Origin of the sequence: Porphyromonas bobii (genome assembly GCF_943169685.1) — a bacterium.
Classification (GTDB): domain Bacteria; phylum Bacteroidota; class Bacteroidia; order Bacteroidales; family Porphyromonadaceae; genus Porphyromonas; species Porphyromonas pasteri.
The window spans coordinates 1-115,343 of sequence record NZ_CALPBU010000007.1; the positions used below are offsets into that span (position 1 = coordinate 1).

The window sequence follows — 115,343 nt, forward strand, 5'->3', positions numbered from 1 at the left end:
AAACTCTTCATTGTCAATATTTTTATTGTACTTTGTTCTGTTTGTCTTGCTCTAAAAATGATTCTTGCTTCAGATTTATTAGTGTATCTCTACCTAAGTAAAGGTCGTAATTGACGGTTAGGTCTTCATTTCCCTAAACGTTTGTTACTACACTTCTGTTTGTCAATATCAATTATCTCAAAGATCTCTCAAAGTCAAACCACCCGCGTCACCGCTAGGCCGTTCGTTTCTTTTGCGAGTGCAAAGGTAAAGCAAAGTTTTCACTCCACCAAATCTCGAGTGAAACTTTTTCGTTACCACTCTCGATCTAAACCCTGTCATTCGCTGCTCGTCCGCCTGACTTGCGACTGCAAAGATACGGCAATTCCCGCCGAATTTCCAAATCTAAGCGTAAGATTCTCACGACTTTCTCAAAATTCCACCCCTTTCACGCGCGTACATTATATATAAGCGAGCAATACGAAGGTGCATTGCGACATACATAAGCTTTGCAGATGAGGGGAGGAGACTTCTTACGAGAGGGGTGATATCAACCTATATAGATCGCTGGGCTGACCTATATTAAGACCGTTGCCGAGAGTCCTGCCCTCTACTTATTGTGCTAAGACATCGCGCACTCAGCTCCCCAATATACGTCTCCGAAGTGATACGCAAGCCCTTCGCCTTATCCGCGCGTATTCCACTTATCCAGCAGAGGAGAAAGCATCATTCTCGCGAAGGAAAAAGCGCCTTCGCGTAGTGGTTTTCCCGCATCTATGTACGTAGTCTTAAAGACCAGGCACGCAAATCCAAATATCCACGTACGTAGATATTAGAGCCACGTACGTAGTCCAAACTTATCTGCCGCTCGTCCACAACTTTTATCCATACGTGGAGCAACAGTCTCATATTGGTCAGCGGGTGAAGCTATATAGGTTGGCGTCGTAACATATATAGATCCGTGAGTGAACCTATATAGGATCGCCCAGCGACCTATATAGGTTCGTACCACCCCACCATAGAGCTTGGATGAGGTCGCTTATATATCAAGCTAAACTTCAGTACGATAGACTCACGCTCATCACAGGGCACCATAAGGCAGCATATCGGGGTGAGAATTGCAGTACCTTTGCTGGTAGAAGAATTGGTATAAGATTGCTTTGAAATAAGAACAGCAACTATGGCTACAATCAAATGTATAGGGGTACTGACCTCTGGCGGCGATGCACCCGGCATGAATGCCGCCATCCGCTCGGTCACCCGCACAGCTATCTATCACGGCATCCGCGTCAAGGGGATCTACCGCGGCTACAAGGGACTGATCACCGGTGAGATCGAAGACTTCGAGACACAGCACGTGAGCAACATCATCCAGCGTGGGGGGACGATCCTCAAGACGGCACGCTGCCCCGAGTTCTGCACGCCCGACGGTCGCGTCCTAGCCTATGAGACGATGCGCGCCCACGGGATCGATGCCCTCGTCGTCATCGGGGGCGACGGGTCGCTCTCTGGCGCACGTGAGTTCGCCGAAGAATTCGACATCCCCATCGTTGGGCTCCCCGGCACGATCGACAACGACCTCTACGGCACCGACCTCACGATCGGCTACGACACGGCGCTGAACACCATCGTCTCCGCCGTGGACAAGATCCGTGACACCGCCTCCTCGCATGAGCGCCTCTTCTTCGTAGAGGTCATGGGGCGTGAAGCCGGCTTCCTTGCCCTCAACGGCGCTATTGCTTCGGGGGCAGAGGCTGCGATCATCCCCGAGTTCGCCTTTGAGAAAGACCAGCTCGCTGAGACGATCGAGAACGGCTTCCGCAAGACGAAGAATAGCAGCATCGTGCTCGTCTCCGAGAGCGAGAGCACGGGCGGAGCGATGAAGGTCGCTGAGCGTGTGGAGAAGGAGTACCCACAATTCGACGTGCGTGTCGTGATCCTTGGTCACATCCAGCGTGGGGGCTCACCCAGCGCGCAGGACCGCATCATCGCGAGCCGTATGGGCGTCGCCGCCATCGAAGCCCTCCTTGAGGGGCAGCGCAACGTGATGATCGGGATCGTCAATGACGCCCTCGTATACGTGCCCTTCTCGAAGGCGATCAAGAAGAACAAGCCCATCGATACGGACCTCGTCGAGGCCCTGCGTATCCTCTCGATCTAAGGGAAGTACTCCCCTACCCTCACACGCTTCGCCGAAGCAGGGTAAAACAAAAGCACGAGCGGTCGCAAAGCAATAGATGCTTTGCGACCGCTCGTGCTTTATGCGTAATGGGAGAGTGCGGGACTTACAGCTCGCGACGCAGGCGTGCCACAGGGAGACGGAGCTGCTCACGATACTTCGCCACGGTGCGCCGAGCGATGGGATAGCCTCGGGCCGCAAGCAGCTGAGTGAGCTGCTCATCGGAGAGCGGCTGGCGCTTGTCCTCACCTGCGATGAGCTCAGCAAGAGCCTCGCGTACCTCACGGGTAGAGACGCTCTCGCCTTCGTCATTGAGGATACCTTCGCCGAAGAAGAACTTCAGCATATAGACTCCGTAGTCGGTCTGCACGGACTTGCTATTGCTCACACGAGAAATCGTACTGATGTCGAGGCCTGTAGCCTCGGCGATATCCTTGAGGATCATCGGACGCAGAGCCGACACTTCGCCCGTGAGGAAGAAGGCACGCTGGTGCTCGACGATGGCAGTCATCGTCTTACGCAGAGTCTCCTCACGCTGATGAATGGCATCGATGAACCAGCGGGCCTGCTCGACCTTGTGACGCAGGAAGGTCATCGCCTCACGACTCTGACGCGAGCCGTCGCGCTGGTCCTTGTGCTGCTCCAGCAGGGCAAGGTAGGTGGGACTTAGGCGCAAGGGGGGCAGATCTCGCTCACCGACGAGTGAAATCAAGAGCTCGCCATCACGCTCGGTGACGATGAAGTCGGGGGTGATGTGCATAAAGCGCCCTTCGCTATCATCGCCGTAGCCATTGGCTGGCTTGGGGTTGAGATGCGAGATGAAGGTATAGAGCTCGGAGAGACGCTCCTCGCTCACGCCGAGGGCCGCACATAGGCGGTCAAAGCGCTTATTGACGAAGTCCTCGTAGTGATGCTCGATCATACGCTGCGCCTCACAGTGCAGGGGGTCAGCTGGCAGGCGCTCGATCTGCAAGAGAAGTGACTCTCTGAGGTCACGCGCACCGATACCAGCGGGATCCAGCGTCTTCACCAGACGGATGAGTTCGGCGATCTCTTCGGACGTGACGGAGAGGCCTGCCTTGAAGAGCAGATCATCCTCGATCTCCTCGACAGAGCGTGTCAGATAGCCGTCGTCGTCAATGTTCCCGATGATGTAGCGTGCGATCTCGCGGCGCGTCCCCTCCAGCGGAGTGACGAGCGCGAGCTGCTCCATCAGGTACTCATCAAGCGAAGGGGCACCAGCCGCGAAGGGGATCTCTTCGCGGACCGACTGGCGCTCCTGCAGCTCACGGAGCTTGTAGTCGGGGATATCATCCTCGGTAGCGTATTCGCCGAGCTCCCAGTCTTGGTCGTCGCTATCGGAGGACGTCGACTCGTCGTCGGAGCCTTCTTGCTGGGGCGCCTCGTCGTTCTCTTCGAGTGCAGGGTTCTCCTCCAGCTCACGCTCGATACGTGCCTCCAGCTCCAGCCCCGTGAGCTCCAGCATCTTGATGGCTTGGATCTGTGCGGGCGTGAGCGAAAGCGATTGGTCGAGCTTCTGCTGCTGAGTGAGCTTATTCATCGGCGGTAGGGAGCGAAGAGGATGAGGGAAAAGGCAGGTAGGAGGTACGAGCTACAGATCTTCGTGGTCGTAAGTCCAGACGATCTCCTCGCCGTTGATGCGGAAGACCTCCTTACGTGCCAGAGCGAAGAAGTAGTCACTCAGACGGTTGACGAAGCGCAGGACATTCACATCCAGCGGCGTCTCGCTATTGAGGCGGTAGATGATGCGCTCGGCACGACGGCAGACGGCACGGCAGACGTGCGCAGCGGCCGTGATCGCTCCACCCGAGGGGAGGATGAAGGCCTTGATAGGTGGCACCATATCGTCGAGGCGGTCGATCTCACGCTCGACACGTGCCACGGCGCTCTCAGTGACGGAGGTCACGGTGTGCACATCGTCCTGCGTGGTGTCGGTAGCGAGGTAGCCACCGACGGAGAAGAGCTTGTGCTGTAGCCAGAAGAGGAACTTCTTATCCTCCTCCTCGAGCTCATAGGCCAGCAGTACGCCGACGAACGAATTCAGCTCATCGATCGTGCCGTAGCTCTCCAGACGGATGTCGTACTTGGGCACACGCTGCCCACCGACCAGGGAGGTGCGGCCCTTGTCGCCGCCCTTGGTATATAGCTTATACTTCTCGGTATCCATAGTGATAGGGGTAAGGCGGGGTGATGTACCCGCTCTGTAGAGATAACAGCGCTAAGGCTCTAAAAGATACATCGGCGAAGCAGTCGTGCGCTTCAGGGCCGTGAGCGAGAGGTCCTTGCCCACGCGAATACCCTCGGCGAAGAGGCGCTGCTCGACGGTCTTCCAGCAAAGATCGGGGTGGTTGTTGTCCTTACTCAGGTGGCACAGCCAGACGTTCTTCATACCCGTGTGATAGACACGAGCGAGGAGTTCGGCCGCCTCATCGTTGGAGAGGTGCCCCTGCGGCGAGGCGACACGCCCCTTGAGGAACTCCGGATAGCTCCCACTGCGTAGCATCTCGGGGTCGTAGTTCGCCTCGAGTACCACGTGGTCAGCACGGCCGATGTAGTCGGCGATATCGTCAGTGACGTGACCGACGTCGGTAGCGAGCGTGAAGCGGAAGTCGCCCTTCGTGATGTGGTAGCCCACGTTCTCCGCGCTGTCATGCGGCACGGGGAAGGGCTCGATAGTGAAGCCTGCTACGGTGAAGGGCTCGTAGATCTTGATCTCACGGCGCGAGGGGCCGATAGGGTCCTGCACGAAGCGGCTATTGGCTATGCTGTCGTGCACCAGCCGCGTGGCGTAGACGGGCAGGTGATAGACGCCCCCGATGACCCCGACGGTACGGATGTGGTCGGCGTGGTCATGCGTGACGATGACCCCGTGGATGGCACCGCCGTCGAGCGGGATGCCTTCAGCCTTGAGGGTCTTAGTGATAGTACGGATAGGGATCCCCGCATCGATGAGGAAGCCCCCCGCCTCGTCTCCTATGTAGTAGCAGTTCCCACTGCTCCCACTGGAGAGGCACATAAATCTTATCATTCGTGGATCTGGGTGTAGATACGTGTCGCCTCTATCGGCGATAGATGGAGATCTCGCGGGAGAAGCCCTCCATCTCCTGGTCAAGGCTCATCTCTCCGCGCAGAGGGATGGCCATCAAGCGGCTGACCTCCTCGCTGCTGAAGCCCTGACCGAGGAGGTACATCAGCTTCGTCAGTGCGGCCTCGGTCGTGGCATCACGCCCGCTGACCAGACCGATCTTCTCGAGGAGGACACCCGTCTCGTAGCGCGTCATATCGACGTAGCCCGTGACGCACTGCGTGACATTCACGATGACGACGCCACGTGCCACAGCGGCACGGAGTGCATCGAGGAACCAAGGCATCATCGGCGCATTGCCACTGCCGAAGGTCTCCATCACCACCCCGCGCAGCGAAGGCACGGAGAGGACGGCTTCGACGACCTCGCGTGTGATACCAGGGAAGAGCTTCAAGACCGCCACATGAGGATCGAAGTACGGGCGCACCGAAAGCGTACGCCCCACATGAGCGTTTGCGATGACGGCGTCGTGGTAGCGGATCTCAATACCGGCATAAGCCAGATGGGGATAGTTGTACGACTCGAAGGCGCTGAACTGATCGGCGCTGATCTTGCTCGTGCGGTTGCCACGCATCAGATAGTTCTCGAAGAAGAGCGATACCTCAGGCACACGTGGACGGCCTGCTTCGTCGCGTGCTGCAGCGATCTCGATAGCGGTGATGAGATTCTCCTTCCCGTCCGTACGGAGCTTCCCTACGGGGAGCTGTGAGCCGGTGAAGACGATAGGCTTCGCAAGCCCCTCAAAGACGAAGCTCAGCGCCGAGGCAGTATAGGCCATCGTATCGGTGCCGTGGAGGATGACGAAGCCGTCGTACTTATCGTAGTTCTCCTCGATGACACGAGCCAGCTGTACCCAGTGCTCGGTAGTGATAGCCGAGGAGTCTAGCGGTGGCTGAAACTCCACGCTGGAGATATCGCAACCCAAGAGACGCAGCTCTGGGACGTTGTCCTGCAGGTAATTAAAGTCAAGGGGTTCAAGAGCACCCGTCTCAGGGTTCTCAAGCATCCCGATCGTCCCTCCGGTGTAGACCAAGAGGATAGATGCGCGTGGTGCAACCATATTGTAGTGTAGTTGTAAGCACATTAGCGGGGCGAAGCAAAGCCTTTTCAAGCCCCGTCGCCCCCATGTTTATTCTCTACAGACAAAGATAACAATAATATACCGCCATTCGGCTTCTTAGCGGGGCTCTTCTTAGGGCTCGTAGGGGAGCGGAATATAGGATGGCGAAGAAAGCTATATAGCTTTGGACTGATTCCTATATAGCATTCGGTGCGAAGCTATATAGCTTTGTGAAGTGACCTCTATTAGGTTGTTGCTCCGCGTAGGGATAAAAGTTGTGGACGAGTGGCTGATAAGGTTGATCTACGTACGTGGCTCTAATATCTACGTGCGTGGATATTTGGATTGACGTGCCTGGTCTTTAAGACTACGTGCGTAGACAGAGGAAAACCACTATGTGAAGACGCTTTTTTATTCACGAGAAGGACACTTTTCCCTCCGCTGAATAAGAGGAATACGCGCGATGAGGCGAAGGGCTTGTGTATCACTTCGGAGAGGTGTATCGGGTAGCTGGGCGTGCAATACCACTCTAAAAGGAGGGCAGGACTCTCGGGAACAGGCTCCGATGACGAGCGAATAGGGATAGGCCGGATACAACTTCCCCCGCTATACACCCGACACACGGGGTATAGCGGGGGAGGAGAAAGAAAGTGAAGTGGTGCGCTTCTATCCCTTAGAAGCGGTAGGTCGCAGAGAGGCTCAAGTGACGTGGCGAGCCAGGGAAGGAGCGCAGACGGTCGTAGCCCGAGACGTAGTAGCGCTTATCCAGCAGGTTATTCGCATTCAGCTGGAGCTGTACATCGCGCACCTTATAGTAGAGTGCCGCATCGAGGAGGACATAGCCAGGGTAGCTGACGACGTTGGCACGGCGGCCGACCTGTCCGAGGCGCTCACTCACGCCATGCACACCGAAGCCGATACCGAGCCCTTCGATAGGGCCTTGAGGGATGACGAACTTCGTCCAGACGTTTGCCGAATGACGGGGCGTACCAGGGCGCTGCAGGTTGAGGTCCTTCGTCCCATCGGCAGCCTTAGTGATCTCAGCGACATTGTAGCTATAGCTGGCCATCACGCTCCAGTAGGGTAGGATCTTCCCAGCGACATCAAGCTCTACGCCTCGCGAGAGTTCTTCGCCGATGGGCACCATGCGGTTGGGCTCACCCGTGATCCCCGCATTGTAGAGCGTATTGCGCTGGCGGAGGCTGAAGAGGCTGAGCGTCGCCGTGAGGCGGCTATCGAGGTAGTCGCCCTTCGCTCCGATCTCCCACAGCTCACTCTGCACGGGGTCAAAAGGCCCTCCCGAAGTAGGATCACTCTGCACGGAGACCGCCTGAGGCTCGAAGCCACGGATCCACGTAGCATAGACATTGGTAGAGGGTGTGATACCGTAGACCAAGCCGACACGTGGGGTGAAGGCATGCTGGTGCGTGCGGGTCTTCGCTCCCTTGGCATCCTGCACGACGTCGGTGAACCACTCTATGCGAGCACCGAGGAGGAGCTGCAGGCGCTGCCATGAGAGCTGCTCCTGCAGGTAGATCCCATTGGTGTACTGATCTGAGGGGCGTACAGCCTTCGACTCGTAGATGTACTTCGTGACGTCTTGATACTGATTGCCGACGGTGGAGTTGAGGTCGAAGGCAGGGACGTTCGTACGTGGGTTGCCGTCCTTATCCAGGAGGTACTTAGCGATATCAGCCTTCTTGAAGGTCTTGGCCATGCCACCGTTAGCTAAGAGGTAGCCGCCTGCCTCGATGTAGGACGAGCCTGGGGCCAGCTGCGTATTGAAGTGGTCGTAGCCGAAGAGGAGCTTGTGCTGGACGGCTCCCGTAGCGACATTCCACGTCAAGTAGTTATTGAAGGCGTGATTGCGGAAGTTGCGGAAGCGCTTGGTCACACGCATCAGGACGAGGGCGGGGTCATCCGTGCCGTCCGCCTTCTTGACGAAGGCATTATCCTGCGAGTGCTCCATCATATCCTCGCTGTAGGAGGAGTAGAGGTAGGTACTATTGAAGAGGAGCCCCTCGGCGATCTGATGCGAGAGAGCGAAGGTCAGGTTCAGCGTCTGCTCACGCAGATAGTCATTGGCTGCCGACTGCGTAGAAGAGAGCGGACGAGAGAAGAGATCCCCATCGCCGAAGATCGCGACGCCACGGTCGAGCTTCCCCGCACTGCTGGTGTACACCAGGTCCACATTGAGGCGAGTACGATCTGAGGGCAGGTAGGTGATCGAGGGGGCTACGATCTGCGTCGTAAGCTTCTGCAGATCACGGAAGGTATCCGAATTCTCATAGCCGAGATTGAGGCGGTAGAGGAGCGTCTTGCGCTCATTGAGCGGGCCCGTGAAGTCGGCATAGGCGCGACTCGTATTGAAGCTCCCAGCCGTCAGCGATACCGAGCGACGGGCTATATTGAGGGGCTTCTTCGTCACACGATTGATGACACCACCAGGGGCAGCATTCCCAAAGAGTGCGGAGGCAGGGCCCTTGATGACCTCGACACGCTCGATATTCGCCAGCGACGACTGACGCCAGAGGCTCGTCTGAGCACGCATGCCGTTGAGGAGATTCCCTGAGTTGCGGTTCCCCGTAGCACGGAAGCCACGGATCGAGAAGTCATTGTAGAAGGAGTACTGGTTGATACCGCTGATATTCTTCACCACATCATTGACGGTGATGGCACCTTGGTCTAAGACAAGCTCCTTCGTGACGTATCCGATAGACTGCGGGACGTCTCGCAGGAGTGTCGCTGTCTTCGTCCCAGCGAAAGACATCGCATTGCGGTACGACTGCTCACGGCGCCCGATGACGTCGACGGTAGGCAGTGCCTGCTCGCGCTCATCGAGGATGAAGTGCAGGTCTGTGCCTGCTCCCTCTCCGAGGAAGAGGAGACGACGCTGCGTGATATAGCCCATCGCCTGGATGATGACAGGCTGGCGTCCTGCGGGAAGGCCGTCGAGAGCAAAGCGCCCCTCCTTATCGGTATGAGCAGTAAGGCGAAGCAGTGGATCCCCTACGGCGATGACCGCTCCTTCGACAGGAGCGCCATGAGAGTCGGTGACACGACCACGGAGCTGTGCTGCAGTAGGTGTCGCAGCCTTAGTAGAGAGGGTATCTGGGGTAGCTACGGGCAATAGCGTCTCGCCTCGAGCTGCAGTACTCCACACGAGCAGCCCCAGGAGTATACATTTCTTCATTGACGGATATACAATTAGTGAAATTAGGGAACGGATGTAAATGCCGTGCAAAGGTATAGCGCACACGAGGTGAGCACAATACCTAAAAGTGAGTATTTCACGGCCTCCTATCTCCCCACTGCTGGGGTACTCCGCGACACCGATATAAAGCGCCGCCGCCCGACCGTCTCCGTGAGGGAGAGGGCCGGGCGGCGGACTATTGGGGGATATAGAGGGGAGGCGGAGCTTACTGCTTACCTTCGGTCTCTACTGCGGGAGCGATCTTCTTGACCAGCCCCTGAAGGACAGCACCAGGGCCTACTTCGACGAAGCGCGTAGCACCGTCAGCGACCATAGCCTGTACGCTCTCCGTCCAGCGTACGGGAGCCGTCAGCTGAGCGATGAGGTTCTTCTTGATGCCGTGCGTGCAGTTGACAGCGTGGGCAGGTACATTCTGATAGATGGGGCAGCGGGGTGAGTGGAACTCCGTAGCCTCGATAGCTTCGGCGAGCGCGACACGTGCTGGCTCCATCAGAGGTGAGTGGAAGGCACCACCGACGTTGAGGCGAAGAGCACGCTTAGCACCAGCTTCCTTGAGGGCTTCGCAAGCGCGGTCAACAGCGTCGACATCACCCGAGATGACGAGCTGACCAGGGCAGTTGAAGTTGGCAGCGATGACTACCCCACCCTCGATGGTCTTGAGGATCTCGACGACCTTCTCATCGGGCAGACCGAGGATAGCCGCCATCGTACCAGGGTTAGCTTCGCAAGCCTCCTGCATAGCCAGAGCACGCTTGGAGACGAGACGCAGACCGTCTTCGAAGCTCAGCGCACCAGCAGCGACGAGTGCGGAGAACTCACCGAGGGAGTGACCAGCGACCATATCGGGCTGGAATTCGTCACCGAGGCAGAGCGCACGGATGACGGAGTGCAGGAAGACCGCGGGCTGCGTGACCTTCGTCTGCTTGAGCTCTTCGTCCGTACCAGCGAACATGATGTCCGTGATGCGGAATCCGAGGATATCGTTGGCCTTCTCAAAGAGCTCCTTGGCTAAGGGATGATTCTCATAAAGCTCCTTCCCCATACCCACGAACTGGGCGCCTTGGCCAGGGAATACATAAGCTGTCTTACTCATTTACTAAATTCTTCTTGTGATGATATACTTAGGGTCTTGGTATGCGAATTAAATCAGCTCCAGTGCCTTGACAAGGACCTTCCAGGTGCGCTCAACAGAGGCGATGTGTACCTTCTCGTCGGGGGAGTGGGGCGAGCGAAGGTCAGGACCGATGGAGATCATATCCATATCAGGCATGACGCCCTGGATGATACCACACTCCAGCCCTGCGTGGACGACGGTGATCTCGGGGGACTTGCCCGTGACCTCTTCGTAAGCACGGCGCATCGTCTTGAGGACGGCGGAGTCAGCATTGGGTGCCCAGCCGTTGTAAGCTCCTGCAAACTCGACCTCTGCACCCGCCAGATTCATCGCGCTCTCGATCTGAGAAGCGACGTACTCCTTGCGGCTCTCCGAGGAGCTACGCAGCATGAAGGTAGCGGTGAAGGTACCGTCGCCGACGAAGATCTTCGCCATATTCGTAGAGGACTCTACGATGCCAGGGAAGTCGGTGAGCATACTCTGCACGCCATTGATGCACGCATCAAGGGCGCCGATGACGCCATCCTGGATCTCTTCGGGGATGACCGTCTTCGGTAGATCCGTGCGCTCGAGGCTGAGGCTGATGCCGTCCTCGATATTCTTATACTCCGTCTGCAGGGTGTCAAGGAAGTCCGAAGCGAACTCCCACAGGCCGTCAGCCTCTGCTTCGGGGATGGTCACGAGCGCGAAGGCTTCGCGAGGGATCGCATTGCGAGCTGAGCCCCCTTCGAGATGTACGAGGCGAGCACCGTAGCTGGCGATAGCCTCCTTGAGGAAGCGCACGAGCTGCTTATTAGCGTTGGCACGGCCGAGGATGATATCCATACCCGAGTGACCACCGCGCAGACCCGTCAGGCTGATGCGCACAGCGATATCCCCTTCGGGCGTAGGCTCCTGATCCTTGTACTCGAGCTTGACGTTGACGTCGAGGCCACCTGCACAGCCAGCGAAGAGAAGACCTTCGTCCTCGCTGTCGAGGTTGATGAGGATATCCCCCTTAGAGAAGCCAGGCTGTAGGCCGTTGGCACCGACCATACCAACCTCTTCGTCTACGGTGAAGAGGGCTTCGAGAGGGCCGTGCTTGAGGGTATCGTCGGAGAGAACGGCCATCATATAGGCTGCGCCGATACCATTGTCTGCGCCGAGCGTCGTATCACGTGCCGTCACCCACTCGCCATCGATGTAGGCATCGATAGGGTCCTTGGTGAAGTCATGCTCGATGTGGCTATTCTTCTGGGGCACCATATCGATGTGGGCCTGCAGGGTCACCACGGGGCGTCCTTCGAGGCCAGGAGTAGCAGGCTTGCGGATGAGTATATTGCCCGTAGCATCATGCTGAGCCTCGAGGTTCAGACGCTTTGCCAGAGCAAGGAGGTACTCTTGGACCGCCTCAGTGTGGAACGTCGGGCGGGGGATCTGTGTGAGATCATAGAAGTAGCTCCACACGTGAGCAGGAGACAGGGTCTTGATTTCAGCAGCCATAGTCGATTCGTTCTTAAGATGAATAATGGATAGTTATGCTCAGCGCACGCTCGCAGTGGGTGCGGTGCGTCTGCGCGTGTAGTGTCTATTGATGATGGGAAGAGCGATGATCGCGATGAGGCCCACGAGCGTGATCCACAGCGTCTGCGCCGTGTGCACGATGAGGGCGAAGTCCTTCGCAGGCTGGACAGCCATACCAAAGGTAGTGAAGGTAATGATGACCGCAGCATGCCACGCTCCCATACCCGCCTGGACGGGCACGATGACCGACATACTACTCATGGCGAAGGCGATGCTTGCCACGGAGAGGGGAAGGTCGCGCGTAGCCTCGAAGGCAAAGAGCGCGAAGTAGAAGTAGCAGAAGTACCCGATCCAGATGAGGAGCGTCAGGAGGAGGAAGCGCCCGCGATGTGGCATATAGCGGATGCTCATCATCCCGTCCCAGATATGCAGGAAGAACTGTGCGATACGGCTCCCACGGCGGTAGCGTAAGAGCCAGACGAAGCCTCCAAGAGCGAGCAGCCCGACCACCACCAGCACCACCGACCACGGGGAGTAGATAAAGGCGCGGAGTGAGGCCTCCAGCTCGGGGTGGGAGGCGAAGTAACCGATGAAGAAGTCTGTCGAGCTGAGGATAATCCCGAGGAGGATCAGCGCCAGCATCGTCACGTCCGTCAGGCGGTCGACGATGAGCGTACCGAAGAGCCCAGCGAAGGGGATGTCCTCACGGCGCTCCATCTCGACGCAGCGCCACACCTCGCCCGAGCGAGGTATCCCCATGTTCACCGTATAGGAGCCGAGCACCGTGCAGACGGCATTGATGCGCCGTGGAGGTGCTTCGCCAGCGGTGAGCGGGCGCACAAGGAGCTCCCAGCGCAAGCCTCGGCAGAGGTTGCTCATAAGTCCAAAGAGGAGGCTAAAAAGGAGGATGGGATAGTTGACCCCCGTGCGGAGGGTCTCCTGCAGCTCGTGCCAGTCGGTATCACGATAGAGGCCATAGAAGCCCAACCCACCGAGGAGCAGTGGGACTACAATCCAGAGAATGGACTTAAGGGTAGGATGGATCTTCATTCGACACACACCCACTCGAGAGGCGGGCAAAGCTCGAGGCTCGGCACCACGCAAGGGAGTGTACTCTAATAGCTCTTAATAAATTGTACTACTTTAGTATAGCAAATGTAATAAGTTTTTAGTTATCTCCCATGCAGCAAGTTAAAGCCAAGAAGGCATTAGGCCAACATTTTCTCACCGATCTCTCTATCGCCGAGCGCATCGCCGACAGCATCTCCAGCCACCGCGATCTGCCTGTACTTGAGATCGGTCCTGGCATGGGAGTGCTGACCCAATTCCTCCTGGAGAAGGGCTACGACACGCACGTCATCGAGATCGACACCGAGTCAGTAGCCTACCTCAAGGCGCATTTTCCCGCGCTCGAGGGGCGTATCATCGAGGGTGACTTCCTCAAGATCCCCATCGAAGACTACTTCCCTGGTGACGCTCCCTTCGCCCTCATCGGCAACTACCCCTACAACATCTCCTCGCAGATCTTCTTCCGTATGCTCGACTACCGCGAGCGCATCCCTTGCTGCGCCGGTATGCTCCAGCGTGAGGTCGCCCAGCGTCTGGCGTCCCCTCCAGGCAATAAGGACTATGGCATCCTGAGCGTCCTCCTGCAGGCGTGGTATGATGTGGAGTACCTCTTCACCGTCGATGAGCACGTCTTCAACCCGCCCCCCAAGGTCAAGAGCGGCGTCATCCGCCTCATCCGCAATGAGCGCACCGACCTCGGTTGCTCCGAAGCCCTCTTCAAGCAGGTCATCAAGACGGGCTTCAACCAGCGTCGTAAGACCCTGCGCAACTCACTCAAGGCGCTCTTCGGAGCCGACTACCCGGGCTACACAGCAGAGATCTTCTCCAAGCGCCCCGAACAGCTCGGTGTCGAGGACTTCGTCACACTGACGCGCCTCCTCGAGGAGCATCAGGCGAAGGCCGCTGCTAAGGCGTAGCGCCGACGACATCAAATAGAAGCGGGCTCAGATGATAGTCATCTGAGCCCGCTTTCGTATCTCTATTCACCATGCTTGGGAGCCGCATTCTCCATCCTTATAGTGAAGGGTGGCACGAACCTATATTGGTCGATGGGCGAACCACTACTGGTCAGCGATCGGACCAGTAGTGGTCACGATGCGAAGCAGTACTGGTCGATATTAGTTACCAGTACTGGTCACTTCGTCTACCAGTACTGGTTCACCCAATGACCTCCCGAAGGAGGCATTCTGAGTTACGTCTTCTCACGCACGGAGTAGCCTGTGAGTGAAGCAAATAAACGACCGCTCCCCCACCCCGTGCTGCTGTGGCACGAGGCGGGGGAGCGGTAGGATTTTTTAGGAGCGGTGCGGACTATTCCGTCAGCTCGACGCGCTCTGCAGAGGGAGGAGGCGTAGTCGCCCCCCAGCTCTTATTGGGGCGAGAGCCCATGGTGAAGACGAGCTTACCACCGGCAGCCAGATCGCTGTGGCGGATCCAGGGGCGATCAAGTGGCTTGCCGTTGAGCGTAGCCTTCTGGATGTACTTGTTCTCCGAGGAAGCGCCTTCCGCCTCGATGACGAAGGTGCGACCCGAAGCCAGACGCAGCGTCACCTTCGAGAAGAAGGGCGTACCGATGTTGTACACGGGTATCCCAGGGGTCACGGGGTAGATACCCATCATAGAGAAGACCACGAAGGCCGTCATACCGCCACCGTCTTCGTCACCGGGCATACCCATCAGGTCGCCACGGAACCACGTGTCGATGAGCTTACGCACCAGACGCTGCGTACGCCAGGGAGCGCCAGCGTAGTTGTAGAGATAGGGGATGTGGAGGCTGGGCTCGTTCGACATAGCGAACTGCCCGACATTCCCCGTCTGGTCGGGGAGCTTGCTGTAGAACTCCCACTTGGACATACTGAGTGGTGTACGTAGGGTCTCGTCCAGGCGCTCGATGAAGCGCTCACGACCGCCCATCAGATAGATGAGGTCAGCGGGGTTGTGCTGTACGTCCCAGCGGTAGGTGTAGGCATTATTCTCATCGTAGTAGTCACGTGCACCGAGGCCACCAGAGAGCTCATAGTTGAAGGGCTCAATGAAACGACCCTTCTTATTCTTGGGGTGGAAGAAGCCCGTATCGTAGTTGAAGAGCTTGCGGTAGTCGTAGGAGCGACGCAGATAATCAGCACTCTCCACGTCGTGGCCGGAGAACTTCGCCAGCTGCGACAGGCACCAGTAGTCGTAGGCAGCAGCGAGGCTGACGGCGACACTCTGGCGCTTCTCCCACAGCGTCACCTCGGGGACGGTCTCCTTCTCCCCGATATCCAGACCAGGGAAGTAGCCTTCCTTATCCATAAACTCCGAGAGTACCCCCTTGGGGCGACGTGTCCAGGGCAGGTAAGACTTCTCCGCCATCGTCTTCTTCGCTGCTTGGTAAGCAGCACTCAGGTTGAAGCCCGAGAGCCCCTTAGCATAGGCATCAGCGAAGGTGGCGATGGTATGCGAGCCGTTCATACGGTGTGTGTCGCCCGTGACTTCGGGGAAGGTAGGTAGCCATCCCTCGGGGCTCTGCTCGGCCATACGGAGGTAGCTCGTGAGCATCTGCTGCTCCTTCACGGGGTCGAGGAGGATGCGTAAGGGGTGTGTAGCGCGGTAGGTATCCCACAGCCAGTCGTCGGTGTAGAAGGGTACGCCCTCGTCATCGTGGACCTTCTTGTCGAAGCCACTCCAGTAGCGACCGTCCTCCGAGAGGCAGATCATACGCTCATAGGTGCGGTAGAGTGAGGTGTAGAAGACACGACGCTCCTCGGGAGTACCGCCCTCGATCTCGACCTTATCGAGAGCCTTAGACCACTCGTTGCGCCCGTACTTAGCCACGAGATTGACCTCGAAGGACTGGATCTCCCGCTCGACGTTGCGCTTAGCCTGCTCGACGCTGATGTACGACACGCCGTAGCGGAGGGTCACGCCCTGCTTAGCGAAGGAGAGGCAGAGGGTATTGCCACGTGCCACGCCATCGACCGTCGCGAGGCGACCCGTGAGTGTATCACGCACGAGGCGCTCCGTGGGCTCTGCGTCCAGCTCGGCATAGAGGTAGACACGCGTAGAATCCTCGAGCTGCTGGTAGCCGAAGAGGTTCTTCCCCGAAGCGACGAGCTCCCCGTCGGGTGTAGAGAAGACAAGGTGATGGCCTGCCTTAGCCCGCTCGAAGTTGAACTGATAGATCGCACTGCGGTACGAGGGAGCATAGCGCACACGTACCTCGGGCTCCAGCAAGGTCACCTCATAGAGGTAGGGACGGACGCTCTCGCTATCGTAGCTATAGCGTGACACCTCGGGAAGGCTATCGCTGAGGGCACTCAGCGGACTGATAGCGAAGGCCGACACACCACGGTGCGACGTCAGGATCACGGGGAGGCCTGCGATCTGCTCAGAGGCATAGTCCGTACGCTGCGGATGCACACGCATCATCCCATTAGGCAGATGCACTGTGGGGAAGGTGGGTACAAGGAGATGGCTAATATTCCCCATGTAGGGGTCTACATAGTCGATCGGGTCAAGGCTCTTTGAGCGACCAAGACCCGCCGAGGAGCAGCCTACCAGTACGAGGCTGAGCAGGAGGCCCGCCAGGAGCGAGCGTGTCTGATGAAGCATGGGCGATAAATGAAACTTGGGAGGATAGCCCCCTATAGACGAGATGCCTTAGCACGCACCTGCAGGGCATATTCTCCTCAAAGATAACGAAAAAGCCCCATCTATCAGCGGGATAGATGGGGCTTCTTGCTATGTGGATAGCGTGCCGATGGGCTTACTTCTTCAGCTCAATGTCGACACGTCGAGCGCTGCTCTTGAGGTCGGTATTGCGATCGACACCACCAGCGATGCTGATGAGGCGATCAGGAGATATACCGCAAGCGATGAGGTAGTCGAGGACAGCCTTACTACGGCGCTGCGAGAGACGCTCGTTCACGAGGGCATTCCCTTCTGGGGAAGCGTAGCCCGTGAGGTAGAGCTTCATATCGGGATCGCCGGCGAGGACGCGATAGACTTCGTTGAGAGCGAGGCGTGCTTCGGGGAGCAGATCGCTCTTACCTACGGCGAAGAAGACCTGACGCTTGAAGTAGGAGACGACGACCGTGTCCGTGCGGACCTCTGTCTTCGTCTGCACCTCGGGCTGCAGGGGCTGCTGAATGACCGTAGGAGCGGGCTGCTGGATCACCGTGGGAGCAGGCTGCTGGATGATCACCTGAGGCTGCTGTGCGGGCTGAGCCTGCTGAGCGGCACGCAGAGCTACGAGCTCCTGCTGGAGCTCGCGCAGGAGCGAGTCGCTCGAGCTATTATCTACGACGGGCTGCCGGATGATCGTCTGCTTCTGGCTCTTAGAGCGAGCGGGCAGGACGATAGCATCGCGGTCCGAGTCACGGCGCTGCAGGAGGAGGAGCATCAGCTGCTCGAGGCGATCGAGACGGCTATTGCTCACCTGAGGCTGTACCTGGGGCGCAGCTTGGGGTGCGTAGGTATAGTTCACGCTACCAGCAGGTGCGTAGGGCATGGGCTGCTGGACGGGTGCTACACCACCGAGACCGAGGGCACTGAGGAGCATCTGCAGCTTCACCAGACGGAGGTCTTCGGCCGTGAGGCCGTAGGTCGTCTGCTTGGTCTGCTGCTGGCTCTCCGATGCGATACGAGCTTCGGCGACAGCACGCACGGCACGCATCAGATCTTCCTCAGAGAGGGTGATGAGCGTGTCGGCCGCAGTGAGAGGCTGACTCACGCTCTGCCCTGCGCTCTGTGCCAGGGCGACAGAGCTAACAGAGAAGAGGGAGAGAGCAAGGAGGAGGGACTTCATAGGACGCATGTCTCTTAGAAGTTGAAGCGATAGCCTACAGCCAGCTGGTTGTTGCGGAAGGCACCACGAGCGGTGTAGTCAACGAAGACATGACCACCGAGGACGTTGCCGAGGGACGTACCGACGACAAAGTTGGGGAGGAAGCGTGATACACCACCGATGCTATTGACACCCAGACCGACACCGAGGTAAGGCGTGATAGCCCCGTCGAGGAAGGTAGGCAGGTTGTAGAGGATGTTAGCGTTCAGACCGAAGCCCGTCTTCTTACCGAAGGCTACATAAGCATCGGGAGCGAAGTCGAACTGCGAGTCAAGGATCTGCATGTAGCCGCGAGCACCTACGTTGACACCGGACTGATCACCGAAGTTAGGACCTACGAAGAGGGCAGCGCGGTTGAACTTCAGCGTTTCCTTAGCAGGCTCTACCTTGACTTCCTTAGCGTAGACTTCGTCCTTCTCGTTCTGACCAGCGACGATGACGCGGTCACGACGGTTCTGCTCATTCTGCAGATACTGCTCGATGAGGCGGATGTCATCGCTGGACTTACCCGACTGCTGAGCACCAGCGACCTGCTGAGCCTGCGTCGTGTTGATAGCGTCGAGGCGGTCGATGACCTGGTCGAGGCGCTTGACGAGAGCGATGCTGGGGTCTACCTTAGAGGCGTCCTGGCTCTGCAGCTGCTGGGGCTGTACCTGAGGCTGAGCCTGTACGGGCTGGCCGAGGAAGTTAGGAGCAGCGTAGGGGCTACGATAGAGAGCGTTCAAGAGGAGGATCTTATCGAGGTCAGAGAGGTTGCTACCCGTGACATCAGATACAGATACCTGTGAGCCCTTCTCACGCTTGAGGTCGCTGACGACCTGATTGACGAGAGCGTCGAACTGAGCCTTGGTCAGCGTGACCGTACGGCCCTGCTGAGCAGACTGCTGAGCAGACTGCGTAGCGACCTGAGTCGTCTGGTTGTCGACGTGCGTGATGCGGTCAGCTACTTCGTTCTTCTCACGCAGTACGCGGGTCACCGTGACGGTGTCGCGGCGAGAGACTGCATCAGCCAGCTCTTCGTTGAGCTTCTTGATACGAGCATCGTAGTCAGCACGCTGAGCATTGAGCTTCTTGATACGAGCGTCGTAGTCAGCACGCAGAGCGTTCATTTCCTCAAGGTTGGATTCCTGCAGGCGAGCGACTTCAGAGCGCGTCTGAGCATCGCTGTAGCTCTGGTAGAGCTCACGACCGTCGCGGTTAGAGCGACCGAAGTTGAAGCGGACACCAGCCTGGTAGAAGGCGTTGACCTTCACGTCAGCAGGGTCGGTGACGCTCGTGATAGCAGGATTTTCCTGTTCGCTCAGCATAGCGTTGACGCTACCATAGAGAGCGACATACTTGAAGAGGGGGATCTCAAGACCACCACCACCGAAGAGGAAGAGGCCGCTCTTAGGCGTAGCACCCGTGATGGTAGGCGTGAACTTACCCGTGACTTCGCGATAACCAGCACCGAGGTTGAGGTAAGGCGTCAGACCGCGAGGCATGTTCAGACGAGCGATGAAGTTACCCCCGTACATGCGGAGCTCGTTGTTCAGGTTGAAGTCGAGCGTACCAGGAGTCTTCGTAGCTGAGTAGTAGAACCCACGGATACCGAAGATCGACGAGAGGTCAAACCCTGCAGAACCACCGAGGAACCACTGAGGCTCAAGACCCGAAGCAGAGGGATAGTCTACGTAAGCGACACCGGGCTCGAGGACGAACTTAACGCCACGGAAGCCATCGGAGTACATATTACGGTACGCGCGAGAGATCGCATCGCCAGAGTTGTAGTTCGTGCCACCGAAGTAGATGTCAAGCGAAGCCTGACCCGTCCAGTTGTGGAGCTGCTCACCGCCGTTAGCGGCAGAAGCGAGGTAGCGGTTGCTTGGGTTGACGTTGAAGATAAGGTCCTTACCTTCGAGCGAGAGGGATACGCGACGGCCCATGTTGAACTTCAGACCGACACCACCAGCGCCGTAGATCTGCTTTTCCTTGTAGCTCGTAGCTGCACCACCGACGGGCGTAGCCGTGTAGCCGAACTCCATGATACCACCACCTGCGGTGAGGTAAGGAGTAACGAAGGCGTTAGACCAAAGGTTGAGCTTCAGCTCACCACCGTAGCGCTTGATGTCTACGTTAGAGTCTTCGAGCTTGTCAGCCCAGTTGAGGAGCCATGAGGGCGTCGAGGAGTTGTTCTTGAGCTTGCCCTTGAGGTCAAAGCTGCGCTCATAGATCCCGCGGATCTCAACGAGGGGGCCGAAGCCGAAGCCAGCGCGCACACCCCAGAAGGGTGAGTCACCGAGGTTAAGCTTGTTGTCCCAGTGGGTGTAGCCTACTACGGGTGCGACCGTGAAGCTGACATCCTGTACCTGAGCCATAGCCTTGCTACCAATGCCAGCAAGCATCGTAGCGCAAAGAACCAAAGAAAGTTTCTTCATATATACATTCTAATTAGGAGTTGTCATGTTACTTGTCTTGACGAGGGCTGAAGCAGTATGCTAAGGCTTCGTAAATAGCCCTCTGGGAGCAAGATGGCATTAGATTCAGTGGGTCGTAGACTCAATGGATCCTCCCTCTAAAGGGAAGCCACCTCACCTGTTTAAACATTACAAAGATATAAAATTATTAATACCCCGAGACACAAGCAGTCTATTCCTATATAGACAATGGTTGTTCCTTGAGAAATGTCTCAGCCCCTATGTAGGAATCTCTCATCTTCTTCGGGGCTTCACATTTTCATCACCCCAATTGCGACCTATATCTATACAATATATACAGCTCTTTTACGCAACGCAAACGCTTCCATCCACCCAAGCACCAGTACAGCGTGCGAGGCAGGAGTCACGCGAAGCAATATACGTCCCCTCCACCGTTCAAATAGATATTCGTATTCAAAGCAGTAGTGGTTCACCACCCCCAATAAGTAGTCAATTGTACCACCCTACTACACTGGCACCACCACGAAACAAGTCGGGCAACCGCAGGACGGAAGAGACCGACCTACGATTGCCTGATTCCCCGCTCATAAGCGGGAGGCACTATCGCCGACTAATAGCGGTAGCTCAGCGAGAGTGTGACCATACGCCCATTGCCCTGCGTATACTCCGCATCGCGTGCTACGAGCTGAGACTGGATGGGGTAATAGGTAGTATTCAGCAGGTTCTCGACACCGAGCCCCACCGTGAAGGCACCGAGACGATAAGCCCCCTGGAGGGAGAGCAGCGAGATGGGCTTGACCACCCCTTCACCCTCGGCGTATTGGCTCTCCATCGTAGTAGGATTCGTCTTGGGAGCAAAGCGATCACGGCTACCCGTATGCAGAGCAAAGAGACGTAGCGATAGATCCTTGATGGGACGATAGCTGACGTGAGCCGTGAGCTTGAGCGGAGGAATAGACTGCCCCGACATATAGCCATTCCACGAGCCATCAGCGAGACGCTTACGCCCCTCCAGAGCGGAGAAGGTCGCACCCAGTGAGAGCTTCGGACTCAGCGTAGCTTCTGCACTCAGCTCCATACCATAGATACGCTGTGGAGAGCGGTCAACTACCCAGAAGCCATTCTGACTGATGAGATCACTCCCCAGAGCTGCATAAGTATAGTAGAAGGCCCCCTGCAGGTCTAAGCGCGTACCTTCCCCGAAGAGATCGGAAAGATGCGAATAGAAGCCTGCCTCATAATTGTGCGTACGCACTGGATCGGTCTCGATCTTCGAGAGTGCATCCGCCTTAGCCGAGCGAAGGGTACGCCCGAGGTCATAGATAGAGAAGCCCTCAGAGTAAGAGACAAAGGGCTGGAAGGCCTTGAGCCCGTTGTACGTCGCGCCCACATTGAGCGAGAGGTTGCGGTAGCCGAGCGTACCTCCAGCGACCTGCACGAGGGGATCCGTCTTCTTGGCACGCAGGACGGTATAGTCAGGGACGTGGACATCGATCCAGTCGTAGCGCGCTCCAGCCTTGACAGTCAGCAGGTCAGACAGCACCGCCTTACCCTGCACGAAGGGAGCATAGTTCACCGAAGTCATCTTAGGCACCCAGTAGCGACCATCGACCAGAGGCTGACTTGTCTGATCTAAGAGGAAGTCCGCCCCATAGAGCAGCTGAAGATTCAGCTGTGACGAAGGGGTGAGACGTGAAAGGAGCTGAGCACGCGCCCCCCCCTGCGACGCCTTGGTAACCGCCTGACCGCTGGTCTCTTCCCAGCGCGGACTCTTCGGATTGTGCTTGCGATAGTCAGCGACCGACTTGATGCTGCGCCCGAAGAGCGAGACTTCGAGGTCAGTCTGAGCGAAGACTTCGCGAGAGCTTAGCTTGAGATACGCATTATGGTTGTAGGGCAGACCCTCAGGCATCGCTTCAGCAGGCTGGGTCCCTGGGACGCCGATACGAGGCGAGACCAAGTACTTCCCGCCCGAAGCCACTAAAGGACCATCCTGCTCTGTGCGGAAGAAGTTGTACATCAGCTCCAGCTGCGTACGGTCGTTGAAGCGGTAGCCTAACTTCGCCAAAGTGTTGATCGTACGCGTATCTCCGAGCCCATAGCGAGGCGAGAGATAGACGCCATTGGCGGCAATAGCCGATCCCGTATGCTGGTAGACACCATCGACGAGGTAACTCAAGGAGCCAGCCTGCCCGTAGACTTGCTGCGAGAGACGATAGCCCGCCGTCTTCTCTGAGCTCTTGAAGAAATTGTGATCCGTATAGCTCAGCTGAGACTGCCCGCCGAAGGGACGTTTCTCTTTATTCTGCTTGGTGACAATGTTGATAATCCCCCCGTTGGCACCATTACCGAAGATGGCGGTAGCCCCCTTGATAACCTCGATACGCTCTACCGCAGCAGGGTCGATGGAGCGGAGGTCACGACTCGTGGCTCGCAGGGGCGTAGACTGGGGGATACCGTCAATAAGGACGAGGATGCTACGCCCACGCAGGGTGTTGTAGCGCTCGTTCACATTGTTGCCCGTAGGAGGCACTCCAGGGATGAAGTAGCCAACGATAGCCTGCATATCAGGCAAGATCTGGCTCATCTCCCGAATATCTCGCTCGGGAATAATCGTGATACTTGCAGCGGCGCGCTGCTTGATCTCCGGTATACGTGAGCCTACTACGACGACGTCCTGGAGCTCGTGATCGGGTTGCTGTGTCCCGTGCACACTGGGACTCTGTGCCATAGCCAAGAAGCTGTGACAGCCGAGGCCAAGCGTAAGGAGTAACTTACGATGAATCATTCTATTTACGATGAATCATTCTATTTATATGATAAGTAGGCCCCCCCTACTCAATCCACGAGCAGAGGAGCCACTTCTTGCCTCATCAAGAGGGCGATACAAAGGTACATCACGGCTGAGGCAAATGAGTCCTATTGATGAAAAATAGCTATATATAGGTAGTCATCGAGACGTGCGGCGATCCTTTTCTACTCTATTTTTATGAGTCGGCGCCCTCCTCTCCTGACGTCCACAAACGAACCTATATAGGTCAGCCCTCCAAGCTATATAGGTCACCGCGTCGACCTATATAGGTTCACCCACCGACCAATAGTGGTTTGAAGCACCCCCTTATAGGAGACTGTCGCCACGAGTCTTGTACTCTATTTGGAATGCTAAGGCATCGCACGCCCAGCTCTCCGATATACCTCTCCGAAGTGATACACAAACCCTTCGCCTTATCGCGAGTATTCCTCTTATTCAGCGGAAGGAAAAGCATCTTTCTCGTGAAGGAAAAAGCACCTTCCCGTAGTGGTATTCTTCTATCTATGTACGTAGTCTTAAAGACCAGGCACGTAAATCCAAATATCCACGTACGTAGATTTATCGTCCACGTACGTAGCCCAAACTTATCTGCCACTCGTCCACAACTTTTATCCCTACGAGGAGCAACATCCTCATATAGGTCACGTCACAAAGCTATATAGGAAGCAGTCCAAAGCTATATAGCTCTACCCCACACATCCATATACCTATATATTGGATCGACAGGTAAAGGGGATGCAGGAACAATTATCCCCACGTGAGCGTTATGAAGGAACATTCGCTACGAAGCCATTTTATCCATACATATATATACGTGTGCTCCTATGAGTAAAATCAAGCGCCGCCTTATGACACTCCTCATTGCCCTCGGTATCATCGTCGCCGTCCTCTTCGGCGTCGGCTACCTCATCCTCCACAGCCCCTCCTTCGGGGCGCTCCCCTCGGGTGCACGACTGGAGCGCATCCAGCACTCGCCGAACTATCGTGACGGGCGCTTCCAAAATCGCTACCCCATGCCCCAAGCTATGCAGACCAGCTCTATGGGCGATCGCATCAAGATCCTCTGGAAGTTCCTCTTCGACCGCCCCGATAATATCCGCCCTGTCGATAGCATCCCCGTGGTGCGTCACGACCTGAAGAAGCTTGACCGCTCGGAGGACCTCATCGTATGGTTCGGCCACTCGGGCTATCTCCTGCAGATGGACGGCGTGCGCTACCTCATCGATCCCGTCTTCGTCGAGGGCGCACCCTTCGGCATCTCCAACGCCTTCTTCAAGGGCACGCAGGTCTTCGACGTCACTGACCTCCCCGAGATCGACTACCTCGTCATCAGCCACGACCACTGGGATCATCTCGACTACCACGTAGCTAAGGAGCTGCAGAGCCGTGTGCGCAAGGTCTACACGGGACTTGGCGTCGGGGCGCACCTCGAGCGCTGGGGCTACCGTCCCGACCAGATCGTAGAGCTGGACTGGGGCGAAAGCAGTCCGACGGCAGAGGGTGGGCGCATACACTGCCTCCCCACGCAGCACTTCTCAGGCCGAGGGCTCACACATGCCCAGTCACTGTGGGCTTCCTTCGTCCTGCAAGGCCCGAAGCACTCGGTCTACGTCGGTGGTGATGGTGGCTTCGGTCCACACTATGCCGAGATCGGGAAGCAGTTCCCCCAGCTGGATCTAGCCATCCTCGAGAACGGGCAGTACAACAAGGAGAACTGGAGCGGCATCCACATGCTCCCCGAGCACCTCGGCGAGACGATGCACGCCCTCGGCGCTAAGCGCTTCCTCACGGTGCATCATGCGAAGTTCGCTCTGGCGATGCACCCCTGGAAGGAGCCCCTGCAGAACGCAAAGCGCCTGCGCGATGAGAAGGGCTTCCCTATCCTGATGCCTCGCCTTGGCGACGTCGTCCACTACACCGACAGCACCTTCACCACCGACGACTGGTGGGAGAAGCTCGACTAATCCCCACAAAACAGAAAGGCCTCGGGGCACCCCTCTCCACCGAAGTGGAGGGAGGTGCCCCGAGGCTTTTTCGCGCGAAGTAGTCGCCAGGACTACGCCACGATTAGAAGGTGTACTTCACACCGACCTGAGCTCTCCAGCGAGAGTCGATGTCGGAGTAATCCCAAGGCGTGCTGCGGTGGTGCGTGAAGCTGTAGACTGGACTACCCGAAGCAGCGTTGGAGATCGCGATGGGGGTAATGTTGTCGTACTGGATGTATGGGCTCATACCCCAGCCACGATTCAGCAGGTTGCCGAGGTTGATGATATCGGCATTGAGCTGGAGCGTGTGACGACGACCACCGATGTTGAGGAAGAAGTCCTGAGCGAAGTGGAGGTCGAACTTGTGGACAAACTCAGACATGAAGGCATTGCGAGGAGCGATGCGGCCACGCTGCTGAGCGAGGTCACCGCTGCTGGCGATGAACTGCTCGAAGCTGTCTGCCATCTCCTTGTTGGCCTGAGCCTGGCGGAGAGCACGGTCAGCAGGAGATTCGCCGGGCTTGTTAGCGATCGTAGCGGTGAAGTAGCCGTTAGCGACTTCGTCCTTCGTGGGGATGTAAGCGAGGTCATTGCGCAGACCGGGGATCGTACGAGCGTCGCCGTTGGCGTCACCGTAGTAGAGGATCGAGTAGCGACCACCCGACTGGCCGTTGTAGATGATACCGATGGTCGTAGCGAAGTGCTTAGCATACTCTACGCGGTAGTTGAGCTGACCGATGATGCGGTGACGCATATCGAAGTTGGAGTAAGACAGCTCCTCGCCGTTGATATCACTCGAGTAGTTGTAGCCCCAGTTCGAAGCAGCCTGCGAGCTCGTACCGTCGTTGCCAGCCTTAGCCTCACCGAAGGTATAGGCGATCGAAGCATCAAGGCCGTGGCCGAAGTCCTTCGCCAGCGTAGCGGTGAGGTTGTAGCTATAGCCGAGGTTGTTGCTCGAGAGGAGGATCAGATTCGTGTACTGCTGAGCAAGCGCAGCATCGATCTTGTAGACAGGACGGACCTGACCATGGCCATGGTCGAGCGTACCGTTGTCACGGAGGAGGAGGTTGCGGTAGCGTACGCTATTGAGGTTGCGCGTGTACATCCCTTCGAGCGAAGCACGGAAACCACCGGGGAGCTTAGCATCGAAGGCGAGGTTCGAGCGCCATACCTGAGGATAGCGGAAGTTCGTACCGACCATATCGATCTCAGTCGTCTTACCAGGCTGCGTGAACTGATGGTTGACATCAGCGTTGAAGCGCAGGGTGGGGACGTTCGTACCGAGGACAGCCGTACGGAGGTATTCCATACCGCTATTGGAGAAGCTATTGGAGATCCATACGAAGGGCACACGACCGGTGAAGATACCCGTACCCCCACGGATGACGTAGCGACTATCAGCGTCGACATCGTAGCGGAAGCCTACACGTGGCGAGAAGAGCGGACGGATAGGAGGCAGGTAGTTGTTCGTGACACCGTATTCCTTAGCGACAGCAGAGCTATTGAAGTCGGGGTTAGCCGTAGGACGGTCGAGGAAGAAGGGCATATCGACACGCAGACCGTAAGTCAGGCGGAGGTGATCGGTAGCCTTCCACTCATCCTGAGCGTAGAAGCCCAGCTGACCAGCGCGGAAGCGGGGAGCCCAGCGAGCGTCGCCCGTACGAGAGACGTCAGCAGCAGAGTAGCCGTAAGACTTAGGAGCTACCTCATTAGCCGTACCGATAGCGAGGAAGTCATCGAGCGTGGAGTACTCATAGTTCCCGTAGTAGTTCGTGAGGTAGAGGTTACGCATGCGGAAGAGCTCGTTGTGAGTACCGAAGGTCAGCGTGTGGTTGCCGAGTGCGAGCGTCAGGTTATCCGTCAGAGAGAAGATATCCTGATCGAGTTCGTTAGCAGGCGTATCCTTGTCGACCCCAGCGAGGACCTGATAGCGAGCCTTGCCAGCCGTACCATTGATGAGGACGAAGGGGAAGGCACCACCGAGGTAGGTGCGCTTGTCGCGGATACCGCTGTAGCTGACACGAGCTTCGTTGGAGAGCTTGTCGGTGAGCTTAGAGTTCAGCTCAGCGACGATGGTATTGGTGACGCTGTGCTTGTGGTAACCGTTGTTGTAGAAGCGCAGGCGCGTAGGAGAGTTCGAGAAGTTGTAGGGCTTATCGTTGATGTGGCTGTAGCGCAGCGTGAGGCGATGAGCGGAGTTGATGTTCCAGTCAAGGCGGACCAGCCCCTTGAAAGTTTCGCTGGGGATGTCCTGCGTAGCGTAGCTGCCACCATTGTAGCCGAGGCTCGTGAGCTTGTCAGCGATCTTCTTAGCATCTTCCTCGGGGACGACAGAGCCGTTGCCAGGGGTGAAGGTCGAGGGACGGATACCCTTGACGTACTCACCGTTGGCGAAGAAGAAGAGCTTGTCGCGGAGGATAGGACCACCGAGCGTGAAGCCGACGGTGTTCTCATACTGCTTGTCGAGAGCCTTGCGGGTCTTGACGTCCTTACCAGCAGTCGTGCCGAAGAAGTCCTGGTTGTAGTAGTAGTCGTAGACCGAGCCGTGGAAGGTGTTGGTACCCGACTTCGTGATAGCGTTCATACCGCCACCCGTGAAGCCCGACTGACGGACGTCGAAGGGAGCGATGACGACCTGCAGAGCGTCGATAGCTTCGAGGGAGATAGCATTCTTACCCGAGGTACCGAGACCGAAGACGTCGTTATTGACAGCACCGTCGATCTGGAAGCTATTGAAGCGGCTGTTAGCCCCAGCGAAGGAGCCACTACCGTTAGCCTGAGGCGTGAGCTTAGCGATGTCCATAATGCTACGCGATACGGTAGGGACACGCTCGATGTTCTTACGAGAGAAGGCTGATCCAGCGCCAGTCTTCTGAGAGTTGAACTTGTTACCCTTAGCCCCCGTGACGACGACCGTGGTGAGCTGCTTGGTATCGTCCTTCATCTCGATGTTGAAGGTCTCCGTCTCACCGAGAGCGAGGTTGACGTTCTCGATCTTCGCAGACTGATAGCCGATATAGGAGATAGTGAGGGTGTAGGGACCACCTGGGCGCATACCTACGATGCTGAAGTTCCCCTTGGCGTTAGTGATAGCGCCGTAGGTCGTACCGGTAGGCAGGTGCTTGGCGACAACGCTGGCGCCGATAAGAGTCTCCTTGGTAGTAGGGTCGGTGATCGTACCGTTGATCGCCGAGGTCGTCACCTGGGCCCATACGGCTGGGGTGGCGAAGGCAAAGAGAGCCAGTACCAAGAGACGAAGTAAATACTTCTTCATACGCTTTGTTTGTACAGGTGGCTGTGACGGCCGTCACAGCCAGAGGACTAAGTGTGAGTGATGGATAAAGGTGGATAAGACGACAAAGAAGCGGACGCCCACCGCATCACCCCACATAAGTGAGGTAATGGGTAGGCGTCCGCTATTTCTTTATCGGAGACATCTCTTACGAGGATGCAGCGGTCGACTATTCTGCAGCAGCTTCTTCCTGAGCAGGAGCCTCTTCGGCTTCAGCGGGAGCTTCAGCAGCAGCCTTAGCTTCAGCTTCGGCGAGCTTCTTAGCAGCTACAGCAGCAGCCTTGGCCTTGTTGGCAGCCTGTTCGGCTTCCAGAGCAGCCTTAGCAGCGTTAGCCTTGTCCTTAGCCAGGGTCTCACGGATAGAGCCAAGGGCACCATCCTTCTTAGACTTCCATGCTTCGAACTTAGCGTCAGCGGCCTGCTGGTCGAATGCGCCCTTAGCGACACCACCGAGGAGGTGCTTCTTCAGGAGAACGCCTTCGTGAGAGAGGATGCTACGAGCCGTGTCGGTAGGCTGTGCACCAGTCGTGAGCCAATACAGAGCGCGCTCGAAGTCCAAATCTACTGTGGCAGGATTGGTGTTGGGGTTGTACGTACCAATCTTCTCAATAAACTTGCCATCTCGTGGCGCTCTACTGTCAGCGACGACGATCTTATAGAAGGCATAAGCCTTGCGACCGTGGCGCTGTAAACGGATTTTCGTTGCCATTTAAATCGGTAAAATTGTTAGAACCTTCTGCTTCGTTGCATTAGATCGGGTGCAAAGATACGGAATAAAACCATACCACCTATCTTCCGCTCTAATAAAGAAATAGGCACGCCCCTCATCAGATGAGGGGTGTGCCTATTATATAGGTGTACGGGGCCTTAGTTGGCAGGCGCAGCTGCGGGAGCAGGAGCTTCCGTGGCAGGAGCGGGAGCTGCTGCAGGAGCACCCTGCTGAGGAGCAGCACCACCACCGAGGGCGGGCAGAGCCGTAGGAGCAGCACCCTTAGCGGCATTCTGCTCGAGGACCTGCTGCGTCTTAGAATCAGCATCCGCACCCGTGCCAAGGAAGTGCGTCGAGGCGATGCAGAGCACGGCTACGATACCGAAGAGCCACCAAGTAGCCTTCTCCAGTACGTCGGTAGTCTTACGGACCCCCATGATGTTATTCGTCGAAGCAAAGGGTGAAGCCAGGCCACCGCCCTTAGACTTCTGTACGATCACCAGCAGCACCAGTGAGATGGATGCTATCAGGATCAGTACCGTGAGTAGGTAGAACATGTCTTATACTAATTTGTGGTTTTATTATTCTCTATCAGGCGCTCCAGGAAGCGTATCTGGTCTGCAAAGAAACGATTTTTCTCTGGATAATTCAAACTGAGAGAGCGGATAATCCTCAGTGCCTTATCGTAATGCTGCTGCTGAATATAGATCTTAGAGAGGGTCTCCGAGAGGAGTTCTTCAGCGGCAGGCTCCTCTGCCGATGGGGCTACAGACGGGGCTACGTTCGGGGTGCGTGGCTCGAGAAGCTCGGAGAGTCCCTCCGCGGGAAGTGGCTCTGCCGTCTCGCCAGCGAAGTAGTCTTGACTCTCCCCCACCCCCTCATAGTGGAGCACTTCGGGGAGGTCTTCGCCTGAGGAGCGTGCGCCATCGAGGAAGTGATCAATGAGGTCGAAGGCATCAGCTTCGGCAGGCACATCGGGTGTCGCTGCGACGAAGGCGGGGCGATTCCCCTCGACGAGGCGGAAGAGTTGCTCCCGATCGGGCAGGAGCACAGAGAGACGACGCAGCTCTGAGGCATAGCGCACGTCTCCCGTCAGCGAGAGATTATATAGGTAGAGGAAGGCGAAGGGTGCGCAGTAGGGATAGGACTCATAGAGCGCACGGATCGGCTCGAGCGTCTCGGCGGTGAGGCGCTTGGGATCAGCCAAGTAGCTATAGAGTTCGTCGCGTGTCATCTACCAGTTCTCTACCGTAGCATTATAGATCTGCTTCAAGAGGTCGTCCATGATCTCACGCAGCAGGTCGTCCTGCACAGCGACGAAGGGCTGGCTACGTGGGAAGTCGCGGTAAGCCTTGAAGCTACGCTCGAAGCTCTCCTTCTCATTCACATGGTTGACATACTTCACCTGCACCGTCACGGTGAAGACCGTACGCTCGGCGAAGTTATCCTGACTGACGGCCATAGGCGTCAGATCGTAGCCCGTGATCGTGCAGTAAAGCTCGAGGTCACCCGCCTGCGGGACGAGGGAGAGGCGCGTACGGCTCTCGTAGTAGTCCTTGATCTTCTCGGTGAAGCTGGAGGCGAGGATGGGGTTGACGATGGGCGCCTTATTGATGACCTCACCGATGGTGATGGTCTTGAGCTGGGTGTAGTCGAGCGCACCACCATTGGGGCTGTAGCGGATGCTGCAGCCTGCGATGACGAGGACGAGCGCCCCGATGAGGGCGAAGGCACGGCGGTGGAGCTTATTCTTCCAGTCCATATTCCTTGATTTTGCGGTAGAGGGTACGCTCGGAGATCTTGAGATCCTGGGCAGCACGACGACGACGTCCATCGTGGCGAATGAGTGCGGCCTGTATCAAGCTACGCTCTGCCTCCTCGAGCGAGAGGGGCTGCTCCTCGAAGTCTGAGACCTCGGCATGATGGCCCGTAGCGTGCGGGGTAGCAGGGATCTCGATGACATCCTCCACGGGAGCATAGCCCGAGGGACTCGAGAGGACATTGCGGTAGTCATCACGGCCAGCGAGCGTCGTGGGGTGCGCGCTGGGGGTATGCACCTCGGCGGGGGTGTAGTCGCCGTGAGCCTTGGGCTGAGCGACTGGCACCTCACCACGCATAATCCCGGCGATGAGATTCTTCATCTCCGCCATATCCTTCTTCATATCGAAGAGCACCTGATAGAGGATCTCACGCTCGTTGGCGAAGGACGTAGCGTCCTCACCGAGCACGGCCTGCTGGCGAAGAGCAGGGTGATAGTCTACGCCCAGATCCCGTGGCAGGTAGCGCGAGACAGTCTCTGCCGTCACGGTGCGCTCCTCCTCGAGGACGCTGATGCGGTCGGTGAAGTTGCGCAGCTCACGGATATTCCCTGGCCAGCGATAGCCCTCGAGGAGCTTAGCAGCCTCGGGCGTCAGGCGCAGGGGAGGCATATGGTAGCGCTCGGCACTCATCGAAGCGAAGAGGCGGAAGAGCAGGGGGATATCCTGCACACGGCTACGCAAGGGTGGCACCTCGATGGGCACGGTATTGAGACGGAAGAGGAGGTCTTCGCGGAAGCGACCACGCTCGACAGCCTCCTGCAGGTTCACATTCGTCGCAGCGACGATGCGCACATCGGTCTTCTGGGCTTGGCTTGCCCCGACGGGGATGAATTCCCCCGTCTCGAGGACACGCAGGAGACGGGCCTGCGTCGAGAGGGGAAGTTCCCCTACTTCGTCGAGGAAGATCGTACCGCCCGAGGCTTCCTGGAAGTACCCCTTGCGGTCGGTGATAGCGCCCGTGAACGAGCCCTTCAGGTGACCGAAGAGCTCGGAGTCGATGGTGCCCTCAGGGATAGCCCCACAGTTCACAGCGATATAAGGGCCGTGCTTGCGGATACTATTCTGATGGATGATCTTCGGGAAGCTCTCCTTCCCGACACCACTCTCACCGATGACCAGCACCGACATATCGGTGGGCGCCACCTGCACTGCCGTGCGGATAGCGTGGTCGAGTAGAGGGCTTGTGCCGATGATACCGAAGCGGTGCTTGATCTGCTGAATATCTACATTCATCTTCCGTCTGTCATTTTGTCGCACAAAGATACATAAGTTCGAGGACTATCAGGACTCACAAGGCGGGGGTACAACGAGGCCTCCGCATCACACTCCGATATACCTCTCCGAAGTGATACACAAGCCCTTCGCCTTATCGCAAATATCCCTCTTATTCAGCGGAGGAAAAAGTACCATTCTTATGAAGAAAAAAGCACCTTCACGTAGTGGTATTCTTCTATCTATGCACGTAGTCTTAAAGACCAGGCACGTAAATCCAAATATCCACGTACGTAGATATTAGAGCTACGTACGTAGTCCAAACTTATTTGCCACTCATCCATAACTTTTATCCCTACGCGGAGCAACAACCTAAATATAGGTTGCTTCACAAAGCTATATAGGTCAACCCGCGGACCAATATAGGTTTATATCTCTACCCTCTACGGGTATGTATTGCTCCCTTCGCACAAGAGCACACATACAAGCAAAGCAAAAAACCACCCTTCCCACGAAAAGGCAGACAGCTTCACACGTTTACCCCTCACCACACGCCCTTTCTCTACATTATTATAATAAGTGCGAGCAAAGCGCCACACAACCCGCTGACAGCCTGCTATTCAAGGGCCTCACTACCCCCTTGCTGAGAACGAAAAAGCTGTAACTTTGCCCTAAAGTTTAATACACCTTATTAGTAACGACATCATACTATGGCTACTTCAGGCAAGGACTTTCGCCTTGAAAGTGACCTGATCGGCGAACGCCAGATCAGCAATGAGCACCTCTACGGTGTGCAGACCCTCCGTGGGATAGAAAACTTCAACATCAGCAACTTCCACCTCTGCGACTACCCCCTCTTCATCCACGGGCTCGCATGGACCAAGGAAGCTGCCGCTATCGCTAACCACCGCCTTGGCCTTCTCACCGACCAGCAGAAGGACGCTATCGTCCAGGCTTGCCACGAGCTCCTCGAAGGCAAGCACCACCAGCACTTCCCCGTCGACATGATCCAGGGGGGCGCAGGTACGACGACGAACATGAACGCCAACGAGGTCATCTGCAACCGCGCACTCGAGATCATGGGTCACGAGAAGGGTGAGTTCAAGTACCTCTCTCCTAACGACCACGTAAACGGCTCGCAGTCGACCAACGACGCGTACCCCACGGCTATCCACCTCGGTCTCTACGCTTCGCACCTCAAGCTCCGCCCCCACTTCATCCAGCTCATCGAAGCTCTCGAGAAGAAGTCTAAGGAGTTCGCACACGTCGTCAAGATGGGTCGTACACAGCTCCAGGACGCTGTGCCCATGACGCTCGGCCAGACCTTCGGTGGCTTCGCTTCGATCCTCCGCCACGAGATCGCTAACCTCGACTACGCTGCTCACCAGTTCCTCGCTATCAACATGGGGGCTACGGCTATCGGTACGGGTATCTCTTCTGAGCCCGAATACGCTGGCTACTGCACCGAAGCTATGGCGAAGATCACGGGCTGGGATATCACCCTCACTGAAGACCTCGTCGGCGCTACCAGCGACACGAGCGAAATGGTCGGCTACAGCTCTGCTCTGCGCCGCATCGCTATCAAGGTCAACAAGATCTGTAATGACCTGCGCCTCCTCTCCAGCGGTCCTCGCTGCGGTCTCGGCGAAATCAACCTCCCTGCTATGCAGCCAGGCTCCTCGATCATGCCCGGTAAGGTGAACCCCGTCATCCCCGAAGTCATGAGCCAGGTATGCTACAAGGTCATGGGTAACGACCTCTGCGTCACCATGGCTGGCGACGCTTCGCAGATGGAGCTCAACGCTATGGAGCCCGTCATGGCACAGTGCTGCTTCGAGTCCATCGACCTCCTGATCAATGGCTTCGACACGCTCCGCACGCTCTGCATCGACGGTATCACGGCCAACGAAGACAAGTGCCGCGACAACGTCCGCAATAGCATCGGTATCGTCACCGCCCTCAACCCCATCATCGGCTACAAGAACTCTACGAAGATCGCTAAGGAAGCTCTCGAGACGGGTCGTGGTGTCTATGACCTCATCATCGAGCACGGTATCCTCTCTCAGGAAGACCTCGATACGGTACTCGCTCCTGAGAACATGATCAAGCCCGTTCGTCTCGGCATCAAGGCCAAGAAGTAATCCACGCCTGACCGACACGACTGAGCACGCTCAGCACTAAGCATAGTAGCCCCAACTCCCTTACCCAATGTAGGCAAGGAGTTGGGGCTACTTCGTTTATCTCTACGAAACCAAGGGAAGCTACCGCCTCCCTCCCCAACTTCCCTCCCCGCTCACAGCACCGACATCCCTCTTATGCGCCAGCTCGCTCCCACCCAATACGCCCTCTTCTCGCTCGCCCTGCTCCTCACCGCAGTGCTTCCTATGAAGGCTCATCGCCGCGTCATTCAGCTCCCCTCCTTCGGCCCACGCAAGGGGAAGCAGATCAACGCCACGCCCGTCTTCCGCAAGCTCCTCGAGGGCTTACACCCCGACCTCGAGAAGGGAAGCGACACACTGGAGCTACGCTTTCGCCCTGGGCGCTACCACTTCACCCGCGAGGGAGCCGTAGAGCACGAGTACTTCATCTCCAATCACGACCACGCAGGGAGCCGTCCGATAGGCCTTCTCCTCCGAGGCTGGCGCCACGTCATCGTAAGGGGCGAGGGGAGCGAACTGCTCTTCGAAGACCGCATGCTTCCCATCGTCCTCGACAGCTGTCAGGGCGTCGAGCTCCGAGGCCTCACCATCGACTTCACCAATCCGCAGATCTCACAGCTGCATATCCTACACTCCGACACCGCGCGCGGTATCGTCTTCACCCCCGCCCCTTGGGTCAAGTGGCGCATCACGGACAAGGGACAGCTGGAAACCTACGGCACGAGTTGGCGCTCTACACCCGACCATGGTCTCGCCTTTGACCCGAAGACGCGTGAGCTCCTCTACCGCACCTCCGACATGCTCCTCCCGAATAAAGACATCCGTCAGCTCGCTCCGCGCGAGGCTGCCGCCATGGGTGTCACGGGCAAGCATACGAGGCCGCTTCTCTATGCTCCCCACTGGAAGGACTCCCACCTCCCCGCAGGGACGGTCTTCGCCGCCCGCACCGGCTACCGCCCCCAGCCCGCTATCTTCATCACCGAGAGCCGGGATATTCGCCTTGAGGATATGAACATCCACTTCGCCGAGGGCATGGGCGTCCTCACCCAGAACTCCCGCGACATCACGCTGGAGCGCTTCCACGTCCAGCTCCGCCCCCGCGGTGGACGCTACTTCACCACCCAAGCCGATGCCACGCACTTCGTCGCCTGTGAGGGGAAGATCTCCGTACAGCACTGCCGCTTTGAGAACATGATGGACGACGCGCTGAACGTCCATGGCGTCTACCTCAAGGTCACAGCACGTGAGGGTAAGCACACGCTCGTCGGGCGCTTCATGCACGAGCAGGCCTTTGGCTACACGTGGGCCATGCCTGGTGACTCGGTGCGTCTGGTCACCTCGCGCGATATCCAGGGGCTAGAAGGCTCCTTCCACGTACGCTCCATTAGCCCAGCTGATGGCGAGCAACTCAAGGGCGCACGCGAGCTGCGCATCACCTTCGACGAGGAGCTACCCGCAGACTACACGCCCGAGCGACAGATCAGCATGGAGAACCTCACCCGCACGCCGAGCGTCGACTTCTCCCACAACCTCGTGCGGCACAACCGCGCCCGAGGCATCCTCATCAATACGCCCCGCCCCGTCCTCATCGAGGACAACACCTTCGACCACGTCAGCGGCTCGGCGATCCTCTTCAGCACGGACAATAACATGTGGTACGAGTCGGGGCAGACGCGTGAGGTCACGATCCGCCGCAACCTCTTCCAAGACGTACTGACGAGCCTCTACCAGTTCACCAGCGCAGTCATCAGCATCCACCCCATCATCCCCGAGCTCGCCTCACAGCGCCACCCCTTCTATGGGCAGGGGCCGAAGAGCATCCGCATCGAGGACAACATCTTCCGCACCTTCGACACGCCGCTCCTGCACGCCATCAGCACCGACGGTATCCTGTGGCGTGGCAATAAGATCGAGCCGACGACGAGCTACCCAAAGTTCCACCCCAATCAGAAGCGCTTCCTCCTCGAGGGCTGTCGAAACATAGATATCGAGGGGAGCGACCTCACCGAGTAGCCCTTCATAAGGAGGGGCATTCACCCACACATAGACAAAAAGCAAGAGCCACGACCAGAGGATCCCTGGTCGTGGCTCTTGCCAATAATTTGAGTTTAATGATAGTTCGCTAATTCGCTTGGCGTCGGATCTACGGCTACGACGACCCCGTGATCATCCACAAGGTAGGTGTGTAGTCCGTCGAGGAGTCCTGCACTTGCCATATAGCGGCTACGCTCCGTGGGGGCGATGTAGCGCTGGTCCTCTTGATCCACTTGGTCGAGGGAGATCGTCTGTGACCAGACAGCATCGTCGGTATCAAGCGAGATGGCTTGGTAGTCGATAGCCGTCTGTGCCTTACCAGCGAAGTAATGATCCCATACCACATTCGCTGCGCGACTGGTAGCATCATAGGCTGCCCAGAAGTGGATGAGACGATAGCGCTGTGCTGACTCCGTGGTGGAGGCACGACCTTCCGCGTCCAGAGACTTCATTTCCGGTAGCACGTCACCCACACGCAGACCACCCGAGGAGGGCTGGGAGGGAAGGCTTGCTGAGGTCGCTCCTAAGAGCACCACGCCCGCCAGTGCGCCGAAAAGAATTCCTTTCAACGTCATAAAATTTGGTTTAGGTACAACATACCTTCAGCGACTCGCTCCATAGCTCGAGACAGGCCCCGAGATCAGGATAAAGACGAAGAAGGTCCCCGGCTTTCGGGTCTGTAGGCCACCGTCTGAGGCACCGCTTGTGCTCCCTCGGGTGACACGCAAAGGTAAGAAAAAGCCAAAATATGGAGCTTTCACGCCCGCGAAGCTCCACTTATTTTACACTCCGCACCTCCCGAAAGCCCGCTGACGATGCACCTTCTCGCGCAGTCAGATCTCCGCTCCTCGAGGAGCTCCTCCGACGTCCCGACGAAGGGGGATGAGTGAACCTATATTGCTCCGCGGGTCGACCTATATAGGTCACGTCACCGACCAATATAGCTTCGCTCAGCGACCAATATAGGTGCGAGGATAGAGCTATATAGCTTTGTGAAGTGATCTCTATTAGGTTGTTGCTCCGCGTAGGGATAAAAAGCTGCGAACGAGTGGGAGATAAGTTTGGACTACGTACGTGGTCCTAATATCTATGTACGTGGATATTTGGACTGACGTACCTGGTCTTTAAGACTACGTACGTAGACAGAGAAAAACCACTATGGGAAGGCGCTTTTTCCTTCACGAGAAGGACACTTTTTCCTCCGCTGGATAAGCGGAATACACGCGATAAGGCGAAGGGCTTGTATATCACTTCGGAGAGGCATATCGGGAAGCTAAGCGCACGATACCTTAGCACTCGAAGTAGAGGGTAGGACTCGCGGCGACAGTCTCCATATAGGTTCGCCCCCTCCCCACCGAAGGAGGCACCCACACTGCCCTACCCCAGGGCCGAAGATATTGCGTACCTTTGCAGCGGAAGGTACACACGGATGCACCTTCTCTACACGAACGAATGGTAGGACCCTATCTATAGATGACAGTCACCTTCTCCATCGAGTACTGGGCGCAGCCCCACGAGCGGCTCACGCTCGTAGGTCGAGCTGCCGACAGCCCCGCCCACTCTGGAGCGCAGACCCTCCCCCTCGAGCATCTCGGGGAAGGGCATTGGCAAGCGACTCTACACCTCCCCTCCGCCACCTCCCCTATACATTATATATATAGCTACCGCCTCACCGATGAGACGGGTGCCGTACTGCGCGAGGAATGGCGGATCCCCCACGAACTTCATCTCCCCGCTGGCGACACGGCCGTCTTCACACAAGACCGCTGGATCGACTGCCCTGAGGACGCCCCTGCCTTCTCTGCGGCCTTCTGCGATATCCTTGGTCAGCAGGCGGTAGCACCAGAGGAAGCACCACAGCCTGGCCTCACCTTCTCCGTCCACGCTCCCGCCCTACGTCGGGGTGAGCGCCTTCTCGTGACGGGGAGCTGCGAGGCACTCGGGAGTTGGGATCCTAAAAAGGCTCTTCCCCTCACCTACCGCGGACAAGGACGCTGGAGCGCTACGCTCCCCGCCTCTGCCATAGGCTCCACCCCCACTTCGCTTCGCTACAAATACCTCCTCAGCACAGACGCTGGCTATACCTACCTCTGGGAGGAGGGCGAAGACCGCTGGGCAAGCCTCCCCGACAGCACCGTCTATCCCTACTGCTATGTGCAGGATAGCTACCTCCATCTTCCCAGCCGCCCCGTACGTACGGCAGGCCTTGTCGCACCGCTCTTCTCACTGCGCAGCGACACCGACTGGGGTATAGGCGACTTCGGCGCGCTCAGAGAAGCCATTGACTTCGCAGCCGAAGCAGGTATGCACGCCGTCCAGCTCCTCCCCATCAACGATACCACCAGCACACGAGGCACCGCCGACTCCTATCCCTACAATGCGATATCCGTCGACGCCCTCCACCCCATATACATCGATCCCGAGGCACTGCCCGCCCTCCCCTCCGAGGAGCGTAAGGCATTCCTCCGCGAGGCAAAGGCGCTACGCCAGCTCCCCGCCGTGGACTACCCACGCGTACTCGAGCTGAAGGAGCGCTTCCTCCGCCGTGCATTCGAGCTACAGGGTAAGGCCGACCTCACAAGCGAAGACTTCCGTCTCTTCTACGACGAGGCCGCTGCTTGGCTCCGTCCCTACGCCCTCTACTGCGTCTTGCGTGACCAGTTTGGTTCGGGCACACCCAGCGACTGGACGGGATGGGAAGCGTATGACGAGGCGAAGGCTGCCGCCTATCTCGACGATACGGCATATGCCGAGGAGGTAGGTTATTACTACTGGATGCAGTTCGTCCTCGACCGCCAGCTCCAGGCTGTGCGAAGCTATGCTGAGGAGCGAGGTATCTTCCTCAAGGGTGACCTCCCCATCGGCGTAGCACCCCACAGCGTAGACGTCTGGATGGCACCGCATCTCTTCCACACCGAGCAGTCCGCAGGCGCCCCGCCCGATGACTTCGCTGCCGACGGGCAGAACTGGGGCTTCCCCACGTACAACTGGGAGCGTATGCAGGAGGAAGGCAACTTCCGCTGGTGGCGCCAGCGCTTCGAGCGTCAGGCCCGCTACTTCCACGCCTTCCGCATCGACCATATCCTCGGCTTCTTCCGCATCTGGGAGGTACCGCGCACGCAGCGCTCTGGCCTCTTGGGGCACTTCCACCCCGCCCTCCCCTATAGTCTCGAGGAGTGGCAGGAGAAGCTCGCCCTCCCCTTCCCCATCGAGCTACTCACCGCACCACTCGTCCACGAAGACGAGCTGACAGCACGCCTTGGCGATAGCTTCGATGACCTCCTCGACAGCGGCTATCTCCATAGCACCGCCCTTGCAGGGCTCTATCAGCTCACGTATGGCGAGCAAGCCGACTACGAGACGGAGGCCGCCCAGCGCGCTCTCGGAGCCGACGTCGCAGCCGTACTCGCTGAGCTCTGCACGGAGACAGCCCTCATCGCCGACCCGTACAAGGCGGGGCACTACCACCCACGCATAGCGCTGGAGCGCAGTCGTCTCTTCGCCCGCTTCCCCGAGGAGCTGCAGGAGCGCTGGCGAGCCGTCAGCGATGACTACTATTACGTCCGACACAACGAGCTCTTCCGCACCACCGCCCTGCTGCGTCTCGGTGCGCTGACGAGCCACACGCGCCTTCTGCTCTGTGCCGAGGACCTCGGGATGATCCCCGCCTCTGTACCCGCCGTCCTCGACGAGCTACAGGTCCTCTCCCTCGAGCTGGAGCGTATGCCGAAGGCCTTTACCCCCACGGGCTGGGCACGCCCCGACAGCTTCCCCGCCCGCTCGGTAGCCACGACCTCCACCCACGATATGCCTTCGCTACGTGGCTGGTGGCACAGCCTCTCGGCGAGCGAGCAAGAGCGCTACTATCGCCAGGAGCTCCTTCTCACCGAGGAAGTTCCCGACGAAGAAGGCCTCTACCGCCGCATCATCGAGGCGCATCTCGCCTCCCCATCCGCCGCCGTCCTCCTACCCCTTGCCGACTGGATGAGCCTCGACAGCCGTCTCTGGCTCACCACTCCCGCCGAGGAGCAGATCAACCGCCCCGAGGATCCGCATCACTACTGGGGCTATCGCTTCCCCCGCAGCCTAAGCGACCTGCAGGCGGCAGCCCCCGAATGGCGCACCCACATCAAGCATCTCATCACCCTATCCCAACGACTATAAGCCTATGATGGAGCGACTCTACGTCTTAGAGGAAGCCGACACGCAGGAGTTCGTCGGTGTCAACCGCGCGAACCTCGTCACGCTACAGAACCTCTTCCCTAAGACGAAGCTACGCATTCACCAGAACGTCATCAAGGTACTTGGCGAAGACCAAGCCGCCGAAGAGCTCCTGCACATCCTCTCCTCTCTGGAAGCCCTGTGCAGTCGCCACAACCAGCTGACCGAAGCACAGATCATCGAGGTCGTGCGTCGGCACCGCAGTAAGGCCGCCGACACCCTGCCCACCACCGAGAGCGACGTACTCATCTACGGCGTCCACGGCAAGGCGATCCTCCCCCGCGGGGAGCGTCAGCGCCGCATGGCTCGCGAGTTCGCCGAGCGTGACCTGTGCTTCGCCACAGGTGCTGCCGGCTCGGGGAAGACCTTCATCGCCATCTGTCTGGCGGTCAAAGCCCTCAAGGCAAAGCAGGTGCGCCGTATCATCCTCTCCCGCCCTGCCGTCGAAGCAGGCGAGAAGCTCGGCTTCCTCCCTGGCGAGATGAAGGACAAGCTCGACCCCTACCTCCAGCCACTCTATGACGCCCTCGGCGAACTCATCCCCGCCCCCAAGCTCAAAGACCTCATGGACACAGGCGTCATCCAGATCGCCCCGCTGGCCTTCATGCGTGGTCGCACGCTGAGTGATGCCGTCGTCATCCTCGACGAAGCGCAGAACACTACACCACAGCAGATGAAGATGTTCCTCACGCGCCTCGGCATGGGCTCGAAGATGATCATCACGGGGGACTTCACGCAGATCGACCTTCCTCGTGGCGTGACCTCAGGCCTCAAGGACGCGCTCGACAAGCTCCACGGACTGAAGAGTATCAGCTTCATCCACTTCGATAAGACCGACATCGTGCGCCACCCGCTCGTCTCCGAGATCGTGGCCGTCTACGATGCCAAGGACGAAAAGACGTCCGCCCCCTCCGACACATCACAAACTAATCACACAAGATAGCACTATGGCACAGACACTCGTCCGCACGGACTTCCAGTTTCCCCATCAGGATCACGTCTATCATGGCAAGGTCCGCGACGTGTACTTCCTCGGCAGTGAGCAGGTAGCGATGATCGCCACCGACCGCATCTCCGCCTTCGACGTCGTACTCCCCAAAGGCATCCCCTACAAGGGACAAGTCCTCAACCAGATCGCGACCTACTTCCTCGAAGCTACGCGCGACATCGTCCCCAACTGGCTCATCTCTGCTCCCGACCCTATGGTATCGCTCGGCCTGCGCTGTGAGCCCTTCCGTGTAGAGATGGTCATCCGTGGCTACCTCACCGGCTCAGCTTGGCGTGCCTATAAGGCAGGCGAACGCACCCTCTGCGGTATCCAGCTCCCCGACGGCATGCGTGAGAACGAAGCCTTCCCCTCGCCCATCATCACCCCCACCACGAAGGAAGATGTCGGCCACGACGAGAATATCTCCCGCGAGGAAATCATCCGCACCGGTCTGGTCAGCGAAGAAGACTACAAGCAGCTCGAGGCCTACACCTACGCTCTCTTCAAGCGTGGTCAGGAGATGGCACGTGAGCGTGGCCTGATCCTCGTCGACACGAAGTACGAATTCGGGAAGAAGGACGGCAAGATCTACCTCATCGACGAGATCCACACGCCCGACTCCTCCCGCTACTTCTATGCCGAAGGCTACGAAGAGCGCTTCGAGCGTGGCGAAGAGCAGAAGCAGCTCTCCAAGGAATTCGTCCGCCAGTGGCTTATCAAGAACGGCTTCCAAGGCCGTGACGGCGAAGTCGTCCCCGAGATGACCGAGGAATACTGCAAGAGCGTCTCCGACCGCTACATCGAGCTGTATGAGACCGTCACGGGTCGTGCCTTCGTCGCCGAACCCACCGATGACCTCACGGCTCGCATCGAGCGCAACGTCCTCGCCGCCCTCAAGTAAGCCCCGCCTTACCTCCCCCACAAGCGTCAGCGCCCCATGATCCCGAGCGGATCATGGGGCGCTGCTGTATAGAAACGTGAGGGGAAAGAGCGGAGGGAAAGGCACGAAGGAATAGAGGTACTCACTCGTTTTTCGCGCGGTATTTCGTGCGAGGTGTAGGAGTATTTCTAAATCTACGTACGTGGATTTTAGGACTACGTGGGGAAATCCTTTGAACTACGTGCGGGGATCTTAGGACCACACACCAAGATAGAAGAATAGGTGTAGACCTCCGTGGTTTTGGCTGCGGTGAAGCGGAAGTTTTCTCGGGGGAGGGAGAAGGTAAAGGAGTAGTGCTACGGAGCACCAAGGCCGTGAGGAGCACGCATAAAAAGAGGCTGTCCGCACGCTTCCACGAGGGAAGGGTGCGGACAGCCTTCATAGGATGAGGATGCGAGCTTCGGTGAGGAAACTCAACGGAGGACGGTTAGCGGCCTTCGGTCAAGCGCGCATAGAGGTCGCGCATACCTGCTACAGCGCCCGCCTGGATATGGATGAGGTCGGGGCGGTAGCTACTACGCACGGGCTTCGGGTCAATGCAGTAGACGGGCGCCTTCCCTGGGACGTAGCCCAGCAGTCCCGCTGCAGGATAGACCTCCAGCGACGTGCCGATGACGAGGAAGAGATCTGCCTCTTCAGTGGCTTCGATAGCAGGGATCATCTCCGGCACCTCCTCGCCAAACCAGACGATGAAGGGACGGAGCTGCGTGCCATCGGGCGCTAAGTCCCCGATATGGAGCTCACGTGTCGCCCCTTCTGCTGGGTAGGTGGTGAAGGGATCACGCACGGAGCGGTTCTTCATCAGCTCCCCATGGAGGTGGATGACACGGCTACTACCCGCACGCTCGTGCAGGTCGTCGACGTTCTGCGTGACGATCGTCACACGATAGTACTCCTCGAGGCGGGAGAGCAGACGGTGCCCTTCATTGGGCTCTGCTCCGACGAACTCCCGACGGCGCTGATTGTAGAAGTCCAGCACGCACTGGGGATCGCGGTACCAACCTTCGATGCTGGCGACCTCTTGGACGTCATGCCCCGCCCACAGACCATCGCTATCGCGGAAGGTCGACAGGCCGCTCTCGGCACTCATCCCCGCCCCCGAGAGGACGACGAGGTGCGGACGCCGGGGGCTCTGGGTATTCATCGGCGTGAGACGAGCGACAGCTCCTGGATGAGGCGGGGGCACTCACCGAACTGGTCGATGAGCAGGAGGACGTAGCGGATATCACAGATGATGCTACGCTGGTAGGAGGGCAGGTACTGGATGTCACCACCGACACCTTCCCAGTTGCGGTCGAAGTTGATACCGATCAGGTCACCGTACTTATTGAAGACAGGGCTACCGGAGTTACCGCCCGTGGTGTGGGTCGTAGCGGCGAAGTTGACAGGCATCTCATACGTGCCGTCTGCCTTCTTAGCTGCCCAACGCTTGCCTTCGCCGTAGAGCTGCTTCTGGTAGATCTCCTTGAGACGAGCGGGGACAGCGAACTCCCATGAGGTGGGGTCTTCCTTCTCCATCACACCACGCAGGGTCGTAGGCACCTGATACTCGACACCGTCGACGGGCGAGTAGCCACGGACCTGACCGTAGGTGAAGCGCAGCGTGCTATTGGCATCGGGCCAGAGGTTGTCCGTGCCACGCTGAGCCATGATACCGCCGACGTAGGTACGACGAGCCAGATCAATGGGGTTATCGAAGGCACGGAGATCCTTCGTCAGCTGCTCGCGCTTGGTGCGGACAGAGGCAGCAAAGCGCGACATCAGGTCGGAGGAGAGGACAGCCTGCTGCTCCTTAGCACCCAGCTTCTTGAAGGCCTCAAAGCCCTCGGGCGTGGTGAAGGTCGACTGAGCGAACATCGCATCGACGTAAGCATCTACCGAGCCGAACTTATCGATACCCTCAGCGATAGCCGTGGGCCAGTCCTTGCGGTCGATCTGACGCGTGTATTCGGCGAGCTCAGCCTTAGCGATCTTAGCATCCAGCGAGGGGAGGTAGTCCTTGTTGTTGTAGGCGGTGAAGGCCTTGTCCGTAGCGGTCAGCGGGTCATCAGCACCAGGGGCGCGCGTAGCTTCGATAGCCTGCCACAGGCCTTCGTCGAGGTAGCAGAACTGGCGACGTAGGTCACGACGGCCCTCGATAGCACGGTCGATCGTGGAGACAGCATCAGCGTAAGGCTTGTAGAAATTAGGAGTCTTCTCCTTTAGTGAACGGAAGAGGGATTCCATCTCCTGCTGCTTGATAGCCTTGATGTTATTCTTCTCGATACCAAAGTTCGCACCGATAGCACGCTTGTAAGCGTTCTGCGAACGGGCGTACTTAGCGGCGTACATGATGTTCACCTTGGGGTCGGCAAGCATATCCTTGAGCATGACCTCCTGACGGATGCTGCGCATGCGGATGCGGATATCATTGTCGATGGTCTTCCACTCCTCTACTTCGGAGGGGAGGAAGAAGTGGTTGGTACGGCCAGGGAAGCCCATGATCATAGCGAAGTCATCACGCTGTACGCCATCGGTAGAGATGTTGAACCAGCGCTTGGGCTTCAGAGGCACGTTGCTCTCTGAGTAGGGAGCAGGGTTGCCGTTGGCATCAGCGTAGATGCGGAAGATGGAGATGTCACCAGCGTGACGGGGGTACTTCCAGTTGTCCGTGTCGGCACCGAACTTCCCGATAGCGCTGGGAGGTGCACCGACGAAGCGGATGTCGGAGTAGACCTTCTTGGTGAACATGAGGTACTTGTTCCCATTGTAGAAGGGACGGATCTCGACCTCCGTGCCTGGGTGATCCTTGAGGAAGTTGTCACCGACACGCTTGCGAGCTACCGAGCGAAGGAAGGCGGGCGAGAGGTATTCCATGCCCGTACCCTTACGCACCTTCTTGAGCTCTGCCTGTACGAAGGCCGTGACGTCCTCGATCTTGTCGATGAAGGTCACGACGACGCCCTTAGCGGGGAGCTCTTCGGCGAAGCTCTGCGCCCAGAAGCCGTTCTCGAGGTAGTTGTGCTCGACACTGCTGAGCTTCTGGATCGCGTCATAGCCGCAGTGGTGGTTCGTCAGGACGAGCCCCTGCGACGAGATGATCTCACCCGTACAGCCACCGTCGAAGCTGACGACAGCGTCCTTGAGCGAGGTGCCGTTGGGGTTGTAGAGATCGTACTCCTTCATCAAGAGCCCGCGCTTGACGAGCTCAGGGTACTTCTTGGAGAGCTGCTCCAGGAGCCACATACCCTCGTCAGCACGTGCGATGGAGCCGACGCCGAGGGCGATGAGGAGCGCAAGTAGGGTTTTACGCATAGTCATTGATACGATATTGAGTGGTTAAGTAATATCCGTGTGATGGGCGGGCGGTAGGCTAAGCCTCATGCCAGCCGAAGGTGAAGAGGTAGTCGGGGCGCAGTGTGTAGTGCACCGTGAGCGAGGTAGCCTCACGAGCGTAGCCGAGGCGTAGCTGCTGCGAGGCAGGGTCGATACGCTCCAGCGTGAAGCTATGGAGCGAGGCATCGGGCGGGCCGAAGATCTTGAAGGCGGTCTCCTTCGCTGACCACAGGAGGGTGCGGAGCTGAAGCTCCGAGAGCGAGGGAGCGCTATGCTCAAGCAGATCCCATTCGCTCTCTGTCAGGTAGCGCGAGGCTACGGCACGGAGCTGCGGGCGGTAGGTCTCTATATCCACCCCGGGACGGAGCGTGGAGGTCGTGAGAAGTACAGCCGCGTGGCCCTCGGCATGCGAGATACTCACGCTCTGCTCGGGCGCACTGGGGAGGAAGGGCCGCCCCGTAGCGTCATGCTCACGCTCAGGCGGTGTAGCACAGCCGAAGAGGTCACAGAGGATAGCGCCCACAGCAGCCTCTTCGCTACTACGACGCTCCCGTCGCCCCACTACGGGGAAGTGACCAAGACAAAGGGCTACCCCAGAGGGTAACCCTTCTATGTGCTCCAGCGTCATACTGTACCCGATGTCGTGTCGTCCGCTGGAGGGGGAATGACTTGGACCTCGGTGATGCGGAACTTCTCCAAGCTCGTGACTCGGAAGCTCCACTCGCCAGCCGTGACCAGATCACCCTTGCGGGGCAGGTCTTGCTTGAGCTCGAGGACGAGCCCACCGAGGGTATCGACTTGCTCCTCGGCCTTGCCGAAGGTACCTTGCTCGAGGTCGAGCGCACGCAGGACGTCCGTCAGAGGTGTCCCTCCCTCGAAGAGATAGCTCCCGTCGGGTAGGCGCTTGTAGGGTAGCTCCTCCTCGTCATATTCGTCCGAGATCTCTCCGACGATCTCCTCGAGGAGGTCCTCCATAGTGACGATACCGCTCGTACCACCGTACTCATCGACGACGACGGCGATGTGCTTCTTCGTACTGCGAAACTCCTCGAGGAGGTCGTCCAGAGGCTTGTTCTCGGGGATGAAGAGCGCATCACGGATGAGCTTCGTCCAGTCGAAGTCCGCCTCCTGCTCCTTGTAGGGAATGAGGTCCTTGAGGTAGAGGATACCGCGGATATTGTCCTCCGACCCCTCGTAGATGGGGATACGTGAGTAGCCCGAGTCGAGGGCGAAGTGGAGCATACGATGGAAGTCCCACGCCACATCGATATCGACCATATCCACACGGGGCACCATGATCTCCGAAGCGGTCTTGTTGTGGAAGTTGATGATGTCCTCGAAGAGCTCCTTCTCCTCGGGCTCGTGTCCCTCGAGAAGGTCAACGGCCTGCGAGAGGTCGTCCACGGAGAGGTCATAGCGCTTGGGCTGCATACGACTCGTCAGCATGCTCGTCGAGCGCATGAGGAAGGAGGAGAACGGATAGAGGATGCGCGAGATCAGCGCCATCTTCCCCGAGGAGAAGCGGCTGAAAGCGAGGGGGTGTGCTTGGGCATAGACCTTCGGGATAATCTCACCGAAGAGCAGCAAGAGGAGCGTCAGGATGACCGTCTGGAAGATGAAGCCCAGGGCGGGAGCATGCGTGAAGTCGAAGATCTGCGCAAAGGCATAGCCGGTCAAGATGACGATAGCCACGTTGACCAGATTATTGCCGATGAGGATCGTCGCCAGTAGGCGCTCCGAATCCTTGAGCAGCTCTACGAGGCCTTGATCCGCAGGATGCTCCTCCTCCTTGATCGTGTCGATGTCGGAGGGAGAGAGCGAGAAGAAGGCGACTTCGGAGGAGGACATGAAGCCCGAGACGACGAGTAGAAGGCCCGATATAGAGAGGGCGATCCAAGCCGAGACGGGGATCACCTCATTGATTACCTGACTGAATGATTCCAAATGCGTAGAGGATTGGGGGGGATTAGCGCACGCCTTCGTGGCGGCGTACGGCGTTGAGGAGGTCGCGGTGCTGCTTTGCCTTCTGCTGGACAGAGGCTTCGAGGAGCTGAAGCTCGCTACGCAGCTCACTGCGTACGGAGGCATCACCCTCTCTCCAGCGAGCACGGAGCTCACTAAGGCGGGCTTCTTCACGGGCGAGGGATTCGCGTAGAGCTTCGGCCTCAGCGAAGGTGCGACGGCCAGCGTCACTCTTGAAGTCTGCCCAGCGGTGGTAGATGACTGCGCCCTGCAGGTGGAAGGTCAGCTCCGCCTTCTCCTCGCGCTGCGTCGTAGGCTGTACGGCTATGGCCTCGCCTTCGTAGAGGACACCCGAGAGGGTCGCACGGCGGTAGGCTTCTTCAGGCGCAAGCTCCGTCGTCTCACCACCCTGACGACCAGCGAGGAAGGCAGGGCGACCAGTGAAGCGATAGACGTGGACCTGCCCCTCGGGAGCGAAGCGGTCACTGATGAGGATCCCCCAGCCTTCGCTTTCGTGATAGGCGAGCAGATAGTCGTTGTAGGGGGAGTTGTACGGCATGCCGAGGAGGGTAGGCTCGAAGAAGCTATTACCCTGCTCGGTGAGGCGTGTCATATAGAGGTCATAGCCACCGAGGCCTGCGGGAGAGCGGCGAGCGAAGAAGAGCGTCATACCATCCTCGAGGAGGAAGGGTGAGCGGATAGGCGCATCGGCCTCCAGCGTCTTGGTTGCTACCCCCTGACGCTCCCAGCTACGTCCTGCCTTAGCATACCAAGCGAGCGCATGAGCATCGGGGATGATGCTATTACGCCCCAGCGCATCGACGAAGCCGAAGATGGGGAAGACGGGAGGTGCCGGCTGCAGGCTGTCGCCTACTACGGGCGTCTCCACGGGGAGGAGCGAGCGGATATCGGCGGGGAGCTGCTCGGCGACGAGGAAGCGCCCACTGCCCTGAGGGAGGAGCTCGGCTATGCGATCGATCCCGACGAGTGTGCTATCGACGACGCGGAGCTCATCGGCTGCGCCATACATACGCTCGGCACGTGCTATCTGCCCCTGCAGCATCGTGATGCTGTCGGGCACCGCTTGACGGCGGCGCTGGAGGCTGGAGATATACTTGGAGAGCGCTGTCGAGGCAGGGCCAAACTGATAGGCGTGATAGGCACGCTCCGCCTCACGGAGGAGCTGCTCGGGGCTCTGCGTGGGAGCCTTGGGCTTCACGACCTTCGCCTCACCCCATAGTGGGACGAGGACGAGGGTGGAGAGAAGTAGGATCGATCGTAAAGACATATCGAATGATTAGAATACGAACTGCGCGCGTAGCTGCAGGGTATGGTAGCTCAGACCATCACCGCTGTTGGAACGCAGACGGCCGAGTGCAACAGCATCCTTGCTGAAGGAAGTGAAAGTATAGCTGAGGCCGAGCATCATCGCGGTATTGGGATACCAGTTCACCGCTCCAAGGGCTTCATAGGCCTGCCCCATATAGCCCTGGGTATCGATAGCGCTGGCACCGATCATGAGCTCGACATTGCCCCCAGGCTCCACCTCATTATTGACATTAGAGAAGACTGCACCGCTATTGGAGTAGCTACGCTGCTTCCCACGGAGCATATAGGAGCCTACGAGATATCCGCCCCAGAAGGAGACACTCTCACTACCATCAATATTATACGTCTTCTCTCCATTCGTAATAACCCCTGGTCTTTCCTTTGTGGCAAAGGTCGAGCACAGGGCCTCACCCTGGACGAAGAAGCGGTCATCACGGTAAGCAGCCTCCAGGTCAAAGATGGTGTAGTGGTCGATCCCTGAGAAGCCACCAGCGATGAACTTGCGGTTCTCTACGACAGAGCCCGAACGACCGCCCAGGACGACGATGCCGTCATCCGACGTCACACGCTCGGGAGTACGAGCCACAGCCGAGAAGCCGAAGTGCACAGTCGTCTGATCCGTATTGATGGGGCGCCAGACGGCACGTGCCGAGACACCATAGCCCTCGCCCATATGGTTCTCACGAGCATTGACGCGCTCGCTGCTACCAGCGAAGAGGCCTGCACCGAGCCAATACTTATCCCCCCAGTGCGAACCAGCAAGCCCCCAGTGACGGGTATAGGGGATGAGGAAGTCGAGAGGTAGTGGGGTCGTGACCGAGCCGTGACGCGTGGAGGTATTCATCCCGATGCTCAGCGGCTCGAGCTGGTGCCCGAGGACAAGACGCGTCTGGGGATTGAAAGCGTAGGCAGCGTAGACATCACAGAAGGTGACGCGCTGCCCCGTGTAGTTGACGTCGATACGACCCGTCCAGTTGCCATAGCCCCCGAAGAAGCCGAGACGAGCCTGCGTGATGGAGGTCCCAGCCGCCATACGGAAGGGCTCTTCTTGGGTCGCCCCTGCAGGCAGGTAGGTGAAGTTAGACTTATCAACGGGAGCGAAGGCTGCCACATCGAGAGTCAAGCGACCATCGACACCGAGGGTCACCTCATCAGGTTGCCCCAGACGCAGGGCGATACCCGTCTGGGCAGCTGCCTTTGTGGACGAGAGGAGAAGGCCACCAGCGACGATGACCGAAGCGATAAGCGCGTAGTTCTTTCTTCTATTCGACGATGCCATTAGAGAATGCGTATTTGTTTACCTTAGACAAAGATAGCCTTTTCTGCAGTACAACGACGGAGAGGAAGCCCATACAGACAGCGTCCCCACGGGGGAGGAGGATAGCTAAGCTACCCAGCCTCACCCATGGGGACGCTCCATTTATATAGGAGGGATGGACTTACAGATCGACTACGAAGGATACGACTTCGCCCGTCTCGGGATAGAAGCCACGCAGCTGGAGGGCGGAGCGACGAGAGCGGCTCTGGCTCCCAGCCTTGTCGAGAGCGGAGACGACCTGATTGAGGTCACTCTGTGAGCGCAGAGGCACGTTGTTAGCCGTCAAGAGGACGAAGCCTTCGCGGACCCCAGCCTTACGCAGGGCACTATTCGACTGGAGGGACTGGACGACGAGGCCGTAGGAGAGACCGTAGGCACGGAGCTCATTGGCACCCAGCTCCTTGAGGGTAGCACCAAGGCGGTTGTTCGCCCCATTGGAAGACTGCTTGAGGAGCTTAGAGCCACCTTCCTGATTGCGCAGCGTGACCTTGTAGGTCTTCTCTGCGCCCTTGCGGTTCACCGTGACCTGCACAGCATCACCAGGACGGAAGCGAGAGAGCTGCTCCTGGAGCTGAGCGAAGGAGGTGATGCGGTGGCCGTCGATGGCGGTGATGACGTCACCCTTCTCGATACCAGCAGCCAGTGCGGCGCTGATCTCTGCGAAGTCAGCGACATAGAAGCCTTCGTTGACCTTCAGCCCTTCCTTTTGTACGAGCTCGCTGGTGACATCAGCCCCTGCGACCCCGAGCATACCACGCTGTACGGTACCGTACTTCTTGATATCGGAGACGACCTTAGCAGCGATGTTGATGGGCACTGCGAAGGAGTAGCCAGCATAGTTCCCCGTCTGAGAGTAGATCATCGTGTTGATCCCGACGAGTTCGCCTGCAGCATTGACCAGGGCACCACCACTGTTACCAGGGTTGACGGCAGCATCGGTCTGGATGAAGGCACCTACACCGAGCTGGTCGCCCGTGGCAGCGGCACGCGACTTAGCGCTGACGATACCAGCCGTGACGGTGCTGGTGAGGTTGAAGGGATTCCCTACAGCCAGGACCCACTCGCCGAGACGGAGGTTCTCTGAGTTACCGAAGGGGATCGTAGGCAGGTCCTTAGCCTCGACCTTGATCAGTGCGATATCGCTGGAGGGGTCGGAGCCGATGAGCTTAGCCTTGAAGGTACGGTTGTCATTGAGCGTCACAGAGAGCTCGTCACCACCCTCGACGACATGGTTGTTCGTCATGATGTAGCCATCATTGCTGATGATCACACCCGAGCCATAGCCCACGACGGGTTCGCTACGACGTGAGCCCCCACGAGGATCGCCACCGAAGAAGAATTCGAAGGGGTCAATCATCTGCTGGGACTGCACCTGCTGGGTCTTCTTCACCTTGATGTGGACGACCGCCTTCACCGAGCTCTCGGCGGCAGGTGTGAGGTCTGGAGCATTACCTATCTGGCGCGAGCCTATGGCATAGGCTGTATTCTGGAATCCATATTCATTCGCTGAGGTCACACCCTCGACACCTGACTGAGCGGTATAGCTACTTGAGCTACCACCATTGCGGGTCATTACGTGGACCGTAGCAGCCGAAGCTGCAATACTTACCGCTACCAAGCCTAAGACAGCGGCTGATTTCTTCAATACCTTGTTCATAGTCGTTAAGTATAATTCTTTATCTGATTAAAAAAACACTCCGGAGCTCCTCATCGCGGGCTCGAGACGTGCCGTGCTTCGTAAGGAACGGCTACGCACTCGACCTCAGATATAGGTGGGTGGCGGGGAAGCCCCTTTACCTTATGAGAGTCAAAGAGGGTGCCAATGTTTAATTCACCCCTACAAAACTTCACATTCTGCCAAAAGCGCAGACTTTTTCTCGGCAATATGACAGCATCTCGCCGACTTAATATGACATATGAAGTAGTGGATGCCCCGCGACGAAGTGTCGTCATCGGAAGGGAAGGAGTATGAACCGATATGAGTACGTGGGCAGAGCTATATAGCTTTGGACTGATCCCTATACAGCTTTGTGAAGTGACCTATACTTAGGTAATTGCTCCGCGTAGGGATAAAAGTTGTGGACGAATGGCAGAAAAGTGTGGACTACGTACGTGGCTCTAATATCTACGTACGTAGTCTTTAGGATTTGCGTACGTAGTCTTTAAGACCACGTGCGTAGACAGAGGAAAATCACTACGGGAAGGCGCTTTTTTCTTCGCGAGAATGCCACCTTTCCCTCCGCTGGATGAGAGGAATACGCGCGATAAAGCGAAGGGCTTGCGTATCACTTCGGAGAGGTGTATCGGGGAGCTGGGTGCGCGATACCTTAGCACTCGGAATAGAGGACTGGACTCGCAGCAACAGTCGCCTATACAGGTCCACCCAGCGACCAATATAGGCTCGCATCACCCCTTCACGGAAGAGCGGAGCGTCACGCTCGTCAGGAAGGCAAGTAAGATCAATAGGAAAAGCTGAATGCCAGCGCCTCAGCGGAGGGCACTCGAACAAGAAGACAGGGAGATGGAGAACGGACAGCGATGACACCTCCGAGGGGTGCAGTAGTCGGTGTGAAGCTGGAGGAGGGCCTGCGACTCCTGAGCGGAGCGTGCGGTGAGACCAGCTTCGGCGAAGAGTCGGGTCACGTGGTTCGTCTCCGCAGGGAGCTTATCGAGGCGCAGCTCTTCGCCCACCGGCTCCCCTACCCGCTGGTAGTGGGCACGCCAAGCCTCTCGATAGGGTACAAGGACGTTGATAGCGATATGTGCGACGGCTTCCTCGGAGAGCATCCCGCTTCCTCGCCACTTCCCTCCGCAGTAGTGCGCAGGGAGGGGGTGGCGCAGGAGGGTCATCAGCGCCTCCATACTCGGCATCTCGGGGAAGGTACTCCCCCAGAGTGGGGCATGCACGATGAGCGTGGCGAGCTGGAGGAGGCGGTACTCGGGGAGGCCGGTGGGGCGAGTTCGCGCCCGACGGAACGCACCTTGCGGAAGAGGCGTCAATCCATACTTATGGGCGAGGAAGGCATATTCCCGCTGCCGCTCCTCGCGGAGCGCTTCGTCGGGGAGGTAGTCGAGGAGGCCTGCCGAGCCGAGGAGGAGCGCCTCGACCTGCGGGAGCTGATCGCGGTGCTTGAGGAGGAGATGCAGGGGCAGGGCGAAGGCCAGGCGCTCCATCGCATCACCATTGAGCCCGAAGCCCAGCGCACGGAGGAAGAGCGCATAGAGGGTCTGCGCCCAGTCGCCTTCGCTCCGCTCGAGGAGCTGACGCACGGCCGTGACCTTGCGGGAGAGGCGACTACGCGAGAGACAGGAGAGCCACATACGGCGCTCTTCTTCGGGGACGGATGCGAGGTGGTCTGCGCAGGGGAGCTTGGCTTCTGCGGAGAGCAAAGCAGCAGCCTCGGGGCGAAGCTCTTCAGGCACCATCAAGAGGCAGGTGGGTAGCGCCTCTCCTGAGGGGAAGATGACGGGGCGATTGTCCTGCTCGACGACGTGGAGGATGACGGATCGGTAGGCGGGGTCGGCATCGTGATGATGCTGGTGCCACTCACTCGAGGCGTGGTGGATCTCCACCGCCCCTACCCAGAGGAGGTCATCGATCCGCACCTTAGCGGCGAAGAAGTCGGGGCCAGCATGCACATTGAGCACCCCGGGATCGAGGACCTCAATGCGAGCACCTGCCAGAGCGCCCTGCGGGATCAGCTCCGTATAGCGGCGGTGTGCCCATATATAATGTAGGAAGGCTTCCATGGTGTGTCGGTATTAGGCGGTAGGGGAAGCTCCGTCACTCTAAGCTATCATAGGAGGGGAATTCGGAGAGGAAGGTATAGCTCATCGTGTCGTAGTCGATACGGCAGACGAGATGGTCGAGGCCGTTGCTCAGGACGAGGTACGGCACGCGCAGGACATAGTTGTAGCGGACGATCTGCTGCAGCACGGTCTCTGTCAGCGCGACGTGGGGAGCCTTGTACTCGAGGATCATCTGCGGGCGGAGCGCCTTGTCGTAGAGGAGGGTGTCACATCGCTTCGAGGTCTCACCGAGGCGCAGTGCCACTTCATTCTGCATCAAGGGCTGGGGATAGCCTAAGACATCGATAAGATAATGGACGAAGTGCTGGCGCACCCACTCCTCGGGCGTGAGGCGGACGAACTTACGCCGCAGCTCATCATAGACATAGGGCTTGCCCTCACGCTGCTCCAGACGCAGGCGACACTTCGGCAGGTTTAGCTCGATCATGCTTATCTTTGTAGAGAGTACTTCATTGGGCTCATACCCACGAAAGTACATAAATATAGTATAGATGCCCACGTACGACGAGATCATCCGTTCGCTCAAGCAACGCAAACCCCAGCGAGTTTACCTGCTCGCTGGAGACGAACCCCTCTTCATAGACCAGATAGCCTCCTTTGCGGCCAAGGAACTGATTCCCGCCGAGGAGCAGGACTTCAATCAGAGTATCCTCTATGGTGCCGAGGTCAATGCCCGCACGATACTCCTCGAAGCCCTGCGCTTCCCTATGATGGGTTCGCAGGTCCTCGTCTTGGTGCGCGAAGCCCAGCAGGTGCGCGACCTCGACACCCTCGCCGCCCACCTCGATGAGCTCCCCGAGAGTACGTGCCTCATCCTCTGCTACAAGAAGAAGGCCGACAAGCGCAAGGCGCTCTACAAGGCCATCAGCGAGCGAGGTGGCGTCTTCGAGTCGGCGAAGATGTACGACTCGAAGATCCCCGACTTCATCATCAAGAGCTTCGCCGCACGCCAGCTTGATATCGACCCACGCACGGCCCATCTGATGGCCGACAGCACGGGGAATGATCTGGAGAAGATCCTCAACGAAGTCGAGAAGATCGCCCTTGCCCTCTCCGAGAAGGGCACCCGCACCGTCACCCCCGAGGTCATCGAATACTACATCGGCGTGAGCAAGGAGTACAACAACTTCGAGCTACTCACGGCACTCATCCGCCGTGACGCAGCGCGTGCCTACCGCATCGCCTTGTACTTCGCCTCCGACGAGCGCAACCATCCCATCCAGATGACGCTCTCCACGCTCTTCGGCTTCTTCTCGAACCTTATGGCGGTCTACTACATCGCACAGCCCAACGAGCGGAGCATCGCCTCCCTCCTCGGGGTACAGCCCTTCGTCGCCCGCGACTACGATCTGGCACGTCGAGGCTACTCGGCCGCACAGACCTTCGCCATCATCCACCAGATACGCCTCATCGACGCTTACTCGAAGGGGGTAGATGCCAACATCCCTACGAGCCAGCTCTACTCTGAGCTCGTGTCACGTATCTTGGCCGCCTAAGCATGCAGCGCAAAGAGTACCTTCAGGCCTTCATCGCCCATACCAATCGCAACATCTTCCTCACGGGGAAGGCTGGCACGGGGAAGACAACCCTACTACATTATATCAAGGAGCACACCTACAAGAGCTGCGTCATCGCTGCTCCCACGGGTATCGCCGCACTCAATGCAGGCGGTACGACCCTCCACTCCCTCCTACAGCTCCCCATCGGCGCCTTCATCCCCGACTCGATGGCCCAGCTCCCGTCGACGCCCAATCAGCTACTGGTCACGCCACGGGACTTCCGCCGACACATCCATCTGCAGGAGCGTAAGATCCGCCTCCTTCGAGCCCTCGAGCTGCTGGTCATCGACGAGGTGAGTATGCTCCGTGCCGACACGCTCGACCTCATCGACCTCCTCCTGCGTAGCGTCCGTAGAAGCCCGCTACCCTTCGGCGGTGTGCAGGTGCTCTTCATCGGCGACCTGATGCAGCTCCCGCCCGTGGTCAAGCCGCAGGAGTGGGACGTACTGCGCCAGTACTACCCCAGCCTCTTCTTCTTCCACGCACACGTCCTGCAGAAGTACCCCCCGCTCTATATCGAGCTCACACACGTCTACCGCCAGCAGGATGCCGGCTTCATCGACCTACTAAACCACCTGCGCTACAGCGCCCTCACCCCCGAGGACATACAGTGGCTCCGTGGACGTATCAACCCCGCCTTCGACCCCATCAAGAGCGAGGGCTACGTGACGCTGACGACGCACAATGCCCGTGCTGACGAGATCAATCGCAAGGCTCTCGAGGCCCTCCCTGGGGCATATCAAGACTATCACGCCAGCATCGCAGGGGACTTCCCCGACCACCTCTACCCCATCGAGCCCATGCTCCGCCTGAAGGTCGGCGCGCGCGTCATGCTCATCAAGAACGACCTCCAGCAGCCCCGCCGCTTCTACAATGGTATGCTCGCTACCGTCGAGGAGATGACCGAGAAGAAGCTCATCGTACGGCTGGAGAATGGCGAGCTCCTCGACGTACCCGCCTACAGCTGGGAGAATGCCCGCTACCGTCTCAATGAGGATACAGGCGATACCGAGCCCGACATCCAGGGCACCTTCAAGCACTTCCCTATCCGCCTGGCGTGGGCGATCACGATACATAAGAGTCAGGGGCTGACCTTCGACCGTGCAGCCATCGACCTCGAGGCCGTCTTCGCTTCGGGGCAAGCCTACGTAGCGCTCTCCCGCCTGAGAAGCCCCGAAGGCCTTGTCCTCCTCTCGCCCTTAGGCTCCGACACGCTCTCCGTACCGCCCGAGATCACAGGCTACGAAGCCACCCGAGCCAGCGACGAGGAGCTACGTCAGTGCCTCATCGCCGACAAGCTCAGCTATTGGCTCCAGCAGGCTGTCCAAGCCTTCAGCTGGAGCGACGTCGCCGACCTCTACCGCCAGCACGCCTACAGCTACCGCATGGAGAGCGAGCGTAGTCAGAAGAGCCGCTTCGGAGACTGGGCGCATGAGCAGGCCTTCAAGGTCGATGAGCTGCGTCAGGTAGCCGACCGCTTCGTCCAGCAGCTCCACGGCCTCTTTGCAGAAGGGGAATCCGCCCTTCCCTCCATCGCTGAGCGCACCCGTAAGGCCTTCGCCTACTTCCTCCCCCGCTGGACGGAGGTCTTCGTGAGCCTACTACAGACCCAGCGCGACGCCCGTGGCATGAAGAAGGTGAAGGAGTTCATCGCCGAGCTCGACCTCCTCTATGCCGAGACCGTACGCCTGATGCGCGGCCTCATACGCATCGAGAGCTGCATACAGGCCCTCGCTACGGGAGAGCCGCTCAATCGTGATGACCTCCAGATAGACGAGCGCCACGGCAAGTGGCTCCAAGCCGCAAAGGCCGAGGTCAAGACGCCCTACATCGTACCCGACAGCGGTGCGCCTTCCCCCAAGACCAAGAAGAAGACCGCCGAGCGAGAGCCCCGTGTGAGTACACAGGAGCAGACGTGCCACCTCATCCGCGAAGGGAAGACCGTACTCGAGGTAGCCAGCATCCGTAAGCTCAGCGTCGGCACCATCTACGGACATATCACGCAGCTTCTCGAGAAGGGCCTCCTCACGGAGCAAGAAGCAGGTATCGACAGCCGTCAGATCGATGAGCTCGCGCCACTCTTCGCCAAGATGGGTGATGAGGCGGGGCTGAAGGACATCCACGAAGCCCTCAAGGGGCGTCTCGACTACTACGAGCTACGCCTCTACCTCACCGCCTTCCGACTGCATCGGACCCGCCGATAGAGGTAAGTCGGAGAGCATTAGGACAATACACCTTTTTCATTATCTTTGATAGGCGCTACACCTGACACTAATAAGGCGCTCAGATAAGATATGAAGCAGTTCAGCCAATTAGCCATCCGCATCTTCCAGGAAGCTATCCAAGCCTACGAGCTACGAGGCAGCGTGGACACACCCTGCACAGGCAATCCCTACCCCGAGCACACGATCGAGCATGACCTCTTCCGCAAGAACTGGATCGACAACGCCCAGTGGTGCCTCGAGGACATCATCCGTGACCCCGAGATCGACCCCGTCGAAGCGCTGAAGATCAAGCGCCGTATCGACCGCAGCAACCAAGAGCGCACCGACCTTGTGGAGCTCATCGACAGCTTCTTCTACACCCACTTTGCAGATGTGAAGCCCCTCCCCGATGCCAAGATCAACACCGAGAGCCCCGCTTGGGCTATCGACCGTCTCTCCATCCTCGCGCTGAAGATCTACAATATGAACAAGGCCGTCCAGCAGGCTGGCTCCGATGAAGCACTCCGTGAGAAGTGCGCCTCCAAGCTCCGCACCCTACGCGAGCAAGAGGTCGACCTCACGACAGCTATCAACGAGCTCCTCGAGGACATCGCCGCTGGTCGTAAGTACATGAAGGTCTACAAGCAGATGAAGATGTACAACGACCCCGAGCTCAACCCCATGCTCAAGGGTCAGACCTTGTAGTCTCACCACTCCTACCCGCTATCTGTGGCCCGCTACCTCATCATCCGCCTCTCTGCTATGGGCGACGTGGCGATGCTCATCCCCCTGCTCTACGCCGTAGCACGTGCCAACGAGCAGCATGAGTTCATCCTGCTCACCCAGCCGTTCTTCACGGAGCTCCTCCTCGATGCCCCCGACAATGTCGAGGGGATGGCTATCGACATCCGTCGTGGCGAGGAGCGTAGCTTCCTCGGACTGCTACGCTATGCTCGGCGCCTCAGGCATGAGCACTTCGATGCGGTACTGGACCTACACGACGTACTGCGCACCAAGGTACTCCGCTCGATCCTCCGACTGACGGGCGTACCCACGCAGCACCTCATCAAGCCCCGTGAGGGGCGACGCCGCCTCGTCGCCGACAGCGCGACGAAGGATCTCACGCCGCTACCGCCGATGTGGAGCCTCTATCAGCAGGTCTTCCGCTCGGCGGGGCTGAGCGTCCCCGAGGCCATTCCTCCAGTGGCCATCCACCCCAGCCTCCGTGCGACCTTCGAGCGGCTCCACCCCGAGCTGACTCAGTCTGTGCCAGGACGCCTGCGTCTCGGCATAGCTCCCTTCGCCTCGACACGGGCGAAGACCTACGACCCCGCTCTGATGCAGGAGGCGCTCCGCCTCATCGAGGAGAGCGAGCGCTTCGAGATCTTCCTCTTCGGTAGCCGAGGGAAGGAGCAAGCACAGATAGAGCAGTGGGCTACGAACCGCCCTCATATCCACTCCGTCGCTGGGCGGCTTGACCTCTCGGACGAGCTCATCCTCATCGCTTCGATGGACGCTATGATCTCGATGGACAGCGCGAATATGCACCTGGCGTCTATGGTCGGCACGCGTGTCTTCTCCGTCTGGTGCTGCACACATCCCGCAGCTGGATTCCTCGGTATAGGCCAGCGCCTGGAGGATTGTCTACAGCCCGAGGATGCTCCTCGCCGTCCATGTAGTATCTTTGGGGACAATAAGCACTGCCACACGGGGCCCGACTTCGCTTGCTCAAGGGCACTTCGCCCCGAGCGCATCCTCGAGGCAGTCCTCACTCTCAGCGAAGGCGCAGCTTCATAGCGCCACCTTTTTTCCGCCCTTTCTCCACGAATGAAACTACGTATCAATAAGCTGATCAGCGACGCTGGCCTGGGCTCTCGACGTGATGTCGAGGAGTATATCCGCCTCGGTCGCGTCAAGATCAACGGGCGTCGCGCCCAGCTCTCCGACCTTGTCTCGGAGACCGATGTCGTCTTCTTCGACGAAGTAGACCTCCCTGTCAAGGAGCTTATCCAAGAGCATGCCGCCGAGGAGAAGCTCCAGACCAAGCTCAAGAAGGATAGCGAGCGCCCTCGTACCCGCGACCGCCGCAGCGAGCGCGCCGAGAGCCAGCGTATCCTCTCCGCTCCGAAGAGCGCTGCCCTGCGCAAGACGAGCAAGAACAACCCAGAGAACAAGCGCACCCATAAGGCTCGCACCGAAGGCTGGGGCGACGAAGAAGAAGTCTTCGACGAACGACTCCTCCGCCACCACAATAGTGGCCGTCGCGGCAGTGCACGCAATACCCGCCCCGCACGCTCTGAGCATCGTGGGCATAGTGGCAAGCGCCGCTCCTTCGACGAAGAGTAGTCCGCACGGCGTGCGGGCTTCACCTCTTCACGCTCTTATCCCCACATCTTTATGCACGTATATATTGTACGCCACACGTCTGTCGTCCTCGACGGCAATGAGACGTGCTACGGCGATATGGACATCGACGTACGCCCCACCTTCGAGGAGGAGGCCAGGGTCACACGCGCCGCACTCGAAGGTCTTAGCTTCGACGGCGTCTTCTCCTCGCCCCTACAGCGCGCCCGCAAGCTCGCGGACTTCTGTGGCTACGGCTTCGCCACCCTTGACGACCGCCTGAAGGAGATGAACTTCGGTGATTGGGAGGGTCAGCCTTGGGCCGAGATCATCAAGGACGAGCCTGTGGATCAGTTCTTCGCCCGCTACATCGAGGGCGTACCTCCTGGCGGTGAGTCGCTGATGATGCAGTATGCTCGCGTACGTGACTTCTTCCTCGAGAAGCGTCGTGAGGGCTATAAGCAGATCCTCGTCTTCTGCCACGGCGGCGTCATCAACTGCGCCCGTGCGATCACCGGTGAGGTGCGCCTCGTCGATGCCTTCGCGACCCTCCCCGGCTTCGGCTCCGTCACGCGCCTCGACTTCACCCATCTCGAGGACTAATCGACATCACGAAGGACGCGGAGCGAACAATTATGCCCTGTATCTTGTAGTTATATAAATAGGGATCCCATGGGTACGCATACCCGATGGGACTTCCCCATACAGACAAGACGCAAGACCCGCTATTTACTATTATCACTTCTACATAAACAAGACAATGAAATTCTCAGAAAGAATGCAGGCTGCTATCAATGAGCAGATCAACTTCGAGATGTTCTCCGCGAACACCTACCTCTCTATGTCCGCCTACTTCGCTCAGCAGGGCCTCGACGGCTTCGCTCACTGGTACTATATGCAGTACAAGGAGGAGCTGACTCACGCTGAAGACATGATGCGCTACGTCCTCACGCGCGGTGGCAAGGTCGAGATCAAGGCTGTCGCTGCAGTAGAGACGGAGTTCAACTCTCCCCTGGAGATCGCCGGAAAGGCTTACCAGCACGAATGCCTCGTCTCCGAGAAGATTGAAAACCTCGTGCGCATCGCTTCTGAAGAGAAGGATATGCCTTCGCAGGACTTCTTCTGGAAGTACATCCGCGAGCAGGTCGAAGAAGAAGCTAACGCTACAAACCTCATCGACCGCGTCCGCATGGCTGAGGGTGCCGCTATCCTCTTCCTCGACAAGGAGCTCGCAGCACGCCAGTAATCCCTTCGTCTCCCCCCAAACGACGAGCCGCCAAGTCACCCGCTCAGGGTACTTGGCGGCTCGTCTGCTTTATACAGCGACCGCTCAGAGGTGTAAAAAGCTCCCCAATATGCCTCTCCGAAGAGGTACGCAAGCCCTTCGCTTTATCGCGCGTATTCCTCTTATCCAGCGGAGCGAAAAGTGTCCTTCCTGCGAAGAAAAAAGCGCCTTCACGTAGTGGTTTTCCTCTGTCTACGCACGTAGTCTTAAAGACCAGGCACGAAAACCCTAAAGTCTACGTACGTAGATATTAGATCCACGTACGTAGTCCAAACTTATCTACCACTCGTCCACAACTTTTATCCCTACGCGGAGCAACAACCTAAATATTGGTCACTTCACAAAGCTGTATAGGGATCAGTCCAAAGCTATATAGCTTTACCCACGTACCCATATACCTATATATGGGATCCTTGCGGAAGACCTACCCGACCCGCAGTACTAAGGCTATTTCGCCTATATTTGCAGCCATGAAAAAGACATTACTCTCTCTTATCCTCCTCGCTTGCCTCGGGGTCAGCCAGCGAGCCGCTGCGCAGAACGAAGACCGCGTACACTCCGCCACCGTCGTCGAGCTCGGCCTACATAGCCGCTTAGCCTACCACCAAGCCCTACCACTGGGACTGGTGGCGAGCGCACACGTCGGCTACGAGCTCCACACCAACCCCGTCGGCTTCCTCGACAAGGAGAATAGTGCTCCCCTCGAGTACACCTTCCCGATGCTCCTCCCCACGGCGGGCATTGAGCTTCGCTGGTACACAGGGCGGGAGAAGAGCCAAGAAGAAATCAATAGCGGGCTCTATGTCGTGGCAGGTGGTGACGTGCAGACGCGCACCGCAGGCGTCGTCTTCAACCGCCTCTACCGCGGTCCGTGGCGCTATCGCTACGGAGCAAAGGCAGGCCTCGGCCTTGTGTCCGTCCTCGGCGATGTCATCTACGCCAAGATCGAGATCGGCGGACGCTATAGCAGCCCCTTCCTCGGGAGCCAAGGCAGCGAGTACTTCGCCCCCTACGGCGACATCGGGATCGGCATCAAGCTGTAGACGGCTGGGGAAGGACTTGATATGAAAGCTCTATCTTTGATCGTTTCGCTTATATAGAGTAGCACGATCATTATGAAAGCAAATAAGATCCTCCTTGGCTTAGCACTAAGCCTCTCCGCCCTGACTGCTTGCAGTAGTGGACAGAGTGAGCAGTCCGCACAGGATAGCACCACTCAGCCCTCTGCCAGCGTCGTCGCGAACCCCGACAGCCTCCCCTACCACATCGCGAAGAACTACTTCGCTGCCGAAGACTCGCTCCCTGCGACGCTCACAAGCGAAGAGGAGCTGAATCGCCACCTCGGTATGGCTACGACTATGGCGGACAAGCCCACCGAGATCGACTGGCAGCGTGAGTTCGTCATCCCCGTCGTCCTCCCCGCTACGACGATCTCCACGGAGATCCTCCCCGTACGCCTGAAGAAGGACTCTGAGGGCAACCTCGTCCTCACCTACAAGGTGCAGCGTGGCGAAGACATGAAGACCGCTGAGATACGCCCCTTCACCGCGATCATCGTATCGCGTGACTTCCTCGCACCTGTACGCCTCGAGGAAGCTAACTAACCTCCTTATTCCCTACGAAATAGGGCATGCGCAGCCCCGCTTCCGAGCCTTCGGGAGCGGGGCTGCGTGCATCTATACAGCCGGCTCTCGGTGGGGCAGTCGCAGAGTGTATGAAAAAAGACAGTGACAGTGGGGGATAAGTACGTGACTTTTTCGTACATTTGCGCTGACTTTTGCGGGGGTAGTGCATCGCTTGATGTCCACTTTGCTGGGTCACAAGTCATGTGCTATGCACCAGCAGAAGCACTCGTGTGTAATTCATAGTAAGTTTAACAAATGGAAAATTTGAAAGAGATCAAGCCCATCGCGGACTTCAACTGGGATGAGTTTGAGAAGGGAGAGGTAGCGTGCTCTGCTTCTCGTCAGGAGCAGGAAGCCGCTTATGATGGCACCCTGAACAACGTTAAGGATCAGGAGATCGTCATCGGTACGGTTACCAAGATTGGTAAGCGCGAAGTACTCGTCAACATCGGCTTCAAGAGCGAAGGTGCGATCAACTCAGCTGAGTTCCGCTACAACCCTGACCTCCAGGTAGGCGACAAGGTCGAGGTCTTCATCGAATCACAGGAAGACAAGAAGGGACAGCTCGTCCTCTCACACCGTCAGGCACGCGTCGCTCGCTCATGGGATCGTATCAACGAAGCCCTCGAGAAGGACGAAGTGGTACGTGGCTACGTCAAGTGCCGCACGAAGGGTGGTATGATCGTCGATATCTTCGGTATCGAGGCCTTCCTCCCCGGCTCACAGATCGACGTCCGTCCTATCCGCGACTACGATGCTTATGTCGACAAGACCATGGAGTTCAAGATCGTCAAGATCAACCAGGACTTCAAGAACGTCGTCGTATCGCATAAGGTTCTCATCGAAGCTGAACTCGAAGCTCAGAAGGCTGAGATCATCAGCAAGCTCGAGAAGGGTCAGGTCCTCGAAGGGGTCGTCAAGAACATCACTTCTTACGGTGCCTTCATCGACCTCGGTGGTATCGATGGTCTCGTCCACATCACCGACCTCTCTTGGGGCCGTGTATCTCACCCCAGCGAAGTTGTTAGCCTCGACCAGAAGCTCAACGTCGTTATCCTCGAGTTCGACGAAGCTAAGAAGCGCATCGCTCTTGGTATCAAGCAGCTCCAGCCACATCCCTGGGATAGCCTCGACGCTAACCTCAAGGTGGGCGACAAGATCAAGGGTAAGGTCGTTGTCCTCGCTGACTACGGTGCATTCATCGAAGTTGCTCCTGGCGTAGAAGGTCTCGTCCACATCTCTGAAATGTCTTGGACGCAGCACGTCCGCTCGGCTCAGGAACTCCTGAAGGTCGGCGACGAAGTCGAAGCTGTCATCCTCTCTCTCGACCGCGAAGAGCGTAAGATGAGCCTCGGTCTTAAGCAGCTCAAGGAAGATCCATGGGAAAACATCGACAAGCGCTTCCCCATCGGCTCTCGCCACACGGCTAAGGTCCGCAACTTCACCAACTTCGGTGTCTTCGTAGAGATCGAAGAAGGTATCGATGGTCTTGTACACATCTCCGACCTCTCTTGGACGAAGAAGATCAAGCACCCCAACGAGTTCACGGAAGTCGGTGCTCCTCTGGAGATCGTCGTCCTCGAAATCGACAAGGAAAACCGTCGTCTCTCTCTCGGCCACAAGCAGCTTGAAGAGAACCCCTGGAACGCCTTCGAAGCTGACTACCGCGTAGGTACGATCCACGAAGGTACGATCCGCGAATTCGTAGAGAAGGGCGCTGTCATCTCGCTCCCCGAAGGTATCGAAGCATTCGCTACGCCTAAGCACCTGGTCAAGGCCGATGGTACGCAGGCTGTCAAGGGCGAAACGCTCCCCTTCAAGGTTATCGAATTCAACAAGGATTCTCGCCGCATCATCGTCTCTCACAGCCGTACCTTCGAAGACGAAGCTAAGGCTGAAGCTCGTGCAAGCGAGCGTGCAGAGCGCGCTGAGCGTCAGGCTCGCCACCAGGATGCTTCTGCTGCCGTCGCTGCTACCAATGCTGCTACGGAGAAGGCTACCCTCGGTGACCTCGATGCACTGGCTGCCCTCAAGGAAAAGCTCTCCTAAGAGACGCTTCGCATAGCCTACCCGTGAGGTAGGTGCAAAACAACGGACGCCCCGTCTTCCACTGTGGAAGGCGGGGCGTCTTCTTTATATCGTTGGGCGCTTAGGCCTATCGCTTCTGAGGCGCAGTGCGCTTGCGGGAGATATGGGCAGTGCCACACTCGGCATCCTTGTCATAGCTCAGGCGAGCAAAGACGGGATAGTGGTCGGAGGGAGCGCGACGCACGTGCTTCTTCAGGCGCACCTCGGCGGGAGCTTGGCTACTCCCCTCTTCGGTAGCGTCCTCACGCTCCGTCCAGTAGCTATCGGTACGCACGGCATAGCGCAAGACACGGTAGTCAGGAGAGACGAAGATATGGTCGATACGGCTCGGCGTCTTCAACTCGGTGTCGAAGGCATTGAACGTCCCGTTGGGTGCCAGCTTACGCTCGGCGATAGCATACGAGTCACGCAGGAGGGCTGTTGAGGTCAGTAGGCCATAGACCTCATCGGTCTGGTCGACATTGAAGTCTCCCGTGAGGATGTGAGAGGCACCCGTGGGCACGAGACTGCGGATACGACTCATCACGAGGCGAGCGGACTCCATACGCGCCCGACGCCCGACGTGGTCGAGGTGGAGGTTAAAGAAGTACAGACGCTGATGGCTGCGCAGGTCTTCAAATTCGCCCCACGTACAGATACGGATGCAGGCAGCATCCCAGCCGAGGGCGGGGCGGTCGGGTGTCTCGCTGAGCCAGAAGTTACCCGAGCGGATCTTCTTCAAGCGGCCCTTGTGGTAGAAGATGGCGGAGTACTCACCTTCCTCACGCCCATCATCACGGGCGACACCGATGTAGTCATATTCGGGGAGCCCTTTCAGAAGGTCGTGGATCTGCCCGACCTTCGCCTCCTGCGTGCCGAAGATATCAGGGCTTTCGTAGGAGAGGATTTCGCAGATGACGGGGCAGCGCTGGCTCCAGCCATTGCCCTGCTTGGCGTCGGATTCATTCTGGTAGCGGACGTTGTACGTCCCGACGAGAAGCTCTTGGGCCTGCACGCCGAGGACGGCGACGAGGCTAAGAGCGAGGGTGAATAGTCGCTTCATGCTGATTGATTCATGTATTCAGTGTGTATCTATACAAATATACGCCATTCACCAGACTGCCCTGCAACATACAGCCCCCTTCCTAAGATGCATCATCCCCTTCAAAAAAGTAGCCACATTGAACATTCTTCCAGAAAAATAGTAGCCCAATGAGGGATTCTCACTGGGCTACTACTCTAATAACTATGAGCTAGCTATTATTCCTCTCTGATAGGGAACAGTATGGGATCAGCTGCTTTCTTCTTCTTTTTTACGTCGTTGTATAACTCCTGATCTGCCTTCATGACATCACGTGTATTATCGACATAAATCCGAGGAGCACCAGAGACTGTAAGCTCAATTTCTCCCAAACTAAGTTTGCACTTTGGCGTATTGTCTACCGGGAATTTTAAGGTTTCATCATATAGATTCCAGGCCAAATGACAGTGACAACTCCACCCTGATGATTTTAGAGGAACCCTACTATAAATATAAGCATTGTTCCCCTGCTGCTTCTCCTTCCCATTGATGGTCTTTTTAAACGGCTCATTAAGCTCTCGAATCATCTTTTCAGCAGTATGATGAACGATGATTCCGTAATATTTTAGCTCCTGATCTCCGAGTCGGTAAGCATCAACTAGAGGTAAACCAAAGAAAATACTTTCGTCTGCATCATAGAGGAACTCTCCATGGGCTAGACAGCCCTTAACAGCAAAACCATTCTTGAATGATTCCTGCATAAGAACTACTCCAGCTTTTGATATTCGATTTAGATCCTCAGGAGTATCACTCTCTGTAACAACCAGAATTGAATCTGAGAAGAAAGCCAGTTTTAGGTGTCCTCCCTTAAGCAGATTCTCTGATCGATTATCCAAGGATCTCCGAAAGCACTCCAACTTCTCTCGTGCCTCCGCAAAAGGTGTTTCTTGGACGAATGCACTAAATCCCATGATATCAACGAGCAGGACAAAGCGCTTTTGCTTATCACTTGCCCATTTTCTTTTCTTGTCTCGCACAGGTTGTTCTGTAGTCTTTTCCATTGATATTACTCTGTTAATTAGACTGTTATTGATCTGATTATATCTTTCTAAGGCGAAAGAGTGTATGTGTTTCAGTACCAAAGATAGTATATCTATGCAAATATACGCGTATACGCCATTCACCAGACTGCTCTGTGCCCCACTCCTTGCGCACATCACTGCTCCTCCTCTGATTCTGGAGGCGTGACGACCTATATTGGTCACTGAGTCGACCTATATAGATCCACGTCGCGACCACTATAGGTTCGCATGCGGACCAATAGTGGTTCACCCGCAGACCAATATAGGTTCATATTCCGATCCAATAGTGGTTCATACTATGAACCCATAGTACTTCCACTGCAAACCAATAGTGGTCGAAATAGGGGGCTATATAAGTGCACGCTCCACCCCAAGTAAGTCACTGAAATATAGCGGGCTAATCGAAGTACCTTTACCCCGCCCTGCCTCACACCACCAGCGAGGTACGAGCAGGCGTAACTCTCCGAGCGAGGAAGTCGTACCTCCCGCCCTTCCTCACCCCACCCCACAGGAGCGCGCGGGATGGGCTAAAGTCTGGAGAACCACGAGAATAGTCGTACCTTTGCGCCCAAGAATAGATAACTGATGTCGACAACACCTCATCCCTCCCCCCTCATCCCATCGGCAGCACGTGCCGGCCTGACCTTCGGGCTCATCCTCGTCGTGATGTATACCGCCCGTATACTGAGCTTACAGGTACCCCTCCTGCAGATTCTCTACTTCTTCGGGGTCATCATCGTGCCCATCGTGGCCTATCGAGGTGCCCGAGCTTATCGAGATTACTTCTACCCCACGGGGCCCTTCAAGGCTGGTCAAGGCTTCAGCTACGTCGTCCTCCTACACGTCTTCGGCGGTATCTTGGCCTTCATCCCCCAGTACTTCTACTTCCGCTATGCGATGCCTGCGCTCCTGGCGGCTTGGGAAGAAGCCCTGCGCACGATGCCAGGGGCGACCGCTCAGATGCGTGAGATGATCCTGCAGATGCAGGGTATCACCCTCTGGCAGTGGCTCTGGACGGACTATTGCCTGACGATCATCCTGGGCGGAATCTGGGGCCTCATCACGGGGCTCATCCTACGTCGCAAATAAGATAGATACATGGACATCTCTGTCGTAATACCCCTATATAACGAAGCCGAATCCCTGCCCGAGCTCGAGGCATGGATCCGACGCGTGATGGAGGAGCATGGCTTCTCCTACGAGATCATCTTCATCAACGATGGTAGCACGGACGACTCCTGGCGCATCATCCAGGAGCTTCGCGAGAAGAACCCCCATGTGCGTGGCGTGAAGTTCCGCCGCAACTATGGGAAGTCCCCCGGTCTGCAGTGCGGCTTCGCCCGCACCCGTGGCGACGTGGTCATCACGATGGACGCTGACCTGCAGGACAGCCCCGACGAGATCCCTGGCCTCTACCGCATGGTCAAGGAGGAGGGCTACGATCTGGTCAGCGGCTGGAAGCAGAAGCGCTACGACCCCGTCCTCAGCAAGAACCTCCCCTCCAAGCTCTTCAACGCTACGGCGCGTAAGCTCTCGGGCATCGACAACCTGCACGACTTCAACTGCGGGCTCAAGGCCTATCGCTCCGAGGTCGTCAAGAGTATCGAGATCTACAACGACATGCACCGCTACATCCCCTACATGGCGAAGGTGGCGGGCTTCTCACGCATCGGTGAAAAGGTCGTACAGCATCAGGCACGTAAGTACGGCACGAGTAAGTTCGGCCTCAACCGCTTTGTCAATGGCTACCTCGACCTCATCACGCTGTGGTTCACCTCGACCTTCGGCCGCAAGCCCATGCACTTCTTCGGGCTCGGTGGGAGCCTGATGTTCATCATCGGCTTCCTCGCGCTGGCCGTCGTCCTGTGCAGTAAGCTCTTCCATATCTGGACGGGTACGCCTGCACCGCTCGTCACGGACCGCCCCTACTTCTTCATCGCACTCACGGCGATGGTCATCGGGACGCAGCTCTTCCTCTCGGGCTTTGTCGCAGAGCTGCTGGCGCGTCAGTCGCAGGACCGCAACGACTACAAGATCGACGAAGAAATCTAACTCCACATACACACACGCTATGCACCACCTACGCCACGTAGTGCTGGCTGCTGCCCTTCTCCTCGGCTTCGGCTCGTGCCAGAAGTCTGGGAGCGGTAGCGAAGGCGACTACACCAAGCTCACGGGGGAGGTTTTCACGACGACCTTCTCCATCCAGTACAATGCCCAGAAGGACTATTCGGAGGCCGTCGACTCGACCTTCCATGCCTTCAGCCACTCGCTCAACCCCTTCGACTCCACGAGCCTCATCTCAGCGATCAACCGCAATGAGTCGCAGCTTATGGACTCGATGCTGCGCGAGGTCTTCCTACAGTCCGTCGTCATCTCGCGCCACACAGGTGGGAGCTATGACGTGACCTGCGCCCCACTCATCAACCTCTGGGGCTTCGGCTTCGAGAAGAAAAAGACCGACAGCGTCACCCCCGAAGCCATCGACAGCGTCCGCGCCTTCGTGGGCTTCGACAAGGTCCACCTCGACGGCATGCGCATGATCAAGGAGGACCCCCGTATGAAGATGGACTTCTCCTCCATCTCCAAGGGCTACTGCTCCGACCTCGTGGCACGCATGCTCAAGCACCGTGGTGTGACGAGCTACCTCGTCGAGCTCGGTGGGGAGATTGCCTTCGAGGGCACCAACTCACGAGGTGAGAGCTGGGTCATCGGCGTCGACAAGCCCATCGCAGATCCTGCGGGCGTGATCAATGACTTCCAGGTGCGCGTACAGCTCCCCCGTACCGCTGGCGGGCTGGCGACCTCGGGCAACTACCGCAACTTCAAGGTCGTGAATGGCAAGAAGATCGCCCACACCATCGACCCACACACGGGCTATCCCATCCAGACGGATGTGCTGAGTGCGACGATCATCGCCCCCACATGTATGCTCGCTGATGGGCTGGCGACCGCCTGCATGACCCGCACGGCAGCCGACGTCCCCGCACTGATACAGAACTTCCCTGGGGTCGAATACATGCTCATCCTCGGCGACGAGAAGACGGGCTTCCGCACGGTGATGTCCCCCGGCTTCGAGCGCCTCATCCTCCCCGACTAATTCACTACTCACTAATAATACGATTCAATATGAAGAAGATCATTGCCCTTTACGGGCCTTATGACACAGGAAAGACGACTACGCTACGCACGCTCTCACGAATTTTCTTGGAGCTGATAGAAGAGAAAGACGATTTCCAAGTAGTCTTCCACTATGATAAGGATACGAAAATAGCTATATCAACCGGAGGGGATGATAAGGGTATATTCGAGGAAGATACACACCTCTACGACGGGACAGACTGGAAGCCTCATACTTTTGCTACTCCAAAAAGAATATCGGATATTCTAGACTTTATTAATCCAGAGGATGACAAAAAGAAGATCTCGACTTTGCACGAGCTCTCGCCTCAGCTCCAGAATCCGTATACAGTCGCTACGGCGCTACGCAAACTCTCTCGAGAGTTTTTAAAGCTGATAGAAGAGAAAGAAAATGAAACAGGTGATATTCAAATAGCCTTCTGTTACAGAGGCAAGAAAATAGTTATATCGACCGCAGGGGATAATAAGAAGACTGTCACGGAGAGCACAAACTTATTCAAAACGTTGGAGGCAGATATTCTTGTTACCGCAACTAGAACTAAAGGAGGCTCTGTAGATGCCTTAGAGGCCTTCGAGGAGGATGATATTGGCACGAAAGCTATTTGGATCTATAAGAGTTATCTTACTTATAGTGAGTTGAACCGTGGGAAAAAGGGTAAGCCTCTGAAAGAGTCTATCACAAAGGAACAGATTGAAATCATTAGAAATACGATCAATGAGCAACAGGCTAAGATCCTTAAAGCTACCATCGATTTGATAATTGATAAATGGGAAGAACAGTCCGAGGATAATTCCTCCTCATCTGACCCTGTCACAGAGTAAGGGATAAGCAGAAGCTCGCCCGTGGATTCCTTGAGTGGAGTCCACGGGCGAGCTCTTTATTTTCCTTCGGTTGGTGCTTGGCGAAGGGAGGGGACGGAAAGGGCGAAGGAGAGGGGCTTCCTTAGCCCGCATAGAATGGGTTCCCCCCGCCTGCCAAGAGATTGGTATCATATTTGCACGAAGGTAAATAGCTCCCGCACGGCATAGCACGAGCAGGAGGATAATGATAGCGCCTATACCGCCCCTCTATGTGGTGTAAGCCACTAATATATAGCAAATAACAATAAATAATATGAGCGAAGAAATCAAAGATCAAGAGCTGGAGCGCGACGAGCAGACAGCCGCAGAAGAGCAGACAGATTGTCAGACAAACGAGCAGGCTCAGCCTCAAGAGGAAGAATTGACCGAGAGCCCAGCCGAAGAACTTTCGCCCGAAGCCAAGCTTCAGGCCGAGCTCGACAAGCTCAAGGACGCGCACCTGCGTCTGGTCGCCGAGTATGACAACTACCGCAAGCGCACCCTCAAGGAGAAGAGCGAGCTCATCCGCAGCGGTGGCGAGAAGGCCCTCACCGACCTCTTGCCCGTCGTCGATGACCTCGAAATCGCCCTGCAGAACCTCGACAAGGCCACCGACCTCGATGCCCTCAAGGAAGGCGTGCACCTGATCTACTCAAAGTTCGTGGACTACCTCAGCCGTCAGGGCGTCACAGCTATCCCCACCGAGGGCGAGAACTTCGACGATGAGCTCCACGAAGCCATCGCCACCTTCCCCGCCCCCGAGGAGAGCCTCAAGGGTAAGATCATCGACTGCGTCAAGAAGGGCTACAAGCTCCACGACAAGGTACTACGCCACTCCTCTGTGGTCGTAGGTCAGTAAGGAAAGGAGAAACTATCTATGGCAGAAAAGAGAGATTACTATGAAGTCCTTGGCGTAGCTAAGGGCGCTTCGGCCGAAGAGCTGAAGAAGGCCTACCGCAAGCTCGCCATCAAATATCACCCCGACAAGAATCCCGGGGACAAGGAGGCCGAAGAGAAGTTCAAGGAGCTTGCTGAGGCCTATGACGTACTGAGCGATCCAGAGAAGCGCCAGCGCTACGACCAGTTCGGTCATGCCGGCGTCGGTAGCAGCGCCGCCAGCGGTGGCGGTGGCTTCGGCGGAGGCATGTCGATGGAAGATATCTTCAGCCGCTTCGGCGACCTCTTCGGAGGTGGTGGCTTCGGAGGCTTTGACTTCGGAGGCTTCGGCGGAGGTGGCGGCGGTGGCCGTCAGGTCCTGCGCGGCTCCGACCTTCGCGCTCGCGTCCGCCTCACCCTCGAGGAGATCGACAAGGGCGTAGAGAAGAAGCTCAAGGTGAAGAAGCAAGTCGCCTGCTCCCACTGTCACGGAGACGGTACCACGGAGAAGGACGGCAAGAAGCAGTGCGACACGTGTCACGGCTCTGGCGTCGTCATCTCCGCTCAGCGCAGTATCTTCGGCATGATGCAGACGCAGTCCGTCTGCCCCACCTGTGAAGGTACGGGTGAGGTCATCACTAAGCCCTGTAGCTTCTGTAAGGGGAAGGGCACGCAGATCGGCGAAGAGGTCGTATCCTTCCGCATCCCTGCTGGGGTGGCCGCGGGCATGCAGTTCTCCGTCCAAGGTAAGGGGAACGCAGCTCCCCGCGGTGGTATACCCGGTGACCTGCAGGTCGTCATCCAGGAAGAAGAGGATCCCAATCTCATCCGCAACGGCAATGACCTCATCTACAACCTCCTCATCTCCGTACCTACAGCCGCCCAAGGTGGATCCGTCGAGGTACCTACGATCGGTGGGAAGGCACGTGTGAACATCGCTGCAGGCACGCAGCCAGGCAAGGTCCTCCGTCTGCGAGGCAAGGGGCTCCCTTCGGTCAACGGCTACGGCAAGGGTGACCTGCTGGTGAATGTCAATGTCTTTATCCCGAAGCTCAACGAGAAGGCCGATGCCTCCGTCCTTGAGACGATGTCCGCACCCGCCTTCGAGCCTACGGACGAAGCCCGCAAGGAGATCGATAAGCACTACCGTCAGATGCTTCGATAGTCCCGACCACAAAAGGGAACTCTATAAATAGGCGAGGCCGCGATCATCAGATGATCGCGGCCTCGCTTTCGCTTTGTGTGTATGTTCGTGGAGAGGTCTGTGCCCTACTTAGAGACCCTTGGGATTGGGGCCGTAGGCGTTGTCACCGGGCTCGCCTTCCTGAACGAAGAGATAGATCAGGTAGAAGGCACCGAAGGGGATAAGAGCAATAAGGAGGTACTTCCAGTCCTTACCCAGGTCATGGAGACGACGTACAGAGATTGCAAGGCCTGGGAGGAGGAGGGCAAGGCTTACAATAAGGGAGAGGACGCTGTGCAGACCGATGAGGCCATCAATGAGGCCAGCTACGAAGCCAATGACGAAGGCGCAGAGTGTATAGCTCCAGTATTCACGGCGGCGTGCACGGCCACTGAAATCCATGTATTTAAGAGTTACACCTTCCTTGAAATACTCGAAGATAGCTTTTTCTTGCATGAGTCTTTTAGTTGTTTGTGGGTTGATATATCGTAATTATAACGTAGGTAAAGATACGGATATTATCTACGGTAACAAAAAGATGACTCCACAGCACTCTATACAAGGCGTGCCCGCACCGACCTCATGGGGTCAGGTGCGGGCACGCCTTGTATAGAGATGCGAGCCTCAGGGCTTACTTAGCCTGCTCGAGAGCAAGCGTACGTGAGGGCTGGTCGCAGAGCTCGGGATCACCGTAGAACTGGATTGGGCCAGGATAGATGAAGCACGTATCCTTAGCCCACTCAGCGCGGTTAGCTGCGAAGTAAGCGAAGGGCTTGCCCTGAAGGTCTACGAGAGCCTTCTGGATCACAGGCTTCATTTCGCCGTGACGACGCTCCATGTTCATCATCATCGTCGTGGGGATACCACCAGCGATCCACTCAGTAGCGGGAGCCGTGAGGTTCTGTACAGAGCTCATGTAGCCCGTCACACCTGAGGCGATGAGGCAAGCAGCCGTACGACCGAGGGCGTAGCAGTAGTCAGCATCGAAGTTCGAGGGCATAGCGCAGCGGCCTTCGTAGCCGAAGAAGTGGGTGAGGGGAGAGAACTTACCCGTGAAGCGACCTTCTTCCTTCCAAGCAGCGAGCTTGGTAGCGACCATCTCAGCCAGGAGCTTTTCCGTCTCGATGAGCGACACCTGGACGTTGCCGTGGGGGTCACGGTCGAGCGTCAGCTGGCGAGCTACCGTAGCGGGCAGGCTGGCGTAGAGAGCTGAGTTAGCAGCGCTGAGGTGCTCAGCGACATAGGCACGCTGCTCGTCAGCGGGGACAGCGCGGAACTCTGCCTCGTGGTGTGCGAGGTAGTCGTTGAGCTCAGCGATGAGCGCCTTGAAGGCAGGGATGAATTCGATAAGACCTTCGGGGATCAGTACCGTACCGAAGTTCTCACCCTTAGCAGCACGAGCGGCTACGACCTCAGCGATGTAGGTGACTACGTCGTCGAGGGTCTGGTTCTTAGCCTCTACTTCTTCGCTGATGATAGCGACGTTGGGCTGTACCTGCAGGGCGCACTCGAGGGCGATGTGCGAAGCAGAGCGGCCCATGAGCTTGATGAAGTGCCAGTACTTGCGAGCAGAGTTACAGTCACGCTGGATGTTACCGATGACTTCAGCGTAGACCTTCGTAGCGGTGTCGAAGCCGAAGGAGGTCTCGATCTGCTCGTTCTTCAGGTCACCGTCGATGGTCTTGGGGCAGCCAATGACCTGGACGGGAGCGCCGATGCTCTTGTAGTATTCTGCGAGGACTGCAGCGTTGGTGTTGGAGTCGTCACCACCGATGATGACCAGCGCACGGATGTCGAGCTTCTTGAGGATCTCGAGGCCCTTGTCGAACTGAGCCGTCTCCTCGAGCTTCGTACGGCCAGAGCCGATGATGTCGAAGCCGCCGGTATTGCGGTACTCGTCGATGATGTCGGCCGTCAGCTCGATATAGTTGTGCTGTACGAGACCGTCAGGACCCATGAGGAAGCCATAGAGACGGCTATCGGGATGGATCTTCTTCAGACCGTCGAAGAGGCCTGCGATGACGTTGTGCCCACCAGGAGCCTGACCGCCAGAGAGGATGACACCGCCATTGATGGGCGTGCCAGAGGTAGCCTCGCTCGAAGCTTCGAAAGTGAGCTTGGGGAGACCGTATGTGTTAGGGAAAAGCTTGGCGATAGCTTCCTGATCGCTGACGCTCTGCGTAGCTGCACCGAAGACGGTCTTCACGCCACCTTCCAGTGCCTTAGGGAGCTTGGGGCTGTACTTGCTACGAGCCTGCTGGAGTGCACTCTTAATCATTATTGCTTGTTTGGGTATAATAGAACCTATGGATTTGCGGTACAAAGATCTTAAAATTTCTTCATAATAGCCTCCACTTTTCCTTTTTGCCCGTAGATAAAGGCCTTTTAGATGCTCGCGCGCCCGCCCGCGAAGGCGATTTACCTGCCACCCACCTCTCTTTTTCACCCCACTCACCCCACCTTCTCCATCCCTCCCAAGCGCCTCTATTACAGCGTCTCTCGAGGTCACCAGAGCACAGACCTCAAAGCCCCCAAAATTTGACCAGTACTGGTCGCCGTTCTGACCAGTACTGGTTGCTTTCGTGACCAGTACTACTTACTATGAGTGACCAGTACTGCTCGCCGCTCTGACCAGTACTGGTTGCTTTCGCGACCTATATTGGTCTGCGGGCTGACCTATATAGGTTCATTCAGCGACCTATATAGCTTCACACGACGACCTATATAGGTCCACCCACCGACCAATATAGCTTCACACCACCCCTCCCCTATAGATACAGAAGCTACTGCACGAGAAATGAGAGGGGGTAGGTATGCGGGGCATGGCGTATCTTTGCGCTAATAAATGACTCAGCCAATGGCAGACAACCGCTCCACCCGCCCCTATCAGCTGGGGATCGCCCTCAGTGGCGGCAGCATCAAGGGCTTTGCCCACCTCGGTGTCTTGAAGTACCTCGACGAGGTAGGCCTACGCCCCGAGATCATCGCTGGCACCAGTGCTGGCTCCATCATGGGCGCCTTCTACGCGTCGGGCTATGCGCCTGAGGAGGTCCACCAGCTCCTCTCGCAGACGGGCTTCATGCAGATGACCAGCTTCACCACCAAGGGGGGCGGGATCTTCAGCACGACGAAATTCCTCCAGTTGCTTAAGAAGAACCTCCGCCACCGCAATCTGGAGGATCTACCGACCCCCATGCGTATCGTAGCCACCGACCTAAACCGAGGAGAACCACACGTCTTTACTGAGGGACCCTTGGCGAAGATTATCCTAGCTTCATCAAGCATCCCCATCCTCTTCTGCCCTGTAGAAATCGACGGTCACACCTACGTCGACGGCGGGCTCTTCCGCAACTTCCCCGTCACGGCCATCCGCGAGGACTGCGAGGAGGTCATCGGTATGAACCTCGGCCCCGTGCAGAGCGCAGAAATCCCCATGAATATAAAGGACATCGCTAACCGTGCATGGGAACTAATCTTCCGCCAGAATACCACCCCTGACTGTGCGGCCTGCGACTACCTCCTTGAGACGAGCGAGGTCACAAAGTTCGGGATGTTCGAGGTCAGCGCTTCCGAGCAGCTGATGAAGATAGGCTACGAGCTGGCCAAGTCCGAGCTCGCACCACTGGTCAAAAAGAAGAAGGACGCAAAGAAGCCTTAGCCCCGCCACCTACCCATACCTATGCAGCAGAAGATCGTCATCTACTCCGCCCTCACTCGACTCTGGGGGAATAAGAATGCGACCCGCCAGCCCCATGGCACACTCTCCGAGAACGGCTCGGGGAAGCTCCGTGACTTCACGCCAGAAGCCCTCGCCTATATCCGCAGCCTCGGGGCTACCCACGTCTGGTATATCGGCCTGCTGGAGCACGCCACGAAGACCGACTACAGCGCCCAAGGCATCCGTCCCGACCACCCCGACACGGTGAAGGGGCAGGCAGGCTCGCCCTATGCCGTCAAGGACTACTACGACGTCGACCCCGACCTCGCCGAAGATCCCTACACGCGACAGGCAGAGCTGGATGCCCTCATCAAGCGTACCCATCAGGCTGGGCTACAGGTCTTGATGGACTTTATCCCCAACCACGTCGCCCGCACCTATCACTCCGATGCGTGCCCTGAGGGCGTCGCAGACCTCGGTGCTACGGACGATGTACAGCTGGCGTTCTCCCCGCGCAACAACTTCTACTACCTCCCCGACACCTCACTTATCCTACCCTTATCCACAGAGTCATCCCCATACACCGAGTGCCCCGCACGCGCTACGGGCAACGACTGCTTCAGCCCCTACCCCAGCATCACGGACTGGTACGAGACGGTGAAGCTCAACTACGGGGTGGACTACTGCGGGGGAAGTGGCCTGCATGCCGACCCCATACCCGATACGTGGGTGAAGATGCGTGACATCCTCTGCTACTGGGCAGCACGTGGTGTCGATGGCTTCCGCTGCGATATGACCGAGCTTGTCCCACCCGCCTTCTGGGCTTGGGCGATCCCCTCGGTGCGTGAGCAGTACCCCAAGACGCTCTTCCTCGCAGAGATCTACCAGCCCCACCGCTACGACGAGTACCTGCATGCAGGCTTCGACTACCTCTATGACAAGGTCGGTGTCTATGACTTCCTCATCGCTCTCGGCAAGGGCGCACGGGACGCAGCAGACTTCACCGGTGTGCGTGATGCCGTCGGTGGCGAGCAATCAGCGATGTGCTACTTCACGGAGAACCATGACGAGCAGCGCCTCGCCTCGGACTTTGTCTTCGCCTCACCCCGTCAGGGCTTCCTCGCTACGGCTGTCGCAGCCCTAAGTGGTGGCAATCCCCTACTCCTCTACTTCGGTCAGGAGCTGGGTGAGCAGGGCATGGACAGCGAGGGCTTCAGCGGGCGTGATGGCCGCACGACGATCTTCGACTACTGGAGCCTCGACAAGCTCCAGCGCCTGCAGGCTGGTGGCTACACCCCCGCCCAGCTGACGGACGAAGAGGCCAGCCTACTCGGCGACTACCAGCGCCTCGCTTCCTGCTACACCGACCCCATCATCAGCCAAGGGAGCTACTACGGCCTGCGTGCCGAGGGCTCTGGCAGAGAGCGTGTCCTCGCCTTCGCCCGCGCTTCGGAGGAAGGGCTCTACCTCGTGCTGGCGAACTTCTCCAGTGAGCAGGCTGACGTCGCCCTCCCCCTACCCGCCGAATTCTTCGCCGCTACGGGCATCACCGAGGGCACAGCCTTCCGTGCCACAGACCTGCTCACGGGTGCAGTGGACTTCCTCTGCCTCACCACGCTGGCTCCCCTTCGCCTGAGCCTCGCTCCCCACGGCCTGCAGATCCTCCGCCTCACAGCGGTATAAAGCAAAGCGCCCCCACACATATCAGCATAAAAAGACCCGCCGGCTACCCTCCTTCGTGGAGCGTAGCCGGCGGGCTTATTATGGGGAGTAGCTTCCCTTAGTGCAGGGTAGCCGAGCGGACGATCTCGCAGACCGTGGGGTGTGGGAAGACGATGCGAGACAGCTCAGAGAGCTTCATACGCTGCTCGACAGCCATAATCGCAGGCACCAGGATCTCCGAAGAGCCATTACCGAAGAGGTGCGCACCGAGGATGACCCCCTCCTTGTCCGTGAGGAGCTTGCAGAAGCCATTGCCCTGCTCGTTCTCGATGATGAAGCGACCAGAGAGCGTCATCGGCACACGATGCACCTCATAGTCGATGCCAGCCGTACGCAGCTCCTGCTCCGTCTGACCGACAGCAGCGATCTCGGGATCGGTATAGACGATACCAGGGATAGCGCGGTAGCTCATCACATCCTCCGTGCCGGTGATGTGGTGTACAGCGACCTGCCCTTCGCGAGCAGCCGTGTGAGCGAGCATAGACGTGCCATTGACATCACCGACGGCATAGATACCAGGTACTGAGGTCTGGAGGTGCTCATCGACGACGACAGCCCCACGCTGGAGCTCGACACCGACCGTCTCCAGTCCCAAACCATCGGTCACAGCACGACGGCCGACGCTGACCAGCAGCTTGTCGAAGGGGATCTCCAGCGTCTCGCCCTCATGCTCAGCGATGACCTTGCCCTCACGCACTGCAGTGACCTTCGTGGAGAGGTGGAACTTCACCTTGCGCTTCTCGAAGGCCTTCTGCAGCTCCCCAGAGAGCTCTTCGTCCATAGGTCCGAGGATCTTAGGCAGCATCTCGACGACCGTGACCTCCACGCCGAGCGTAGAGAAGAAGGAGACGAACTCCATACCGATGACCCCGCCACCGAGGACGACGAGGCTCTGTGGGAGTTCCTCGACCTCAAGTGCCTCCTTAGCTGTCCAGAAGGGCACATCGCTCAGCCCATCGATGGGTGGGATGAAGGCACGTGAGCCCGTAGCGATGATGACGTGGCGTGCCGTATAGGTCGCCTCGCCTGCAGCGATGGTGAAGCCCTCATCACCGCGCCCCGTGAGACGAGCCTCTTCGGTGACGATCTCCACCTCGTGACCCTGCAGACCGATACGGATACCCGCACCGAGCTTCTTGAGGATCTTCGTCTTGCGTGCCATCACCTTACCAAGGTCGAAGGCTGCTTCAGGGATCGTAAGACCATATTTCTTGCCATCGAGGGCTTCGGAGAGGAGGTGAGCTGAGTGCAGGAGCGCCTTCGTAGGTACGCAACCTTCGTTGAGACAGACACCACCGAGCTTATTCTTCTCGAAGATGACGACGCGGAGGCCGTGGGCTGCTGCATGCTCTGCAGCATCGGTACCGCCGGGGCCAGCACCGATGATAGCTACATCGTAGTTCATGAATTTGAGTGTAGTGAGTGAGTTATATAGGTATTATTAGCTAAGATCCTCGATGTGTCCATCGATGAAGTCTATCTTTTCTGCTTGGGGGACGCGGGGCAGACCGGGCATACGCACCAGAGCGCCGAGGACGAGGACGATCATCTCAGCACCCGTGTTGATGACGACGTCGCGCACCTCGAGGTCGAAGTCACGCACGCTACCATAGGCCGTGGGATCGTCGCTGAAGGAGTACTGCGTCTTGGCGATACAGACGGGGAACTTCGACCAGCCGTGGCGCTCGATACGCTCGAGCTGGCGCTGTGCCTTTGCCGAGAAGTGGATGGAGCGTGCACCGTAGATGCGCTGAGCGATAGCCGTAGCCTTCTCCTCGATAGAGGCGGTGAGGGGATAGGTGAACTGCAGGGGCTGCGAGGGCTTCTGCTCGATGGTCTCGACGACGAGGCGAGCGAGCTCTTCCGCACCAGCACCACCTTCGCCGAAGGCCGTGTTGACAGCGAAGCCCACACCAGCGGCGTGGCAATGCTCACGCACCAGTGCGATCTCCTCCTCCGTATCGGTAGCGAAGCGGTTGAAGGCTACGACGACCGTCTGCCCGAAGCTCTTGAGGTTCTCGATATGGCGGTCGAGGTTAGCCAGCCCATGGCGGACGCCCTCGATATTCTGCGTCTTGAGATCCTTCTCATCGACACCACCGTGCATCTTCAGCCCGCCGAGGGTAGCCACGAGGACGGTGAGCGCAGGCTGGAGGCCTGCCGTGCGGCACTTGATGTTGTAGAACTTCTCTGCGCCGAGATCCGCACCGAAGCCAGCCTCCGTGATCGTGTAGTCGGAGTGCGCCAGCGCCATGCGGGTGGCGAGGATCGAGTTGCAGCCGTGGGCGATGTTCGCAAACGGGCCGCCGTGGATGAAGGCAGGGGTATGCTCGGTCGTCTGCGCCAGATTGGGCTTGATAGCGTCGAGGAGGAGGACGGTGATCGCACCCGCTACCCCGAGGTCACGCACGGTAAAGGGCTCCCCCTGCTTCGTATAGCCGAGGAGGATATTCTCGATACGGCGACGCAGGTCTTCGAGTGAAGTCGACAGACAGAGGATCGCCATGATCTCCGAGGCAGGCGTGATGTCGAAGCCCGATTCGGCTGGGATACCATTGACCTGACCACCGAGGCCCGTGACGATGGAGCGCAGAGAACGGTCGTTGACGTCGAGGACACGCTTCCAGAGGACTTCGCTGAGACCCTTGTCCGTATTGCGGTTCTGGTAGATGTAGTTGTCCAGGAGCGCAGTGATCATATTGTGCGCAGAGGTGATGGCGTGGAAGTCACCGGTGAAGTGCAGGTTGATCTTCTCCATAGGAAGGACCTGAGCGTAGCCACCACCAGCAGCACCGCCCTTCATACCGAAGCAAGGGCCTAGAGAGGGCTCACGCAGTGCGACGACCGCCTTATGACCGAGGCGGTTCATACCGAGAGCGAGGCCGATAGAGACCGTCGTCTTGCCGATACCAGCCTTCGTAGCGGTGATGGCGGTGACGAGGATGAGCTTGCCAGGCTTATGACCAGCTTGGAGCTCGGAGAGATCTACCTTGGCGAGGTACTTGCCGTAGTGCTCCAGGTGGTCGGTGGGGATAGCCACCTTGGCAGCTATCTTTTCGATCGGCTCGAGGGCTATCGAGCGGGCGATTTCAATGTCAGTCTTCATTACCAGAAAGAGAGTTAGTGGGTCAATGATGTGGGTAAAAGAGCTTCCTATTCGGGAGAGAGATGGGGTGAAAGCAAGCCGTGCGAAAGGACTGTAGAGGGGACTAACAGTTCTTTCGCACGGACATATAGAGGTTACTTGAGGAACTTATCAAGCCAGCCGAAGAAGGTACGCTGCCAGAGCAGGGCGTTCTGCGGGCGGAGGATCCAGTGGTTCTCATCGGGGTAGATGAGGAGCTCGGCAGGGATGCCGCGGAGCTTAGCCGCATTGAAGGCCGCCATACCTTGGCCTGCGAGGATGCGGTAGTCGCGCTCGCCGTGGATGACCAGTATCGGTGTATCCCAGTTAGCTACGAGCTTGTGGGGGGAGTTAGCGAAGGTACGCTGAGCGACTGCATTGTCCTTCTCCCAGGGAGCACCGCCCATATCCCAGTTGGCGAACCACATCTCCTCGGTAGTCATGTACTGCATCTCGAGGTTGAAGATACCAGCGTGGGCGATGAAGGCCTTGAAGCGCTTCTGGTGCACGCCTGCCAGATAGAAGACGGAGTAGCCACCGTAGCTGGCCCCGACGCAACCGAGGCGCTCGCTATCGACCCAAGGCTCCTTCTTCAGCTCATCAACTGCGGTGAGGTAGTCTTGGATATTCTGCCCCGAGTAGTCACCACTGATCTGCTCGTTCCATGCCTTACCGAAGCTGGGGACACCGTGGCGATTGGGAGCGATGACGATATAGCCTTGCTCAGCCATGAGGCGCATATTCCAGCGGTAGGAGAAGAACTGACTGACGGGGCTCTGTGGGCCACCCTGACAGAAGAGCAGTGCAGGGTACTTCTTCGTCTTGTCGAAGTTCGGTGGGAGGACGACCCAGACAAGCATGTTGCCCCCGTCGGTCGTCTTGACCCAGCGCTTCTCTACCGAGATAGGAGCGAGGCCGTCGAGCGTAGACTTATTCTCTGCTGTGAGCTGCTTCGCTGCACCCGTCTTAACGTCTACGAGGTAGAGATCCGTGGGCTCGATGTAGCTCTGACGACCAGCGAGGATCTTACCACCCTGTACATCCAGAGAGGTGTAGTCGTGCATACCCGTGGTGATCTGGCGGATCTTACGACTCTTGAGCGCGATCTCCCAGAGCTGGGCTTCGGCATGCTTCGTCGAGAGGAAGAAGAGGCTCTGGCTATTAGCTGCCCACTGGAGCTCATCGACATCGTACTCGAAGCCGTCGGTGAGGAAGGTCTTCTGCCCTGTCTTCAGATCCTGGACGAAGAGGCGCTTGAGGTCGGCTTCATAGCCGTCACGCTCCATGCTGATCCAGCTGATACGCTTACCATCGGGCGAGAAGCGGGGGTGCGTGTCATAGCCACCCATCCCCTCGGTGATATTGCGAGTCTGCCCCGAGACGAGGTCGTAGAGATAGATATCGGTATTGGTGGAGAGGGAGTACTCCATGCCCGTCTTCTTGCGGGAGGAGTAGGCTAAGGTCTTACCATCGGGGCTCCATGAGAGTTCCTCTGCCCCGCCAAAGGGCTTCGTAGGAGCTTCGTAAGGCTCACCCTCGAGGATATCCTTACCGCCCGTGATCGCTTCGCCTCCTACGGGAGCGATGAAGATATGGGGGATCGTCTCTACCCATTCGTCCCAATGCTTGTACATCAGATCGGTGACGATACGACCCGTAGCCTTAGGTAGGTCGGGGTAAATCTCCTTAGTACTCTTCCCGAAGGAAATCTCCTTGATATAGGCCAGCTGCTTCTCATCGGGCGAGAAGAGGTAGTCCGAGAGCCCACCCTCGATATTGGTCACCTGACGACGGTCCGTACCATCGGCTGCCATCGTCCAGACCTGAGGAGCGCCACTCTCAGAGGAGATGTAGCTGATACGACGGCCCTGCTGGATCCAGCGAGCGCCATGCACGCCAGCGACACCCTGGGTGATCTGGCGACGTGCGCTGCCATCGGAGGAGATGGTGAAGAGCTCGGTGCGGATCTTATTATCCTTGATGCTGGGGAAGCCCACGCTGTAGACGACCGTCTTGCCGTCGGGAGAGAGGGCGGAGGCACCGACACGAGCGAGCGAAAGCATCGTCTCGGGCGTCATGTGCTGCGACTGCTGAGCCACAGCAGGCAGGGTAGCTGAGAGGGCTGCTGCCGTAGCAAGAGCGGTGATGTGCTTCTTGATCTTCATAGCGATATGCGTATTGTATATGTATGTGGTCTGGGATTAGGAGAAGCGTAGGCCAAGGGCTTCCTTGAGCTTGCGCACCTCGGGGTTGATCTCCGCGAGCTGATTGAAGCGATCCTCTTGGGTGAGGATGATCTTCGCCTGCTCCTCTACAGTCTTCTCGCGCAGGACGAGGTTGAACTTCCGATTCTGCAGCGTCGTGCGGAGGAACTCCACGAGCTGGGGATAGACCTCCATCACCGTGGTATGGATAGCCTCACCTGGTGGGAGGGAGATCTCTGCCTGCACGCCGTCTAAGAGCTTCGGTAGCTCGGGGCGCAGGATGTTGCGGTAGAGGATCTGTGAGGGCGTCAGCTCCTGCTCGACGAAGCGTACCCAAGCTCGCTGGAGGTCATCCTCCGTGAAGTCCTTATCCTCGACAGGGGCAGGGGCCTCTGCTGGAGCCGTAGAAGAGGCTTCGCTGGGAGCGTCTGCACGACGGCGTGCTCCGAAGAGGCGCTTAGGAGCGGAGGAGGGGGGAGCTGGAGGGGGAGGTGTAGCAGATGTCGCAGGTGCAGGTGCGGGCGCGGGTGTCGGTTCAGCTGCCGCGGGAGGAGGCGTCACCGCCGAAGGGGCTGGCTTGGGAGCTACCTGTGGCGCGGGAGTTGCTACGGGAGCTGTCTGCGCTTTGGGCGCAGGAGAAGCTGGGGGTGTAGTCGCAGGGGGCGTCTGAGGAGCTGCCTGTGGTGTAGCCGTCTGAGGTGCAGCGGGGGCTGGCGCAGCAGGGAGATTGAGGTCAGAGTCCCGCTTGAAGAGAGGGACCATACTGAGAAAGCTCAGCTCGACTAAGAGGCGCTTATTCGTTGCCCCGCGATACTGCTGATCGGCCTGCACCAGAGTCTTGAGCGCAGCGAAGAGGCTGGCAGGTGTGCACTGCTGGGCAATGGTCGCATAGGAGGCGGCTACGGCATCGGGCTTCTCCAAGAGCTGGAGCGTCTCGGGATGCTGGGCTACCAGGAGGTCACGCACGAAAGCGGAGAGCCCCGTGAGGATCGTCTGTCCCTCGAAACCCTTACCCATCAGCTCATCCAGGAGGAGCAAGACACTACGATGGTCCCCACTCAGGAAGAGCTCGAAGATGCGGATGAAGTAGGTATAGTCAAGGACATTCAGACTCTCCAGCGCATGCTGGTAGGTGATATGTCCACCGGCGAAGCTGGCGATACGGTCAAACATCGACAGCGCATCGCGCATCCCCCCATCGGCCTTCTCAGCGATGAGCCCGAGCGCCGTCTCCTCGGCATCGATACCCTCGCTATCGGCGACGTAGCGCAGATGGCGGGTGATATCCTGCACGGTGATTCGCTTGAAGTCATAGATCTGACAGCGCGAGAGGATGGTGGGGAGGATCTTGTGCTTCTCCGTCGTCGCTAAGATGAAGATAGCGTACGAGGGGGGCTCTTCAAGGGTCTTGAGGAAGGCATTGAAGGCCGCCGCCGAGAGCATGTGCACCTCGTCGATGATATAGACCTTGTAGCGACCAAGCGCGGGAGGCATCTGCACCTGCTCGGTGAGCTGGCGGATATCCTCTACGGAGTTGTTCGACGCAGCATCCAGCTCGAAGATATTGAAGGAGCGCTGCTCCTCGAAGGCCTTACAGCTCTCGCACTGCCCGCAAGCCTCCCCTTCGGCCGAGAGGTTCTCGCAGTTGATCGTCCGCGCTAAGACGCGTGCCGCCGTCGTCTTCCCTACCCCACGGGGGCCACAGAAGAGGTACGCATGGGAGAGTTTGCCCGAGCGAACAGCGGTGCGTAGTGTGGAGGCCATAGCCTCCTGCCCGACGATACTACGGAAGGTATCGGGGCGGTATTTGCGTGCGGAGACGACGTAGTGCTCTGTCATTCTTCGAGGTCTGTGCTGGATCTATTACTGGTAGGACAAAGATACGTATTCCGCTCCAGCCTATGGAGTGCTATCTATAATAAAGTAGCGCCCCCCACCCGACGGATCTCAGTCCGAGGGATGGGGGGGCGCCTATTATGTGGGGAGGTGACGAAGCTCCCTTAGCTTACTTCGTGAGGCCGCGGAAGCGCAGAAGGCTCGACATATCGGGCTCCGTGAGGCCGGTGAAGTTCGTGAAGAACGTGCCGACAGGAGCGGTATTCCCACGTGAGAGGACCATCTCACGGAAGCGCTGACCATTCTCACGCGTCAGCCCGCCGTGTGCGGCGAACCACTCAAAGATATTGTGGTCGAGGACCTCCGTCCAGAGGTAAGAGTAGTAGCCTGAAGCATAGCCTCCAGCGAAGACGTGCAGGTAGTAGGCCGAGCGGTAGCGGGGAGGTACGAGGGCGAAGTCAAGACCAGCACGAGCGAGCACCTCACGCTCGAAGGCATCTACATCGCTCACCGTCTGACCAGCGGGGAGCATACCCCAAGCCATATCGATCGTCACAGCAGCGAGGTTCTCTGCCAGTGCGTAGGACTGTCCGTAGGTAGCAGCAGCCTTCATCTTATCGATGAGTGCCTGAGGCATAGGCTCACCCGTCTTGTAGTGGCGGGCGTAGTGGCGCAGGACGACAGAGTCCGTCATCCAGTGCTCGTTGAACTGCGAGGGCATTTCCACGAAGTCACGGGGCGTATTCGTACCCGAGAGCGTCTCGTACTTCTGCGAAGCGAAGAGACCATGCAGAGCGTGGCCGAACTCATGGAAGAGCGTCTCTACATCCGACGAGGTGAGGAAGGCGGGAGCGCCCTTAGCAGGAGCCTCGAAGTTGCAGACGTTGTAGATGACAGGCTTCGTACCGAAGAGCGTACTCTGCTGGACGAAGTTCGACATCCACGCCCCACCCGTCTTCGTTGGGCGACGGAAGTAGTCCGTATAGAAGAGGGCCATGGGGGTATTATCCTGGTCGAAGACCTCGTAGACCTGTACGCCATCAGCATAGACAGGGATATCAGGACGGGGCTTGAAGGTCAGACCATAGAGCTGGTTGGCTGCGTAGAAGACCCCATTCTTCAGCACGCTATCCAGCACGAGATAGGGCTTGAGGTCTGCTTCGTTGAGGTCGTACTTAGCCTTCTTCAGGCGCTCGGCATAGTAGTCGAGGTCCCAAGCAGCGAGCTTGAAGTCCTTCCCCTCCGTCTGCTGAGCGAAGGCTTCGAGTTCGGCGACATCGTCAGCGACCTTGGCACGAAGGGCGGGAGCCAGCTGACTGATGAGGCGCTCTACGGCCTCGGGACGACCAGCCATCTGGTCGCTCAGCGCCCAAGAGGCGAAGTTGGGCAGCCCGAGGAGCTTTGCCTTCTCGGCGCGCAGGGCTGCGATGCGGGTGATCGTGGGGTGCGTATTCGTGCTATCACCGCTCGAGCAGCGCGAGAGCGAAGCCTCGAGGACGCGACGACGGACATCACGATTGTTGAGGTCGGCAAGGTAGCCTGGGCGTGACGTATTCGTCTGCTCCAGCAGATACTTACCCTTGTGGCCTGCAGCGGCAGCGGCCTCGGCAGCACGGGTGATCGCTTCTTCGGGGAGGCCATCGAGCTCCTCGACCTTGTCGACGAGGACAGCAGCTTCCTTCGTGCCAGCGTTCACCTGATTCGTGAACTTCGTCTGCAGCACAGCGATCTCGCTATTGATCTTCTTCAGAGCTTCCTTGTCGGCAGCTGAGAGGAGAGCGCCCTCATGGACGAACTGATCATAGAGGACCTCCGTGAGGCGCAGGTCTTCGCCCTGGAGGCTGGAGCGCTGGTCGTAGACGGCCTTGATACGAGCGAAGAGCTTCTCATTCAGGAGCAGCGCATCGTGGTGGGCGGAGAGCATAGGCGTCGTCTCTTCGTCGATCTTCTGCAGCTCCTCGGTGCCGTCAGCACCTACGAGGCCTGAGAGGATAGAGGTAGCGCGTGCGAGGAGGCGACCGGACTTCTCATACGCCAGCACGGTATTCTCGAAGGTCGGAGCAGCCGTATTGCTCGTGATGCTGTCGATCTCGGCGAGCTGGATACGGATCCCCTCCTCGATAGCGGGGACGAAGTGTGCTGGGCGGATCTTACTGAAGTCGGGAGCTTGGTAGTCAAGCGTGCTCTCGGTGAGGAGGGGGTTCTCCTTGGTCGAGCTGGTCTGGCAAGCAGTGAGCATAGCGAGGAGGCTCAGAGTGGCAATGAGTCGTTTCATAGGTGTGTGGGGGAATTAGAGGTGGGAGGTCGCTGGGGGAGCTACACCAGAGGCTGGGGCTCGCCAATCCAGGCGATGGCCTCATCGATCGTGTGGATCTGAGGGGCGTAGAGGAGGCGTCTGAGATCTTCGATAGTAGTCTTGACGCAGTAGTCCCCTGCGAGGCCCGCAACGTCGATGCGGCGCGCGTTCATGAGGAGGTCGGGCACTGCATCGTGGAAGGCACTGTAAGAGTCCTTGTGGCGAGTCATCGCCTTGGGGATGAAGAGGACATTTTGCCCCTGACGCTTGCGCTCCATGATCGCATCAGACAGAGGAGGATAGAGAGCAGCCCCCGTAGTATAGCGGACGCAGTGGATAGGCCATGGGCCACCAGAGACATCGAAACTACAGTGGTCGGCAGGATGCTGGTCCATAGGACGACGATAGCGTCGTACTCGGCATGGTGCTCCTTGACGTAAGCGGTGAGGTAATCCATCGCTGGGATCGCGCCTTCGATGGCGAGGGAGCCGGTGATGAAGTCGTTCTGGGGATCTACGATCAGCAGGATGTTCATGATTAGAGGTAGTGGTGTGGTTTTTGGGGGTAAAGAGTGAGGGGATAAGGGGTGGCGCGCGGGGAAGGCGCCTGAGTGCCCCAAGGCTGGGCCTCTAAGAGAGGGTACTCAGGCGGCTCCGCTACGCCGCATCTCAAGTCTTATCAGAGCTCGAGATCGAGGTCGAACTGCTCATGCCAAGGCAGGCCCTGCTTCATGAGCTTCTCCATGAAGGGATCTGGATCGAACTCCTCGACGTTGTACACGCCTGGGCGACGCCAGAGGCCCTTGAAGAACATCATCGCACCGATCATGGCGGGTACACCCGTGGTGTAGCTCACGCCCTGAGCGCCGGTCTCCTGATAGGCAGCCTGGTGGCTGCAGTTGTTCCATACGTAGTAGGTCTTCTCCTTGCCGTCCTTGATACCGCGGATACGGCAGCCGATGGACGTCTCACCCGTGTAGTTCTCACCGAGCTCACCGGGGTTAGGCAGGATCGCCTTGAGGAACTGGATGGGGACGATCTCGACGCCGTTGTAGAGGACGGGGTCGATACGCGTGATACCGATATTCTGCATGACGCGCAGGTGGGTCAGGTACTCCTGTCCGAAGGTCATCCAGAAGCGTGCACGGCGGATCGTGGGAAAGTTCTTCACGAGCGACTCCAGCTCCTCGTGGTAGAGGAGGTAAGACTCACGCACCCCGATGTTGGGATAGGTCAGGGGCTTGTGGATCTCCTGAGGCTCGGTCTCGCGCCACTGTCCATCCTCGTAGTACTTACCCTTCTGGGTGATCTCGCGGATGTTGATCTCGGGATTGAAGTTCGTGGCGAAGGCCTTGTGGTGGTCCCCACCGTTGCAGTCTACGATATCGAGGTAGTGGATCTCGTCGAAGTGGTGCTTGGCAGCATAGGCGGTGAAGACCCCGGTCACCCCTGGGTCGAAGCCACAGCCCAGGATAGCCGTCAGCCCAGCTTCTTCGAAGCGCTGCTTGTAGGCCCACTGCCAGCTGTACTCAAACTTAGCTTCGTCGAGCGGCTCATAGTTCGCCGTGTCGAGGTAATTGACGCCTGCCTCGAGGCAAGCATCCATGATATGGAGGTCCTGATAGGGCAGAGCGACATTGATGACCAGCTCTGGCTTGAAGGACTTCATCAGAGCGACGAGCTCGGGGACGTTATCAGCGTCGACGGCTGCCGTCTGGATCTTGACATTGGTAATCTCGGAGGCAATCTTATCGCACTTACTCTTCGTGCGGCTGGCGAGCATAATCTCAGTGAATACGTCGCTATTCTGTGCCACCTTCTTGGCCACTACCGTACCGACACCGCCGGCACCGATAATGAGGACTCTTCCCATACGCTATTCTTAGTCTTCTTAGGCTAAAGGATAAATAATACGATTTCCGTCTATACCACTTAAGGTACAGATCTACACAAAGGTACAAAAAGTAGAGGGAAGCCCTTCGCTCCCCTCAAGAGAGCGCCTTGCATCCGCTCTCCTGAGACTGCTTCTGAGAGTCCTGCCCGCTATTTATTCTGCTAAGGCATCGCGCGCCCAGCCCCCCGACAGACCTCTCCGAAGTGATACACAAGCCCTTCGCCTTATCGCGAGTATTCCTCTTATTCAGCGGAAGGAAAAGCATCATTCTCGTGAAGGGAAAAGCGCCTTCACGTAGTGGTTTTCCTCTGTCTTTGTACGTAGTCTTAAAGACCAGGCACGTAAACCCAAATATCCACGTACGTAGATATTAGAGCCACGTACGTAGCCCACACTTTTCTACCGCTTGTCCGCAACTTTTATCCCTGCACGGAGCAACAACCCAATATAGGTCACTTCACGAAGCTATATAGGAATCCAAGTAAAGCTATATAGGAATCCAAGTAAAGCTATATAGGAATCCAAGTAAAGCTATATAGGAATCAGTCCAAAGCTATATAGCTTTCTTCGCCATCCTATATAGCTCTACCCACCCATATACCTATATATAGGGCCCTCGCGACAGGCGCATCCACTCCGTAATTATAGGGGCTCGCGGAGTAAGGATCGGGAAGTCGGTCTGCAAACGAATAGCCGTTCGCACCACGAACCACTACTGATCCGAGTGCGAACGACTATTGCTTTTAGTCACCGCCCTAAAGCAAGCTGGCTCCCCCTCCTGCAAGAGGAGAGGGAGCCAGCTGATGATATATTAGCCTACGTAAGATTAATTAGCGATAGGCTTCTTAGAGAAGAGGCGGATATAAGCCTTCAGCTTACCCTGCTCAGTAGCATTGAACGTCCAACCGTTCGCCTTCGTCGCAGTACCGACACCCATGGGACCACGGTTACTCTGGATATTTTCCCCATAGTAGTAGAGCCACTGAGGTTCGGCTTCCGTACTACGGATCCAGTAGAAGAGCGAGTTCTGCGAGCCTGTAACCCCCTTGTTATTTTGGCGGTGCCCATTATACTCATACCCACCGAGGGTCAGCTCACGCTGTGCGTCATCGGCTTCAGGCTCATAGTCCATGTATTTATCAGAGCCTCCCTTCCAAAGAATCCAAGGCATATCCCAACCATAGTGGGTAGCGAAGCTTCCCGTATAAGGGCGATGGAATGCTGGACCAAGATAACGAGAGTAGACATGCAACTTTGACGCCCTTGTATCGAACTGATAGGCATTGGCCGTCAAGAACTGCTGCCCTTCACCCCAGCCAACGATCATATATCCAGTCATTGGATGCCTCGTGTTTCCGAGTCGGACATAGGACGTCGAGAAGTAAAGGCCCTCATTAGCTCCATCCGTCTTGTACTGCAGAGGCTTCTTTGTATCCCCTACGATGTAGGGAATCTGCATCTCGGCAGGGATTCTGATCGCAGCGATGTTATGAGCCTGACCCGAGAGGCTTTCGTGGAGGCCACTGTATGCTTTTCTCTCATAACGCTCCTGACCAGATAAGACTATGGGATAGTTAGCCAAGGTCTCTGTTGCACCCCGAAGATAGCCATACATGTTTGTATTGAAGGCCTTCGGCACAGAGGCATTATCATCATAGGAGTGGAGGTAGTGCGTGTAGGTGAAGTTCTTACCATCCGAAGAGGTGTCCTTAAAGGGATTGTCAGGCAGCTTCCCAGGGAAAATCGACGCCCAGTAATTGATATCGGGTAGCGCATCACCTTCAGCCACCGTCATATTCTGCATCTCTGCATAGGAACGGTAGCCCCCCTCATCTGCCGTCTTCAGGTAGTGGAGGAAGGTGTAGATCTTCGTCTGAGCACCTACGAGACGGATACTCTGACCGCCACGACTCGTAGATGAGAGGCGGAAGGCACCTGCGGGGAAGTTACGCGTCAAGAGAGGCTTACGGATAAGTGCCTTGGGCAGCATCGTACCATTACTTCCAACGCGATTGTACTCAACACCCGTGCGATTAGCATCGTAGAGGAGGACGTGCATCACACCACCACGGCTCTGCTCGGTAGCAGCGTCCGTCTGAGGCATAGCCCAGATGAGGTAGTACTTAGAGGACTTAGCGCCCGTAGCGATATCTTCCTTCTCCTTGAGTCAGAAGTCGGTATAGTTAGGGAAGGGCAGCGACCAGCCATAGGTGGCAGCCGTCGAGTCGATGACATCCGTCCCGTCAGCACGAAGGCCCGTCCAATGAGCAGCGAGATCCTTTGAAGAGTGGATATTCTCATCCGAGAGGTTGTAGCTACCACGGAAGGTCATCATATTCGTGAGGATACGCATCCCTGCGAGCTTGATCGAGGAGAAGTTCTCATTCTTAATCTCAAGTCTCAGGAGCGTCCCCTGAGGGCGCAGGGAGAAGCGACGGCTCCCGAAGGAAAGCGTAGGAATGCTGCCATTGCCCTTATCGACATAGTTACCATCCTCAAGCGTCATCCACTCAGAGAAGTAAGGTACGTCAAGCTTAGCGCGCTCAGCGTCCGTATAGCTGCTCCCCTTAGTCGCCTTAGTGATCCCCTTGAGGTTCCACTTACCATTAGCGCTAAAGAGGTCGATCCCTTGGTCCGACTGAGCATCAGAGCTATACTTCACAGACTCGAGGTTATTGGGGTCTACAGACAGCGTGCGACCATTCAGCGTACCGCCGACGATCAGCGACATACTCCAAGTACCCTTCGTGAAGTTAGAGCCACTTGCAGCCGTGATGGATGCACCAGACTTCTTCGTATGGAGGTAGAGGCGATCGCTTGGCACAGCAGAGCCATCGGGGTAAGTCGTGCGACGCTCCATCGTAACCGTGGTGATCGTGACAGGCTGAGAGCGAACCGTTGAGCGGAGGATGACAGTCGCCGTGACGTCGCCCGTCACCGTGGAAGGATCAAGGTGGGGAGCGGTCTTCGTCGTGCCACCATCCGTCTCATCATAGACGACATAGTCAAAGGCACGGCCTGCCTGCGCCTGCGCTTCGGCAGGAGACGTAGGCGTCTCGCGCAGCTGATCTGCGCCAAAGTCGAGCAGGAGCTCTACGCCAGGACCCGCAGGGGTAGTGGCGTCATCAGCCAGTCTATTGGCATCTTCCTGACGGCAAGAGCCGAGGAGCGCGCCAAAGAGACCTGTAAATAGAAGTAATTTTTTAAACATAGATTGCATTATAGAACAATTCATTTTGATGATATAGTACCAGACCAAGGGCAGCGATAACCACTTGCCACAGCCAGTACTACTACGGAAGGAGAGGGAGGTGAAGAGGCTCCAAACACCTAAAATTCGAAGCTTCAGGGAGCCTAATCGCCTACAAAGATACACTTTTTATCAAAAAGTCATCTACTACCCTCCCCCGTAGGAGCGCAGCTACCAGCTGCGCTCCTTCAGCCAATAGAGGGTATTAGCACTCCCTCTCGTATCCCTTGTGACGCGATCATCCACCAGCGAAGCACCAGAGCGCAGAATCGGTATGCAGGGCGGATTAATATTCTCATACTCCGTCGAGATGCCTTCCCCCCAGTAGTAGATCGCTTTATCATTACGCGTGTTGAAGGGTAGCGTACGTGAGATGATCGCATTCTGATCCACCGTAGCCCAGAAGGAGGGATGCATCAGATAGTAGAACTGGTTGTTGATATCGAGATTCGACCCGATATAGTAGGTATCCAGCTTCATCTTCTGATCGGTAGGGAAGCTAATTCGCACGGCTACCTTATACATATTCGTGCGCTCATAGCCCCCTGGCTTACCTGGCTTCGTATATCCGCCTTCCTTCTTGCGGTAGTTCTGCGTATTGATATCGGGGTCGATATACATAATCCCGTAGAGCATATTATCACGCCAGCTATAGAAGTTCGCCATATCATACATCCCAAAGGGCTTGGGCTCGAGCAAGACGCGCTTCGAATTAGGGATCACAGAGGCGATGCGACTATACCCAGTGCCCCAATTCTGTACAGACCCACTCGTGAGCGTATTGTAGTTCACCGTGAGGAGCGTACCGATCTCTGTCCAGTAGGGCAGGCGGTAGGCATTCTTCAGCTCAGCACGCATATTGGCGGCAGGCATCTTCTGCGCATCAGCGTACCTCAGCCAGGAGCCCAGCTCCAGCCCATTATGGACATAGAGGCGCTCGATAGGCAGCATCGGACGAAGGAGACGTAGCGTCATAGAGTAAGAGTGACGCCCCTTAAATTCATCCCCCGTAGAGCCTAAGAGATAGCGCGTACCGAACTCTGGAGTCAGCTGCTTAGGATCGCGGCTGTAGCTACTTGCCTGGGTCGTAGGTGCAGCGCCCGTAGCCTTCTTCATTGTAGGATGACCATAGAAGAGCGTCTGACAAAAGTTCCGGATCAGCCCATTCACCGACTTCCCCATGGCTGCAAGGGGCTTCGCAGGGTCCGTGGGCATGACAGCCAAGATATAGCGACCAGCGACCTCCGTAGCTTGATTCCCCGAGCGTGCGTTGATCTGCGTAGGGAAGTCCTTCAGCGTAAAGGTGCTGACGAAGTGAACGCCATTGACGTAAATCCATTCATTAGTGACGCCCGTCTTCTTCGTCCCCTCTGGCGTCCAATACGCATTCGGCTCGATGGAGGGAGTGGCTGAATTGAATCGACTATCCCCAGCACCGAGCGAAGAGAAGTCATAGACACCCTCGGTCACGAGGCAGTTCGACTCCATCGTGATCTTCGGATCGAGGGTCATAGGCTGACTCATGTAGCTCGCCACACGCAGCTCAACAAAGGCGGCCTGCGGAGTGAAGGTCATACGATCCGTGCGTGTCTGCCCAGCCGTCACCTTGGGGGTAATCTTCGTGCCATCCACCTGGACCTGACGCCAGCCCGTAGCGAAGGGGACGACCATCGAGAGGCGGTCACCAGCGCCGACCTTGCTCAGGGACATATCGGACTCATAGTCCTCCAGCTGGTCGGCATTCTTCAGCGCGCGGTTCAGCCTGAAGGACACCTTACCACCAGAGATCTCAGCACCACCGAAGAAGCCCATCATATACCAGTCATGCGAGGGATCAAGGCTCGCGCCTGCGCCCAGCTCGACGCTCTGCAGCGTGAGTCGCGTCTTATCAGACTGGCCAGCGACCTTCTCGAAGCGGACTCCCCACTGAGCCTTTGCCAGAAGGGTCTTCCCTGCCGTCTTATCATAGAGGGCGAGCACGGACTTCAGGCTATGCTGACGCTCAGCACCACTGCCATTCGTAGTGCGGTCGAAGTCGATCTTAGGAACAATATGGGTATGTGTCTCCTGACCTGCCGAATAGGCATCTGACTTGAGGACAAAGGGTAGCCCTTCATGGGTCTCGACATGGCTGGCGGAGTTGTAAGCCCCACGAGCGCTCTGTGCAGTGGCAGCGATAGGTCGGTCATCGACCTCCGCCTCGAGCTCGGCAGTATAGGTACGGCCTGGGCGCCAGGCTTCAGTCACGGCAGCCTCTCTGGCTGTCGCCGTCGTCATAGGCTCGGCCTGACGGCATGAAGAGAAGGAGAGTGCTGACAAACCTACGAATAGTGCCAGCTGTATAGGTAGAAGTTTTCTCATCTTATCGGGATTAAGGGAATAGGGATGATGGCTACAGGATGTCTGTACGGATATCCTCACGGGGGGTCAAGTCGGGTCCCATCTCGGGATCATCAACCTCCTCAAGGCTGAATGCCACCAGCATACTCATACCAGTACGGAGCTTGAAGATCTCCCCCTTGGGAGGATCATACGGCTCACGAAGCGAGTAAATCATCTTCATAGACAAATACATTAAAATGTGTGTACGATACACCCCCTTCGCCACCTTGGCTAAAGGGGAAAAGGGTGGCAAATTTATAAAATAGTTACGAAAAGTCCATCGAATCTTCCCGCAAGAACACGGCTCCCACATCAAAATCCCCACCTCATCTGCAAGCTGGATTGTAGCAGAGTGATTTGCAAATGACTACTGGTCTGCAGTCAAACGGCTATTGGTTTGGGGTGCGAACAACTACTCGCTTGACATGCAAACCACTAGTCATTTGCACCCCGAAGCACTACTGAACCGAGTGCAAACAACTATTGCTACCACCCTACCCTCCCGCAACGTCACGGCTTCCTGTCTCCTCAAGTAATTATTCCTTTGCGAAGGGACCTATACGGAGAGGTGGTGTGAACCTATATAGGTCGATGGGCGAAGCTATATAGGTCACGACTGCAACCAATATAGGTCCGCGACGCGACCAGTATAGGTCGGAGCAGTGACCAATATAGGTCGACACCACCCTCCCGTAGTGCTTAGGCGATCGATAAGTCACACCCAGCCACCCCAACCGACGCACAGTCCTCACCCACAGCACAAAAGAAAGGCGAGCCGACCCACAGACAGTGAGCCGGCCCGCCAGGGGAATGAGCAAGAATGAGTGTGTGCTATTTCTTCGTCAGACAAGCTGCACAATAGCAAAATGATGTGCCCTCTCTTTCAACTATTGAAGCACGACCACCACTGAGATATAACCAATCCGGTTGGAAGGGATAGAAAATGAGAAGAGTACATCGACCATGCACTATAGGGTAAAGGATAAGACGCTACACCTTTGTTCTCTGCGGGAGCCCCTCCTTGAAATCATTTGTACCAGTTTTTTTCGGAGCGATATATTTGCAGATTTGCTCTGCTACCTCCACCATCTGCGTCGTGAAAAGACAAGGAATTCCATCCTCATCAATCCCCTTATCATATTGCTTTGCTCGCGATAGCGCATTATTGATCAGCTTAAAGGCCTTTCGTGGATCCATACCGCCAAGGAGCAACTGACTACACAGACCTTTGAGATGCTTAGGTCGCTTAACTTCATTAAGTGAGCTTAAAGTTGATAGCTTTTCCTCAGGATCCTCCTCGCAATAGCTATAATACAGCCACATCTCAAAGCAAGGATTACTAATGATCCAGCGATAAGGCACATCACCTTCTTCTGCAAGGAGCTCCTGTAGTTCGAATCGAAAGTTATCCAAATCGGTAAGGAAAAAGACCCGATCTATCCCCTTTACCTGAAAGCTCTCATCATTCACCGTCACCTCATGCGTCTTTACGTCATAAGCATTCCGCCAGTAAGTCTTCATATCTCGAGGAGAAGACCCTAAATGAGACTGGCTATTCTGACCCGACCTTTGCCCTTGAGGAGAAACAAAGAGAAGCTTGAGAGAGGTAATTCCTTGCCTCTCCAGCTGCCTGAAATAATCACGCTCCCGCTTCTCACCTCCTGACAGGACAAAGAAGAGAGCAGGCTCCCTCTCCCCCCTAGCCCTCGGTGTATATGCTTCGGAATTGGGAGGGAAGAAAGATATCTCTACCCCAGAAGGCATGGAAACCACTTCCTGAGAAGAGGCAAACTGAGGACAGAGAGACCTTTTCCCCCGCTTCGGATTGTCGTAGTGCAGGTCACGCATTGGACTCAAGTTCGATAGCGCCTTCGTAGCTACCTCCAAAACGCCCCTCCCTATAGCCTCGGCGTATCGAAGTCGTATGGTGTAGCTTAAACTCATCCAATGAGTATAAGGTGCTACTTCCCAAGACCTTCTCCACAAGCCAAATCTCATCGCTACGTAGCAAGCGATTTTGCTCCATCAACTCAGTCTCATGGGTAGAAAAAATCAGTTGCCCTCGCGTAGTCGATTTGCCAAAGAAGCGCACCAAATCAAAGAGCAATTGAGGGTGAAGGCAATGGTTGATCTCATCGATAAAGACTGTCTTCTTGGACTTCACGGCTGAATAGATTGCAGGGAGAAGGGTCAAGAGGCGCACTGTCCCATCCGATTGGTCCTGAATATCTAAATCAAAAGTTCCGGCTTCGCTCACTTGTTTGAAGAGCAACTCCTGCACCTTCATCTTCCCCTGCTCCGATAAAGTCGAAAAAAGAGGGCGACGAGTCGAAGAATACGCACTAAGCACCTGATTATCTTTTAGTTGACCAAAATCCTCACTTGTGATGGACCCACTATGACTACGGAGCCATTCGTCCGCATCCGTAGTATTTACCTCCACCCCATCAACCCCAATAGAAAGTTGTAAAAAAACACGATTGACAAAGTTTAACACCTTTTCATTCTGGTCTAATAACTCGATAAGCCGTGGCAGTTCGGAGTGCATCCCAATAACAGAAAGCTCTTCTTTAAACCAACTATAGGCCCTCGCAACCGCCTTATCCTCCAGAACAGGGAAGGTCTTGAGCAGCGAGAGAAAGGAAGCATAGCGATGGCTCTCCCCAAGCATGCGCTCCACAATATCCTTGGTATGTTGCCACTGCTCTTGTTGAGCCTTCTGCAAAGCTTCTCCAAGTTCGACAGTCTCTAAAGCCCGGTGGTAAAGGAGAGTATTCTCTGACCCTACACCTGAGAGGTATAGATCCTCTCGCTCAACACCTCGCTCCGACACAGCAACATCGTAAATAAAAGGCTGATCCTGAGTTTCAAACTCCACTAAGAGCTCTATAGGGCGCACATCCTGATTCGAGCTTAGTCGGTAGCGGTGACGTGTCACAAATGCCTCTGTCAAAAATGCTTCTTCTAAAGCAAAACGACGTAGGGTATTGATTCCCTTGAAGAGATTTGACTTCCCTGCTGCATTATTCCCATAGATCGCAGCCTGTTTCAAGAGGGGTATACCATTAGAAGAATAGATATGTTCTACATTCCCTTCACGCTTACGATTAGGGAACATATGGAACTCTTGTGCCGTTTCAAACGACAGGAAATTCTCCAAGATAAGACGTAGTAGCATTGGTATATTCTTGTGTTGACTAAGCAAAGATAAGGCTTTATCTTCCTATCACAAACACATGCGTGAATTTTTCACGCTTACACTCGACTATCTATTATACCACAAAGCCCACACCAATATGAAGGCGGGCCGATCCACAACATGTGGGCCGGCCCGCCAGGGGAAAGAGCAAGAATGAGTGTGTGCTATTTCTTCGTCAGCGAGAACTCAAGGATCGTGTGAATCCCCGTAGTCCCCGAGTAGGCACTCTTATAGCTACCACCCTCGAAGAGGAAGAAGTGCAGGCCGTGATGACCTCGAGTCTTCCCAGCTTCCGAGGGAGCGAAGGGGAAGGCGGGGTGCTCAATAGACACCGCATCCCACGTAGCGGAGTAGGTGTAGTCGGCAGCCCACGTCAGGTCGCCCGTAGCCTTGCCATTGGGACCTGGGAACCAGCCGGCATACGAAGCGAGGATGAGCGATGCCGTCACGCCCTGGGGCTTCGCGAGCTCCTGTGGCTTGATGGTCAGCGTATTCGTCTTCTCTTCGAAGGCTACTGGGATATCAGCAGCGAGCCCCTGCAAGATGAAGCCCTTCTTAGCTTGGTCAGCGATGAGTTTGACGTCTGCCGTCTTCTTCTCGCCCTGGTAAGCAGCGATGTAGGTCAGCGTGTAATCGCCGAGCATGGCATTGTAGCCAAGCGGGCCATAAGACTGTATCAGGCGGAAGCTCTTGGTGTAGAGATCACTCAGCTTCAGCGTGAGGTTCGCCTCGCGCTGGAAGACATTCGTGCTCTCGACCGTGATGAGGAGCTTCTTGTCCTCGATCTTGAAGGATGCCCATTCAGGCAGGCCCTCGATCTTGACCTCACTGGGACGGATGTCCCCGACGAGCACGATCTCGATGGTGCCGCCCTTACGCTCGATGGTGTAGGCTGACTCCAGATCGGAGACGTAGCTGTAGGCACCGAGCTGGGAGATGGCTACCTGCTGGGTCTCGTCGCCTCGCGTGAGGGTGATGAGGCCCGTGCGAGTCGTGGGCTCAGTGAAGGGTGCGACGGTGAAGGTAACCTTCGTACCCTCGGTAGCGCCAAGGGTGATCCAGCTGGCCTCCGACTTCGCGGTGAAGCCCCCTTCGGCGAGCGTGATCGTCCCCGTACCACCTGCAGCAGTGAAGTTGTGCTCAGAGGAGAGGACGCGTAGCGTGTGCTCGGTCTTCGTAGCAGGGTCGTCCTTGCGGCAGGAGCTGACACCTACGAGGAGCGTAAGCGAAGCCAGGAGGAGCGCCCCGAGCGAGCGATGTATGATCTTCATATCTCTTACTTATTTCTTAGTGAATACGGGCGAAGTGAAGCGAGAGTCACCGAAGGACTTGTATTCGCCACCACCGGGCTTCCAAAGGATATAGGAGCCTGCTATGAATGTACCCCAGATACCATTATCGACCAGCTTATAGCGCTTGCCCGTAGTATAGGTCTCATCGAGCTTGCTATACATACCGAAGCCTGTGCCCCACGAGAGGTTGGTACCATTAGGAGCAGCCCACACAGCGAGGAAGGCACCCCCCGTATTCTCGAGCTTCTGCGTCTTGATCTCAAAGCGATCCTTAGCAGCGTCGTAGGTAGCGTAGATCGTGAGGTTGCGTGCCATACCCGTGATACGATAGAGGTTGCGTGCAGCCTGCGAGAAGGTGACGGTGCGAGGCGCCGCCCAGCCCGTGCACATCAGGTCATACTCACCGAGATAGTGAGCGAAGCCAGCGTAGTCGGGGTCAGTACGTGCCGTGAGCTTCTCGCCCGCAGGGGTGTTGTAGCTCTTATCTGCATCCTTCCACAGCAGCGTGGAGACACCGTTGTACTCCTTGTGGAACTGCAGGCCATCAGGCGTGTAGACGTAGGGGACCTCCGTCTTCTTGCCCGTCTCAGCATCCTCGATGGTGAGGATGTTGTATCCCTCATTATTGAGGTAGGCCACGACGGCCTTGCCTCCGAGCTTACCCGTCAGCCCGTAGAGGTGCTGCTGGTACATACTCTCCGAGGTATAGGCACGAGACTTCAGGTCGAGGACCTTCGCAAGATATTCCTTAGCAGCTACCTGCGGGCGGAACATGCGCATGACGACACCCGTCTTACGGCCCTTCAGATAGAGCGTATCGGGCGAGACCGAGCGAACGAAGGTGAACTCATAGTCGCCCTCGAAGCTCTTCCCTTCGCCAGCCCCGTAGGACTTATCGGGGTCAGAGAAGAGGTGCAGAGGAGAGCTATACGTATCGAAGCTCAGCGAGACCATCTTGTCGGACTTCAGATGGTAGTTGCTCTTGACCTCTGCCGTAGAGTGGCCCTTCACGGGAGCATCCGAAGCCATGAGCACTTCGTTCTTAGCACCGAAGGTCATCGTCACGGGATAGCCCCCGTAGAGGAGCTGGGTGTGAGGATAGTACTCCAGCACCCAGCCCGTGGAGGAGGCGGTGAGGGTCTTCTGCAGCTCCGAGGTGAGGGCATCGACACGCTCCGAAGAAGACTTGTCGAAGATCGCATCGGGCTCCTGACGGCATGAGGGAAGCACCCCGAGGACAAAGCCTGCAGCAGCGAGGAGGCCAAGACGGGCACCCTGCAGGACAGCCCGCCCTATCGCTATATTCTTATTCATCGTAGTCTATGAATTAGGGGGTCTGACATTAGTGGAAGTACTGGGTGATGACCTGGCACTTAGCGTGGTCTGCATGCTCACCCTCCTGTAGCTCGAGGAACTTCGGATGGCGCATCAGCTCCTCGACGACAGCGTCACGAGCAGCTTCGTAGCCAGCGAGCATGCGAGCAGCCTGTGGCATTCCACGGAGTGAAGAGCCGAGGAGCTCCTGCCAAGAGCTCTCAATGAGAGGCAGACGGACCACCTCCTCAAGACGGCGCTGGGCGATAGCACGGAGCTGATCCATGTCGATACCCCACGTACCCTTCATGTACTTCTTGATGATGTCCATCTTCTTATTGAGCTTCGCACGGCCTTCGTCACCAGCGGCATTCATCACCGCATCCCACTGACTCTTGGGGTAAGTGATGTAGCAAGCCGTCATCTCAGCGATATCTTCGCGGGGCTGACTGCTGGCGTAAGCCGTGATGAAGCCTAGAGGCGCGTAGTCGCTGAGGCTACGGCGGTTGAACCACGAGGTGGGAGCATAGCCCTCAGAGATGGCGTCGTACTCCGTCGTAGGCCAGATCTTATTCTGGTGCAGGATGTGGCTGAACTCATGGTGCATGACCTGGAAGAAGGTCGTATTGAGCCACTGAGGGTCGTTGACGTTGAGCCAGTTCGCCTGATAGAGCGTGACCTTCAGCCCACCTTCGGCCGTACCGAGAGTGATGGTGCCGTCGCCGTTCCACGAAGCGGAGCCGACGATGAAGAGCTGACGGGGCGAAGCCTTGCGCATGAAGTCAAGGCGGCCCGTAGCTTCGTCATAGGCGCCATACCATGCGTGCTGGATGATCTTAGCGAGCTTCATGCTGTTCTCGAGCTTGGCAGGCGCGAGGTTGCGTGAGCGGTCGGCCTCGATATCATCCAGGGTATAGATATAGCTGACGTTGTATGCGTCGGTATAGTTCTCTTTGAGCCAGCGGTCGAAGCTCGTCATCTCCTTGGCCTCTGCCTTAGAGACGTGACGAGAGGGATCGGGCTGGTCGCTATCCTTACACCCACCGAGTGTAGCCACGAGGAGGGCTGCACAGAGGGAGAGCTTGATCTTATGTAGATACATAGTGTCTGATCTGATAAGGGGGTTCGTGTCTAGTACCCAGGGTTGGGCTCTACGCCTACCGAGAGGATGCTGGCAGGGATCTGGAGGGCACGGCGATGGTCGTCCGTCTTGAGCGTCATCGTCTCGCCCGTGTAAAGCTTGTGGGTGATCTCGATGCCGTAGCGCTTGATATCATCCCAGCGCGTACCATCGTGCATGCTGAGGATACGACGAGCGTGGAGCACGGCGTGCATCATGTTCGTCTGCATACCTGGAGCGATGTCGAACTTAGGATGCAGGGGCTTGGAGACCGTCTCTTGCTTGCGGATCATCGCCTCGCGTACATCGTCGGGATCGGTGGGGTTGATGACGACGTTGTAGTAGTCAGAGATCTGCTGAGCTGTAGCAGCTTGTCCCTTCTTCGAGACGTACCAAGCGGAGAGGTCGCTAGCAGCACCGTCGAAGTCAGAGAGCATCACGCGGGCCTCAGCTCTCCACAAGAGGACGCGGTCCACCGTGAAGGGAAACGCCACGACGTGGGGCTGCCCCGTGCGAGCTACGACGTCAGTGATCTCGAAGAGCTCGCGATACTTGGGGTAGTAGAGTGCACCATTGTTCGAACCGAAGAGGCGGTCATAGACGGGGAAGTAGCGTCCCCATGGGCCTGGGCTACGATAGGTCTGCGTCGAAGCTACGTGCCCGTTGTGAGCGTAGCGGTAGGACGTCAGCGCACGGACCCAGAGTGAGCGCGTGACGATGAGCATGAGGTTAGCAGGCTCGTCATCGCGGATATAGGCATGGCAGATCTCATCGGCGTTGGTCAGCTTGTCGTACTTCGACATATCACGCAGATTGGAGACGGCACCTGTACCGAGCACTTCGTCTGCATACTGCTTGGCCTTATCCCACTTCTCGTAGTAGAGGTAGAACTGCGTGGCGAAGGCCTTCGCTGCTCGCGTCGTGAAGTGGAAGATGGGCTTGCTGTAGCGGTCGTCATTGATCAAGGGAATACCCTCCTCAATATCCTTAGCGATGAGCTCGTAGACCTTCGCCACGGAGAGGCGGGGTACGGCACGCTCGAGCTTCGTCTCGGGCTTCGTGAAGTAAGGGATACCGAGATCCTTGTCGCTGGTACGACCGTTGTAGGCCTGACCGAAGACATTGACCCAAATGAAGTTGGTATAGGCACGGCAGAGGAGCGCTTCACCGCGGGCGGCCTCCAGCTCCTTGGGGTTGCCGAGTTCTTCGATGGACTTCAGAGCTTGGTTGGCTGTACCGACCATGCTGTAGCAGGTACTCCAGAAGTTCGTCTCATCGTCCCAGGCCGTCCCGCTGGAGGGCTCCCAGAAGAAGGCTTCGTGATTGCCAATGTGATTATCCTCGAAGAGGCGGCCGTTGTCCTCGACGTTGTCGGTACGGTTCTCCGTGAAGCCCATAGGCAGGAGCGTCGGATAAGCCGAGACGAGGAGGCGCTCGATCTTGTCAGCGCGGTTGAGCTCTGTACGGGTATCGGGCATGGTATCCAGGTAGCGATTGCAGCTACCGAGGGCGCCTGCCAGGAGGCAGAGTCCAGCCATTCTATATAGTCGTTTCATAGTGAACATGATCCTATTGCATGATTAGAAGCCAATGTGCACCGTAGCCGTGACCTGCTTAGGCAGCGGGGTAGCTACCCCACCCGAGCGGAAGAACTCAGGGTCTTGGCCATAGAGCTTCTTATCGGCGTACAGCAGAGCGAGGTTCGTGGCCTGCACCTTGAAGGAAGCACTCTTGAGGAAGCCCAGGCGCTTGACGAGTGGCGTAGGCAGCGTATAGGTCAGTGAGACCTCCTTGAGGCGGACGAAGCTACCATCAGCGACACGAGCCGTAGAGTAGTTGTAGGCTGCATAGCCCGTACCGAGGTTGGAGTAGCTGTAGTGGTCGCGCACCGAGGCGATGACAGGGATATCCGTCTTACGCTCATCTCCGAGGGTCGTCCAGCGATTGCGGTATTCCTTAGGCGTAGCCCAGAGGTCGGAATAGGCAGCATAGAAGGAAGGATCCAGGCGGAGCTTGTTACCACCCGAGTAGGTGATGAAGACGTTCAGCTTGAAGTTCTTGAACGTGAAGATATTCCCGAAGCTACCATTGTAGGTAGGCTCTGACGAACCCTCATACTTGAGGAAGTCCAGATCATCGACCTGCTGGAAGTTGATATCACGATAGTTGCGACGCGTGACTTCCTTCCCATTGACCATGAAGGTGGGGAAGCCCTCATCATCAAGTCCCGTGAAGGGGATCGAGAAGAGCGAACGTACGGGATAGCCCTGACGAGCGAAGCCGTTACCGGTGAGGAAGTTGAACATATTGCGCTTCGTATCGAGCTCAGTGACCTTATTGAAGGTCGAGCCGAAGATGAAGTCCGTCGTCCAGCTAAAGTCCTTCGACTGGATATTCTTCGTCGAGACGGAGAGCTCGAAGCCGTGGCTCTTCATCGAAGCGACGTTGCCCCAGCGAGTCCCCCCGATCGTATAGGCAGCACCGATGAGGTCGAAGTTGTTACGCCAGTAGATGTCAGCAGCGATGTTGAGGCGGTTCTTCAGCAGGCCCATATCGACACCGAAGTTCAGCTCATGCTTCTTCTCATAGGTGAGGTCTTCGTTCTCGAAGCTACCGATGTAGTTACGGTTCTCCGACTGTCCTGCCGAGGGTCTCCAGGCCGCGCGGCTATAGATGATGGCGCGGGAGTTGGTGACCCAGCTGGGGGCAACCCCTACGAGGGAGTATGAGCCCTTGAGCGTCAGGTGTGAGAGGAGGTGCTGCTTCTCGAAGAAGTCTTCGCTGTGGGCATTCCATGCACCAGAGATATTCCAGGTGGGGAGCCAGCGAGCCTTACGCGTGCGACCGAGTCTATTCGTCCCTTCGTAGCGGGTCGTACCCGTGATCGTATAGCGGCCCTTGTAGGAGTAGGTGGCGTTGGCGAAGAAGGCGACCGAGCGGCCGAAGCTCTTCGACAGGCCGTAGTAATCCCAGTTCTTCTCCGTGAGACGCTTGAAGGCGCGGTAGTCCCAGAAGGGCGTCAGACCACTGTCGTACTGCATACCCCAGCCGTCCATCCAGCGCGAGACGCGGTCCTGTGAGTTGACTTCGGAGCCGAGGTAGGTATTGATGATGTGGTCGTTGTTGAGCGTCGTATTGTACGTAGCAGAGGCACGGAAGTCATAGCTCTCCATGGTGCGCGTCTGCGTATTGTAGAAGCCCCCTGCAGGGAGGATGGTCTCAGGCAGTGAGTTGGGCTTGTCCTGATCCTTCCAGAGGTACTGGTTGCCATTGCGTACGGTAGCGTCCTGCATAGCGCGGAAAGCGAGTGCGCGGTTGGCATACTCCGTGACGATGCTCTCCATCGTCGTACCCGAGTCCTTGTAGGCACCGAGCAGAGCGAGAGTCAGCCCCTTGATGGGCTTCCACTTCAGCTCGAGCTGGAGCTTGACATCCTTCACACCGAGGTCGATATAGTTGTTGTCGAGCTCGTGCTTGATATTGAAGGGAGCGTAGTCACGGGTGTAGAACTCATTGGGGTCGAGCGTGCGGCTCGTATTGAGCGCGTAGGAGAAGGGGTTGATGTCGAAGCCACGTGACACCTCACCAGTAGTGGCGTTAGCATCCTGAGTGACCGTACCTGGAGCACGCTGCATGCGTGAGGAGAGGTTGATCAGGGCAGATACTGAGAGCTTGGGTGAGAAGGTATAGGTAGCGTTGAGGTTCCCCGTGTAGCGGCGTACGTTGCTGGCACGCATCCATCCTGGGTCGAGCATAGCCGAGACGGATACATAGGTCTGGAGGTTCTTCGTCCCCCCTGAGAAGCTCAGTGAGTGATTCTGAATGAGGGAGGGAGAGAAGAGTTCGCCGAACCAGTTGGTATTGCGCATCTCTGCATCGCGGAGGTAGTTAGCACGAGCCTCGGGCGTGTTCTCCAGCCCGAAGACCCCCGTCGTGGGGTCGTAGTCGTGCGTCAGATGGTACATCTTCCCGTAGATACCCGAGGAGCTGTAGTTGTAGACGCGGGCAAAGTTCAGCCAGCCCTTACGCTCCATCTCGTTGTAGACCTCCATCTGGTCCTGCGAGTTCATGATATTGTAGTCGCGGTAGCTGGGCACAAAGCGCGAGGTGAACTCCCCCGTATAGGAGAAGGAGCTGCTACCCGAGCGACCCTTCTTCGTCGTGATGACGATGACCCCTGCCATAGCCTTTGCCCCGTAGATGGACGTTGCCGAGCCGTCCTTGAGGATCTGGAAGCTCTCGATATCGTCGGCATTGAGGCCTGCGATAGCCGAGCTGAGGAGTGTCGTAGCGTCTCCCGAGCTGAGGTCATCAGCGCCGACGTCTACGACATCCTCCTGGATGACCCCGTCGACGACCCAGAGGGGCTTGGACGAACCCATGATCGAGGTCGCCCCACGCACGCGGATCTTAGGTGCTGTACCGAAGGTCCCCGAGAGGTTCTGCACGGAGACCCCTGCAGACTTCCCTTCGAGACCGCGGCTGATGTCAGCCATACCTGCCATCTTCACCTTGTCGGCCTTGAGCTTGTCGCTCGCACCCGTGAAGAGGCGCTTGTCGGTGGCGACCATACCCGTGACGACGATATTGTCGAGGGTGGTGGCTTCGGGCTGGAGCTTGATGACCATGCCGTCCTTAGCCGTGACGGTCTGGCTCTTGTAGCTCACGAAGCGAATGAGGAGCTGGTTCTTGCCAGCAGGGAGCTTGATGGTGAAGTCACCCTTGGTGTTGGTCGTGACACCCACCTTCGTCCCAACGACTAAGACGGAGGCCATAGGTAGGGGATCTCCGCTTTCGTCGAGGACCTTGCCTCGGATGGTCTGAGCTGTACCCTGGGCTAAGAGGTCGCCCCCTAAGCCAATGACCAGGCCTATCATCAATAGTCCTAATCGGATCCAGCCCATGCCCAATCGAAGTACTCTTTGATTGTTCATAAGCAGTGTGTAGTTTGTTTGTGTAAGTGATTAGCGTGTATGCATGGCGATGTGGGCGAAGGCAAGGCACAGAGCTGGGTGCTCGGATCAGCTGAGGGATGCATTCCTCCCATAGTATCGTGTAGCTATCTCTTCATACAGTATCGTTTAATCGTGATGGTGTCCGGTGACAGAGTAGAGGTCAAGGGTAGCTCATACTGCGGGACCACTCCATGGTACATTGGGCTCGCGGCGCTACACCTTCGATTGGCGTGCTCTATCGTTGTCAAATGTATGGATTTCCCTTATACACTCCAAAAGCTCGGGCTAAATAAAATTCACGCTAGGTGAGCTGCCGAAAATACCGAAATTCCCTCGCGCTAATATTTCCTAAAATAATTGCCTTTCATAGCTATGACAAAAGGATAGCACTCACACCATATTTAGACGCTCTACCCTACCCCAACCCCTACAGATTGCCACATTTCCCCACGATTCTGTGGCACAGGCTCCCACCTAAGCACTCCACGAAGAGGTAAAGGAAAGCACAAATACCCTTGTATTTCATACCGTATTTGCCCCTCCTTCGGGGTCATTCTTCACCTCCTCAGAGAGGCTTTTCTGAGGGGCTGTAGCACAGAGCAATACGAGGCTGGGAAAGTAACCTATAGTGGTCGGTGGGTGAACCACTATAGGTTTGCAGTAGCAACCACTACTGGTTCGACGCTGGACCAGTAGTGGTCGGTGAGCGAACCAGTAGTGGTCGGATGAGTGACCACTACTGGAGACTGTTGCTCCGCGTAGGGATAAAAGTTGTGGACGAGTAGCAGATAAGTTTGGACTACGCACGTGGCTCTAATATCTCCGTACGTGGATATTTGGATTTACGTGCCTGGTCTTTAAGACTACGTACATAGATAGAAGAATACCACTACGGGAAGACGCTTTTTTCTTCACGAGAAGGACACTTTTCCCTCGGCTGGATAAGAGGAATACTCGCGATAAGGCGAAGGACTTGCGTATCTCTTCGGAGAGGCATATCGGGGAGCTGGGTGCGCGACGCCTTAGCACTCTAAATAGAGGACAGGACTCTGCCGCAACAGTCTCTACTGGTTGCATTCACCCCTCCGAGCGAGTAGCAAAAACAAAGGGGTATCCCGATGACGGGATACCCCTTACTATAGAGTCGAGAGAGTAGCTACTCTCCACTATAATCGTGGTCATACGTATTGACCACGATGACCTGTATACAGACTTCCTCTACACGGTAGATTAGGCGATGACGCCTGCTGATGCGCCGACTCCAGTAGCCAGCTAAGTTTCCTTTGAGAGGCTCGACCTGCCCCGTCCCCGTCAGAGGATGCTCCTGCAGCTCTACCAGCAGATCCAAGAGCTTCTTATACGCCTGGGGTTCGTGTCGCTTGAGCCGTCGGATGCCCTCCGTCGCCTTGTCCGTATAGAGGACTTCGTACATCGCTAAAGGGCATCCAAGAAAGCCTGCAGTTCCTCGGGTGTACGGACGGACGTATAGCGCCCCGCACGCAAATCCTCTTCTCCAGCCTCGATGCTTCGCTGTAGCATCTCTTCTTCATGAGGAGTCAAGCCGTTTTCAGTCAGCGCTTCGGCCTGCCCTATATGGAGCATCTGCCCCTCAGAGGTAACGATACGAAGCCCCCGCTGGAGTGCCTCCTTGAGGTAGCGCTCCACATTCTTTGCAAATGCCTCTGCTGTTATCGTTGTCATAGCCATAGTTACTTCGTTATCATCTATATGAGTAGTACAAAGGTACACACTTCTCTCGCATCAGAATCTTCGTAAGAGATGCAAACCAAGAAGGCCACCCTTCTGCCTCGACAAATCTCCCCAGCAGTTAGCTTCTCTTCTCTCCACCAAAAAGCAGCGCCCCCGAAGGATGACCTTCGGGGGCGCTACTTATATATATGTATAGGGCTTATTCGCTGGGGAGGATATCGCCGAGGATAGCTGCCGTAGCACCGCACTCCTCGCTGAAGTAAGCACGGGTACGTGCCTCAAGGGCCTTGCACTCTTCCTCCGAAGAGAAGCGCTGGAGAAGCTGCGAGAGCTCCGCCCGATCGTGCAAGATGAAGCCCGAAGAGCGCTTGACCAGCTCACGCACCTCACGGTGCTTGTGGATCTCTGGGCCGAAGAAGACGGGGATACCATATACCGCAGCCTCGAGCGTATTGTGCACGCTCTTGCCGAAGCCACCGCCTACATAAGCCCACGTGCCGTAGCGGTAGACCGAGGAGAGCAGGCCGAAGCAGTCGATGATGATGCAGGCCGTGCCCTCAGGCAGACCCTTCGCTTCGTCATACTCGGAGAGGCGAATGGATGGACGCTTGAGCCCCGACTCGATAGCTCTTAGGTGCTCCTCGTGGATCTCATGCGGTGCCAAGACCAAGGCGAAGTCCTCGGGAGCCTCCTCATTGAAGTAAGGCAGGAGGATAGCTTCGTCCTCGGGCCACGAGCTACCGACGACCAAGAGACGACGGCCACTAGCCAGCTCCGCTACCGCAGGGATATCCTTCGCTGCACGGGCGATCTCCTCGACACGGTCGAAGCGCGTATCCCCTGTGACCTTGACCGACTCGACACCGTGCTCCAGAAGGAGCGTGCGCGAAGCCTCATCCTGCACGTAGAGACGGCGGAAGAGGTGCAGCAGACGCAGGTACCAGCCTCCGTAGCTACGGAAGAAGAGCTGGTCGAGGCGGAAGATCGCCGAGACGAGGTAGGTAGGGATAGAGCGCGTAGCCAGCTCGCTGAGCATCGTAGGCCAGAAGTCGTACTTGATGAAGACAGCTACCGCAGGATGCGCCAGATCAAGGAAGCGGCGCACCGATGAGGAGCGATCCGAAGGCAAGTAGACCACGACATCTGCCCCAGCATAGTCCCGACGCACCTCATAGCCCGAGGGGCTGAAGAAGGAGAGCAGGATCTGATACTCGGGATGTGCCTTGCGCCACGCCTCCATAAGCGGACGGCCTTGCTCGAACTCTCCCAGCGATGAGGCGTGGAACCATACCACGGGACGATCCGCAGTGAGGCCCTTGAGACGCTGAGGAGTCTCCCGACGCCCCTCGATGATGAGACGAGCCTTCCGATGGAAGGGGGCCACCAGATGCAGCAGCGCCGAGGCTGCTATGCCAGCGAAGCTATATAGAGGATTCATGCAGTGGGTACGACCCGCTTAGCCCAGGACCTCGATAGCACGCTGCAGACGCTGGAGGGTCTCTCCACGGCCGAGCAGTGCGGTGATATCAAAGAGGTGGGGACCCTTAGCAGCACCGACGAGTGCCAGACGGAAGCAGTTCATCACCGCACCGAGGCCATAGCCCTTCTCCTCGATCCAAGCCTTGACGACCTCTTCGGTCGCTTCGCTGGGGAGGTCTTCAGGCTGGGTGGCGAGGAGTGCAGCGAGCTCCGTGAGCTGGGCTGCGCTGTCTTCCTTCCAGCGCTTCTTCACGGTCTTCTCATCGTAAGCCGTGGGGGCGGTGAAGAAGTAAGCGATCTGCTCCTCAAGCTCGGGGAGCGTCTGAGCACGCTCCTTCGTCAGGGCGATGGCGCGAGCTACATAGTCTGCGTCGAAGGTGATACCTGCAGCCTCGAGGCTGGGGCGCAGGAGGGCAGCCAGACGCTCATTGCTAGAGGTCTGGATATAATGATGGTTGAACCACTTGCCCTTCTCGTAGTCGAACTTAGCACCAGCCTTGCTGCACTTCTCGATACGGAAGTAGCGGATCAGCTCTTCCATGCTCATGACTTCCTCGTGATCATTACCGGGGTTCCAGCCGAGGAGTGCGACGAAGTTCACGACAGCTTCGGGCAGGTAACCGCTCTCGCGGTAGCCCGAGGACACCTCACCCGTCTTGGGATCGACCCAGCGTAGGGGGAAGACAGGGAAGCCAAGGCGATCGCCGTCACGCTTGCTGAGCTTACCGTTGCCCTCGGGCTTGAGGAGGAGTGCCAGGTGAGCAAAGCGGGGCATCGTGTCGCGCCAGCCGAAGGCTTCGTAGAGAAGCACGTGCAGCGGTGCGCTGGGCAGCCACTCTTCACCACGGATGACGTGGGTGATACGCATCAGATGGTCGTCGACGATGTTCGCCAGATGGTAGGTAGGCAGGTCGTCAGCACTCTTGTAGAGGACCTTGTCATCGAGGACAGAGCTATTGAAGGTCACGCGCCCACGGATCATATCGTCGACCTCGACCTCTACATCGGGCGTGACGAGGAAGCGGACGACATACTGCGCACCGCCTGCGATGAGAGCATCGACCTCCTCACGTGGCAGGACAAGCGAATTGCGCATCGAGGTACGGGTCGTAGCGTCGTACTGGAAGTTCGCTACCGTCTTACGCTTCTCCTCCAGTTCCTCAGGCGTGTCGAAGGCGATATAAGCCTTACCCGCATCAAGGAGCTGCTGGACGTACTTGCGGTAGATATCGCGGCGCTCGCTCTGACGATAGGGGCCGCAGTCCCCACCATAGCTCACGCCTTCGTCGAAGCGGATACCGAGCCACTCGAGGGCCTCGATGATATAAGCCTCCGCCCCAGGGACGAAGCGCTGGCTATCTGTATCCTCGATACGTAGAAGGAGCTCACCGCCGTGAGCCTTCGCGAAGAGATAGTTATAGAGAGCTGTGCGGACACCGCCGATATGTAGCGCTCCCGTAGGGCTGGGAGCAAAGCGAACGCGTACTGATTCGTGTGACATAGTGCTATGGTGATATGCTTGTTGTGTGGATGCTGATGTGACTACCGCCCATCGTCGGATGGGAGCTGGAGCGTCCAGCCCGTGTGGCTGTCGAGTTCCTGCTGTAGGAGGGTGAGGCTCTCGGCCTCGAGAGGTGCCCCTTCACTCAAGGGGCAGGTGGGGGAAATGAGATGTATGGTACCTGAAAGGAATATCGTGCGCTCCCCTTCGCCGACGAAGGGAGCTAAGATGAAGCTCCCTGGCGAGTGCTCCTCGATGAGGACCGAGTGAGCGACCCAGCGCCCGAGGCGCAGGTGGTGACTGGCATAGCGAGGACGGGGAGATCGGGACATGGGGAGTGGTTAGAGCGCCGTAATGCCGTCGCCATCGGAGAGCTCCGTAGCGGGCTCTTCAGCCTGAGGCTCGTCGGCTGGAGTGGGTGTAGGCTCGGGGGCCGCACCCGTATAGCGGACAAGGCTGAAGCTATCGACGACGAAGAGCGGGCTCTTGCTCTTGGGGAGGCGACCACGCAGCAGCCCATAAGCCGCACGCATCATCTTACCACTGGGTATGGTGATGGCGACTTGGTTGAGGCCAGGATGTAGGGAGGGAAGGGTCTCGGCTTGCTGCGTAGAGTCCGCATACTGCAGACGGAGCTGGAGCTGAAGCGCTGAGGGAGATGCCCCGCTTACACGGACGATGAAGCGGAGCTCCGTACCGCCCGTATAGCTGACGCTGGGCTCGAGGGCGAAGGAGCGCTCGACGTAGCTCCCTGCGAGGTAGCGGCTGGCACTATCGCGTAGGAGGTTCACCGAGTCAATATCGTGCGCCGCCCACAGGCTGCGACGTCGCTCGATGCGGTCAAGGCTATCGACACGTACCTGCAGCGTCGCTTGACGGGACTCCAGCACCAGAGCAGCGTGCTCATAGAGCTTCTGATACTCGACGATCTGATGGCGTCCGTACCAGACGAGCGAGCTATCCCAGTCGGCCAGCGTATAGCCATAGCGGCTGAGGATGGCTTGGAAGCCCACGATACGCAGGCTGTCCTCGAGGCCTCGCTGGTTGAAGGAAGCCTCTGCCGTGAGCATCTCAGGCAGGAGTTCCTTGACCGTCTTGAGGTCGATCTGCTTCCACTTCCCCTTAGAGCCACCGCAGGCACTCCCCCCGACAAGGAGAAGCGCCAGCAAGAGAGCCTTCAGTAGGCTGCGATGGGGAAGGGTGAAGCGAGACGACATAGGGCAAGACGACTAAGCTATTCCTCCGTATCCGTCTCCGTAGACGTATCCTTATCCCGTGAAGGGAAGAGGGTATCCAGCGCCGTGGAGAACGTGCGGCGATAGCAGAGGAGCAGGAGCGCCACACCTACAGAGATGCAGGCATCAGCGAAGTTGAATATCGGGCTGAAGAAGACGAACTGCTCACCGGCATGGATAGGACTCCACGAGGGGTAGGTCGTCTGGATGATGGGGAAGTACAGCATATCGACCACCTTGCCATGCAGGAAGGTGCCGTAGCCTTTGCCCCAGGGGACGAGCTGTGCCACAGCCCCGCGGCTCGTGGAGAAGATCTCCCCGTAGAAGAGGCAGTCGATGACGTTCCCAAGTCCACCAGCGATGACGAGACCCAGCGTCAGGCAGAAGCCGAGTGAGAAGCGGCGTAGGCGCAGCAGACGCACCAGATAGTACACCCCTGCACCCATCGCCAGTATGCGGAAGAGCGTCAGAAGGAGCTTACTACCGAGCGTGATCCCGTAGGCCATCCCTTCGTTCTCGACGAAGTAGATCTTGAACCACGAGGTGATCTCGTGCATCTCCCCCTCGACCATTGAGGTCTTGACCCAGATCTTCGAGGCCTGGTCAATGACGAGTAGGAGGACGATAAACGCCGTCGTCCAGAGGGTCGTCTTGGAGCTTCTTGTCATCAGTCGCGTGGGGGCTTACTTCTTCTCTTGGAGCTTCGCCTCGATAGAGAGCGTAGCATGAGGCACAGCGCGCAGACGCTCCTTGGGGATGAGCTTACCGGTCTGGCGGCAGATGCCGTAGGTCTTATTCTCGATACGGCGCAGGGCTGCCTGGAGATTGTGGATGAACTTCAGCAGACGCTCAGCCATGCGACCTGCTTCACCCTTGGAGAGGGAAGCAGCGCCCTCATGGACTGCCTTGAAGGTGGGCTGTGTGTCGGCTACATCATTGCTCTGATAGTCGACGGCACTCTCACGCAGGAGATCGTAATCGCGGATAGCTTGCTCGAGCTTCTGCATGATAAGCTCACGGAACTCCTGGAGCTCCTCGTCTGTGTAGGAAGTCTTCTGGTCACTCATTGTATAGTTATCTGAATTGTAGGCAGGGCGGAAGAGTACACCCGCCCTGCCCGTGTGTTAGTTTGCCTTCTCTATATAGATGGGGATCATACGTTCGTCCAGATCGAGCTCCAGCGTGGGTGTGAAGCCCGTCTGCTCCTCGATGGAGACTGCCTGCACCTCCTTAGCGATATAAGCCGAGTAGACGCTGAGCACACGGTGGAGCTCTTCGTCCTCGGGCAGGAGGATGCGTACCTTGTCACTGACCTCGAAGCCGCTCTGCTTACGCAGGTTCTGAATGCGATTGATCAGCTCACGAGCCGTACCCTCGAGGCGCAGCTCATCGGTCACGGTGATATCCAGAGCGATGGTCAGCGTGCCTTCGTTGGCCACGAGCCAGCCAGGGATATCCTCTGAATAGATATCGACGTCGTCGCGGAGGATCGTCACAGGAGCCCCTTCGACCGTGAAGTCGATCTGGCCCGTGCGCTCGATCGTAGCGATCTCGTCTTGCGTGAACTCAGCCACCA

General features: G+C 57.3%; 85 protein-coding genes (1 of these 85 running past the window's edge). 26 read left to right on the plus strand and 59 right to left on the minus strand.

Annotated elements, in window-relative coordinates:
• Nucleotides 1-1,159 precede the first annotated feature (1,159 nt).
• On the plus strand, nt 1,160-2,140 hold the full coding sequence (gene pfkA, locus KO088_RS07300; RefSeq protein ID WP_215494194.1) for a 6-phosphofructokinase: 981 nt from the start codon (nt 1,160-1,162) through the stop codon (nt 2,138-2,140).
• Between the two features lie 124 nt (nt 2,141-2,264).
• Here pfkA and rpoN read toward each other — a convergent pair whose 3' ends face one another.
• The 8 genes from rpoN to KO088_RS07340 form a co-directional block, all read right to left on the minus strand.
• Nucleotides 2,265-3,719: an RNA polymerase factor sigma-54 gene (rpoN, locus tag KO088_RS07305; protein ID WP_215494195.1), complete on the minus strand. Its 1,455-nt coding sequence runs from the start codon at nt 3,717-3,719 to the stop codon at nt 2,265-2,267.
• A 51-nt stretch (nt 3,720-3,770) separates the two neighbouring features.
• Nucleotides 3,771-4,346 (minus strand): cob(I)yrinic acid a,c-diamide adenosyltransferase, encoded by a 576-nt coding sequence (locus KO088_RS07310; RefSeq protein WP_215494196.1) that lies wholly within the window; start codon nt 4,344-4,346, stop codon nt 3,771-3,773.
• 51 nt (nt 4,347-4,397) lie between these two features.
• A complete protein-coding gene (locus tag KO088_RS07315) occupies nt 4,398-5,207 on the minus strand; it encodes an MBL fold metallo-hydrolase (protein ID WP_044115832.1) in 810 nt (269 codons plus the stop codon).
• Between the two features lie 31 nt (nt 5,208-5,238).
• On the minus strand, nt 5,239-6,324 hold the full coding sequence (locus KO088_RS07320; protein ID WP_009432866.1) for an asparaginase: 1,086 nt from the start codon (nt 6,322-6,324) through the stop codon (nt 5,239-5,241).
• Between the two features lie 673 nt (nt 6,325-6,997).
• Complete coding sequence (locus KO088_RS07325; protein ID WP_215494197.1) at nt 6,998-9,517, minus strand: TonB-dependent receptor; 2,520 nt, start codon at nt 9,515-9,517, stop codon at nt 6,998-7,000.
• A 226-nt stretch (nt 9,518-9,743) separates the two neighbouring features.
• Complete coding sequence (gene fabD / locus KO088_RS07330) at nt 9,744-10,631, minus strand: ACP S-malonyltransferase (RefSeq protein WP_009432871.1); 888 nt, start codon at nt 10,629-10,631, stop codon at nt 9,744-9,746.
• Nucleotides 10,632-10,679: 48 nt separating this feature from the next.
• Nucleotides 10,680-12,134: an aminoacyl-histidine dipeptidase gene (locus KO088_RS07335; RefSeq protein ID WP_060935022.1), complete on the minus strand. Its 1,455-nt coding sequence runs from the start codon at nt 12,132-12,134 to the stop codon at nt 10,680-10,682.
• Between the two features lie 39 nt (nt 12,135-12,173).
• Nucleotides 12,174-13,205 (minus strand): lysylphosphatidylglycerol synthase transmembrane domain-containing protein, encoded by a 1,032-nt coding sequence (locus tag KO088_RS07340; protein ID WP_215494198.1) that lies wholly within the window; start codon nt 13,203-13,205, stop codon nt 12,174-12,176.
• A gap of 131 nt (nt 13,206-13,336) precedes the next feature.
• Between KO088_RS07340 and rsmA the strand changes: the two genes are divergently transcribed.
• Nucleotides 13,337-14,140 carry a 16S rRNA (adenine(1518)-N(6)/adenine(1519)-N(6))-dimethyltransferase RsmA gene (gene rsmA, locus KO088_RS07345; protein WP_215494199.1) on the plus strand — a complete coding sequence of 268 codons (804 nt, stop codon included), beginning with the start codon at nt 13,337-13,339 and terminating at the stop codon, nt 14,138-14,140.
• A 394-nt stretch (nt 14,141-14,534) separates the two neighbouring features.
• Here rsmA and KO088_RS07350 read toward each other — a convergent pair whose 3' ends face one another.
• The 4 genes from KO088_RS07350 to KO088_RS07365 form a co-directional block, all read right to left on the minus strand.
• The gene (locus KO088_RS07350; RefSeq protein WP_215494200.1) at nt 14,535-16,814 is read right to left on the minus strand and encodes a GH92 family glycosyl hydrolase; all 2,280 of its coding nucleotides are present in this window, start codon (nt 16,812-16,814) and stop codon (nt 14,535-14,537) included.
• A gap of 154 nt (nt 16,815-16,968) precedes the next feature.
• The gene (locus KO088_RS07355) at nt 16,969-18,009 is read right to left on the minus strand and encodes an OmpA family protein (RefSeq protein WP_215494201.1); all 1,041 of its coding nucleotides are present in this window, start codon (nt 18,007-18,009) and stop codon (nt 16,969-16,971) included.
• A 14-nt stretch (nt 18,010-18,023) separates the two neighbouring features.
• Nucleotides 18,024-20,465, minus strand: a complete 2,442-nt coding sequence (locus KO088_RS07360; RefSeq protein ID WP_215494202.1) for a hypothetical protein — start codon at nt 20,463-20,465, stop codon at nt 18,024-18,026.
• A 610-nt stretch (nt 20,466-21,075) separates the two neighbouring features.
• Nucleotides 21,076-23,253, minus strand: a complete 2,178-nt coding sequence (locus KO088_RS07365; RefSeq protein WP_215494203.1) for a TonB-dependent receptor — start codon at nt 23,251-23,253, stop codon at nt 21,076-21,078.
• An 848-nt stretch (nt 23,254-24,101) separates the two neighbouring features.
• Here KO088_RS07365 and KO088_RS07370 point away from each other — a divergent pair.
• A complete protein-coding gene (locus KO088_RS07370; protein WP_215494204.1) occupies nt 24,102-25,241 on the plus strand; it encodes an MBL fold metallo-hydrolase in 1,140 nt (379 codons plus the stop codon).
• 103 nt (nt 25,242-25,344) lie between these two features.
• Here the strand turns inward: KO088_RS07370 and KO088_RS07375 are convergent, their stop codons facing one another.
• The 6 genes from KO088_RS07375 to KO088_RS07400 form a co-directional block, all read right to left on the minus strand.
• Nucleotides 25,345-28,536: a TonB-dependent receptor gene (locus tag KO088_RS07375; RefSeq protein ID WP_215494205.1), complete on the minus strand. Its 3,192-nt coding sequence runs from the start codon at nt 28,534-28,536 to the stop codon at nt 25,345-25,347.
• Between the two features lie 187 nt (nt 28,537-28,723).
• Nucleotides 28,724-29,263 carry a 30S ribosomal protein S16 gene (locus tag KO088_RS07380; protein ID WP_009433396.1) on the minus strand — a complete coding sequence of 180 codons (540 nt, stop codon included), beginning with the start codon at nt 29,261-29,263 and terminating at the stop codon, nt 28,724-28,726.
• Between the two features lie 158 nt (nt 29,264-29,421).
• Complete coding sequence (gene secG / locus KO088_RS07385) at nt 29,422-29,820, minus strand: preprotein translocase subunit SecG (RefSeq protein ID WP_215494206.1); 399 nt, start codon at nt 29,818-29,820, stop codon at nt 29,422-29,424.
• Between the two features lie 8 nt (nt 29,821-29,828).
• The gene (locus tag KO088_RS07390) at nt 29,829-30,497 is read right to left on the minus strand and encodes a DUF8458 domain-containing protein (RefSeq protein ID WP_215494207.1); all 669 of its coding nucleotides are present in this window, start codon (nt 30,495-30,497) and stop codon (nt 29,829-29,831) included.
• Nucleotides 30,498-31,025, minus strand: coding sequence for an LPS assembly lipoprotein LptE (gene lptE / locus KO088_RS07395; RefSeq protein ID WP_009433402.1), 528 nt, complete (start codon nt 31,023-31,025; stop codon nt 30,498-30,500).
• Nucleotides 31,009-32,316, minus strand: coding sequence for a sigma-54-dependent transcriptional regulator (locus tag KO088_RS07400; RefSeq protein WP_215494208.1), 1,308 nt, complete (start codon nt 32,314-32,316; stop codon nt 31,009-31,011). The genes lptE and KO088_RS07400 overlap by 17 nt, the downstream gene beginning before the upstream one ends.
• A 689-nt stretch (nt 32,317-33,005) precedes the next feature.
• On the opposite strand from KO088_RS07400, the gene KO088_RS07405 reads away from it, so the two are divergent.
• Together KO088_RS07405 and KO088_RS07410 are read left to right on the plus strand one after the other, a co-directional pair.
• On the plus strand, nt 33,006-34,436 hold the full coding sequence (locus KO088_RS07405) for an aspartate ammonia-lyase (protein ID WP_215494209.1): 1,431 nt from the start codon (nt 33,006-33,008) through the stop codon (nt 34,434-34,436).
• Nucleotides 34,437-34,610: 174 nt separating this feature from the next.
• Complete coding sequence (locus KO088_RS07410) at nt 34,611-36,467, plus strand: alpha-1,3-galactosidase B (protein WP_215494210.1); 1,857 nt, start codon at nt 34,611-34,613, stop codon at nt 36,465-36,467.
• A gap of 95 nt (nt 36,468-36,562) precedes the next feature.
• On the opposite strand, the gene KO088_RS07415 is transcribed toward KO088_RS07410, so the two are convergent.
• Nucleotides 36,563-37,057 (minus strand): cell division protein ZapE, encoded by a 495-nt coding sequence (locus KO088_RS07415; protein ID WP_215494211.1) that lies wholly within the window; start codon nt 37,055-37,057, stop codon nt 36,563-36,565.
• Nucleotides 37,058-37,961: 904 nt separating this feature from the next.
• Between KO088_RS07415 and KO088_RS07420 the strand changes: the two genes are divergently transcribed.
• The 3 genes from KO088_RS07420 to KO088_RS07430 are packed head-to-tail and all read left to right on the plus strand — an operon-like array spanning nt 37,962 to nt 42,598.
• A complete protein-coding gene (locus KO088_RS07420) occupies nt 37,962-40,652 on the plus strand; it encodes a 4-alpha-glucanotransferase (RefSeq protein ID WP_215494212.1) in 2,691 nt (896 codons plus the stop codon).
• Nucleotides 40,653-40,656: 4 nt separating this feature from the next.
• Nucleotides 40,657-41,652 (plus strand): PhoH family protein, encoded by a 996-nt coding sequence (locus tag KO088_RS07425; protein ID WP_215494213.1) that lies wholly within the window; start codon nt 40,657-40,659, stop codon nt 41,650-41,652.
• A 4-nt stretch (nt 41,653-41,656) separates the two neighbouring features.
• The gene (locus KO088_RS07430) at nt 41,657-42,598 is read left to right on the plus strand and encodes a phosphoribosylaminoimidazolesuccinocarboxamide synthase (protein WP_215494214.1); all 942 of its coding nucleotides are present in this window, start codon (nt 41,657-41,659) and stop codon (nt 42,596-42,598) included.
• A gap of 466 nt (nt 42,599-43,064) precedes the next feature.
• On the opposite strand, the gene KO088_RS07435 is transcribed toward KO088_RS07430, so the two are convergent.
• The 9 genes from KO088_RS07435 to KO088_RS07475 form a co-directional block, all read right to left on the minus strand.
• Nucleotides 43,065-43,781, minus strand: coding sequence for an SIR2 family NAD-dependent protein deacylase (locus KO088_RS07435; RefSeq protein WP_215494215.1), 717 nt, complete (start codon nt 43,779-43,781; stop codon nt 43,065-43,067).
• The gene (locus tag KO088_RS07440; protein WP_421957761.1) at nt 43,778-45,937 is read right to left on the minus strand and encodes a S46 family peptidase; all 2,160 of its coding nucleotides are present in this window, start codon (nt 45,935-45,937) and stop codon (nt 43,778-43,780) included. The genes KO088_RS07435 and KO088_RS07440 overlap by 4 nt, the downstream gene beginning before the upstream one ends.
• Nucleotides 45,938-45,989: 52 nt before the next feature.
• The gene (locus KO088_RS07445) at nt 45,990-46,580 is read right to left on the minus strand and encodes a 4'-phosphopantetheinyl transferase family protein (protein ID WP_215494217.1); all 591 of its coding nucleotides are present in this window, start codon (nt 46,578-46,580) and stop codon (nt 45,990-45,992) included.
• Nucleotides 46,577-47,896, minus strand: a complete 1,320-nt coding sequence (locus KO088_RS07450) for a hemolysin family protein (RefSeq protein WP_251419881.1) — start codon at nt 47,894-47,896, stop codon at nt 46,577-46,579. The genes KO088_RS07445 and KO088_RS07450 overlap by 4 nt, the downstream gene beginning before the upstream one ends.
• Before the next feature lie 22 nt (nt 47,897-47,918).
• Entirely contained in the window at nt 47,919-49,202 is a 1,284-nt protein-coding gene (locus KO088_RS07455; RefSeq protein ID WP_215494218.1) for a hypothetical protein, read from the minus strand.
• Nucleotides 49,203-49,211: 9 nt separating this feature from the next.
• Entirely contained in the window at nt 49,212-50,522 is a 1,311-nt protein-coding gene (locus tag KO088_RS07460) for a porin (protein ID WP_215494219.1), read from the minus strand.
• Between the two features lie 160 nt (nt 50,523-50,682).
• Nucleotides 50,683-52,218: a Do family serine endopeptidase gene (locus KO088_RS07465; RefSeq protein WP_215494220.1), complete on the minus strand. Its 1,536-nt coding sequence runs from the start codon at nt 52,216-52,218 to the stop codon at nt 50,683-50,685.
• 830 nt (nt 52,219-53,048) lie between these two features.
• On the minus strand, nt 53,049-54,311 hold the full coding sequence (locus KO088_RS07470; RefSeq protein WP_215494221.1) for a DUF2851 family protein: 1,263 nt from the start codon (nt 54,309-54,311) through the stop codon (nt 53,049-53,051).
• 34 nt (nt 54,312-54,345) lie between these two features.
• Nucleotides 54,346-54,798 carry a type I restriction enzyme HsdR N-terminal domain-containing protein gene (locus KO088_RS07475; RefSeq protein ID WP_060934978.1) on the minus strand — a complete coding sequence of 151 codons (453 nt, stop codon included), beginning with the start codon at nt 54,796-54,798 and terminating at the stop codon, nt 54,346-54,348.
• A gap of 64 nt (nt 54,799-54,862) precedes the next feature.
• Between KO088_RS07475 and holA the strand changes: the two genes are divergently transcribed.
• The 10 genes from holA (at nt 54,863) to rpsA (ending at nt 65,436) form a co-directional block, all read left to right on the plus strand.
• The gene (holA, locus tag KO088_RS07480; protein WP_215494222.1) at nt 54,863-55,867 is read left to right on the plus strand and encodes a DNA polymerase III subunit delta; all 1,005 of its coding nucleotides are present in this window, start codon (nt 54,863-54,865) and stop codon (nt 55,865-55,867) included.
• Nucleotides 55,868-55,869: 2 nt separating this feature from the next.
• Nucleotides 55,870-58,134: a helix-turn-helix domain-containing protein gene (locus KO088_RS07485; protein WP_215494223.1), complete on the plus strand. Its 2,265-nt coding sequence runs from the start codon at nt 55,870-55,872 to the stop codon at nt 58,132-58,134.
• A gap of 90 nt (nt 58,135-58,224) precedes the next feature.
• Nucleotides 58,225-58,839, plus strand: coding sequence for a DUF4254 domain-containing protein (locus KO088_RS07490; RefSeq protein ID WP_009433385.1), 615 nt, complete (start codon nt 58,225-58,227; stop codon nt 58,837-58,839).
• A gap of 24 nt (nt 58,840-58,863) precedes the next feature.
• The gene (locus KO088_RS07495; protein WP_215494224.1) at nt 58,864-59,931 is read left to right on the plus strand and encodes a glycosyltransferase family 9 protein; all 1,068 of its coding nucleotides are present in this window, start codon (nt 58,864-58,866) and stop codon (nt 59,929-59,931) included.
• Nucleotides 59,932-59,961: 30 nt separating this feature from the next.
• The gene (locus KO088_RS07500) at nt 59,962-60,480 is read left to right on the plus strand and encodes a S4 domain-containing protein (protein WP_060934954.1); all 519 of its coding nucleotides are present in this window, start codon (nt 59,962-59,964) and stop codon (nt 60,478-60,480) included.
• A gap of 51 nt (nt 60,481-60,531) precedes the next feature.
• Nucleotides 60,532-61,080, plus strand: coding sequence for an alpha-ribazole phosphatase family protein (gene cobC, locus KO088_RS07505; protein WP_215494225.1), 549 nt, complete (start codon nt 60,532-60,534; stop codon nt 61,078-61,080).
• Between the two features lie 157 nt (nt 61,081-61,237).
• The gene (locus tag KO088_RS07510) at nt 61,238-61,723 is read left to right on the plus strand and encodes a ferritin (protein WP_215494226.1); all 486 of its coding nucleotides are present in this window, start codon (nt 61,238-61,240) and stop codon (nt 61,721-61,723) included.
• Nucleotides 61,724-62,232: 509 nt separating this feature from the next.
• Nucleotides 62,233-62,805, plus strand: a complete 573-nt coding sequence (locus KO088_RS07515; protein WP_060934957.1) for a hypothetical protein — start codon at nt 62,233-62,235, stop codon at nt 62,803-62,805.
• A 72-nt stretch (nt 62,806-62,877) separates the two neighbouring features.
• Nucleotides 62,878-63,366, plus strand: a complete 489-nt coding sequence (locus tag KO088_RS07520) for a hypothetical protein (RefSeq protein ID WP_215494227.1) — start codon at nt 62,878-62,880, stop codon at nt 63,364-63,366.
• 276 nt (nt 63,367-63,642) lie between these two features.
• On the plus strand, nt 63,643-65,436 hold the full coding sequence (gene rpsA, locus KO088_RS07525; protein WP_215494228.1) for a 30S ribosomal protein S1: 1,794 nt from the start codon (nt 63,643-63,645) through the stop codon (nt 65,434-65,436).
• A 106-nt stretch (nt 65,437-65,542) separates the two neighbouring features.
• Here the strand turns inward: rpsA and KO088_RS07530 are convergent, their stop codons facing one another.
• Nucleotides 65,543-66,517 (minus strand): endonuclease/exonuclease/phosphatase family protein, encoded by a 975-nt coding sequence (locus KO088_RS07530; protein ID WP_215494229.1) that lies wholly within the window; start codon nt 66,515-66,517, stop codon nt 65,543-65,545.
• Nucleotides 66,518-66,714: 197 nt separating this feature from the next.
• Nucleotides 66,715-67,536, minus strand: a complete 822-nt coding sequence (locus tag KO088_RS07535; protein ID WP_215494230.1) for a hypothetical protein — start codon at nt 67,534-67,536, stop codon at nt 66,715-66,717.
• A gap of 606 nt (nt 67,537-68,142) precedes the next feature.
• On the opposite strand from KO088_RS07535, the gene KO088_RS07540 reads away from it, so the two are divergent.
• From KO088_RS07540 to dnaJ, 6 genes are all read left to right on the plus strand, one after another.
• Nucleotides 68,143-68,646: a DUF4199 domain-containing protein gene (locus tag KO088_RS07540; RefSeq protein WP_188808503.1), complete on the plus strand. Its 504-nt coding sequence runs from the start codon at nt 68,143-68,145 to the stop codon at nt 68,644-68,646.
• Nucleotides 68,647-68,655: 9 nt separating this feature from the next.
• Nucleotides 68,656-69,609: a glycosyltransferase family 2 protein gene (locus KO088_RS07545; protein WP_215494231.1), complete on the plus strand. Its 954-nt coding sequence runs from the start codon at nt 68,656-68,658 to the stop codon at nt 69,607-69,609.
• A gap of 19 nt (nt 69,610-69,628) precedes the next feature.
• Entirely contained in the window at nt 69,629-70,657 is a 1,029-nt protein-coding gene (locus KO088_RS07550) for an FAD:protein FMN transferase (protein ID WP_215494232.1), read from the plus strand.
• A 29-nt stretch (nt 70,658-70,686) separates the two neighbouring features.
• Nucleotides 70,687-71,520 carry a hypothetical protein gene (locus tag KO088_RS07555; RefSeq protein ID WP_215494233.1) on the plus strand — a complete coding sequence of 278 codons (834 nt, stop codon included), beginning with the start codon at nt 70,687-70,689 and terminating at the stop codon, nt 71,518-71,520.
• Nucleotides 71,521-71,812: 292 nt separating this feature from the next.
• Nucleotides 71,813-72,397 (plus strand): nucleotide exchange factor GrpE, encoded by a 585-nt coding sequence (locus KO088_RS07560; protein ID WP_215494234.1) that lies wholly within the window; start codon nt 71,813-71,815, stop codon nt 72,395-72,397.
• 18 nt (nt 72,398-72,415) lie between these two features.
• Nucleotides 72,416-73,579, plus strand: coding sequence for a molecular chaperone DnaJ (gene dnaJ, locus KO088_RS07565; protein WP_215494235.1), 1,164 nt, complete (start codon nt 72,416-72,418; stop codon nt 73,577-73,579).
• A 108-nt stretch (nt 73,580-73,687) separates the two neighbouring features.
• Here the strand turns inward: dnaJ and KO088_RS07570 are convergent, their stop codons facing one another.
• Nucleotides 73,688-74,053, minus strand: a complete 366-nt coding sequence (locus KO088_RS07570; RefSeq protein ID WP_215494236.1) for a DUF805 domain-containing protein — start codon at nt 74,051-74,053, stop codon at nt 73,688-73,690.
• Between the two features lie 175 nt (nt 74,054-74,228).
• Nucleotides 74,229-75,875 carry a diphosphate--fructose-6-phosphate 1-phosphotransferase gene (locus tag KO088_RS07575; RefSeq protein WP_215494237.1) on the minus strand — a complete coding sequence of 549 codons (1,647 nt, stop codon included), beginning with the start codon at nt 75,873-75,875 and terminating at the stop codon, nt 74,229-74,231.
• 567 nt (nt 75,876-76,442) lie between these two features.
• Between KO088_RS07575 and KO088_RS07580 the strand changes: the two genes are divergently transcribed.
• The gene (locus tag KO088_RS07580) at nt 76,443-77,255 is read left to right on the plus strand and encodes a patatin-like phospholipase family protein (RefSeq protein ID WP_251419883.1); all 813 of its coding nucleotides are present in this window, start codon (nt 76,443-76,445) and stop codon (nt 77,253-77,255) included.
• Between the two features lie 21 nt (nt 77,256-77,276).
• A complete protein-coding gene (locus KO088_RS07585; RefSeq protein WP_215494238.1) occupies nt 77,277-78,938 on the plus strand; it encodes an alpha-amylase family protein in 1,662 nt (553 codons plus the stop codon).
• A 97-nt stretch (nt 78,939-79,035) separates the two neighbouring features.
• On the opposite strand, the gene lpdA is transcribed toward KO088_RS07585, so the two are convergent.
• From lpdA to ileS, 27 genes are all read right to left on the minus strand, one after another.
• Nucleotides 79,036-80,382: a dihydrolipoyl dehydrogenase gene (gene lpdA, locus KO088_RS07590; RefSeq protein ID WP_215494239.1), complete on the minus strand. Its 1,347-nt coding sequence runs from the start codon at nt 80,380-80,382 to the stop codon at nt 79,036-79,038.
• Between the two features lie 36 nt (nt 80,383-80,418).
• Nucleotides 80,419-82,083 (minus strand): formate--tetrahydrofolate ligase, encoded by a 1,665-nt coding sequence (locus KO088_RS07595; protein ID WP_215494240.1) that lies wholly within the window; start codon nt 82,081-82,083, stop codon nt 80,419-80,421.
• 134 nt (nt 82,084-82,217) lie between these two features.
• Nucleotides 82,218-84,266 (minus strand): dipeptidyl-peptidase Dpp5, encoded by a 2,049-nt coding sequence (gene dpp5, locus KO088_RS07600; RefSeq protein WP_215494241.1) that lies wholly within the window; start codon nt 84,264-84,266, stop codon nt 82,218-82,220.
• 36 nt (nt 84,267-84,302) lie between these two features.
• A complete protein-coding gene (locus tag KO088_RS07605) occupies nt 84,303-86,144 on the minus strand; it encodes a DNA polymerase III subunit gamma/tau (protein ID WP_215494242.1) in 1,842 nt (613 codons plus the stop codon).
• A 166-nt stretch (nt 86,145-86,310) separates the two neighbouring features.
• The gene (locus tag KO088_RS07610; protein ID WP_215494243.1) at nt 86,311-88,416 is read right to left on the minus strand and encodes a M3 family metallopeptidase; all 2,106 of its coding nucleotides are present in this window, start codon (nt 88,414-88,416) and stop codon (nt 86,311-86,313) included.
• A gap of 41 nt (nt 88,417-88,457) precedes the next feature.
• Complete coding sequence (locus tag KO088_RS07615; protein WP_251419885.1) at nt 88,458-88,832, minus strand: cysteine hydrolase family protein; 375 nt, start codon at nt 88,830-88,832, stop codon at nt 88,458-88,460.
• A gap of 283 nt (nt 88,833-89,115) precedes the next feature.
• Nucleotides 89,116-90,309, minus strand: a complete 1,194-nt coding sequence (locus tag KO088_RS07620) for a saccharopine dehydrogenase family protein (protein WP_215494244.1) — start codon at nt 90,307-90,309, stop codon at nt 89,116-89,118.
• An 847-nt stretch (nt 90,310-91,156) separates the two neighbouring features.
• A complete protein-coding gene (locus KO088_RS07625) occupies nt 91,157-92,434 on the minus strand; it encodes a hypothetical protein (protein WP_215494245.1) in 1,278 nt (425 codons plus the stop codon).
• Between the two features lie 63 nt (nt 92,435-92,497).
• Nucleotides 92,498-93,541, minus strand: a complete 1,044-nt coding sequence (locus KO088_RS07630) for a hypothetical protein (RefSeq protein WP_215494246.1) — start codon at nt 93,539-93,541, stop codon at nt 92,498-92,500.
• 210 nt (nt 93,542-93,751) lie between these two features.
• Nucleotides 93,752-95,941: a hypothetical protein gene (locus tag KO088_RS07635; RefSeq protein ID WP_215494247.1), complete on the minus strand. Its 2,190-nt coding sequence runs from the start codon at nt 95,939-95,941 to the stop codon at nt 93,752-93,754.
• A 31-nt stretch (nt 95,942-95,972) separates the two neighbouring features.
• A complete protein-coding gene (locus KO088_RS07640; RefSeq protein ID WP_215494248.1) occupies nt 95,973-96,143 on the minus strand; it encodes a hypothetical protein in 171 nt (56 codons plus the stop codon).
• An 809-nt stretch (nt 96,144-96,952) separates the two neighbouring features.
• Entirely contained in the window at nt 96,953-97,810 is an 858-nt protein-coding gene (locus tag KO088_RS07645; RefSeq protein ID WP_215494249.1) for an RloB family protein, read from the minus strand.
• A complete protein-coding gene (locus KO088_RS07650; protein ID WP_215494250.1) occupies nt 97,803-99,140 on the minus strand; it encodes an AAA family ATPase in 1,338 nt (445 codons plus the stop codon). The genes KO088_RS07645 and KO088_RS07650 overlap by 8 nt, the downstream gene beginning before the upstream one ends.
• 185 nt (nt 99,141-99,325) lie before the next feature.
• A complete protein-coding gene (locus KO088_RS07655) occupies nt 99,326-100,432 on the minus strand; it encodes a BACON domain-containing protein (protein WP_215494251.1) in 1,107 nt (368 codons plus the stop codon).
• Between the two features lie 9 nt (nt 100,433-100,441).
• On the minus strand, nt 100,442-101,767 hold the full coding sequence (locus tag KO088_RS07660) for a DUF4302 domain-containing protein (protein WP_215494252.1): 1,326 nt from the start codon (nt 101,765-101,767) through the stop codon (nt 100,442-100,444).
• A gap of 28 nt (nt 101,768-101,795) precedes the next feature.
• Nucleotides 101,796-102,869: a zinc-binding metallopeptidase gene (locus KO088_RS07665; protein ID WP_009433646.1), complete on the minus strand. Its 1,074-nt coding sequence runs from the start codon at nt 102,867-102,869 to the stop codon at nt 101,796-101,798.
• Between the two features lie 29 nt (nt 102,870-102,898).
• Nucleotides 102,899-104,443, minus strand: coding sequence for a RagB/SusD family nutrient uptake outer membrane protein (locus KO088_RS07670; protein WP_251419888.1), 1,545 nt, complete (start codon nt 104,441-104,443; stop codon nt 102,899-102,901).
• Between the two features lie 24 nt (nt 104,444-104,467).
• The gene (locus tag KO088_RS07675; RefSeq protein WP_251419890.1) at nt 104,468-107,821 is read right to left on the minus strand and encodes a SusC/RagA family TonB-linked outer membrane protein; all 3,354 of its coding nucleotides are present in this window, start codon (nt 107,819-107,821) and stop codon (nt 104,468-104,470) included.
• 1,177 nt (nt 107,822-108,998) lie between these two features.
• Nucleotides 108,999-109,274, minus strand: coding sequence for a Txe/YoeB family addiction module toxin (locus tag KO088_RS07680; protein WP_215494254.1), 276 nt, complete (start codon nt 109,272-109,274; stop codon nt 108,999-109,001).
• Between the two features lie 2 nt (nt 109,275-109,276).
• Nucleotides 109,277-109,543 carry a hypothetical protein gene (locus KO088_RS07685; RefSeq protein ID WP_188808523.1) on the minus strand — a complete coding sequence of 89 codons (267 nt, stop codon included), beginning with the start codon at nt 109,541-109,543 and terminating at the stop codon, nt 109,277-109,279.
• Nucleotides 109,544-109,751: 208 nt separating this feature from the next.
• On the minus strand, nt 109,752-110,990 hold the full coding sequence (locus KO088_RS07690; RefSeq protein WP_215494255.1) for a 3-deoxy-D-manno-octulosonic acid transferase: 1,239 nt from the start codon (nt 110,988-110,990) through the stop codon (nt 109,752-109,754).
• A gap of 18 nt (nt 110,991-111,008) precedes the next feature.
• The gene (gltX, locus tag KO088_RS07695; protein ID WP_215494256.1) at nt 111,009-112,532 is read right to left on the minus strand and encodes a glutamate--tRNA ligase; all 1,524 of its coding nucleotides are present in this window, start codon (nt 112,530-112,532) and stop codon (nt 111,009-111,011) included.
• A gap of 41 nt (nt 112,533-112,573) precedes the next feature.
• The gene (locus tag KO088_RS07700) at nt 112,574-112,864 is read right to left on the minus strand and encodes a hypothetical protein (RefSeq protein WP_215494257.1); all 291 of its coding nucleotides are present in this window, start codon (nt 112,862-112,864) and stop codon (nt 112,574-112,576) included.
• 9 nt (nt 112,865-112,873) lie between these two features.
• On the minus strand, nt 112,874-113,749 hold the full coding sequence (locus tag KO088_RS07705) for a DUF4296 domain-containing protein (RefSeq protein WP_215494258.1): 876 nt from the start codon (nt 113,747-113,749) through the stop codon (nt 112,874-112,876).
• Between the two features lie 17 nt (nt 113,750-113,766).
• Nucleotides 113,767-114,435 (minus strand): lipoprotein signal peptidase, encoded by a 669-nt coding sequence (locus KO088_RS07710; protein WP_215494259.1) that lies wholly within the window; start codon nt 114,433-114,435, stop codon nt 113,767-113,769.
• A gap of 15 nt (nt 114,436-114,450) precedes the next feature.
• The gene (locus tag KO088_RS07715) at nt 114,451-114,834 is read right to left on the minus strand and encodes a TraR/DksA family transcriptional regulator (RefSeq protein WP_060935719.1); all 384 of its coding nucleotides are present in this window, start codon (nt 114,832-114,834) and stop codon (nt 114,451-114,453) included.
• A gap of 57 nt (nt 114,835-114,891) precedes the next feature.
• Nucleotides 114,892-115,343: the final stretch of an isoleucine--tRNA ligase gene (ileS, locus tag KO088_RS07720; RefSeq protein WP_215494260.1), read on the minus strand. Its footprint extends 2,977 nt past the window's final position; 452 of the gene's 3,429 nt are visible here — the last part of the coding sequence; its start codon lies off the right edge, out of view; the stop codon is at nt 114,892-114,894.

Bases quoted from the DNA above. Each gene is read 5' to 3' on its own strand.
- pfkA (WP_215494194.1), top strand. From the start codon at position 1,160: ATGGCTACAATCAAATGTATAGGGGTACTGACCTCTGGCGGCGATGCA.
- rpoN (WP_215494195.1), bottom strand. From the start codon at position 3,719: ATGAATAAGCTCACTCAGCAGCAGAAGCTCGACCAATCGCTTTCGCTC.
- KO088_RS07310 (WP_215494196.1), bottom strand. From the start codon at position 4,346: ATGGATACCGAGAAGTATAAGCTATATACCAAGGGCGGCGACAAGGGC.
- KO088_RS07315 (WP_044115832.1), bottom strand. From the start codon at position 5,207: ATGATAAGATTTATGTGCCTCTCCAGTGGGAGCAGTGGGAACTGCTAC.
- KO088_RS07320 (WP_009432866.1), bottom strand. From the start codon at position 6,324: ATGGTTGCACCACGCGCATCTATCCTCTTGGTCTACACCGGAGGGACG.
- KO088_RS07325 (WP_215494197.1), bottom strand. From the start codon at position 9,517: ATGAAGAAATGTATACTCCTGGGGCTGCTCGTGTGGAGTACTGCAGCT.
- fabD (WP_009432871.1), bottom strand. From the start codon at position 10,631: ATGAGTAAGACAGCTTATGTATTCCCTGGCCAAGGCGCCCAGTTCGTG.
- KO088_RS07335 (WP_060935022.1), bottom strand. From the start codon at position 12,134: ATGGCTGCTGAAATCAAGACCCTGTCTCCTGCTCACGTGTGGAGCTAC.
- KO088_RS07340 (WP_215494198.1), bottom strand. From the start codon at position 13,205: ATGAAGATCCATCCTACCCTTAAGTCCATTCTCTGGATTGTAGTCCCA.
- rsmA (WP_215494199.1), top strand. From the start codon at position 13,337: ATGCAGCAAGTTAAAGCCAAGAAGGCATTAGGCCAACATTTTCTCACC.
- KO088_RS07350 (WP_215494200.1), bottom strand. From the start codon at position 16,814: ATGCTTCATCAGACACGCTCGCTCCTGGCGGGCCTCCTGCTCAGCCTC.
- KO088_RS07355 (WP_215494201.1), bottom strand. From the start codon at position 18,009: ATGAAGTCCCTCCTCCTTGCTCTCTCCCTCTTCTCTGTTAGCTCTGTC.
- KO088_RS07360 (WP_215494202.1), bottom strand. From the start codon at position 20,465: ATGAAGAAACTTTCTTTGGTTCTTTGCGCTACGATGCTTGCTGGCATT.
- KO088_RS07365 (WP_215494203.1), bottom strand. From the start codon at position 23,253: ATGATTCATCGTAAGTTACTCCTTACGCTTGGCCTCGGCTGTCACAGC.
- KO088_RS07370 (WP_215494204.1), top strand. From the start codon at position 24,102: ATGAGTAAAATCAAGCGCCGCCTTATGACACTCCTCATTGCCCTCGGT.
- KO088_RS07375 (WP_215494205.1), bottom strand. From the start codon at position 28,536: ATGAAGAAGTATTTACTTCGTCTCTTGGTACTGGCTCTCTTTGCCTTC.
- KO088_RS07380 (WP_009433396.1), bottom strand. From the start codon at position 29,263: ATGGCAACGAAAATCCGTTTACAGCGCCACGGTCGCAAGGCTTATGCC.
- secG (WP_215494206.1), bottom strand. From the start codon at position 29,820: ATGTTCTACCTACTCACGGTACTGATCCTGATAGCATCCATCTCACTG.
- KO088_RS07390 (WP_215494207.1), bottom strand. From the start codon at position 30,497: ATGACACGCGACGAACTCTATAGCTACTTGGCTGATCCCAAGCGCCTC.
- lptE (WP_009433402.1), bottom strand. From the start codon at position 31,025: ATGGACTGGAAGAATAAGCTCCACCGCCGTGCCTTCGCCCTCATCGGG.
- KO088_RS07400 (WP_215494208.1), bottom strand. From the start codon at position 32,316: ATGAATGTAGATATTCAGCAGATCAAGCACCGCTTCGGTATCATCGGC.
- KO088_RS07405 (WP_215494209.1), top strand. From the start codon at position 33,006: ATGGCTACTTCAGGCAAGGACTTTCGCCTTGAAAGTGACCTGATCGGC.
- KO088_RS07410 (WP_215494210.1), top strand. From the start codon at position 34,611: ATGCGCCAGCTCGCTCCCACCCAATACGCCCTCTTCTCGCTCGCCCTG.
- KO088_RS07420 (WP_215494212.1), top strand. From the start codon at position 37,962: ATGACAGTCACCTTCTCCATCGAGTACTGGGCGCAGCCCCACGAGCGG.
- KO088_RS07425 (WP_215494213.1), top strand. From the start codon at position 40,657: ATGATGGAGCGACTCTACGTCTTAGAGGAAGCCGACACGCAGGAGTTC.
- KO088_RS07430 (WP_215494214.1), top strand. From the start codon at position 41,657: ATGGCACAGACACTCGTCCGCACGGACTTCCAGTTTCCCCATCAGGAT.
- KO088_RS07435 (WP_215494215.1), bottom strand. From the start codon at position 43,781: ATGAATACCCAGAGCCCCCGGCGTCCGCACCTCGTCGTCCTCTCGGGG.
- KO088_RS07440 (WP_421957761.1), bottom strand. From the start codon at position 45,937: ATGACTATGCGTAAAACCCTACTTGCGCTCCTCATCGCCCTCGGCGTC.
- KO088_RS07445 (WP_215494217.1), bottom strand. From the start codon at position 46,580: ATGACGCTGGAGCACATAGAAGGGTTACCCTCTGGGGTAGCCCTTTGT.
- KO088_RS07455 (WP_215494218.1), bottom strand. From the start codon at position 49,202: ATGTCTTTACGATCGATCCTACTTCTCTCCACCCTCGTCCTCGTCCCA.
- KO088_RS07460 (WP_215494219.1), bottom strand. From the start codon at position 50,522: ATGGCATCGTCGAATAGAAGAAAGAACTACGCGCTTATCGCTTCGGTC.
- KO088_RS07465 (WP_215494220.1), bottom strand. From the start codon at position 52,218: ATGAACAAGGTATTGAAGAAATCAGCCGCTGTCTTAGGCTTGGTAGCG.
- KO088_RS07470 (WP_215494221.1), bottom strand. From the start codon at position 54,311: ATGGAAGCCTTCCTACATTATATATGGGCACACCGCCGCTATACGGAG.
- KO088_RS07475 (WP_060934978.1), bottom strand. From the start codon at position 54,798: ATGATCGAGCTAAACCTGCCGAAGTGTCGCCTGCGTCTGGAGCAGCGT.
- holA (WP_215494222.1), top strand. From the start codon at position 54,863: ATGCCCACGTACGACGAGATCATCCGTTCGCTCAAGCAACGCAAACCC.
- KO088_RS07485 (WP_215494223.1), top strand. From the start codon at position 55,870: ATGCAGCGCAAAGAGTACCTTCAGGCCTTCATCGCCCATACCAATCGC.
- KO088_RS07490 (WP_009433385.1), top strand. From the start codon at position 58,225: ATGAAGCAGTTCAGCCAATTAGCCATCCGCATCTTCCAGGAAGCTATC.
- KO088_RS07500 (WP_060934954.1), top strand. From the start codon at position 59,962: ATGAAACTACGTATCAATAAGCTGATCAGCGACGCTGGCCTGGGCTCT.
- cobC (WP_215494225.1), top strand. From the start codon at position 60,532: ATGCACGTATATATTGTACGCCACACGTCTGTCGTCCTCGACGGCAAT.
- KO088_RS07510 (WP_215494226.1), top strand. From the start codon at position 61,238: ATGAAATTCTCAGAAAGAATGCAGGCTGCTATCAATGAGCAGATCAAC.
- KO088_RS07515 (WP_060934957.1), top strand. From the start codon at position 62,233: ATGAAAAAGACATTACTCTCTCTTATCCTCCTCGCTTGCCTCGGGGTC.
- KO088_RS07520 (WP_215494227.1), top strand. From the start codon at position 62,878: ATGAAAGCAAATAAGATCCTCCTTGGCTTAGCACTAAGCCTCTCCGCC.
- rpsA (WP_215494228.1), top strand. From the start codon at position 63,643: ATGGAAAATTTGAAAGAGATCAAGCCCATCGCGGACTTCAACTGGGAT.
- KO088_RS07530 (WP_215494229.1), bottom strand. From the start codon at position 66,517: ATGAAGCGACTATTCACCCTCGCTCTTAGCCTCGTCGCCGTCCTCGGC.
- KO088_RS07535 (WP_215494230.1), bottom strand. From the start codon at position 67,536: ATGGAAAAGACTACAGAACAACCTGTGCGAGACAAGAAAAGAAAATGG.
- KO088_RS07540 (WP_188808503.1), top strand. From the start codon at position 68,143: ATGTCGACAACACCTCATCCCTCCCCCCTCATCCCATCGGCAGCACGT.
- KO088_RS07545 (WP_215494231.1), top strand. From the start codon at position 68,656: ATGGACATCTCTGTCGTAATACCCCTATATAACGAAGCCGAATCCCTG.
- KO088_RS07550 (WP_215494232.1), top strand. From the start codon at position 69,629: ATGCACCACCTACGCCACGTAGTGCTGGCTGCTGCCCTTCTCCTCGGC.
- KO088_RS07555 (WP_215494233.1), top strand. From the start codon at position 70,687: ATGAAGAAGATCATTGCCCTTTACGGGCCTTATGACACAGGAAAGACG.
- KO088_RS07560 (WP_215494234.1), top strand. From the start codon at position 71,813: ATGAGCGAAGAAATCAAAGATCAAGAGCTGGAGCGCGACGAGCAGACA.
- dnaJ (WP_215494235.1), top strand. From the start codon at position 72,416: ATGGCAGAAAAGAGAGATTACTATGAAGTCCTTGGCGTAGCTAAGGGC.
- KO088_RS07570 (WP_215494236.1), bottom strand. From the start codon at position 74,053: ATGCAAGAAAAAGCTATCTTCGAGTATTTCAAGGAAGGTGTAACTCTT.
- KO088_RS07575 (WP_215494237.1), bottom strand. From the start codon at position 75,875: ATGATTAAGAGTGCACTCCAGCAGGCTCGTAGCAAGTACAGCCCCAAG.
- KO088_RS07580 (WP_251419883.1), top strand. From the start codon at position 76,443: ATGACTCAGCCAATGGCAGACAACCGCTCCACCCGCCCCTATCAGCTG.
- KO088_RS07585 (WP_215494238.1), top strand. From the start codon at position 77,277: ATGCAGCAGAAGATCGTCATCTACTCCGCCCTCACTCGACTCTGGGGG.
- lpdA (WP_215494239.1), bottom strand. From the start codon at position 80,382: ATGAACTACGATGTAGCTATCATCGGTGCTGGCCCCGGCGGTACCGAT.
- KO088_RS07595 (WP_215494240.1), bottom strand. From the start codon at position 82,083: ATGAAGACTGACATTGAAATCGCCCGCTCGATAGCCCTCGAGCCGATC.
- dpp5 (WP_215494241.1), bottom strand. From the start codon at position 84,266: ATGAAGATCAAGAAGCACATCACCGCTCTTGCTACGGCAGCAGCCCTC.
- KO088_RS07605 (WP_215494242.1), bottom strand. From the start codon at position 86,144: ATGACAGAGCACTACGTCGTCTCCGCACGCAAATACCGCCCCGATACC.
- KO088_RS07610 (WP_215494243.1), bottom strand. From the start codon at position 88,416: ATGAAACGACTCATTGCCACTCTGAGCCTCCTCGCTATGCTCACTGCT.
- KO088_RS07615 (WP_251419885.1), bottom strand. From the start codon at position 88,832: ATGGACCAGCATCCTGCCGACCACTGTAGTTTCGATGTCTCTGGTGGC.
- KO088_RS07620 (WP_215494244.1), bottom strand. From the start codon at position 90,309: ATGGGAAGAGTCCTCATTATCGGTGCCGGCGGTGTCGGTACGGTAGTG.
- KO088_RS07625 (WP_215494245.1), bottom strand. From the start codon at position 92,434: ATGCCTCAGACGGACGCTGCTACCGAGCAGAGCCGTGGTGGTGTGATG.
- KO088_RS07630 (WP_215494246.1), bottom strand. From the start codon at position 93,541: ATGTTTAAAAAATTACTTCTATTTACAGGTCTCTTTGGCGCGCTCCTC.
- KO088_RS07635 (WP_215494247.1), bottom strand. From the start codon at position 95,941: ATGAGAAAACTTCTACCTATACAGCTGGCACTATTCGTAGGTTTGTCA.
- KO088_RS07640 (WP_215494248.1), bottom strand. From the start codon at position 96,143: ATGAAGATGATTTACTCGCTTCGTGAGCCGTATGATCCTCCCAAGGGG.
- KO088_RS07645 (WP_215494249.1), bottom strand. From the start codon at position 97,810: ATGCGTGACCTGCACTACGACAATCCGAAGCGGGGGAAAAGGTCTCTC.
- KO088_RS07650 (WP_215494250.1), bottom strand. From the start codon at position 99,140: ATGCTACTACGTCTTATCTTGGAGAATTTCCTGTCGTTTGAAACGGCA.
- KO088_RS07655 (WP_215494251.1), bottom strand. From the start codon at position 100,432: ATGAAGATCATACATCGCTCGCTCGGGGCGCTCCTCCTGGCTTCGCTT.
- KO088_RS07660 (WP_215494252.1), bottom strand. From the start codon at position 101,767: ATGAATAAGAATATAGCGATAGGGCGGGCTGTCCTGCAGGGTGCCCGT.
- KO088_RS07665 (WP_009433646.1), bottom strand. From the start codon at position 102,869: ATGTATCTACATAAGATCAAGCTCTCCCTCTGTGCAGCCCTCCTCGTG.
- KO088_RS07670 (WP_251419888.1), bottom strand. From the start codon at position 104,443: ATGAAACGACTATATAGAATGGCTGGACTCTGCCTCCTGGCAGGCGCC.
- KO088_RS07675 (WP_251419890.1), bottom strand. From the start codon at position 107,821: ATGAACAATCAAAGAGTACTTCGATTGGGCATGGGCTGGATCCGATTA.
- KO088_RS07680 (WP_215494254.1), bottom strand. From the start codon at position 109,274: ATGTACGAAGTCCTCTATACGGACAAGGCGACGGAGGGCATCCGACGG.
- KO088_RS07685 (WP_188808523.1), bottom strand. From the start codon at position 109,543: ATGACAACGATAACAGCAGAGGCATTTGCAAAGAATGTGGAGCGCTAC.
- KO088_RS07690 (WP_215494255.1), bottom strand. From the start codon at position 110,990: ATGAATCCTCTATATAGCTTCGCTGGCATAGCAGCCTCGGCGCTGCTG.
- gltX (WP_215494256.1), bottom strand. From the start codon at position 112,532: ATGTCACACGAATCAGTACGCGTTCGCTTTGCTCCCAGCCCTACGGGA.
- KO088_RS07700 (WP_215494257.1), bottom strand. From the start codon at position 112,864: ATGTCCCGATCTCCCCGTCCTCGCTATGCCAGTCACCACCTGCGCCTC.
- KO088_RS07705 (WP_215494258.1), bottom strand. From the start codon at position 113,749: ATGTCGTCTCGCTTCACCCTTCCCCATCGCAGCCTACTGAAGGCTCTC.
- KO088_RS07710 (WP_215494259.1), bottom strand. From the start codon at position 114,435: ATGACAAGAAGCTCCAAGACGACCCTCTGGACGACGGCGTTTATCGTC.
- KO088_RS07715 (WP_060935719.1), bottom strand. From the start codon at position 114,834: ATGAGTGACCAGAAGACTTCCTACACAGACGAGGAGCTCCAGGAGTTC.